Source organism: Streptomyces sp. Q2, from assembly GCF_056820935.1.
In genome coordinates, this window is sequence record NZ_JBXEJE010000021.1 from 1 (window position 1) to 110,912 (window position 110,912).

The window sequence follows — 110,912 nt, forward strand, 5'->3', positions numbered from 1 at the left end:
GAAGTTCACCGCCGACGACAAGGGCACCTACACCCCGCCCGCCGGCACGGTGGTCCAGGACTTCGAGGGCACCGACTTCCGTTCCTGGGCGGCCACCGGCACCGCGTTCGGTCAGGGACCGGCAACCGGTGCGGTGGACTGGCAGGGGACGGTCACCGGCTTCGACGGCAAGGGCCTCGCCAACAGCTTCCACTCGGGTGACGCCACCACCGGCACACTCACCTCCCCCGACTTCACCGTCGACAGCCCCTACCTGAACTTCAAGGTCGGTGGCGGGCGGCATCCGCACGAGTCCGGAACCGTCATGGAACAGGGACCGCCGCCCGCGGGCACGGTCCTCGCCGACTTCGAAGGCGGCAGCTACGGCGACTGGACGACGACCGGAGACGCCTTCGGCACCGCGCCGGCCCCCGGCACCCTCCCCAACCAGGGGCAGGTCTCCGGATTCCTGGGAGACGGGCTGGTCAACACCTTCCTGAACGGCGACTCGACCACCGGCACACTCACATCGCCCGAGTTCACCATCGACAAGAAGCACATCAACTTCCTCATCGGCGGCGGCAACCACCCGGCCGACTCCGACACCCCCACCGCCATCGAGCTCCTCGTGGACGGCCAGGTCGTCCGCAGCGCCACCGGCTCCAACAGCGAGACCCTGGACTGGGCCTCCTTCGACATGCGCCCCTACGCCGGCAAGAAGGCGCAGATCCAGGTCGTCGACATGAACACCGCCGGCTGGGGCCACATCCTGGCCGACCGGTTCACCACGGCTGCCACCCCGGCCAAGTCCGTCGTGCAGCGCGCCGACTGGGCCGACTACGGCAAGGACTACTACGCGGCCGTGTCCTGGGAGAACGCCCCGGGCGGCAAGCGGTACATGATCGGCTGGATGAACAACTGGGACTACGGCGGCGCCGTCCCCACCTCCCCGTGGCGCAGCGCGCAGAGCGTTCCCCGGGAGATGGCCCTGCGCACGATCAACGGCCAGACCCGGCTGACCAGCAAGCCGGTCGGCAGCCTGGAGTCCCTCCGGCAGCACCACCCGGCGACGGCGTCAGACGTCACCGTCAAGAGCACCTCCAAGCCGCTGATCAGCCGCGCGGCCAAGGGCAAGGCACTCGACATCGAGGCGACCTTCTCCCTCAAGGACGCCGAACGCTTCGGCCTCAAGGTGCGCACCGGCGCGGGCGGCGAGGAGACCGTCATCGGCTACGACACCACGACACGGGAGCTGTACGTCGACCGCACCCGCTCCGGCGCCGTGGACTTCAACAGCACCTTCCCCGGCGTCCAGCGAGCCCCGCTGCAGGCCAAAAACGGCAAGGTCAAGCTGCGTATCCTCGTTGACTGGTCGTCCGTCGAGGTCTTCGGCGGCAACGGCGAAGCGGTGATCACCGACCAGATCTTCCCCGACCCCTCCAGCGCCGGCGTCGAGGTCTTCGCCGAAGGCGGCACCGCCACCCTCAACCACATGCAGGCGTGGCAGCTGAGGTCCATCTGGAGGTGACGAGCCGCAGGTCAGCGCGCCAGGCCACCGAGCGCGACTTCCGGCGGGCGGCTCTCAGCCGCTCGGCTCCCGGCGAGGCAGGCGCCAAGGAAGCGGCGTGACAGCTACCTCCATTGGGCGGGGCCCCCTGCCCCACTAGGGCGTGTCCGGCTCTTGCAGCCGGTGGCGGTGGTTCCATCGGTGCTGCCGTAGCCTCCGTGGTCATGTTCAAGTGATGGCATGTGCTGGCGGATGAGGAACGGCAGCAATGGACTTTGGATCCGTTCGTGAGCGTGGGGCCGCTGGCGTTTGGTATGAGGCCCAGTGAGACGTCGGAGGCACTGAGCGGTGTCACAAGGGAAGCTCAGCGACACAGGCTTAGCCGTCGTGCAAACGAGACCGTCGACGTCGTTGAGGAGGGCGAGTACCGGGAGTTCGGTCTGAAGCTCTACTACCGGGAGGAACGGCTGGCCGGCGTTGTGGTCGATGCGCTTGGAGGGCCCCAGGTCTTCGTGGAGGGTGTGGCCTTGGTCGGCCGGGTCCTCTCCGTTCTGGAGCAGTGGATGCTCGACCGTGCCGAAGCCCGCGAGCCCTATCCGGAGCTTTCTTACATGGATGCTGGAGTCCCTGGGTCGGACTCACTGGGTGGCGTTCTGGATGTGCAACGCGCAGGTGATCACCTCCTGACACGGCCGGTGTTCGTCCCCCGTGAGGCCCTGGACGACCTCCCCCACTTCTTGCCCCGGGAAGCCTGGTCGCGTTGCTGAGCACGCCAGCCAGGTCCACGGGGACGACTCCGTGGTCGTTCCCGTGGATGCAGCCGATCAAAGACGATCACCACGGCAACAGCCCTCCTGACAGCGGCGGTCGTACTCACGGGCTGCGGTGGCGGCAAGAAGTCGGACGGCCACAGGAAGCCGACTGGGAAGTCCCCGTCGGCGACAAGGACACATGAGTCGCAGAGCGAGACCCACCAGGTCACCCTGGAGGTCAGCGGCTCCGGCAAGGGCCAGGTGCTGTGGTCGGCCGGCGACAACGGCATGGACCAGGTGGACCTGCCCTGGAAGAAGCAGACGACGGTCACCCTGGAAGGCGCCGAACTGAAGGTCGGCACGCTCCTCTCGGTCGTCCCCCAGGCAGTCCAGGAGGCGGGCGCCCGCTTCGTCTTCCCGGCCTGCACGATCACGGTCGACGGCAAGCAGGTGGCCCACAACGAGAACAAGGAGAACGCGAAGGGCTGCGAGTACGAACTGAAGTCGACGGGCTGACAGCGCACCGCCCCTGTCGAACCGGCGGACAGAGGCGAGTCCCCGCCCTCACCGTCACCCCTTCCTTCTCACCCGGACCAGACAACCCCACCGGCTCAGGGCGCCAACGCCCAGGGAGACGAGAACGGCTCCCAGTCGATGACGTGCGGCAGCCCTGGGGCGAAGGCGAAGAACGCGAGCGAGCCGAGAAGCCCCAGGAGAAACGCGACGATCCCGATCCGCCGTAGCCGTGCGGCGCCTGCCGGAGTGGTGTTCTGCTGTTCCATCATGCGCGGCTCACTTCGTGACGTGGTGGCACTGACTCACGCGCCGCGTCCCGTTCACGTACAGGTGGGCGCATGTCCTGCCCTAACGAGGGAGCGTCTGGGGAGAGTGTTCCGCATCGGATCGATCTTGCACTCACTGTGCGTGCGCCCGCGCGACGTCCGGTAGGTCTTGTTGTTCGTGTCGGCGTACGTGAAGTCGATGCGCCACGCCCAACTCACGTCCGCCCCCATGGCGATGACGCTGATGGCCACGGCGTCCTTGTCCGTGACGACGCTCCTGGCGAGGCTGAACACATCCGACGCGAGCCGTCAGGGTGTCTCCTCTGGCTCCCCGGGCCTGGTGAAGTAGACGCCCAGCACCGTCGGCGACTCGTTCGCCGCCAGCGGGACGATCGAGCTGGCCCTCATGTACACCTGCGTCGCCTTGCCGGTGTCGTTCGTCCACACCGGCTTCGCGACGCCGCCGGCCTTGAGGGTGAGGGCAGTGCCGAGCACGCCGAAGCCCTGGGGGTTCTGGTTCGCGTCGAAGTCGGCGGTGTCGACCGGGCTGCCCTTGTCCAGCTTCACCCACACGGTTTCCTTGTCGGGCACCTTCACCGAGCCGCATTCCTTGGAATCGACGTCGACAGCACACCGGAAGGGAACCGTCGAGGTGGCTCCGGTACGTGTCCGGTACTCGGCCTGGAGAAAGCCCTTCTTCTCGGCGCGGGCTTTTATCTTCACGGTCACGAGGGATGTCGAGGGATTGGTCCAGACTTCCCGCGGCTTGCGCGTCCGGGCATCGACGGCACCGACAGCGGCGAGCTTTTCCCCGCCGGTGGTCCAGACCTCGAAGTCGGCCTTCGTGACCTTCCAGAACGGCAAGACCCTCACCGACAGAACCTCGGCCGGCCCGATCGTGAGGTGCCCACAGTTCACCCACGGCCGGCGCACCTTACCAGGCACGTCGCACTGACCGGTCGTCTTGTCAACGGGTACCGCCGCATCCGCGGGCGCAACGGCGAACGCCGGTACCGACAGGGCCGCCGCCATGGCGACCGAGACTGCTGATCTGCGCATGGCGCACCTCCTCGGCCGGGCGTCCCCAGCGCCGGAATGCGCCAAGAAAAGAGCGGTGCTTTCCCGCCCTCACGGCTATGACATCTTCGGACGACGACCACCGAGACCAGGCCGCCGGAAATGCGCAGCTCAACGACGCCCAGGCTATACAGCACCCACTATTCTCCGCCGCCCGAGGTCCCGCAAGGCCGAACTCCCCCGGGCCCGAACGAGCGGACCCGGAGGAAGGCCGTACCCACGATCACCACGTTCAAAGACCCGTCACCGCTTGCTGCCGTCCACGATGACCGGCGTGCCGCCCGCGTCCGTGCCGCACGGAACCGCGACCCCGGCGCGCATCGTAGCGGCCACGGGTGCCGGCCGTACGCCACCGCTGAACGCCGGCCGTAGCCACAGGCGGATCGAAACCACGGTCACGGTGCCGTGGAACACGTAGGCGCGTTTGTCGTAGCGCGTGGCTACGGCCCGGGAGTTTTTAAGCCGGTTGATCGTGCGCTCAACTTCATTGCGGCGCTTGTACAACTGCTTGTCGAACCCGGTGGGACGGCCGCCGTTGCTGCCACGGCGCCGGCGGTTGGCACGCTGGTCCATAGGTTCAGGGACGGTGTGCTTGATCTGCCGTCTGCGCAGGTAGCGGCGATTTTGGCGAGAGCTGTACGCCTTGTCGCCACCAACATGGGCCGGACGCGTCCGGGGGTGACCGCCACCAGGGCGCTTGACCCGGATGCGTTCCAGGACGGGTATCAACTGGGGACTGTCTCCCCACTGGCCGGGAGTGATCAGGAAGGCCAGCGGTCGACTGTCGCCTTCCCCGGCAAGGTGGATCTTGCAGGTGAGGCCGCCTCGGGAACGGCCAAGTCCTTCGTCGGGCCGGTGCTGGCGAGGAGATGATCGCCTCTTCGGGATTCGTGGCGCTTTGCGCGGCGCCCCTGCCGCGTGTGGGTGGGCTCGGCACGAGGTCGAGTCCACTCTGACCACGCTCCAGTCGATTCGCCCATCGACATCGGCCTCGGCATGGACGGCCTGCAGGATCAGGTCCCCGGTGCCGTCGGCCGACCAGCGGCGGTGGCGCTCATAGACCGTCTTCCAGCATCCGAAGCGCGCTGGAAGATCTCGCCAGGGGACGCCAGTGCGGGCACGGAACAGTATCCCGTTGATTACGTTCCGGTGGTCCGTCCAGCGGCCGCCCCGACGGCCAGCCTTGGGTAAATGAGGGGCAAGTCGCGCCCACTCGTCATTGGTCAGATCGCCCCGCCCCATGCCCAGAACAATGATCCAAGGGTGAGGCAGTCACATGATCCGCCGGACAGGCCCTAGCTAGCAGCTTCGCGATTTTCAAGCGCCGGTCGCGATGGGTGATCAAGTATGCAGAAAGCGACTCTGACCAGTGAGAATGAGGATTATCCAGGCCCTTATTCCCGCGCCTGTCGGAGGCACTTCCCAGGTGAGTATGCGTATCGGGTCGTACTCGCGTGTCCGCGTCGCGGGCGATGGCCGCGGTGTGGTCTCGCAGGCCGGCGGGGTGCTGCCTGACCGGCCAGGCCCGGCGCTCGGAGCCCAAACGTCTGCGGCTACGGCTGTTCTCCGTCGCCGCTCAGCTCGTGACGACCGGCCGACGCCGCACCCTCCGCCTAGGCTTGCCACTGGCCCTGGACCGATGTGATCACCAACGCGTTCGAACGACTGCGACCCCTGCCGAACCTCGGCTGACCAGCGACAACGACCTGTTCCGACGAGCACTCACCACACCCGGAACCGTGGAACCGGCGCCCACCCGACGCGACAGCCCGGTAGCCAATCTGCCCACCCGCAGCAATCTCCGCCCCGAACAAGCTGAAAGGGTCCGCCAGGAAGCTGACGGACCCTCATGCAAGATCGAGGTTAGCGGCCAGCACTGCCGCGAGGCCCTCTTGGAGATCTTTGACGAAATACTCGGGTACCTCCAGCGACGGGAAGTGTCCCCCGATTTCGGGGGACCTCCATCGGACGATTTGCCGGTACCGCTCCTGCGCCCAGGGGCGCGGACACCTCTCGATGTCACGGGGATACATCGTGATTGCTGACGGGACGTCGACCCGAAGTTCGGGGTCCAGTGAGTTGTGGCTTTCGTAGTAGATGCGGGCCGCCGATGCGCCGGTCCGCGTCAGCCAATACAGGATGACGTTGTCAAGAATCCTGTCCCTGGAAATCGTCTCGAACGGGCTGTCTTCGGTGTCTGTCCACTCGGCGAACTTGTCAAGGATCCAGGCAAGAAGCCCGACCGGTGAGTCGACGAGCGAGTAGCCGATGGTCTGCGGTCGGGTCGCCTGCTGCTTCGCGTACGCCGCGCGGTGGCGCCAGAAATCGCGGGTTTCCTCGGTCCATGTGCGCTCGACCGCCGTCAGCCCCTCCGTTGTCAACCCGGGTGGTGCCTCCGCGAACGTTGTGTGGATGCCGAGAACGTGCGCCGGGAACCTGCCGCCGAGAACCGTGGTGATATTTCCTCCCCAGTCGCCGCCTTGGGCTACGAACTTGCCGTAGCCGAGCCTTCCCATCAGTTCCACCCATGCGGCCGCGATCTTTTCGGTTCCCCACCCTGTGGTGACCGGCTTGTCGCTGTAACCAAAGCCCGGTAGCGACGGGACCACGACGTGGAACGCCGGCGCGTCTGCATCTTTCGGATCTGCCAGCTCGTCCACTACATCAATGAACTCGGCAATGCTGCCTGGCCAACCGTGCGTCAGGATCAGAGGAGTGGCATCCGCGCGCGCGGATCGGCGGTGCAGGAAGTGGATTCCCAGATCGTCAATGGTCGTGCGGAACTGGCCGATCCGGTTGAGGCGTGCTTCGAACGACCGCCAGTTGTACCCGGTGTGCCAGTAGTTCACGACATCGACGAGGTCGGCCAGAGGAACGCCCTGGTCCCATCGGTGAGGGTCGGGCGCGGCGCGATAGACCGTCTCAGCCTCCGGCAGTCGCGCGGCGGCCAGTCGCGCGCGCAGATCGTCGAGGTCAGCGCCAGTTGCGTGGGCTTCAAATGCTTGCACGTCGCTGGTTGGACGGGACATGGGACCTCCTGGCCATCGCGGAACCGGCTACGGCCTGTCGCGAACCGGCTTAGACGGTTCTAGCAAGCCTCTCTGCCCGCGCGCAACCTGCTAAGGTGGTTCCATGCGCGCCGAGTTCCCTGACTTTCGCCTCGGCACGGTGCTGGCGACCAGCTTCACCGGGACTCTGTCGGAGCGTCATGGCGACGCCGTGGAGCGCATTCCCACGCCGCGCCGACTTGTCGACTGGCTCGCAGTGAGCGGCCTCGCCGTGGACTCCTGCACCACCGCCCAGCTCGAACTCGCCCGGGAACTGCGGGAGTCGATTCACGCCGCCGCGACAGCGGCCGCGATCCAGGACGCTCTCCCGGTTTCCGCAGTCCAAGTCATCAACGACTGCAGCACCCAGGGTCGGGCCGCCGCAATCCTGACCCCCGAGGGTGAGCGGCGCTGGCGGCTCAGCTCGGCTTCCTGCGTGGAAGACGCCCTCAGCGTGATCGCCGCCGACGCGATCAGCATCATCGCAGGCGAACGAGACGGAAAATTGGCCTTGTGCGCATCGCCAACCTGCCAAGCCGCCTTTTTCGACACCAGCCAAAGTCGCACCCGCAAATGGTGCGACATGAACACCTGCGGGAATCGTCAGAAGAAAGCGCGCTTCCATGCAAAGCAGCGCAAAAGCCACACATCAGCGGGCTGATCGTTACCTCGACACATCCAAGTACGTCCCACGCCTGCGACGCATCTTCGCGTTGGGTGCACCCCGACGGCACCACTGAGAGCCATTCCCTCCGTCCCGGCCTTGTCCGTGGCTCGTCCGTTGACGCCGACGGTGTCGGCCGCGCGCAGGGACTGCGGGTCGACGATCACCGCCGTCGACGCGTGGCGCTGCAGGCGTACACTGCTGACAAATAGCCATTTAATTGTTTAAACTTAACAATTCGGGCAGAAGTGTAGCCAGAACCGTCGGATCCGGCGTCCGATCTGCCCGGGAGGTCTCGCAGCAAGCGACCGCCGGCAGTCCCGGGAGGGTGTGGGCGGATCGCGCAGGCGCCAGGAGGAAGATTTCTCGATGACCCGGCCCGATGACCCGCGCACCGCGGCGGCCCGGGTGTTCGCCGAGGGGGGTGCGTTCGGCGAGCTTCTGGCAGGGATCGACTGGGCGGCGACGCCGCTCGGGCCCCCCATCTCCTGGCCGGGGCCCCTGGTGGACACCCTGCGCCTCATGCTCACCTCCGAGCATGGGATGGCTCTGTACTGGGGAGCTGAATTCGCCACGCTGTACAACCTGGGCTCCACACCCATTGTCGGCGCCAAACACCCCTGGGCGCTCGGAAGGCCCTATAGCGAGGTGTTTCCCGAGGTCTGGGCCCACCCGGTGAGCTCCCACTTCCACTATGTGACCGGCAGCCGCAAGTCCCTGCTGGTCCCGGAGGAACTGCTCATCATGGAGCGCCACGGCTTTTTGGAGCAGTGCTACTTCGACTCCGCCTTCCAGCCCGTGCTGCTGGACGACGGCACCGCCGGCGGCGTGCTGCAGATCCTCACCGAGACCACCGGCCGGGTACTGGGCGAGCGCCGGCTGCGTCTGCTGAGCGAGACCGGCGCGCGCACCGCCGGGCTGACCGCCCCGGGCGAGGTCGCCCGCGTGGTCGCCGAGGTGGCGGGCTCCTATCCGGAGGAGATCCCGTTTTTGGGCGTGTACCTGGCTTCCGAGCCGGGGATGCAGCGGCCGGCGGCCGAGACCGTCTCGCTGAGTGCGGCCGACGGGCCGGAGGTGGCGGCCCGGCTGGCGCAGGTGGTCGCCGACGGGGCCCCGGCCACGCTGCCGGCCGCCGCGTTCACCGGCGGCGGCACGGCCGGGCAGCACGCCGCGGCCTCCCGGCTCCCGGTCGAGCAGGCGCTGGCCCTGCCGCTGCACTGCTCGGGCCAGGTGGAGGGCGTCCTGGTGGTGGGCGTCAACCCCTGCTTCCCCCCGGCCGGGGCCTACCACGACTTCCTGGAGGTGCTCGCCTCCGCCGTGGCCGGAGCGCTGTCGGCGGCGCTCGCGCACGAAGAGCAGCGTCGACGGGCGGAGGCGCTGGCCGAGCTGGACCGGGCAAAGACCGCCTTCTTCGCCAACGTCAGCCACGAGTTCCGCACCCCGCTCACCCTGCTCCTGGGCCCGCTCCAGCAGGCTCTGGCCGACGAGGACCGCCCCGAGCGGCGCGAGCAACTGGAGTTGGCCGAGCGCGGCGCCCTGCGCCTGCTGAAGCAGGTCAACACCCTCCTGGACGTCGCCAGGGCCGAGGCAGGGCAGATGCGCCCGGCCCTTGAGCCGGTCGACCTCCCCGGTGCCACGGCCGAGCTGGCCGGGGTGTTCCGCTCCGCCTTCGAGGCGGCCGACCTGACGCTGGAGGTGGACTGCCCGCCGCTGCCCAAGCCGGTGTCCCTGGACCGGGAGATGTGGGAGAAGATCATCCTCAACCTGCTCAGCAACGCCCTGAAGTTCACCTTCACCGGCGGCGCTCGGGTGCAGATCGCCGCGGCCGGCGACCGGGCCCGGCTGACGGTGACCGACACCGGCACCGGCATCCCCACGGACGAGCTGCCGCGCCTGTTCGAGCGCTTCCACCGGGTCCGCGGCGCCCGCTCCCGCTCCCACGAGGGCACCGGTCTCGGCCTGGTGCTGGTGAAGGACCTGGTGGAAGCGCACGGCGGCACCGTCGGCGTGGACAGCCGGCTCGGCCTGGGCACCACCGTCACCGTGGACCTCCCCTTTGCCGTCGCCCACCGGCCCCGCCCGGCCCCGCCCGCGGCTGTCGCCGGATCCCGCGGGAAAACCCCCAGCAAAGGCGGAGGCCGCGGGCCCGGCCGCGCCGCAGCCTATGTGGACGAGGCGCTGGGCTGGCTGACGGCCGACCCCGTCCCCGTCGCGGCCACCCCCGCGGCACGCACCCCGCCCGCCCCCGCGAACCACGATGCCCCCCACGTCCCCGGCCCGCACGAAACCGACCGCCCCCACCGGGCCCGCCTGCTGGTCGTCGACGACAACGCCGACATGCGCGCCTACCTCACCCAGCTCCTGCAGCCCGACTACGACGTGCTGCTCGCCCCCGACGGCAGGGCCGCCCTGGAGACGGCCCTGACGCAGCCGGTGGAACTGGTGCTCAGCGACGTGATGATGCCCCGCATGGACGGCTTCGAGCTGGTCCGGGCGCTGCGCGCCGACCCGCGCACCGCCCGCCTGCCCATCGTCTTGCTCACCGCCCGCGCCGGCGAGGAGGAATCGGTGCAGGGCCGGCACGCGGGCGCCGACGACTACCTGGCCAAACCCTTCTCCGCGCGCCAGCTGCTGGCGCGCGTCCGCACAGGGTTGGAACTGTCCCGATTGCGCGAACAGGTCCTGACCGAGACCCGCAACCAGCTGGCCGTCCTGGCCTCTCTGGCCGACGCCGGCCTGCGACTGTCCGCCACTCTCGACCCGGACCAGATCCTGCAGATCGCCGACCAGATCCTGCTGCCCGACTTCGCCGACCAGATCTGCATCCACCTCACCGCCGCGCCGCTCGCCCCGGCTCTATCACCCCCGGCACACATCGCAGGCACCCCCCTTCTTGCCCGCGAGGCTCTGGCCAGCGCCGCCATCCACGCGATCAATGGCACCGCCCCGGCCCCAGCCGGCCCGCACCCGGCGCCCGCCGCCGTGCTGGCCCTGCCGTTGCACGCCCACGAGCAGACGCTGGGGGCCCTGGTACTGGTGCGGCACACCGGCGGGTACTCCGCAGTCGAACACAAGTATCTGGAGAACCTCGCCCACCGTCTGTCCCTGGCCTACGACAACGCCACCCGATACCACAACGAGCGCCGCCTCGCCCTGTCCCTGCAGCGCGCCCTGCTCCCCCACCGTCTGCCCCAGGTACCCGGCGTGCGCCTGGCCACCCACTACCGGGCCAGCAACCGCGGCGCCGAAGTCGGCGGCGACTGGTACGACGTGCGCGCCCTGCCCGACGGCGCCGTGGGACTCGCCATCGGCGACGTCATGGGCCACGACGTGGAAGCCGCCATCCTGATGGGCCAGCTCCGCTCCGCCCTGCACAGCCTCGCACTGGAGGGCGCCGGCCCGGCCCAGGTGCTGACCAGGCTGGACGCCTACCTGCAGTCGCTCGCCACCGAACGCTTCGCCACCTGCCTCTACGCGGTCTACGACCCCCACCATCACCGCCTGCGCTACGCCGCCAGCGGGCACCTGCCGCCCCTGCTGATAGGCGCAGAAACTGCCTACCTGGAGCTGCCCCCGGCGCTGCCACTGGGGCTGGGCAGCACCCCAGTCGACCGCGAGGTGGCGTTCCCGCCCGGCACCAGCCTGCTGATGTACACCGACGGTCTGGTGGAGAACCGGGCGCTGTCCCTGGACGACGGCCTGGCGGCCCTGCGCCAGACCTGCGGCGCGCTGCCCGCCGCCGCCCGCCCCGACCCCGAGCAGATCACCGAACGGGCCCTGGAACTGCTGAACACCCCCGACCGGGTCGACGACGACGCCGCCCTGCTCGCAGCCACCGCCCAGCCATCGTGTCGAACCGGCGACCCGCAGACTGACAGAAGTGCCATACAACCGACCGCTGATGGCCTCACGTCAGGGGCGCGGCCAGGCCCGCCAGCCAGGCCGGAAGCTTCCTCGGCTACCGCGTCACCGTCTGCGACGCCCGCCCTGTCTTCGCCACCGCCGCCCGCTTCCCCCACGCCGACGAAGCCGTCGTCGACTGGCCCCACCGCTACCTCGCCGCCACCGAGACCGACGCCCGCACCGCCCTCTGCGTCCTCACCCACGACGCCAAGTTCGACATCCCCCTGCTCGCCCTGGCCCTGAGCCTCCCCGTCGCCTACATCGGCGCGATGGACTCCCGCCGCACCCACGAGGACCGCAACCAACGACTACGCCAGGCCGGCGCCACGACGGCGCAACTCGCCCGCCTCAACTCCCCCATCGGCCTCGACCTCGGCGCCCGCACCCCCGAGGAGACAGCCATATCCATCACCGCGGAGATCATCGCCCACAACCGCCAGGCCACCGGCCTGCCTCTGTCCCACGGCACCGGCCCCCTCCACCGAACTGGATCCGATCCGGTCGTTCCTCAGATCTGATCCGGGGTGGAAACGGGAGGTGGGCCAGCGATGGTGTGCGGCGTCGGTGCGGGATGACCCCACTGATCTCCGCGGCGGACTCCTCCCGCCACGCCAGCGCATTTTGTCCCGGGCAAGGGGCTGCCCAGGGCGGCCGACTCGAACTTGATTGGGCTTAGTTCTGGGCGGTGGGCCGGACGACAATCTCGTTCACGTCGACGTTCGCGGGCTGCTCGATGGCGAACGCGATGGCTTGGGCGATCGCCGCAGGCGGGATCGCGATCCGGTCCCGCATCTCCGCGATTTGCGCCCTGACCTGCGTATTCGTTGACGCATCAGCGAAGTCGGTTCCGACGACGCCGGGCGAGACGGTGGTCACCCGCAGAGAATCACCGGCTTCCTGGCGCAGCCCCTCACAGATGGCACGGACCGCGAACTTCGTGCCGGCGTAGACCGCCATTGTCGGCACGATGCGAAACGCGGCCGTGGAAGCTGTGGTGATGAAGTGACCCGTGCCCTGCGCCCTGAACACCGGCAGCGCGGCACCGATTCCGTGCAACACACCCTTGACGTTGACGTCGACCATCTGGTCCCACTCGTCGACACGCAGATCGTCGAGGGGCGAGATCGTACCGGCCCCGGCGTTGCTGACCAGTACGTCGAGTCGGCCGAATCGCTCGCCGGCCAAGGCGACCAGGGCGTGCAGGTCGTCCCGTCGGGTCACATCCGTGCGGGTCTGCACCGCTGCGCCACCCGACTTCTCGATCCGCGCCACCAGATCCGCGAGGCGCTCTGATCGGCGCGCACCCAGAACGAGCCGCGCGCCTCGCTCGGCAAGCAGCAGCGCGGTCGCCTCGCCAATGCCGCTGCTGGCTCCCGTGATCGCCACGACTTTGCCTTCGATTCCCGACATGGTGTCTTCCTCTTTCCTTTCGCTACGGGTTCCGGGGGATCGCACGGCGCGTCCGCGCGCCAAGGCCCTTGGGCGTCGGGATGACCGTCCACAGGCCGTCAGTGACAAGTACGCCCCCCTCGACTCCAGTCTGTGGGGGCTTTACCCTGGTATCCAGAGCGCGTTTATTCTGGAACCAGGACATCCACCATGCAGAGACGACCGGATCAACGCCGCGAGCTGGGCGCCTTTCTACGCAGCCGCAGAGAGCGGATCACCCCTGACACGGTGGGACTGCCGCACACGGGCCGGCGCCGGACCCCCGGCCTGCGCCGCGAGGAACTCGCCCTCCTCGCCGGGATCAGCTCAACTTGGTACACCTACCTTGAGCAGGGCCGGGACATTCGCGCCTCGGACCAGGTACTCAACGCCCTCGCCTCGGTGCTGCGGCTCGACCGGCACGAGCGCGGTCATCTCTTCCAACTCGCCGGTCACGCGCCCGCGGCCGACGCCGAAGAACCTGAACCACTCGCCGCCCAAGTCGCGGCCGTCCCACTCCTGCTCCAACCGCACCCGGCGTACATCATCGACGGCAACTACGACGTGCTCAGCCTCAACCTGGCCGCCGACGAACTGTTCTTGAACCTCACCGCGGCAGCGGACCGGCCGGCGAACTTCGCCCACTGGGTGTTCCTCGAGCCCGCGGCCCGGGACGTTCTGGTCGACTGGGAGATCGAGGCACGCGGCCTGCTCGCCCGGCTGCGGACGCTGGCCGGACGCCACCCCGGCGACCCCCGATACACCCGGCTGATCGACGAGCTGAACGCCGGCAGCCCGGAAGTGCGGGCCTGGTGGCCGCAGTACGACGTGCAGGCACGGCACGGCGGACGGAAACGGCTACGGCGCCCGGGACGTGGGGCCGTCGACTTCGCCTACACCGCATTCCACCTGGCCGAACAGCCGGAACAGACACTGGTGATCTATTCCGACGACCGGCAGTCGGCCGACTGAGCTCTGCCAACTACCCCATGCGGCATGGCTTCGTGCGCCTCGCCGACGGCCAGCACGCGCCTCAACTCGTCTCGTGGCGCCGGGCGACGGTTCATCGAACCCGGCGGATCTGGTCACTGCTAACACTCCGTTCGGGTCGGAACAGGCCGCCGCCGGGCTCCGGGTACGCCACCGAGCACGGCACCGGACTGGGCACCCGCCGCCGGGGCGTCGAAGCCGCCTTCGCGCTCCTGCACTGGTTCCGCCGCCTGCGCATCCGCTGGGGGATGCGCGCCGACATGGCTTCGAGCTCGGGACGCGCCTTGGGGTGTTTTCGGGTGACCATTCGTTCGGCAGCGTCAAGCGGATGTTCTGGAATGACGGTTACCCGCTCGGTGAGATGCTCGTCGACATGCTCGAACGGAAAACGGCCCGTGCTCCCGGCCGCGTTCGCGGGAAGCACGGGTCGTTAGTAGTTCGTCGCAATCAACCGCTCCGCCCACCACTGACGCCCGCTGCTGCCGCAGCGCTCGCGCACGGGACGGCACAAGGGGTGCCGTGTCGGCGGCACGTCCGCTCTCGCCGACGGCCCGTGGGCTCGACGGCATTCCGCAGACCATGCCGGGGTTCTACGCCGACGTCGTCCGGCTGGGCTGCGATACAGACGGCGACGAGCTGCTGCGGGTCCCTGTGCCGCCAACTGACCTGAGCGTCTGGAGGCGTGTCGCATACTGGCTGGGTGGACAGCACCTCCCTCCGGGACTCCTACGACGCGGTCGCGGACGTGTACGCGCAGGGATTCACTGCGGATTTGGTCTCCAAGCCGTTGGACCGAGCCATGCTGGCGGCATTTGCCGAGCAGGTCCCGAAAGAGCGCCTTGTCGCCGATGTGGGGTGTGGACCCGCCCAGGTGGCGTCTTTCCTGGCCGATGTCGGGGTTCCGGTTCTCGGGTTGGATGTGTCACCGGGCATGGTGGAGGTGGCCCGGGCACGTAGGCCTGGCCTGGATGTGCGGGTCGGATCGATGCTCGACATTCCGTTGGGCGACGGAGAGCTGGCCGGTGTGGTGGCGTTCTACTCGCTGATCCATCTCCAGGCCGAGGAGCGATCGCTGGCCTACAAGGAGTTCGCCCGGGTGCTGCAGCCCGGAGGCCTTCTCCTCGCCGCCTTCCACGCGGGCCACGAGGTTCGGCACCTGGACTCCTGGTTCGACCGTCCAGTCTCGCTCGACTTCTTCGCTCTGCGCCCCGAAGAAGTGGCCACGGGCCTTGCTGTTGCCGGATTTGCCATGGAGGCAACGCTGATGCGAGGGCCGTACCCGGGTGAGGCGGACACAGAGCGCGCCTATCTCCTGGCTCGCAGGGTGGAATGAGCTGGGTAGTGCGGGCTGGCGGCGGCTCATGGTCTGCCCCGAGGGCGTGTCTCCCAGCGGTGAGTGGTCCAGGCTCGGCGTATCAGCCTGCGGACGGTGAGACAGCGTCGTCGAGGTCGAATAAGGCATTCTGCCGGGCATGAGGGCGCTCGCCTTGTCATCGCTGACTCGCCTGGATCGGCGCCTTCCTATCCGTGCGCCGGCCTGAGAGACGGCGTGGCCTACTGCCGTGTCGCATGGGCTGCCGGGGCGCTCGCGACAGCCCTGGCATACCTCCTTCTCGCCCGGTACTGAAGGTCACCGAGCTCCGTCACCTGCACGGGACGCGTCGGGTCCAGACGAGCCGTACGTGATCGTCGACGTCCAGTATTCGTGCCCGACCGTGGCCCGTAACGTGCGTATCTCCTGCAGTCCGCTACAACGCCCTGCCCGAGCCGTTACGTCGTATGGGATGATCGGCCGCATGCTCGAAGCTCCAGCACGGAAGGGCGGCCTCCGCCCCGCCCGATGACGTGGCCGGATGAGGCCGTGGCCGACGGCACCGCCACGACTCCCGCCCACCCTTCCCGTATCGCCCTCTTCGAGGCGGTACGCGCCGACCGCACCGGCCCCGTCGCCACCCGGCTGCTTCGGCTCGCCCACGCCGACACCCCCCTCGTGCGCCGAGAAGCCTTGGGCCTCCTCCACAGCCTGGCCTGCGAACGGCCCTGGCCGGAAGCCGTCAACGCCGCAGTGGCCCGGCTCAGTGACCCCGACGAGGAGGTACGGCGCCGAGCCGCGTGCCTCTTCGGCCACCGCGGGCAGCCCGGCCTGGTTCTCGAGGCCCTCGGTGAACTCGCCGATCCTGTCGTGCGCACCGTCCTGGCCAGGGCGCTTGGCCCGACCGCCGCCCACCTGACGGATGATGACCTCGCGTCGGTCCGCTTCCTCGCCAACCTGGAGACGCTGCGGGCAGCGCCACCCACTCGATGGCGTTCCCTGGACGCCGCACTCCTCGACGACGTCCGGGAGGCCGCGCAACACCTGGAGGACATCGGGCACATCTGGGGCCAGGCCCTGTACGGCCTGATGCGCGAGCACGACACATACGCCCTCGTGGCCCGCCTCCTCGCCGCCCCCGCCACCCGGGACATCGGCGCCGACCTGGCCCGTGAAGCGTGCCACGCCTGGCGGGCGGCCCCGATCCGGCTGCTGCCATTACTCGTCCAACACCGAGGCCACAGGCTCACCCCGGCTCTTGGTGCAGCCCTTACGACAGCCTCGATCTCCGAGGCGGCGATGCGGACGCACGCAGCGCTCCTCGTCCAAGTCCCCTTCCAACCGTCCCCAAGGGACCGCCGGAACCCGTCCACTGCGACGGCGTACGACAGCGCATCCGCCGCCGCGATCCTCGCGGCCAAGCCTGTGGGCATCACCCGCCTCGCTCACGCCTGCGAGATCTTCGAGGCCCTGCTGGACGCCGGCCCGCTGACGTTCCGGCAGGCGGGACAGCTGTACAACCTGACTTTCCGTCGCCCCGGCCGCACACAGGCGGAGTGCGCCCCGCTGTGGCTGCGGCACGCCGGTCCTTCCGCACTGTCCCGGCTGCTCGCCCTCATGACACCGCACCTGGCCGACTACGCGGTGGGTGAGTACTACCTGGCGGGTCTCGCCCGGATGGGCGGCCACGCGCGCCCCGCGCTGCCGGCCGTGACGACACTGATCGACAGACGTACCCGCATCCCCGTCAACGACGCCACCCCCGACGCCGAGATGAGACTGGACGAAAACCTCCTGGCCGCCGCTCTCAGCACGCGCCGCGCGATCCTCGCGGACGCCGTTCCGCAGCATTCGGCCCCGCCGCCTCCCCCATAGCCGCCAACTCACCTCCTTCACCTCCCGCCAGTCACACATGCTGCAGCAGGCGGTGATTTCCAGGGTCTCCTACAGGTCGAAGTCGAGGTGCTCGATGTTCGTGAAGCGCACTTCCCTCAGTTGTCCGGCGCGGTGGTACTCCTTGGCCTCGAAGAGGCGGGCGGCGTAGCGGGGCGGCAGGGCGACGTTCAGGTGCCGGATGCGGGCCGTCACCGTCGACCGATCGGGGCGGTGTCTGTGGTGCTGACCGCCCCATTGCCCGCTGGGCGAAAGCGGCCGCAACGGGGAGGCAGAGGCCCGACCACGCCCGTATGGCACGGATGACCTGCACGGATGCGGCGGCATCGGCGAGGCTCACGCAAGAGATGGTGCAGAAAGTGGTCCGTGTGTCCTCACCTGACCGCGACACAGGTCTGGAGAGGGGTGTGGCGGCCCGCTTGCCGCAACGCGCGGGCGGCCGGCGGGCGTCGCACGCCGGGCGGAGTTCCATCGCGCCGCAAACGGGAGCATGGCCAGGCCGGGTGTTCGTCTTCGTCCCGCTCGAGGTGACGCCGGGCCGCGGTCCTTCGTCGCTGATGTTGTCGAGGCTGCCGGCGACGTTTCCCTCACGTGCTGTACACACGACTGGTTGTCTCGCCGGTCTCTCTGTGGGTACGCGCCCGGTCAGGTCCGGGGCCGATACCTGTGCCGGCAAGGGAACCCCGGCACCTCCAGCAGGAACCGGCCTCGGGCCGCAGCGTTGGGCAGCTTCAATGACGGGCGGTTGCGATCCGGAGACCGGCGGTCCCGCTCGCGCTCGAACCGCTGTGTGCGAGCCCGGACATGATGGGGGGGGCGCACCGATGATCGGTGCGCCCCCGTTTGGATCTGGCGTCCTACCAGCGATACCAGCGGCCTCGCGTTCCGCTCGGTCCGGTGGAGCGGGCGAGGAAGCCGACCAGCCAGATCACCAGGACGATCACGGCAACCCACCACAGTACCTTCAGGGCGAACCCGGCACCGAAGAGGATCAGGGCGAGCAGCAGAACGAGTAGCAGGGGAACCATAGTTATCAACCTCCGTCCCGCCGTGTGCCCCGACCTGGTCTCCACACACGCTGAATCTTTATCTGTTTCTTATCCGCCATTCGGGGCATCGTCGGCATCGTCTTCCCCGCAGAAGGGCCGAGTCGGGACTTCTGCGCCTCACTTCGTCCGGTGATCGGCAAGGTCGACACGAGCGATGGCAGCGCCTGCCTTTTGAAGAGCGGTGGCCGACTCGCACCGTCACTCGCAGAACAGCAGACGTGGGAGGAAGCGCCGTCCGGTCATCTACATGACCCGCGGGCTTGCTCTCGTCAGCGATCTCCGCAGCACGCCGGAGGAAGCTTGGCGGACTTGCTGTGGCCGCCAGAAGACCAACACCAACACCAAGCTGCGAGTCATCACTGACGCGCTGGTCGCCACGCCCCGTGGCGTGAGTCGCCGCGCGAGCACCTGCGACCCGCCGGCCGGGGTCGTGGGCACGCTGCCCGAGAGGTCACGCGTCTGCTGGCATGGCACGGGCTTTGACGGGTAGGCGCCGGATGTTGACGAGGAGGCGGCGGGATGCCTGGGGAGGTCGAACGTCGTCTCCTCGTCTTTGGATGCGGGACCACGACGCAAAGGCGGCTCGGAAGGTGCTAGTGGGGGCGGCGTCCGGTGACGTCCCCGCAGGGGTCGTCGGGCAGGGCGATGCGGGCGGTGATGCGTTTGCCGACCGGCTCCCGCTGGACCTCGAAGCCCTGGACGACGGCCATGACGATCTCCAGACCGTGCTGGCCGACTCTGCCCGCGTCAGCGGCCCGGGCCATGGGCAGGACGGGATCGCTGTCCCACACGATGATCTCCACCAGGTCCCCGGCGATGCTCAGTTCCATCAGCACCGGCCCGGGAGCGTACTTGCGGGCGTTGGTGACCAGCTCGCTGACCACCAGCTGCGTCAGGTCCAACGCGCGGGCCGACACCGGCAGGCCGTGCTCGGCCTGGACGCGGGCGAGGAAGTCCACCGCGCGGTGGCGAGCCTCAGCGATGCAGGATCCGTCGCCGTCAAGGGCGACCGTGTCCTGTATCGGAGGGGCGCCAGGCATCGCGCTGTCCTCACCATCGGGGACTGATTCCGCCGGATCCACCCTTTTCCCCCCGTTCACCCGCCTGCGCCTACCCCGGACTCTGCCTCGCATGCCCGTGAACTCGCTCACGAAGAGGTCCGAACGGGTGTTCACCGCAATATCAGGGCAGACTGTCGGCACTATCGTGTCGGGAACCTGAGTTCCCATCAGTGAGCGCAGCAGAGGAAACGGTGACAGACACCCACGGAGCAGGCCGGACCGGCCAGCTGTCAGTCGGCCACACCACCATCAACAACATCAGGGTGGTCACCGTGCGCGGCGAGATCGACCACACCGTCAAGGACATACTCAGCCAGGCCCTGCTGTCCTTTGACGGCGCGGCGCCGCCGCGGACCGTGGTGGACCTCAGCGGCGTGACCTTCATGGACTCCAGCGGCATCAACGTCATCGTCGCCGCCCACCAGGCCATGAGTGACGCTCAGGGGTGGCTGCGTATGACCGGCCCCCAGGCATCGGTGCTGCGAGTCCTTGAGATCGTCGGCCTGAATGAAGTCATCCCCTGTTACCCCACCGTCGAGCAGGCCTTGACCGCCTGACCCACGCTGATACCCGGGCACGGCGTTCTATCCGGCTTCCCCGTTCAGGGCGTCCTGCCGGCGCGAGCGCCGCCGCACGGCCGCGGCCAGCTCCTGGCCCAACGGCTCCGGCAGCGGCTGCCCCAGCGCCCAGGCGATCACTGTCTCGGCCACCGTGTGCAGCTTGGTGTTGGTGTTCTGGGACACCTCACGCAGTACCTCGAATCCGGCGGCCGGCGCGAGCTGGTGAATCGCGGTGAGAACACCGATGGCCTGGTCCACCGTGGCGTGGGAGCCGATGGCATGCCGCAACTGCGCGTTCTCCTGTTCCAGGCGGGCGTTCGTGGCGTCGTCACGTGTGCCGTCGGGTGAGGACCGCGGCACGCGGGAGGTCGTCATGGTTGGTCTCTCCGGGCAGGGGCAAGGCTTCCCTGTACGCCTGCCCCCTACCGCGACAGCAAGACCCCCTCCCATGCGGAGTGCAGATCACGCGGGATGAGAGGCCCTTCGCCGATCTTGGGACGGCGAAGGGCCCTCAGGGGCTGTTTGCCCAACCCTTGATCTGCCGGGTGGCCCTCGCGTCCGCCCTCACACCTCACGGGCCGGACAGGTGAGGAACGGGCTGCCAAGGCGGGTGCCGCAGCCGACTCGTGTCTTCACCCTCAACGGGCTACGAACGCCACAGCCAGGTGGCCCGTTCATACAACGGCTCGAAGCCGACGCGCACCATGTTGTGCAGTGACGGGTTGTGTTCGCCGGGACCTTTCACGCCGGTCTCGGCGACAAGCCATCGGCAGCCCTCGGCCGTGGCCGCCCGGACGCGAGCGGTGAGCAGCGCCGACTGGGCGCCACGGCCGCGTGCTTCGGGGAGCGTCGCCCCGCCGAACATGTCGGCGCACTCCCCGTTCAGGAAGACGCTGCCGACCGCGACGATCCGCTCACCCGCCCAGACCGCGTACTGCCGCCAGTTCGCATTGCCCACGCATGACGCGGCCATCTCGATGATGTCCGGGGTGGTGAACCCGAAGGTGGTCATCATGACCGTGGCCCACTCCCGGGTCTGGTGGGCTTCGACGACGCCGACGCGCCAACCCGGATCCAGCGGGGTGTGGTCGGCGGTGGTGGGCGGGGTTTCGATGTCGCAGCCCAGCTTGGTGAATCGGCTGCTCTCGGCGAGGCCCAGTTTCGCGGCGGTGCCGGCCCAGTCCGGCGGCAGCAACGGCGGTGCGATCATGAGCGAGCCCTGGGAGACACCCTGCTTCCGATAGAAGTCGCACACCCGGACCAGGTCGTCGACGGTGATCGGACCATCGGCGCCGAACCCGCCCGCCCGGTTGAAGAAGTGGCTCGGATCCTCGCGGATCGCCAATGCCCGCGTCGAGCCGACGTGCAGCGAGCCGAGGCCCAAGGCCTCCCGCACGGACGCCGACGCGCTGGTCGCGAAGTCGGCGCAAGCCATGATCTCGGTCAGCTCGGCAAGGCCGGACGGCACGGTGGTCGTCATGGGTGATTCTCCCGTTCGTGGCGGGTGACGAGAAGGCGGATCCGCACTTCCCTCAGGCGGTGAGGACTTCCAGCGCTGCGGCGTGCACACCCGGCGCGGCAGCGAGGTAACTCTCGCTGGCCAGTTCCCACGGTTTGCCCTCGATGTCGGTCACGACACCTCCGGCCTCCTGGACCAGCAGCACACCTGCCGCGTGGGACCGGACGTTGTCGAACTGCCAGTGCAAGTCCATTCGCCCTGCGGCTACTTGGGCGAGCTGGTGGGTCACCGGTACGGAGATCCGCACATAAAGAGCGGAGTTCGTCATCGCGGCGAAGGCGGCGCCCATCCGCTTCGCGAGCTCGGGGTCGTGACCCGGCTGGGCCTGACCGGTCCCGGTCAGCGCGGCGTCCAACGACGTCTTGACCGAAACCCGCAGCGGTACGCCGTTGAGGAACGCCCCGCCGCCCTCGGTCGCGGTGAACATCTCGTCGAGGACCGGGAAATAGACCACCGCCAGCACCGGGCGGCCGTCACGGACGAGGCTCACGCCGATGTTCCAGTCGGGCATGCCGTGCGCGGCGTTGACGTTGCCACCGACCGGGTCGATGAGCCACCACTCACCCGTGGCCAGCGGTCCCGATCCGTGTTCGTCGTTGAGCCAGCCCGCGCTCGGCAGGGCCTCGGTCAACGCCGGGCGCAACGTGTCGGCAACGGCCGCGTCATTGGCCTGGAGGTGCGCGAGCAGTTCGGGGAGCCCCGGCGGACGGGACTCGGTGGAATAGCGCGTCATCATCCGGGCGCCGGCGTGGCGGACGGCGGCGACGGTGGCGGCAAGCAGTTGCCGGCTCATGGGATGCTCCTCAAGTTGACCGAAGTGGATCTGCGTCTTGTGGGGATTTACTGTCATGCAATTGGACTTGAATCTGCTGACCGTGCTGGACGCCCTGCTCGAGGAGGGCAGCGTGATGGGTGCTGCCGAGCGGCTGCACCTGTCCTCGCCCGCGGTCAGCCGCACCCTGGGCCGGCTGCGCGCCGTCACCGGGGACGACATCCTGGTGCGTACCGGCCACTCGATGGCTCCCACCCCGTACGCGCTGTCGGTGCGCGAGGACGTGCACCGGCTGGTCAGGCAGGCGCACGAGGTGCTCTCGCCGGTCCGTGAGCTGGATCTGGCCGAGCTGGATCGCACCTTCACGATCCGGTGTCACGACGCGGTGGCCGCGTCACTGGTACCGGTACTGGTCGCCAGGATCCAGCAGCGGGCTCGCGGGGTGCAGTTGCGGGTGCTGGCGGAGAGCTTTGTCGACACCGACGACCTGCGCCACGGCCGCGTGGATCTGGAACTCGGCGGCGGCAGGCCGGCTCTGCCCGAGTTCCGGTCCGAGCCGCTGGGCCAGGACCGGCTCGTCGTGGCAATGCGCGCGGACCACCCGTGTGCCGCCGGACTCGACCTGGCCTCCTACGCGGCGCAGCCGCATGTGGTGATCTCCCGGCGTGGCCGCCTCACCGCGCCGATCGACGACGTGCTGGCCGCCGAAGGCCTGCGGCGCCGGGTCATCGCGGCGGTGGCGACGGTGGCCACCGCCCTGCAGATCGCCGCCCGCGGCGACGCGCTGGTCACCTGCACGGCGATCCACGCCCGCCCCCTCATCGAGGCGTTCGGGCTCCTGGCCCGGCCGCTGCCAATCGAGTCCCCGGCGGCGACGATCAACTGCAACTGGCACCAGCGCTACGATTCCGACCCCGCCCACGCCTGGCTCCGCGAGCAGGTCAGGGCGTCGATCGAGGAGATCACCGCCCGCTGACCGCACCCGGTGGCGGCGTTGGCGACCACGCCTACTGGGCCAGTGGCAGGGCCACGGCGCCGGGAAAGCCGGGCGTCTCGGCCTCGTCGAGCATCGCCGCGGCGACGGTTTCCCGGCTGACCTTGGCACTGAGGTCGAAGGGGGGCGCGTCCTCCAGGCCGACCGTGCGTCGGCGGGGGCTTTCCGGCCCGTCGGCGAGCATCCCGGCGTGGAAGACGGTGCCGCCGGCCGCGAGAACGGTGTTGTCGGCTCCGACCTTGTCCGCGAGCCGGTCGCCCAGCACCGCGGCGAGCACGCCCGCGCCCTCCCCCGCCACCTCGGCCGACTTTCCCGTCCCGTAGGCACCGAGCCAGATGACCCGTCGCGGGCCGGCGGCGACGACGGCCCGGGCGCCGGTCAGCAAAATCCCGGCCCGGTCCGTGCCGAGCGCGGAAAGGACCACGCAAGCCCCGTCCACGACGGCGGCGATACCGGCCGTGTCGTTCACGTCGCCCGCCACTTTGCGCAGGTTCGGGGAGTCGGGCAGGGCGATCCGCTCGGGATCACGCGCGATGGCGGTCACGGTGTGACCACGTCGCAGCGCCTGTCGGGTGAGGGCGATGCCGGTCCGGCCGGAGGCCGCGAGGACGGTGAGGTTCATGCCGAGAACGCTAGAGAATCCACCAGTTAACAACAAGTGCAAGTATCTGACTCGATAAGTTACCCAGACGCAATCGCTTTCGCGGAAGGGCGAGCGCGTTCCCCGGGGTGCGCGACGACTGGCAGTCAAGGCGCACGGCTCAAGAACCCCGCGGCGCCGCCGTACCGTTCCGCGGTCGCCGACTCATCCCGCAGGCTCATCTTGCCGGCGGCGCACTTCCCGGTGGTCCGGCTGGCCCCTGGTGCGAGTTCGCCGGAAGCGGCGGCTTCGGCGCTCCGCTGGGCACGAGGGGTCCGGCCTAACGGGCAGGGGATTGGCCCAGGTTACGCAGCGCGCGGCGGACAGGTCCGGGTCCTTACGGTGCGGCAGCGGCTCCTTGGCGGCTATGACGAACTCTGGGGCGTACCGTAACGCCCCACCCGGGATGGACATGCGGGGCTGCCTAGACGGGGTGACCGTCCCGGTGCCGCGGCGCCGCCGTGCCGCTCCCCTCATGAGCGCCGGGCCGGAGCGAGCCCGGCCGACGCCTCCAACAGGTTCCGCATCGCGAGGAGGTCGGGGCCCCACGCGCGATGTGGGTGGTCGTCGCCTATGCCGCGCAGGCCCGGACGAACGCGTCGGCCAGTTCGGCGGGGCGGGTGAAGAGGGCCTCGTGGCTGCCCGGGGTCTCGATGACCAGCGGGTTCTTGAGCCGTGGCAGGAAGCGGTCGGCCCAGGCCCACTCGCCGGGAAGGGCGAGGTCCTCGGTGGCCAGGATGTAGGCGGTGGGGATGTCGAGTGCGGCGAACGCCGCCGTGTCCGGCTTCTCGGTGAAGGTGCCCAGGGGTTGCGGGACGAGCAGGGAGTGGATCAGGCGCTGGGTCTCCTCGCTGGCGTCCTGCATGAACGCCTGCTGGAAGACCTCGAAGGGAAACGTCACGGTGTCGTTGCCGGAGGCGGCCGCCACGGCGTGGAACATCTCGCCGTAGTGCGGCGGGCACGCGTCGATCAGGGACTCGCCGTCGTTCGGGACGAACGCGTTCCAGAAGACCAGGCGCCGTATCCGGGAAGCGAGCTTCGGCGCCGCGCCGGTCAGGACGTAGCCGCCCCAGCTGTGGCCGAGCAGGGTGATGTCGGTCAGCCCGGCGCGTTCGACGTAGTCCACGAGGCTGTTCACGCAGTCGGTGAGGGTCACGCCGCGCGGGTCGTCGTCGGCGCCCAGCCCGGCCAGGGTGGGGGTGTGCACCTGGTGGCCGGCGGCTCTCAGCTCTGTCGCGACCGGGCGCCAGGCCCATCCGCCGTGACAGGCTCCGGTCACCAGGACGAAGGTCTCGCTCATGTCGGTCTCCTTTGATCGAGTGATCGAGTGATCGAGTGATGAAAAGTGGGTTCACAACCAGCGTGGGAGGTCCGGGAGTTCACCCGTGACACGCAGCTCACGCAGCTCTTGGGTGCCGTCTCGGCCGGTGAGCCAGGAGGCGAGGGCGTACGGCGGTCCGGTGACCGTGACACCTGCGGCCGGTGTGCCGAGTACGACGGTGCCGTGGCCCTCCGCCGCCAGCTCGGCGCCGATGCCCGGCTCGACGCGGGCCGACATCCACCCGGCGACATCGCGTACGAGGGCCCAGGCGAAGGCGGGCGGCAACGCGTCCATGCCCACGCCCACGCGCAGGTCGACCAGGTGGATCCACACCTCGCGGGCCCGCAGCCACGGCACCTCCGCCGCGGGGATCTCACGGCCCTGGCCGCTGACGACGGTGGCCGACCAGGCGCCGGCCGAGAGCGCGTCGGCGGCTTTCCGGAAACGCGCGGCGGACTCCCGTACGTCCGACCGCTGTTCGGCGAGGGAGCGTCCCGCGCCCGCCTCGATGTCCGTGGCGCGCTGGTCCGGCGAGGTGTACATGGGGGTCGGGATGCCTGTCCGGGCCCAGGTCAGCAGGTTGACCAGGGCGTCGGCGTTGCGGGCGAGGTGGGTGAGCAGGTGGCCGCGGGTCCAGCCGGGCAGCGCGGAGGGCTCGGTGACCGCGTCGTCCGGCAACGCGTCGACCGCCTGCCGCAGTCGGCGCTGCCCGTCCTCGACCCATCCGAGAACCCGTTCCGGCTTGCTCACGGCTTGTCCTCGACGACCGTGTTCACGCACTCCCCGACGCCCTCGACCACGGTCCGTACCACCTGGCCCGGCTTCAGGAACACCTTCGGGTCGCGGGCCGCGCCGACCCCGCCCGGGGTACCGGTGAGGACGAGGTCGCCCGGCTCCAGCGTCGTGAACGTGCTGAGGTACGCGGTGATGTCCGCCGGGGTGAACAGCAGGTCGGACGTGCGCGAGCGCTGCATGACCTGCCCGTCGACCTCCAGGCGGATCTCCAGGTCGGCCGCGTCGTCGATCTCGTCGCCGGTCACCAGCCAGGGCCCGGCCGGCGTGCTGGCCTCCCACGCCTTGCCCTGCAGCCACTGCGGGGTACGCCACTGCCAGTCCCGCATGGAGATGTCGTTGACGACGGTGTAGCCGGCGATCGCGGCCGCCGCCTCCTCCTTGGTGGCCCGGCGGCGCAGCTGCGATCCGATGACGAAACCGAGTTCGGCTTCCCAGTCCAGTTCGTCCGTCTCGCCCGGGTGGACGATGTCGTCGCGGGCGCCGAGCAGAACGTTGGCGAACTTGCCGAAGAGAGCGGGGTACGACGGCATCTCGCGGCCCATCTCCGCGATGTGGGCGCGGTAGTTGTGGCCCACACAGAAGATCTTGGCGGGGGTCGTGACGACGGGGGCGAAGTCGAGAGCCGTCACGTCGTGCGCCGGCCCTTCGGCGGCACCCGCGTACGTACGCCAGTCGGGGCGGCGCAACAGGGCGGCGACGTCGGGGGTGCCGGTCTCCACGGCTCGGTCGCCGTCGAGGCGGACGGCGACCGTGCCGTCGGCGGTGCGGATGGTGGCGAGCTTCATGCGGAGGTGCTCCCGGTCGTTTCGGTGCGGGCGAGGTTCAGTGCCTCGTAGAGCGGCGCGTCGTTGAAGGTGAACAGGTCGAGCTGGGTGTCGGCGGCGATGGTCAGGGCGCACCAGGAGGGGACCGCGATCAGGTCGCCGTCGGACACCCCGATCTCGCGGTCGTCGAGGGTGACGGTGCCGCTGCCGCGGAAGACCTGCCAGACGGACGAGCCGACGGTGCGGCGGGTGGCGGTGGTGCTGCCCGGGCGCAGGCGGTGCATTTCGGTGCGCAGGCTGGCGAGGGCGTCGCGGCCGGTGGCGGGGTTGGTGAAGCGGATGCCTGCGTGACCGGGCTCGATGACGCCCGGGTGTCCTTCGTCCGCCAGTTCCAGCTGGGCGGTGAGGGCGTCGTCGGTGTCGGCCCAGCGGTAGGCCATGAGCGGGGAGTCGGGGGTGCTGGGCGCTGCGATCGGGCGCAGGCCCGGGTGGCCCCACAGGCGTTCGTTGCGTGAGCGGGAGGGGGTCGAGCGGTCGGAGACGCCGTCCTCGCCGAACTCGAAGAACCCGGCGTCCAGGCGGTGCACGAGCGGGATGTCGAGGCCGTCCAGCCAGACCATCGGCGCGTCGCCGACGTGGTGGTGGCCGTGCCAGTGCATCGACGGGGTGAGGAGCAGGTCGCCGGGGCGCATTTCGACCGCGTCGCCGTTGACGACCGTCCACACGCCCTCGCCCTCCATGATGAACCGGAAGGCGCCCTGTGAGTGCCGGTGCGCGGGGGCGACCTCGCGCGGGCCGAGGTACTGGATCGCCGCCCACAGGTTGGGAGTCGCGTACGGTCGGCCGGGCAGGCCCGGGTTGGCGAGCGCTATCGCGCGGCGCTCACCGCCGCGTCCGACCGGCACGAGGTCTCCGGCCCTGCGGGCGAGCGGGAGGAGCGTGTCCCACTGCCAGACGTGCGGGACGGCCTCGGGCTGCGGGGTGAGCGGCATGAGGTTGCCGATCTCGGTCCACAGGGGGATGAGCCCTGCGGTTGCAAAGCCGTCGTACAGCTTGCGGAGTTCGGGGTCCGTCTCCTCCGGGGCTATGACGGTGTCACTGGTCATCTGGGGTTCCTTCGGCGTCGAGGCGGCGCGCGATGTCGGCGCGCAGGGCCTTCTTGTCGATCTTTCCGACCTTGGTGGCGGCGAGTTCGGGGACCGTCACCAGCCGGTCCGGGAACTTGAAGCGGGCGGTGCCCGCGTTCTCCATGACGTGGTGGATGTCGTCGAGGGCGACCGTGTGTCCCGGTTCCGGAACGACGTAGAGGCAGACGCGCTCGCCCAGTTGTGCGTCGGGCATCGCCACGGCGGCGGCGCGGGCGACGCCGGGGGTCTGGTAGGCGAAGTTCTCGATCTCCTCGGCGGAGATGTTCTCCCCGCCCCGGATGATCATGTCCTTGTCGCGGCCCTCGACGACCAGGTTGCCGTCGGGCAGCAGGCGCACGATGTCGCCGGTGCGGTACCAGCCGTCCTCGGTGAAGGCGCGGGCGTTCTGCTCCTGGGCGCGGTAGTAGCCGCGCGGTGTGTACGGCCCGCGGGTGAGCAGTACCCCCGGGAGTCCGTCGGGGACCGGGTTGCCCAGTTCGTCGACGACGAGGAGCTCGTCGTCCTCGCACATGGGGCGCCCCTGTGTCGTACAGATGATGTCTTCCGGGTCGTCCAGGCGCGTGTAGTTGAGCAGACCTTCGGCCATCCCGAACACCTGCTGGAGGGTGCAGCCGAGTTCAGGGCGGACTCGGCGGGCGACGTGGTCGGCGAGCCTGGAGCCGCCGACCTGGAGGATCCGCAGTGAGCTCAGGTCGGTCCCCGGGTGTTCCCGGTGGTGGTCCAGCCACCGCTGGGCGATGGCCGGGACCAGAGCCGACGCGGTGACGCGCTCGCGCTCGACGATCGGGAACGCCTTCTCCGGGTTGGGGGAACCCAGCACCACCCGGCCGCCGTTCAGCAGCACGCCCAGCAGGCCGGGGCAGGCGAGCGGGAAGTTGTGTCCGAGGGGCAGCGCGGCGAAGTAGACCGTGTCGGCGCCGAATGCGCAGACCTCGGCGCTGCGGCGGGCGTTGTAGAGGTAGTCGTCGTGGGTGCGGGTGATCAGCTTGGGCAGCCCGGTGGTGCCGCCGGAGAGCAGGAAGACGGCGATCGAGCGGCTGTCCGGCCGGTACGCGTCCACGGCGGCCCGGTCCGCCGGTGTGCCGGGAGCGGCGCACAGCTCGCGCAGGTCCACGGCGTCGTCGCCGACCTTGTCGCCGAGTACGAGGACGTGCCGAAGGGTCGGTGAGCCGTCGGCGACCTCGAAGGCCATCGCCTGGTGGTCGTGGTCCTTGAGGACGCCCGGTACCGCGATGGCCACGGCCTCGCTGTGCTCGACCAGGTAGCCGATCTCGTGTCTGCGGTGTCCCGGCAGTGCCATCACCGGAATCACGCCGAGACGCAGACAGGCGTAGGCGAGGATCACGAACTCGGCGGTGTTGGGCAGCTGCACCACGAGCCGGTCGTCCGGGCGGAGCCCGAGCGCGGCCAGCCGCAGTGCCACGGCGTCCGCCCGCTCGGCGAGTTGCCGGTACGTCAGGCGCCGGTCGCCGTCGACGAGCGCGACCGTGTCGGGAGTGGCGTCGGCGACGGCGTGGAGCCGGTCGCCGATGGCGTGGCCCTCCCAGTAGCCCTTGTCGGCGTAGCGCCTGGCGTACTCCGCGGGCCAGGGCACAGCGCCGTTGCTGCTCGGCCTGGGCATGGTCGTTCTCCTTAGCGGTCCTGTGCGGGTGGAGCGGTGGGGACGATCACGGCGTCCAGCGCGAAGAGTCCGTCGGCGGTGAGCCGCAGCGGGTTGATCTCGATCTCGGCGGTGTCGGGGCTCGCGGCGAGGCAGGCGCCGAGTGCCGAGACGACCCGCCCGAACTCGGCGCGGTCCAGCACGGGCCCGCCGCGCCAGCCGTCGAGCAGGGCGCGGGCGGCCAGGTCGTCGGGCATGCCGGCGGCCTCGGCGGCGGAGAGCGGGGCGAGCCGGATCGCCACGTCGGCGAGCGCCTCGGCGGCTGTGCCGCCCAGCCCGGCGAGGACGACGGGCCCGAACACGGGGTCCCGTCGCGCGCCGAGCACGAGGTCGACGCCGGCCGGGGCCATGGCCTCGACCAGGTAGCGGCGGTCGGGGCCGATGGCGTCCAGGGCCGCGTCGAGTTCGTCGGCGGTGCGCACGCCCAGGTGGACTCCGCCGATCTCCGTCTTGTGGAGGATCGCGGCGTCGAGCACCTTGACCGCGACGGGCCCGCCCAGCAGACGCAGGGCGTGGTGGGCATCGGCGCGCGTGTCGCAGGCGAGGCGGTTCGGGGTGCGGATGCCGAGCGAGGCGAGGAACGTCTTGGCGGCGTCCTCGTCCAGCGGACCGGACGGCACGGCGACGGCCGTCTCCTGCCGCGACCCGTCGGGGGACTTGTCGGTGAGCACGGCACGCTGTCGGGCATGCCCCACCGGGGCCGGTACGGCATTCGTGCCGGAAGCCGGTCCGGTCGGTGCCGGGGTCCCCGCCTTGTGCACGGGCAGGCCGCCGTCCAGCGGACTGGACGGCACGCCGACGGCCGTCTCCTGCCGCGACTTATCGGCTGACCCGTCGATGTGCACAGCCCGCTGCCGGGCATGCGTCACCAGGGCCCGTACGGCATTGGCGGCGGATGCGGGTCCGGTCAGCGCCGGGATCCCCGCCTTGTGCAGCCGTGCCCGCTGTTCGGCGACGTCCTCGGGCAGGCCGCCGACGACCACCACGGCCGGGGAGTCCATGCCGAGTCCGGCGTCCTGGGCGGCCGAGGCGAGGTCGACGCTGTCGGGCTCGGTGAGGGCGTAGACGGCGAGCAGGTCCACCGCCGGATCCGTGGCCGTGGTGGCCAGCACGCGCGCGAAGGTCTCGGCGGGCCGGCCCGTGTCGACCGGGTTGCGCTGGTAGGTGAGCGGGGGCAGCAGTTCGCCGAGCGCCTGCTGTGTGCTCTCGGCCAGCTCCGGCATCCGGATGCCGTCGGCGCCAGCCCGGTCCGCGATCAGCAGCCCCGGCCCGGCCTGGGCCGTGACGATGGCGAGCCCGGGGTCCGGGTGGGGAGGCAGTTGGATGCGGGACAGGGCGGTGAGCGCGTCCACCATCTCCCGTTCGTCGTCCACGACCACGGCCCCGGCCTGCCGCAGCGCGGCCCGCGTCGTACGCCAGGAGGTGGCGAGCGCTCCGGTGTGCGACCGGGCGAAGTCACCGACGTCGCTGCGGCCGACGACCAGGGCCACGACCGGCTTGACGAAAGCCGCCAGCCGTACGGCCTCGACCAGTAGTGGCCCGTCCGGCACCGTCTCCAGATGCAGCGCCACGGCCGTCGTACGGCCGTCCCCCGCGAGGTGGGCCAGGACGTCGGCGGCGGTGACGCCGAGGCCCGCCCCGATGCCGACGCCTAGGCTGATGCCGTTGCCGGCGGCGACCAGGTCGAAGCAGAGCGCGTGGTTGACGCCACCGCTGGCCGCGACCACCGCGATGTCCCCGGCGGGGAGCTGTCCCGCCGCGGGCACGAAGCTGGCCGTCAGGCCGAGGTGGGGGGCGAAGAAGCCGGAGGTGTTCGGTCCGAGCAGCCGGATCCCGGTCTCCTGGGCGACGAGGCGCAGGGCGTCGGCGTGTGCCTCGCCCTCCGGGCCCGCCTCACCGAAACCGCCGGCGCAGACCAGCGCGGCACGGCAGCCGGCGGCGGCCGCGTCGGCCAGTGCGTCGGCGCAGCCGGCCGCGGGTACGCACAGGACGGCCAGGTCGAGCCGTCCGGCGGTGTGGGCGGCTGCTTCGGCGACCGAGGCGTACACGCCCTCGGCGGGCTCCGGTCTCCGTGCGTTGACCAGGGCTCGGGCGCCGGGCAAGGGGGCCAGCGAGCGGGCCATGGCGGCGCCCAGCTTTCCGCTCTGCCGGGAGGCGCCGATCACGACCACGCCTTCGGGTGCGAAGAGCGGCGTCAGGTCGGTGTTCATGCCTGCTCCCCCGCCACCAGGTCGGCGCGCCCGGACAGCAGCAACGTTTCAGCGCGGTCGTCGTCCATCGTGTCCTCCACGATCAGTGCGGGGAGGCCGTGCACCAGCCGGGCCTGTTCGGCGAGCAGCGACCGGGTGAACGGGGTTCCCCCGTGTACGGCGACCAGCTCCGGGGGCGTGTCACCACTCAGGGCGTCGGCCAACTCGTCGTAGATCTTCGGCAGTTGAGCCTCACCGTCCGGTGCGGTGAGCCACAGGCATCCCTCGGAGCGCAGTGCCGTGAGCTCCTGTGAGGTCAGCCGCCGTCCGCTGAACTCCCTGAAGGGGGTGTCCAGGGGATCGCGTCCGTCGTGTGCTGTCCGCCAGTCCCGTACGACCTGGTCGACGAACTCGGGGTCGCGGCGCGCGATCCGTTCCTTGCCGATGCTGCGGGACATGAAATGGAAGGCGAACCGCGTCGGTTCGAACGCGTCGTGGTAGCGCCCGAAGTGCTCCCACCAGGACAGGCTCGGCCGGGCGGAGCCCTGGATCTTCTCCACCGAGGGGCGCCGGGCCGTCTCGTACGCCTCCAGGGCGCTCGGCAGGTCGTCGCGGTGGGTGAGGAGGCTGTCGGCGAGGGCGACGGCGTCCTCCAGGGCCATCTTGGTGCCGGAGCCGACGGAGAAGTGCGCGGTGTGCGCGGCGTCGCCGAGCAGGACGACGTTGCCGCTGTGCCAGCGCCGGGTGCGCCGGGTGCGGAAGTTGCCCCAGCGGGAGTTGTTGACGAGCAGTTCGTGTCCGTCGATCTGTTCGGCGAAGAGCTTCTCCAGGTACGCCTTGCTCTTCTCGTCGCTCGGGCCGGGCGGCTGCGCGGTGTCGAACTCGTCGAGGCCCGCCCTGCGCCAGGACTCCTCGTCCGTCTCGACGATGAAGGTGCTCACGCTGTCGCTGATCGGGTAGCCGTGCACGGCGAACGTGCCGTGCGGGCCGTGCTCGTGTACGAAGGTCAGGCCGTCGAAGAGATAGTCCGTGCCGAACCAGATGAACTTCGCGGTCGCGACCTCCACCTCCGGCACCAGCACGTCGGCGAGCCGGTCGCGCAACCGGGAGTTGGCCCCGTCGGCGGCCACGATCAGGTCGTAGTCGGCCAGCTCGGCCGGATCAGCGGGAATCTCGTGGCTGAACCGGAGCTCGACCCCGACCTCCTCGGCCCTTTGGTGCAGCAGCTGGAGCAGGGTCTTGCGGGTGATGGCGGCCATGCCGTTGCCACCGCACCGGATCCGCTGTCCCTTCAGCCGCACCTCGATGTCGTCCCAGTGCCGGCCGTACTCCGCGAGCGCCGTGCGCAGCACGGGGTCGGCCGCGTGGACGGCGGCCAGGGTCGCGTCCGAGAACACCACGCCGAAGCCGAAGGTGTCCTGCGCGCGGTTGCGTTCGAAGACCGTCACCTCGACCGACGGATCGGCCTGCTTGACGAGCGCCGCGAAGAACAGCCCGCCGGGGCCGCCTCCTACGCAAGCGATCCGATTAACCATGGCTCCTGCCTCCACGTCGAGTACGAGCCCAGACTCAGGCCCGGACGCGTCTCGTGTCAATGGATACACGGGCGTGAATAATTTGTTGCGCTTCGTCGAAGCCGCTTCTCCAGCGGGGACGGGCGTTTCCTCGGTGGGGCGACTCGTCCTCACGACGGCCGTCCCTGTGGCATAGTCGGTTTCGTGAAGCCTCGATCGATCGTCTTCGACCTGTTCGGCGACTACGTCCGCTATCGCGGCGGCGCCGCCCGGCTGCGTACCCTCAGCACGCTGATGGGCTGCTTCGGCGTCGGCGAGAGCACCGTGCGGGTGGTCCTCGCGCGGCTGCGCAAGGAGGACTGGTTCGACGTCCGGCGCGAGGGCAGGGAGACGGTCTACACGCTCAACAAGCGCAGTCTCCAGCTCCTCGACGAGGGCCGCTCACGCATCTTCGACCGCGCCCCCTCCGACTGGGACCGGCACTGGCACATGGTCATCTACTCGGTCCCCGAGACCGAGCGCGGTGTACGCGACCGCATCCGCAAGGAGCTGGCCTGGCTGGGCTTCGGCCCCCTGGCCCCGTCCACCTACGTCTCCCCGCACGACCGGCTCCAGCAGGTCCGGGAGAAGTTCGCGGACGAGCCGGCCGTACGCCTGGACACCCTGCGCTGCCAGTCGGGCGGCCTGCCCGTCGACCGCGAGATGGCGGCACGCGGCTGGGACCTCGCCGCCCTCAACGAGGACTACCGGGAACTGCTGCGCACCTACCGCAGCCGGATGCCGTCATACCGGGCCGGGCACCTCAGCCCCCAGGAGGCGATGGTCGAGCGCATGCGGCTGACCTACGACTACCGCAAGTTCCCCTTCCGCGACCCGGACCTGCCGACCGATCTCCTTCCCGCGGGCTGGGTGGGCCACGAGGCGCACCAGATGTTCCTGGAGGCCCACGAGGTCCTCGGCCCCTCCGCCGAGTCCTACTACGACGAGGTGGCCGGCCCGCGTCCTGTCGCGTAGGGCCTGTCCGGCGGGTCAGGCCGGAGGAAAGCAGCGGCGCCTTATCGGCGCACGTGATCGGGGCTGGTGCGCCACCTGCAAGGCGGAGGACGGCGTCGACGCGGTGGGGGTCCCCCCGCGCAAGGTTGTTCGAGCGTGGCGGAGTCGGCAACCGACGACAACGCCGCAGGTGGACGTGGAATGCCCCGCGTCTCCGGCATGATCCGCCGGACTGGCCCCTGGGGCTCTAGGCCAGGTGCCCCAGCTCGTGCGAGGCCGCGGCCACGGTGTCGCGCAGCTCGCGGGTCACCTCGGCGAGGTGGTCCGGTGTGCCCAGGCTCTCGGGCAGGACGACGGAGACAGCGAGCGGCAGCGGGTCGCCTGCCGCGAAGACGGGCGCGGCAACCGAGATGATGCCCGGGATCACGCCGCTGTGCGTCACGACGTGTCCGTCATCGCGAATCTGCGCCCGGGTGGCGGCGAGGCGCTCGCTCGTCCACTCCTCCTCCCTGCCGCGCAGCTCTCCGCCCAGCACCTCGTCCGTGAGGCTCTCGGGCAGGTGGGCCAGGAAGACCTGGCCCACGGAGGATGTGAGCAGGGGAAGCGTGGCGCCGACGCGCACCGTCAGGGGCAGCGGGCGGGTGCCGTACGCCCAGCTCACCACGATGGGGCCACGGTCGCCCCAGACCGCGAGGTTCACGGAGTGGCCCGTGCGGTCGCGGAGCTGTACCGCGTGGCCGCTCACCACCGCCACCTCGTTGGTGCGGCGCAGCGACTCGGCGCCCATACGGCGCATCGCGGCCCCGAAGTCGTACAGGCCCGAGGCGGGATCCTGTGAGGTCAGACCGATGCGGCCGAGGCTGACGAGGTAGCGGTGCACCTTGCTGGGCTGCATACCGCTCGCCTGCGCGATCGCCGACAGGCTCAGCGCGCCGCCGCCGCTCTCCAGCGCCAACAGGACTTTCATCGCCATCTCGACGGACTGGATGCCCTGCCGCTCCCCGTTCTCCCTGGGGTCAGTCGTGGTCACTGCGCAGCCTTCTCCCCTGCCGGTGCAAGAACGCGGTCAGCCTATCGAGGCGGCCGATACAACAGATCTTACATTCACTATTGCGGAACGCGTTACGTTCTGGTGAACTGCGGGAGCGGTGACGGGGTCGCCCTTCCCCGACTGCCCCCGGCACACCGGCGGCCCGTTTCGCAGCCGCCCGGAGCCACTCCCGCTTCGGCGCACACACCCGCGCATCACATCCGCCCCGGCCCCTCACACCGAGCCGGGCGCCGCCGTACCCCGCCTGCATACGGGACCTGGAACGCAGAACGAAGCCCGCGTACGAGATCCCGCGTACGAGATCCCCGAGGAGAACTCCGCAATGAAGCTGATCGGCCTCGAAGAACACTTCGTGACCCCCGACCTGGTGGGCCACGGCACCTCCACCGCCTCCATCGCCCAGCCCCATGCGTGGGCCGAGGCCTCCCGGCGGCTCCTCGACCTCACCGAGGAACGCCTCGACGGCATGGACGCCGCCGGCCTGGACATGCAGGTGCTCTCACTCAACTCCCCCGGCCTCCAGGCGGAGATGGACCCGCAGGCCGCCGTACGCCAGGCGATCACCGTCAACGACTTCCTCACCGGCGTCATCGCCGAGCACCCCGACCGCTTCTCCGGCTTCGCGGCCCTGCCCCTACAGGACCCCGAGGCCGCCGCCGACGAACTGGAACGCGCGGTCACCCAGCTCGGTCTGCGCGGCGCCCTCGTCAACGCGCACACCCACGGCAGGTACCTGGACGACCCCGCCCTGCGCGTCGTCTGGGAGCGCGCCGAGCACCTCGACGTACCGCTCTATCTGCACCCGGCCAACGGCGTCGACACCGCCCACGTGCTCTCCGGCCACCCCGAACTCGTCGGACCGATGTGGAGCTGGGGAATCGACACCGCCACCCACGCCCTGCGCCTCATCTTCGGCGGGGTCTTCGACGACTTCCCGAACGCCAAGCTGCTCCTCGGCCACATGGGAGAAGGGCTGCCGTACGTGATGTGGCGCATGGACTCCCGCTGGGAGTTCCACGCGCACCACGGCATCGAGCTCAAGCGGGGGCGCCCCTCGGAGTACATCCGGCACAACCTCTACATCACCACCAGCGGCGTCTGCTCCCCCGCCCCGCTGCTCACCGCCCTGCTCTCGATGGGCGCCGACCACATACTCTTCGGCACCGACTACCCCTTCGAGGACATCGAGACGGCCACGACGTTCCTGCGGAACGCCCCGATCAGCGACGCCGACCGGCTCAAGATCGGCCACCAGAACGCCGAGAAGCTCCTCGGCCTCACCACCACGCCCGCGCTCGCGGGTGTCTGAGCGGAGGGGAACGCACGTGTACGACGTCGCCGTCATCGGGTACGGGCCCGTCGGCATGGCCACCGCGGCGCTGCTCGGTCAGGCAGGCCACGACGTGGTCGTGCTGGAGCGCTACCCGACCCTCTACAACCTTCCGCGCGCCGCCATCTTCGACGACGAGACGATGCGGACCTTCGACCGCCTCGGCATCTCCCGCGATCTGCTGCCCACCCTGCACGTCCAGCGGAACTACGAGTGGCGCAACGGCGCGGGCGAGCTCCTCATCGAGCACGACTTCGCCGCCGTCGGCGGCCAGGGCTGGGCGGAGTGGTACATGATGTACCAGCCCTACCTGGAGGACACCCTCGACAGCCTGGTCCGCGGCCTCGAGAACGTCGAGATCCGCATGGACTCCCGAGTCGACGGCCTGCGAAACACGCACCACGGCGTGGACATCCAGGTCGAGGGAAGCGACACGGCCGTCTCGGCCCGGTACGTCGTCGCCTGCGACGGCGGCAACAGCTTCACCCGCACCTGGCTCGGCACCGGGCAGGACGACTACGGGTTCTCCGAGCCGTGGATGGTCTGCGACTTCCGCCTGACCGGCCCCACGGACATTCCCAAGGCCCGTCAGGTATGCGACCCGAAGCAGCCGGTGTCGATCATCTCCCTGGGCCCCCGGCACCACCGGTTCAGCTTCATGCTCGACTCGGCGGACTCCTTCCCCGTCGAGCGGGAGCCCGACCGGGTGTGGACACGGGTCGCCGACCACGTCGGCCGCTCGCAGGCCGAACTCGTCCGCGTCGCCACGTACACGTTCCGCTCGCTCGTCGCGGAGCGCTGGCGCAGCGGCCGGGTCCTGCTCGCCGGGGACGCGGCCCATCAGATGCCGCCGTTCCTCGGACAGGGCATGTGCTCGGGCATCCGCGACGCCCAGAACATCGCCTTCAAGCTCGACGCCGTACTACGCGGCGCCGACGACGCACTCCTGGACACCTACCAGAGCGAACGCGAGCCGCATGTGCGGGCCATCATCGCCAAGGGCATCGAGCTGGGCCGGGTTCAGACCATGCGCGATCCGGTGGCCGCCGCCGAGCGGGACGCCCGCCTGATCGCACTGCGCGAGGCCGACGGGCGCCCCGAGAAGATGCGCTTCCCGGGCCTCGGCCCCGGCCTGCGCGACGAGTCCCCGCAAGCCGGGCACCTGATGCCGCAGGGCCGGGTGGAGTCGCACGGCGCCGAAGGGCTCTTCGACGAGGTCGTCGGACGCGGATTCGTGCTCCTCGTGGACGGCCGGGCCGGTACCTCGCTGGACGCCACGACCACGGAAGCGGCCGCCCGTCTCGGCGTGGCCGTCCACCACGTCACCGACCGCCGCCTCACCACGGAGGGGATCACCGACGTCGGCGGCGTCTACGGACGCTGGTTCGACGAGACCGGCCGCGCAGCCGTGCTGTGGCGGCCCGACTTCTACATCCTCGGCACCGCGGGCGTCATCTCGGACGTCCCGGCACTTGTGACCACACTCGCCTCTGCAGTCGAGCCGGCACAGGCTCCTGCCACAGCTGGAGAAGGGATCCGGCCATGACGACACAGTCCGCCGTCCGTCCGCAGGTCCGCGGAGTGTCCGCGAGCACGTTCATGCTGATCGCCGCCTGGGTGGTGGCGTCCCTGGAGGGCTACGACCTCGCCGTGTACGGCGTCAGCGTCCCCGCGATCCTCGGCGACCCCTCGCTCGGCATCGACAAGGCCGAGGCCGGCACCATCGGCTCCCTCGTCGGCATCGGGATGCTGGTCGGCGCCGCCCTGGCCGGAGCCCTGCTCCACCGCACCGGCCCCCGCCGGCTCCTGCTCGTCGGCACCACCGTGTTCTCGCTCGGCATGGCGGTCTGCACGTTCGCCGGTGGCGTCCCGTCCTTCGGGGCCGGACGCCTGATCGTCGGCCTCGGCCTCGGCGTCGTACTGCCGACGATCAACGCCTACGTCGCCGACCTCAGCGAGCCGGGCCGCCGCAGCCGCAACGTGGCCCTGATCATGAGCGGCTACGCGGCCGGCGCCCTGCTCTCCCCGCTGCTCGGCACCGCCCTGCTCCCCGACGTGTCGTACCGCTGGCTGTACGTGATCGGCGTGCTCCCCGTGTTCCTGGCCATACCGCTCGTGCTCCGGCTCCCGGAGAGCCCGTTCCACCTCAACCGCACGGGCCGCACCACCGAGGCGAGAGCGGTGGAGGAGCAGCACGGCCTCGCCCCGGCGGACGCCGCGCCGACCTCGGACCCGGGCCGCATGCTCGGCCTCGGATCGCTGCTCACGGGCGGCCTCGCGGTCTCGACCCTGCTCTTCTGGGCCATGTCCTTCTGCGGACTCCTGCTCGTCTTCGGCATCAGCACCTGGCTGCCCAGCATCATGCAGGCCGCCGGCTTCTCCCTCGGCTCGGCACTGCTGCAGACGGCGGCGATGTGGCTGGGCGTCGGTGTCGGTGCCATCGTCGGCGGCCGGGTCGCCGACGCGCTCGGCGCCAAGCGTGTGGTGGTCGTCGCGTTCCTGATCGGCACGGTGAGCCTGATCGCGATGAGCACCCGCCCGCCGACGCCCGTCATGTTCGTGCTCATGTTCATCAGCGGGTTCGGGTTCATCGGTTCGCAGATCCTCGGCAACGCGTTCATCGTGACCAGGTACCCGGACGCCGTGCGCGGCAACGGCCTCGCCTGGGCCCTGTCCATCGGCCGCTTCGGCGCGATCGCCGGCCCGTCCCTGGGCGCGTTCGTCCTCACCTCGGGCGCCGACGTCAAGTGGGCCTTCTACGCCTTCGCCGTCCCCGCGCTCGTCGGGGCGTTCGCGGCGGGTGCCGTGCCCCGGGCGCGAGAGGTCAAGGCATGACCCTCACCGCTTCGCCGGTCGTCTACGAGTCCTGGGGCCAGCGGGTCGTCTTCGGCTCGGGCACGGTACGCGAGGACGTGGCGGCCGCGGTCGCGGGGCTCGGCGCCAGCCGGGTCCTGGTGATCGCGGCCGACGGGGAGCGGGCCCTGGCCGAGGACATCTGCAAGGACATCCCGGTCGCCGCGGTCTTCGGCGGCGTCCGGCCGCACGTGCCGGCCGAGGTGGCGCGGGCCGTGCGGGCCGCGGCCCACGAGCACGCGGCCGACCTGCTGCTGAGCGTCGGCGGAGGGTCGACGACGGGCACCGCCAAGGCGGCGGCGCTCACCACCGGGCTGCCGATCCTCGCCGTCCCCACGACATACGCCGGCTCCGAGGCCACCCCCGTCTGGGGCCTCACCGAGGACGGCCACAAGCGCACCGGCGTCGACCCGAAGGTGCTGCCCCGGGTCGTCGTGTACGACGCCACACTCATGTTGTCGCTGCCGCCGAGGCTGTCGGTGACGTCCGGCCTCAACGCCCTCGCCCACTGCGTCGACGCGTGGTGGGCGCCCCGGCACAATCCGATCAGCTCCGCGCTGGCCGTCGAGGGCGTCCGCTCGCTGGCATCCGCACTGCCGCGCATCGTCGCCGACGGCCAGGACGTCGCGGCCCGCCGCGAGATCCTCTTCGGCACCTATCTCGGCGCGGTCGCTTTCGCGGGAGCCGGTTCCGGGCTTCACCACAAGGTGTGTCACGTCCTCGGCGGCGCGTATGACCTCGAACACGCCGCCCTCCACTCGGTGATGCTGCCGCATGCCGTCGGCCTCAACCTCCCCGCGGCACCCCAAGCTGCCCGCTACCTCGCAGCGGCGCTCGACGAACGCACCGACCCCTTCGGCGCGTTGCTCGCCCTCTACGCACAGCTCGACCCCCCGTCCTCGCTGCGCGAGCTGGGACTCGCCGAGGAGGAACTCGAACGGGCCGCCGACCTGGTCATGGCCCAAGTGCCGGACTCCAACCCGCGCCGGGTCACCCGCGACGAGACGCGCGAGCTGCTGGACCGCGCGTATCGGGGCGACATCCCGGTGCAGGTGCCGGTCACCTCCCTCAGTACGAAAGAGCAAGGCTGATGACCGAGACACCCGAGATACCTGAAATACCTCATGCGACTGAACAAGAACTCACCGACCAGGTCGTCGCGAGCTTCGACACCGCGAAGGACGAACGGTTCCGCGAGGTCATGCAGGCGCTCGTGCGGCACGCCCACGCGTTCGTGCGCGAGACCCGGCTCACCGAAGCCGAATGGGGTGCGGCGATCGAGTTCCTGACCGCGTCCGGTCACATCACGACCGACACCCGCCAGGAGTTCGTCCTCCTGTCCGATGTCCTCGGCATCTCCATGCTCACCGTCGCGGTGAACGAACCGGGCCTCGGCGAATCCACGGAGTCCACGGTCCTCGGCCCCTTCTTCGTCCAGGACTCCCCCGAGATCGAACTCGGCGGCGACATCGCGGGCGGCGCGAAGGGTGAGCCGTCGTGGGTCGACGGCACGGTCACGGACACGGACGGCAAACCGGTTCCCGGGGCCCGCATCGAGGTGTGGGAGGCCGACGACGAAGGCATGTACGACGTCCAGTACGACAACGGTGCCCTTGCCGGACGTGCGCACCTGTTCGCCGACTCCGAGGGCGGCTACCGGTTCTGGGCGCTCACGCCCACGCCGTACCCGATCCCCGACGACGGCCCCGTCGGCCTGCTCCTCCAGCACGCCGGCCGCTCACCGATGCGGGCCTCGCACCTCCACTTCAAGGTGACGGCACCCGGCTTCCACCCGCTCATCACGCACATCTTCGTCGCGGGCGATCCCGGTCTGGACAGCGACTCGGTGTTCGGCGTGAAGGAGTCCCTCATCCGCCCCTTCGACCGCCACTTGGCGGGAACGCCGACTCCGGACAGCCGCCGGTGGGAAGGGTCGTGGACGTCGGCAAGCTTCGACATCGTCCTCAGAAGGAAGTAGGGCCTGTCAGAGACCCAGGGACAGCCCCAAACCAAAGATCAATGTGCCATCGTCCGCGACTGTAGATAGGCCTTCAGGAAGTCCGACGGCGTCCGCTCAGCAGCACGGTCGCCGGGCGGGCGGTCGCCCTCCCAGACCGCCGGACACCGAGTGTCGTATCTCCGCATGCCGATGCACATGGCGAAACAGTGCCACACGGCCCTGGCAGTGCCGCTCAGCACAAGTTCGTGAAGGAGGGACCAGACCGAGAGCGAATACCTTCGGTGCCTCAGAGTCAGCGGAAGGAAAACCCACCGGCGGCCTCGTCAGGTGTGACGCCCTCTCGGCGTCCGGGGACGTCGTGGACGGCTACCGCGCCTTCCGAGCGCAGTTGGCCGGTGCCGGCATCCCGGCTCATGGCCGCGGCGTAGGCGCGGACATCCGCGGCAGTGACATCCGGGCGTCCCCGCTCGCCGTGCTGTTGCAGGAGGCCGGTGATGTCGGGGGCGAATCTCAGCATGGTCACCGGGGCGTCGAAGCGCCTGGCGAGGGTGAGGAGTCGTGCGCGTGCCTGCGGGGTGACATTCGTCGATTCGGCGACCGCGGTTCGTCCGGCAGCGAGCCTGGCGACAATCCTGCGGTCGCGTTCCTCGAAGACACGTGCGTCCACCACGTCGGAGTCCGCTTCGGCGGGCGGGACACCGAAAAGCTCCGCGCGGATCTCGTCGCTCGACACCACGGCCTCGGCATCGATCTGCCCCCACTTGATCAGTGCCCGAACGAAGCTGGTCTTGCCCGAGGCCGGTGGCCCGACAAGGATGACCAGTCCCACCGACACCCGGATCAACCGGTCGCCGTCAGGCGCGGGAACATCGCTCACCATGCGGGACCGGCCGAGACAGAAGCCACATGGGCCGTCGAGGGCCTGTTCGGGTAGGTCGAAGGGAAGTCCGGCGGCCAGGATGTTGTCCTCGTGCCTGCCACTCCCGGCGAGTAGAACGCGAAGCACCATGTGTCCAGAACGCCCGTGAAGCACAGACGACACAGCCTCACCGGTTGCTCCTCGTCCCGCAACTCGCCCGCCCCATCGGCACATTGGGAACGCAAGCGTACTTGGACGCCGGTGAGCCGGCGCCAGCGCTCCTCGGCATGGACAACCACACGTCGGCGCAGGTGGTGCTGCATGGACTCGGGCGGGTTCTTCGGCACGGGCCCATCCTGAAGGGTCAGGCCCGGGTAAGCCATGATCAGGCGTCGGCCGTCCGGCGCCTATGGGAAGAGCAGCCGTCGGAGTCGGGTGCGAGTGCTGTGTCAAAGCGCTGCCGCCCGAATCGCACGAAGGCCAACCATGCGGCCCGAGTGGCCGACTTGGTCGTCGTCGATGGCCTGGCCGCCAGCTCGCCACGCAGGAAGGCGAGGGCTTCCTCCAGCCGTGGCCTGTTGGGCACGCCAGCTCTCCTCGCTTCGTGAATCAGCACCTTAACGTCGTGGGGCCGGATCCAGCCCTGGCCTTCGAGGCATCCGCCTGCCGTCCCGCAGCGCTCGGTCACAACCGAGAACGCGCTTGTCGTGCTCATCAGCATCACCATCGGCTACGTCCTCTACCGCCGCAGCAGCACTGCTCACGCGGGGGCGGGCACCAAGGGTGACTTGGCCATGGCTCTTGGCGCAACGGCCACGTGTGTGATTGTGCTGGCCTTCCTCTTCGGGATGGGAGACGGGGCATCTACCCACTCTCCGCGCCTAGATCCATCCGTCCTGCCAGCGATTTCTCCCTCTGCCGCGCCGTGAAGGGCGTTGCGGACTGCCATCGTTCAGCCGCGAGCAGCAGCCGTCAGCGGCTGAAGCCCGCATCACGAAGGCCCGACGACGTCCAGCCATGAGAACTGTGCAACTCGTCAGGATGGAGCGTGCCATGCGTGGGCAGTCTCAAGAAATCGTTACTGAGTGGGCGAACTACCCCCATGTTCCAGCGCCGATACCGGTGACGATCTCAATCCATTCGCTGCACTCGCTTCCGAAAGGGTGGGCGTCGCGCAGACTGATGTCGTTCTTGAGTCCGTCCACCGTTCCCTCCAGGTCTTCGAGGAAGTTGTCATCGTCCTCGTAGTTCTCGGGCAGGCCTCCGACGATCTTGGTCAGCTCGGTGATCGTGTACAGCAGCGACGAGAGGTCCGCGTGCAGCGGAATAGGACGCATGATGTCCTCGGCCAGCTGGTGCACTTCTCCGGTCCGGGTGTCGATCACGACGACGCTGATCTCGAAGTTGCCTAGGAAGACCCAGTTGGCGGCTGAGGGAGGCAAGTGCCATGTGGCTGCCAGCTCTCCAAGGAGGACCTGCCTGAAGCCGGCGTCTACTTCGTCAAGGTTCGGGAAGGAGATGAACTCGTTCTCCGGAAGCCCGATGCCCGCAAGGAGTGCAAGGGCTTCGCCGGTGAATCCGGCAGCCTGGGCTGCTGGAAATGGGACCTGCCGAACGTGCTCGGCGCCGAAGGTCTGAGCAAGGTCGTCGTGAGACAGTTCGAAGATCATCTGTTCCTGCCGTGTTTCTTTCACCCTGGTACGGCGTGAGCGAGGTGCGCGTCGCATACCAGCTCTTCAGGCCTTCACGGTAGTCAATGCCTCTTGGTCGACGCGTCTGCGGTCCTTGTAGCCAGATTCACCGAGCTGCTGCTTGACTGGTCGTAGCTTGTGAGCGGGTGATGGGGCATATCGTCCCGAAGTACTCGGCTGTCCATTGGTCGCACTACAACGGCTGCTTCCGGCAGGGCTTGCGTTCGGCGTACAGAGTTGGAGCCCGTCCTGCTGCCCGGCTTTGAGCAGTGGGTACCCGACGGAGCGATTTCGTCCTCAAGTATCAGATAGCGAGTAACCGCTTTAGCCGCGGACAAGTGTTGGTGACGCCTTAGTTGGAGGTCCGAGTGTCGTCGATGGACCGGTTGCGGAATGTGCTAGGGGCGCCCTCAGGAGGGGGAGGAGGGAGCTTTGAGGCCGTAGAGCACGCTCTTGGGGTCGAGCTACCGAAAGAGGCGAAGGAGTTTTGTTCACTTTATGGGGATCGGTTGATCTCTGGGTTTATTGCGGTCTACGGTCCCAGGTTCATGCTTGATAAGGGGATCTGGATGAGCGATTTCGTTCGAGACGGTCACTCCACCATCCCCAACGCTGTCCTGCCTGATGCTGGAGGCATGCTCCATTGGGGACATTCCATCGAGGGCGACAGTTTCTTCCTCGTAGACCGCGAGGACGGGAGGTGGACAGTTTCCGCGTTCCGCAGGAACTGGCATGACTGGTACGAGTCCGATGAAACCCTGACTGACTGGCTGGCGGGCGTCTTCACCGGGCGTCACGCTACAGACTGGATGCCGGAATGGCCGGACACTCACTGGTTTGAATAGGTGTCCCGCCGCGGCCGCCGGTGCGGCTGACAACCGGCCACTCTGGCAGGTCAGGCAACACACGCCTCACCTCCACACCACGGGACCAGATCGGTTATGAGGCGCGGCGGAAGACGGTTGGCCGGGCCGATGACGCCGGATCCGAGTGTGCGCGAGCCCCATCCGGACACCTATTGCGCCTCAAGGCCCGTGCGAGACGAGCCCCCGGCGGCCCGTCGACGGCCTGGCCACGCTCCTGGCTCGTCGGCCGCTGCTCGGGACGCGAGTCCTCAGACGCACCGGGCAGGCAGTAAAAGGCGCGTAAAGGCTGCCGGAACTCGGCAATGACCGCCGTGGTTGCTGCGTGAGACCCTCTCCGTGGCGTGGGGCGAACGACGGCGGGGAGGTGAAGTTCCGTGACTGTGTTTCTGGGTCTCGGCATCGCAGGTCTCGTCCTGCTGGTGCTCGCGCTCGTCTTCGACGGTGTCCTTGAAGGGCTCTTCGGCGGTGTCGGTGCACTTGAGGGGCTGTTCGACGGGCTGCTGTCGCTTCCGGTGATCGCCGGGTTCGTCTCGATGCTCGGCTTCAGTGGGGCGATCGTGCTGGGCACGACGGGTCTTGGGGCCGGCGGCGCGGTCGTGGTGGGGGCGGGCGCGGGAGTGGGGGCGGGCTGGCTGACCTGGCGTCTCAGCCGGGCTCTGATGCGGGACGAGCCCTGCACAAGCCCGCGCGGTACGGACCTGGTGGGCACTTCCGGCTCCGTGGTCACGCCGATCCCGGCCGACGGCTACGGCGAGGTGCTGGTGTACCTGGCGGGCCAGCCGGTGAAGTACGCGGCGAAAAGCGCCGGCCCCGTCGAGCGCGGTACCGAGGTGTGGGTCGAACAAGCTCTGTCGGCCACCTCCCTGGCGGTACGCCCGGTCGACCGCTGAGTCTTCGTCCGTTGGTCGTTGTTGTTGTTGTTTCGTTCCGCCCCGCACACGGGGGGCTGGGTTTCAAAGAGGGGCGTTGTCATGAGTCCTGTCCTCGTCGCGGTCGTGGGAGTCGTCGTACTCCTGGTCCTGCTGGCTCTGGTCGTGGTCACCCGATACAAGGTGGCCGGTCCCAGTGAGGCGTTCATCGTCACCGGGCGGCGCGGCAAGAAGGCCACCGATCCGGAGACCGGCCGGATCTTCACCGACAACAGCGGGCAGAAGGTCGTAGTCGGCGGCGGCGTGTTCGTCGTGCCGTTCGTACAGCAGAAGTTCACCCTCGACCTCTCCTCACGGCACATCCCTGTCGCGGTGCGCGGTGCGGTCACCCTGCGCGGGGTCAAGGCACACCTGGAAGGCGTCGCCATCGTCAAGGTCGGTGGCAGCGAGGACTCCATCCGCGCCGCGGCCCAGCGGTTCTTGATGCAGCAGGACGGCATCGTCGGCTTCACCCAGGAAGTGCTCTCCGGCGCGCTGCGCGCCATCGTCGGCCGGATGTCGGTGGAGGACATCATCCGCGACCGGGCGGCGTTCGCAGGTCAGGTGGCCGAGGAGGCGGAGGCCAGCCTGTCCGGGCAGGGCCTGGTCCTGGACGCCTTCCAGATCCAGGACATCAGCACCGAGGGCTCCTACCTGGAGGACCTCGGCCGCCCGGAGGCCGCCCGAGCCAAGCAGGAGGCCGACATCGCCGAGGCCGTCGCCCGGCGAGCCGCCGAGCAGGCCCGGCTGAAGGCCGAGGAGGAGATCGCGATCGCGCAGCGGACCTTCGCCCTCAAGCAGGCCGAGATCAAGGCCGAGACGGACGAGGCCGCCGCCCGGGCCGCTGCCGCCGGGCCGCTGGCCGAGGCCGCCCGCCGCCAGGAGGTCCTCGCCGAGCAGGAGAAGGTCGCCGAACGGCAGGCCGCACTGACCGACCGCGAACTGGACACCAAGGTCCGCAAGCCCGCCGACGCCGCCCGCTACCAGGCCGAGCAGGAAGCCGAGGCCCGCCGCATCGCCCTGGTCAAGCAGGCCGAAGCCGACGCCCAGCGCTCCCGGCTGACCGGTGAGGGCGAGAAGGCTCACCGTGCGGCACTCGCCGACGCCGTCCGTATCGAGGGCGAGGCCGAGGCCGCCGCGATCGGCGCGAAGGGTGCCGCCGAGGCCGAGGCCATGCAGAAGAAGGCGGATGCGTTCGCCCAGTACGGCGACGCGGCCGTGCTGCAGATGCTCGTCGAGGTCCTGCCCCAGGTCGTCGCCAAGGCGTCCGAGCCGCTCAGCGCCATCGACAAGATGACGGTCATCTCCACCGACGGCGCCTCCCAGCTCTCCCGGACGGTCGCCGACAACGTCGCCCAGGGGATGGAACTTCTCAGCTCCACCACCGGAGTCGACCTCGCCGAACTGCTGAAGGGCATGACCCAAAGGGCCGGCGGGACGCAGGCCGCGACCACGGCGCCCGCCGAGGCCAACGGAAAGATCCAGGTCACCGGCTGACGTCGGCGCCCAACGGCGCACCGCGCCCGGACGGTCCTCGCAACCGCCCGGGCGCACACTGGCCAACGGCGCCCGGCGCCATTCGGGGCCGGCACAGGCCCGGGTCTCCCTCCGGATGCCGATCGCCACACGGGCGAGGAGAACTGCCATGGCGCGCAAGCGAGTTCGGGCGGCGATCGGGGATGCCCGGATAACCTGTCAGGTCTGCCGCGGTGATCTGTTCCGGGAGCGGGACGTGATGCTCAACAGCGTCGGCCTGGAGTTCTTCAAACTGGCGTGGGCGGACGAGACAGCCAGGGGTCTCATCTGCCGGCACTGCGGGTGCGTGCACCTCTTCGTGAACAAGAACATCAAGCTCTACCGCGCCAACAACTAACTCCCGGCGATTTCAGCTTGGTTCGGCGAACCCTCCACATGGCTCTCACCGGTGACCAGGACGCGTCACTCACGAGCTCCGGATGAACATCAGCCGACATCCCCGCCGCCCGACTGGAGCACATGGCCGCGCCACATGTGTTCCGCGCCGATGTCCTGGCCGCACTCCGACGACGTACGACCCTGGGCTACAGGAAGGCTTCCAGTGAAAGAGAAGCCCGCCGTGCGCGCTCGTGACCTGGGGGTCGAACACGAAACGGTTGGGCACACGCTCTCCGCACCGCTGCGGGCGGCGGTGCGGAGAGCGGTGTCGGGAGCCGCTACTCAATCGCCCATATCTGGTAGATCGGCGGGAACGTGAACAGCAGGCCGGCGGTGACCAGTGCCGCCGTGGCAATCACCGTCGTACGCAGGCGCACCGTGCGGCGGCGCAGTGCCACGTGAAGGACGAGCCAGCTGAGGAGATAGGCCGCGGTCGCGAGCGTGGTCTTTCCGGCGAGCGGCCCGACGCCTTCGTGCAGGGTGAACCACTCCTTGACGGCCAGGTTGGCGTCCGAGGCCACCACGGCGGCGCCCAGCACGGTGCTGGCGACACCGCAGGCAAGGAGCGCCGCCGCTACGGAACCGGGGACAGCACCGTCAGCGTCGGACGCGGGTTGCTGTGCCTCCTCGGCCGGCTGGGCGGCAAGGGTTGCTTCGTTCTCCAGAGTTGACATGGCGATGCCTTTCGGTGGCTCAGTGGCCGAGGAACTGGTTGGGAGCGACGGCGTTGATGATGGAGCCGAGTCCCGCGGCTACAACGGAGATCAGGAACGCGAGCGTGAACAGCACGGTCGTGACCCGCCGCACCCGCTTGTCCTTCTCCAGGAGGTCACGGTGCCGGATGGCCAGGTAGGCGACGGCGGTGGCGATGAACGGCACGATCCAGCCTGCGTGTTCCTTCCATTCCATGCCGAAGTGGTGCCAGATCTCGGTTGCGGGATCGGCCACCAGCGACGCCTTGGGGTAGTCGACGAGATCTGCTCCCGGCTCCGGCTTGGCCCGGTAGCCGGGGTAGACCAGCCAGGTGCCGCTGATGACCGTCGCCCAGGCCACGACCGCGAGACCGGCCGTGCTCCAGGTGCGTACCGTCCGCTGCAGAGGGGTCGGCGACGTCCGCAGAAGGGTAGCCATGCCTCCCGCGTAGGCGTGGAGGAACAGCACGCCGAGTGTGAGGTGCAGCATGAAGAAGAATTGACCTGAGGTCAACACAGCAGGGTTTCCTCCGGTGATGGGCGCTGTACGGCGCGGGGAAGGGCAGGGCGGAGCACGCTCCGTGGCCCCGGGGAGGGACGTGGCGTGGGGGGTGAGCTTCGCCGCGAGAGATCGCGTTCGGAACCGGGGTCGGGAAGTCGGGCCGCGGTTTGGCGGTGGACTCGGCTCGGGCTGTCGGGCGGCTCGGGTGGCGGGCGTCACCGCGGGAGTTGACCGGAGACCAGGTAGACCAGCCGCACCACGGCCTGGAGCACCGTCGAGTCCGGCTGGAAGTTAACAGTCCCGTTCAGCAGGGTGGCGTAGCAGGAGTCGGGCGGATCGTGGCCCTGACGCCTCGGTACCCGGGCCCGGGCCCGACAGGAAGCGCGCCTCTTGCAGATCGTGAATGCCGTACGCCAGCACGCCCGCGGCGACGACCACCAGCAGACCGCCACGGTGTGTGAGGAACTTCGCGAGGCCGATCCGCAGCGGGCCGCATCAGAGCAGCCAGCCGAGCAGCGCCGCGGTCAGCAGACCGGGCGTCACCCCGGTGAGCGGCCGCACCGCCTCGTCGTCCATGGCCTACACGGCGCCTTGACGCCGGGCCCGATGTTCTCGCGCTCGGTCACGATCCTGCCGTCGGGGAAGGGGGAAGGGGGAGGCAGACCTTGGAGCCGTTGTCCCCGACGGCGAGCTGGACATGACCGGCCGGGAACCCCTTCTTCGACACCTCGCACGCGGTCTCCGAGGCGGTCACCACGATGGCGTCGGACCTTGGCGCGGCCGCCGCTCTTACAGCCCAGGCCATCGGCAAGGGCCGCCGGGGCAGCCAGGACCGCGGTGGGAGGGACGGCTCGCATGGTGACTCCAAGCTGCAGGGAACACGAGAGAAGGTAAGGCACACCTAAATAAGCCTTGGATAAGTTAGCTGAGGATTGGCTGAAAAGCTACGAGTTCCCTGTGTCTCAATTTCGACGTACTGGCAGGTAGGTGAATCAGCCTGCGGTGTCGAGACCGACGGCCCGTGCCTGCCGGAAGGTCCCCGATCGGTGTTCGACGAGCTGTTCATCGGTCAGACCACGTGAGCGACCCTCGGCCGGCTCCACCAGCGCCTCCCCCGCAGAGGTGGCGCCGGTCCCGTCGCCGAGCAGGGCGCCCGCGAGGGATTCCTGGGCCTGCCGGGAGGACAGCACTTGCCGGCTCCAGGCGACGGCGTCAAACCTCGAAGCGCAGTTGAGCCCTCTCTCAGCGTTCGGCGACGCTCTCCTCATGCGGCAGGCCGATGCCGTTGTCGAACAAGTGCAGGGCACCGGCCCAACGGTCAGGCGCGACTCCGTCCTGCGCTTGGCGGTCGTTGAAGTTGCCGAAGCTGTCGAAGTTGCCGGTCATTCAGTCCGAACTCCCTGCCGACTCCTGCGTGAGGCCAGGGCCGCGGGCGGACAGCAGCCAGTCAGGGGTGGGGGCGTCGGGCACATCGGCCGGTCGGCCGACGGCGAACTCCTTGCGCAGCACCGGGACCACGTCCGCACCGAGCATGTCGATCTGCTCCAACCCCGCCACCCGCGGAAACGCCTTGGCCCCCATCATCCTCGCGCTGCTCTCCGCGGCGACCGCCGTCACACTCGGACTGGCCATCTGAGCCTGCCCTCCTGGGCACCGTCCCCGACCGCCCCTGCCACGGCCGCAGACCGCGTCCCGGTCACAACGGCTCCTTGTCCAGCCATTCGACCACCCGCTCGGAGATCCGGGCCGGCGTCGCAGCTCCGCATGGTGACTTGGTCGAGGAACCGCGCACGTACCGCCACGACATGGAGCGGAGCGGCCGCTTCGCTCGCCTCTCGACCCGCTGCGATGACCCGAACGCCTCGGTCGGATGGATCAGCACCTGGAAGTCAGCGGTGGACGACTTCGAACCGACTGCGACGATCTACCGCCCTGGGAGCGACCTCAGCCCCGGAAGCGCGGCGCGACCTGTCCTGCCCTGACGGTTCCGTGCCGCGCTTCCGGCCCTGGGCAGATCCGCGCTTCAGGGGGCCGAGGTCTGAGTGCCCCTTGTGCGGTAGGTCCTACACGCTGAGGAAGCCGTGCAGGTGGGCATTGAACTTGACCGGGTTCCTGAACGCCAGCAAGTGGTCGTTCTGTTCTTCCCGGTGTAGAGGAACAGCCGGCAGTCGTCGATGGCCGAGGCGATTCACCGCTCGCCGTCGACGAAGTCACTGTGCTCACCGACGAAGACCGCGGCCGGACATCGACACTCGATGAGGGTCACCTCGCCACGCGCTTCGACGTAGGCGAAGGCCGGCGCCTCGTCGGCGATGCACAGGTTGCGCGGGGGTCGCGCCGCAGGTTGCGGGCCTTGGCCGTCACACTTCCCATGGTGAACGGGACGCCTCGCCGTCGAAGACGTACCAGACGGGGGTGATGTTGGGCGTGCCTCCTGCCCCGACGATGGCGAACCGTCGGGTGGGCGCCCCGAGGGTGACAAAGGCGTGCCATTCATCGGTCGACATGCTGTGCATGGGGCGTCCTTGTCCGTGGCCGGTCGGTCGGTCGGCTGTTGGTCATCCGGGACGGCGGTTGCGCGGAATCGTCTCCAGGACGAGGTGGTAGGAGTGGTCGACGAGTTCGGCGACCAGGTCCGCCGTAACGCCCCGGCCGGCTCCTACGGAGATCCAGTGCCGCTTGTCGAGATAGCGACCGGGAGTGAGCGACGGGTACTGGTCTTGCAGCAGCCGCCCGTACTCCGGTTCCGCCTTGAGGGTGACGATGAGTTCGTCCGGGTCGTCGGTGAGGATCAGGAAGACCTTGCCCGCCACCTTGTAGACGTCCAACTGCTCGGTGAACGGGCGCCCGTGGCTGACTCCCGGGAGCGCGAGTGCGGTGTGGCGCGCGGTGTCCTGGAGCTTCGTGCCGCTGAAGGACATGCCGGAGGTCAGCCGCGGAGGCCGTAGGTGTGCGGGTCGACGGGCTGCTGGGACTTGGCGAGCCCGCTCACGACAAGCCGATAGGAGTCGGTCACGAGCTCCTTCACCAGCGTCTCGTCGATCGTGTTCCCGCCCTCCAGCGTGATCCAGTGCTTCTTGTTCATGTGGTAGCCAGGGGTGATCTCCGCGTGCTCGCGACGCAGGGAGGCCGCCTCGTCCGGCGCCGATTTGAGAATCACCATGGGCTCACCGGTCACCTGAGTCATGAGCATGAAGACCTTGCCGCGCACCTTGTACACCTCCCACTCGGGCCCGAAGGGGTGCTCCAGTCCGGCCCCGGGCAGTTCCTCGGCCCATTCAGCCGCGGTCTTCTGCAGCGTCTCTCCGTCCATCGTCATCATCTCCTCCATCGATCCGAACGCCCCGACCGGCGGTACGGGGCACCATGTGCCGTTTCCGACGTGATCATTACGAACAGCGGTGCCGGCAACACGATCGTGGCGGCGAGCACGCACACGCGCGGGCCGCACCACCATCCTTTCCCTGCCGCCGACCATGCGGCCGGTAAACTGCGGACACATGATGGTCGACAGGCGACACCCGCAGGGACGGGAGCAGGGTTCCGCCGCCCTCTTCGTCTCGCGGCCCGACTCCGCCGCAGGCGCAGAGCCCGAGTCCCAGTCCGCGTGCGTCCCGTTGTACGGCTTCCAGCCCCCGGTCGGTACGCCGTACGGTCTGGAAGTGACCACCGTCGAGGACTTCCATACCGACCACGACGACTGGCCGTGGAATCCGCCTCGTCCGGGCCGTGCCACCTTCCACTACCTGATCCTCGTCACGGAGGGTCAACTGCAGCACGATGTCGATCACGTCACACGCACCGTCGCTCCCGGCCAGTGGCTGTGGGTGCGCCCCGGGCACGTGCAGTGCTGGCACGACCCCGGCACCGCCCGTGGCCCCTTCATCCTGTTCGAACCCGAGGCGCTCCGGCCCGACATCGCCCGTCAGCTGGCTCCCGTCACCTCGCACGACGCCCCCGCCGTACTGACCCCGCATCCCGACGACGCCCCCTGGCTGGAGCAGACCGCTTTCCAACTCCTGGACGAGCACCGTGCGTTGGGGCGTCGTCCGCTCACAGCGCATCACGCCCTGCGGTGCAGCCTCCTCGAAGCCCTGCTGCTCCGCCTCGCCCACTCACCGGACGTCACACCAACTCCGGTCGCCGCCACAGCCACTCCCCCGGGCGGCACCTCAAAACGACGGCCGCCCTACGAACGATTCCTGGACGCCCTGGAGCTGCACTTCCGCGAACTGCACCACGTCGACGACTACGCCCGGCTGCTCGGCTGTTCCGTACGCACCCTCAGCCGCGCCGCCCGGGCCGCCGTCGGCACCGGAGCACGGCAGGCCATCGACCAGCGCCGCCTGCTCGAAGCACGCCGCCTCCTCGGCCACGCCCAGTGGACCGCCCGCGCGGTCGCCGACCACCTCGGCTTCACCGACACGGCCAACTTCGGCCGCTTCTTCCGGCACCACACGGGCCTCACACCCGCCGCCTACGCGGCTCGTCAGGCCACCCCGGATCCCTGAGACTCTCCCGCCTGTGGACACGGTGGACATCCCAAAACACTGAGTTGTCCTCTCCCTCGTCTCTCCGTCTGCGGGTCGACGACGTAGATACCGGTTGAGGTCCTGGGCTGTTTCGAGCGAGTCACCCCGCAGGATGGATGGCCCTACCGCCGCGCCCGTCGCTGAACGGTCCGGACAGCACGAGGTGCCGTGGTCCACCAACTCGCTGTAGGGCCTCACTCACCTCGGGGCGCGGTAGGCCTGCGAGAAGTTCGAGCGTCACGACAAACGGCTTCGTCGGCAGCTGACCAAGACCGTGGCCGAAGGGGGTGCGCCGGTGGATGTCATCTCTTACATCGCCGTCGGACTGGCCGTGGCCGCCGGCCACACCTCCCGGGTGACCGGCCGCACGATGATGGCGACGGCGCGGGCCGTTGGGGAGTGCGCGGTGCGGGCGGGCCCGGACGGAGCGATCTCGCTGCCGCTACCACTGGTGGGCACGCGGGACGCGGCCCGCGAGATCCGCACCGGCCGCGACCAAGGCTGCGGTGGAGGGCGACGTCGCACCCACGGCCACCGGAGGCCGAGCTGCGTGCCGCGGTCTCGGCGACGCAGTGGACGCCTCGGTACGCCTGACCACGGAGACGTCATGGCCGAGGGGTTGACCTCGCGCAAATGGGTGACCCGTCAACTCATCTACACTCGCTGACATGGATGAAGAGGTGCGGTGGTTGACGCCGGAGGAGCAGCACGCCTGGCGGGGGTTTGTCCGGTTGCATGAGCGGCTGGGGGGCCGTCTGGCACGCATGTTGCAGAGTGAGTCCAAGCTCTCGGCCGCGGATTTCGGCGTGCTGGTCAATCTGACGGACGTGCCGGACGGCCGGCAGCGTTACCAGGACCTGGGCCGGGCGCTCGAGTGGGAGAAGAGTCGCATGTCCCACCACATCGCGCGGATGGCCGGTCGGGGGCTGGTGATCCGCGAGGAGTGCCCCGAGGACGCGCGGGGAGCCTTCGTGGTGATCACGGACGCCGGGCGGGCGGCGATCGAGGCGGCGGCTCCGCTGCATGTGGAGGCGGTGCGGGAGCTGTTCCTGGACCATGTCACCCCAGCGGAACTGCGGACGCTGGCCGACATCTCCGAGCGAGTGGTGGCAAAGCTGGACGAGGACCCCGCCTGAGCGGCCGATCGCACTGCTACCTGCCGGCAAAGGCGTCGTGAGACTGCCCTGGGCCGCGAAGCCATGGGCAGCCGCCACGGTCGTCGGACGGCTCCTGGCCCCTCGTCCTGCCCCGACAGCGCCCGCCATCCCGCACCCAGGCGGCGGACGGCGGAGTTCCGATACGCATGGCGGCTCCGGTTCCCTCGTGCGGTACCTCCGTCACGTTGTACCGCGGCCCGTGTGAGGCGGTCCTCGATCCGGCCCAGGACCTTGAGAGCCTCGGCCTGTTCCATGAAGGTCGGGTCGTTGACGGCGGTGGCCTCCCGTTCGAGCCACGCGCGCTCCACCTCTTGCCGCAGGGCGTTGCTGGCGAATGACCTACAATTAAACATCCAGGGAAGATAATTCTTCGGAAGATGAGTGATGGCTGACGCTGACCTGAAGCTGCTCTACCGGGAGCTGGTCTCGCTGGAGATCGAGCTGTGGAACGGCATCGAAGGTCGGATGCGGGCCGCGTATGACCTACCGCTGACCTCGTTCGAAGTACTGCACCTGCTGCTGCAGCGGCCCGGGCGGCGGATCCAGGACATCGCGGAGGAGTTCTCGATCACGGTGGGCGGCACGAGCAAGGTCGTCGACCGTCTGGAGGCGGCGGGCCTGTGTGAGCGGCGGGCCAATCCGAACGACCGCCGTTCCTCGATCGTCGAGCTGACGACCAAGGGGCGGAAGCTCGTGGACGGGGCGCTGAAGGTCTTCGAGGACGAACTGGAACTGCGGATCGGGGCGGTCATTCCTGGGAAGTCCGTGCGCGAGTTGACGGAGGTCCTCAGCACACTGCGGACGGCCGGACGCGCCCTGGATGCGGAGCGGAAGGCCGCAGGACAAACACCAGTGCCGGGTATGCGGGCGCCGAAGCAGCCGGGCCGGTCGGCACCGTGAGCTGTCACGCCTCAGAAAGCCCCTTGTGCTGATGAGGCCGAGGCCGGGCGCCGGCCCCATCAGCGCACGGGTCAGTCGGCGATGCCGTCGAACGCGATGACCTTGTCGATGCGGCCGCGGACAAGAAGGTTGCCGGGGCCGCCATTGCGTGCGCCGTACTCCTCGGCGCGGTCGTCACCCATGTAGCGGGCGCCGAGGAGACCACCCCGGCGCAGCATGTCGTCGGGGTCCTCGGAGATCTCGGCTCGTCCTTGGAGCAGGACGAATGCGTACGGTGGCCGGTCCTCGTCGACGCAGAGGACGAACCGCCCGTCGCGGGCGAGGTTGCGGCCCTTGACGCCGTTCTTCTCGGTGGTGAGCACGATGTCGTCGCCGTCGAGGAGGAACCAGACCGGTGTGACATGGGGGCTGCCGTCGGCGCGGACGGTGGACAGCTTGCCGGTGCGCGTGCCGTGCGTCACAAACGCCCGCCACTGCTGCTCGGTCATCTTCCGCATGTGGGTGCCTTTCGCATTCGTGCGGATCGGCTCGTGGGTGTCCGAGGCCGAATCTGCCTCGGACACCCGGAGGTTCAGCCCCAGAAGGCGTCTTCAGCGGCCGGGTCGCCGGAGAAGAGCCACATCTCGGTGATCTTGCCGTTCTCGATGCGCAGCAGGTCGACGCCGTCCATGCTCATCGAGGCGTCGTCGTGGCGGCCGTTGAAGTGGATGGTGGCGGCGACCAGGTCGCCGTTGGCCATGAGGGTGTGGATCGTGTCGATGGCGAAGGTGCCCCGGCTGGTTTCCATCATGCTGCCGAGCATCTGGAAGACGGCGCCCTGGCCCTTGTGCTCGCCGGAGAACTGGTTGGCGCCGGGCTGGTGCCAGACGATCGCCTCGTCGAGGAGTTCGCCGAGGGCGGCCATGTCTCCCGTCTGTACGGCCTGGAAGTAGGTGCGGGCGATATCGATGTTCGTGCGGGTCATGGTGCTTGCTCCACGGGTTGTTTGTGCGCGGTGGTGGCTATCGGGCGAAGTCGAGGCGTTCGGCCAGGCCGGCGTCGGTGGACGCGGCCTCGATCTCGTGGCGGCCTTCCTTGCAGGGGGCCCAGCTGTCGAAGTGGGCGGGGACGACCCGGCGGGCGCCGAGCAGCTTCGGACCTCGGCACCCTGAGCGCCGTCGAGGGTGAGCAGGGCGCCATCGAAGGCGAAGGCCATCCGGGCACCGCCGAGGAAGGGGATCGCGGTGTCCACCGGGGCGAACTTCTCGGTGATCTCCTCGATGCGCTCCAGGGCGGCGTTGTCGCCACTGACATAGACGGAGGGCAGGTCGTCGGAGGTGAGCACGAGGCCGACGAGGTCGCCGGTGACCGGTTCACAGCCGGCAGGGCTGTGCCGGGCGGGCAGGCCGGTGACGGTGGCGGTGCCGCCGTCGGGCCGCTTGAGCTTCCGGTCACGGAGCGGGTACGGAGAACACGCCGAAGTGGCTTCCTGCCGTGTCCTGCAGCCGGGCGAAGGTGAAGCCCGCGGAGTCGGAGGAAGGCTCCATGAGCACCTTGGCGCCCAGTTCTCCGGCGCGCTCGACGGTCGCGGCGACGTCCTGGACGAGGACGTAGAAGATCGCGTAGTTGGCGAACTGGCCCTCCGACTCCCACACGCCGCCCGTCGGCTGCTGGGCGCCCGGCGTCATCACCGAGTGGTAGGTGACGCCCGGGGTGTTGGTGTTGAGGACGTACCTCCAGTCGAAGAGCTCGCCGTAGAACTCCTTGACCTTCTCCGGCTGCTCGGTGCCGAACTCGAACCAGGCGACCGAGTGCAGGGCGGGAACGGTCATGACACTCACTCCTTACAGCCCCATACGGGATGAAGATCACCCTCTGGGACGGGTTGCATCCGGACGGCTGCTTTCAGGCGGGACGGATCCAGGCCGACCTGCTGGGGCAAGCGGCCAGGCGCCCTGGATCAGCTGCGGTCCAGCAAACCATTTAGATTCCATGGAATCAACTTCCAGGGATTATTGTTCTGCGTGATGCAGGTCTGCCCGACGACCAGAGTCACCTGGCCCGCGGACAGCAGGAGGGCCCTGCCGCCCTGGTGGCAGCGGCCGACAGCCGAGAGGAACCCGTCATGGAACCCGTCGAGATCGAGGCGAAGACCCTGATCCAGAGGTCGAGCACCCCGTCGAACGACTACGTCATCAACCCCTACACCGGCTGCGTGTTCGGCTGTGCGTACTGCTTCGCGTCCTTCGCGGGACGGCAGTTCGGCCGGTCGGCCAAGGAGTGGGGCGACTACCTGTACGTGAAGAAGAACGCCGTCGACCTGGCCCGCAAGGAGCTGGCCAAGATGCCCGAGCACAAGCGCCGCGGCACGATGCTGCTCAGCTCAGTCACCGACCCCTACCAGGGCCACGAGACGAAGTACCGGCTCACCCGCGGCATCCTGCGCGAGCTGAAGACGGTCGAGTACCCGGGCCTGGTCCGCATCCTGACCAAGTCGCCGGTCGTCACCCGCGACATCGACCTGCTCACCAGCCTGCCCCGGGCCGAGGTCGGCATGACCGTAACCACTGCGGACGACAAGGTCGGCCGCTGGCTGGAGGTACGCGCCCCGCTCGCCACCCGCCGCCTGCGCACCCTCGCGGAACTCCGCGAAGCCGGCATCCCCACCTTCGCCTTCGTCGGCCCGCTCCTGCCCCACTTCGCGACCCAGCCCGAACTCCTCGACCACCTCTTCGGGCAGCTCGTCGAAGCCGGCGTCACCGAGGTGTTCATGGAACACATCAATCTCAAGCGGTACATCCGCGAGCGCATGGACCAGGTCCTTGCCGACGAACCCGACGAGGTGCGCGAGGCGTACGTACAGGCCCGCACCACGGAACACCGCGAACGGCTCGACGCGATCGTGGCGGACCTCCTCGCCAAGCATGGGATGCGGCTGCGCTTCGACGAGGTCGTCCACCACGACGACAACGACGCCTTGCGGCAGAGGCTGGCGGGCTCCGCGTGAGCGCATCGGCGTCCGAGCGGGAAGGTCAGGCGATGGCGTCGGGCAGTCCACACGATGCACCCCGTCCGAGCCGCATGCCGCCCCAGCTTGCCCGGCTTCTGCTGCTCGGGCTGCGCCGAAGGCTCCGGGTCGTCCCAGGGCAGCTGGGCCTTCGGCACCCACCGTGCCGCTGACTTCGCAGACCTGGCCGTCAGACGCCGACGGCGCCAGGTACCAGCAGTCGCAAGGCGAAGGCGATCTGGCATGAGTGCTCGTCAGGGCGGTTGCACGCGACGTGCCAACTTCCGGCCCCATGCTTGGCCGGGAGCCTCGATGCAACGGTGGGTCAGCACGCACAACGGCAGCAGCAGAGCGAAGAATGCCGCTTCGAGTACGAGTTGGTCCTGCCGCCACCGGCCGATCGTGTGGTCGATCACCGCCAGCGGCACCGGATGCACCAGGTAGACCGAGTAGCTGACAGTGCCCAGTCCGATCAGCGGGCGCGGTATCTGCCGACGGCGTGACGCCAGTCCGGTGCCGAAGGTGACCACGGCCAGCAAGAACGCCACGATCCATCCGCGTCGGGTGAAGTGGGAGCCGTCGCCGTACCGGTACGCACTGCCCACGGCGCAGGCCACCAGGACGACACCCGTGAGGGCAGCGCACCGCCAGGTGCTCTGCCCGTGCTCGGCACGGTAGGCGGCCGTGCCGAGAAACATCACGGCGAGGATCACCAAGCCCTCCCACAGGGGGACCGTGCCGTTGAGCAAAACCAGGACGAGGGCCAGCACCCCGCCCAGCATGCCCCCCAACACGCGAAGCACAGCTGACCTGGCACTCGCACGGCAGAGGGCGGCCACCATGGCGACCGAGGTGAACACGACGAGCGGGCCGGTGCCGACCATGTCCGAGAGGGCGGAAACCGGCAGCCCGATCCCTGCCGTCACGCTCGCGGCGGCGAGCACGGCCAGAGTGACGGCGACCGTCGCCGACCGCTGGTGAAGGCGGACGGTGAAGAGCGCGACGACCAGCAGATAGAAGGCCATCTCGTACGAGAGTGTCCACAGGATGAGCAGGAGATTGGGTGTCCCCAGCAGCTCTTGGAGCATGGTGACGTGCGCGACAGCCACCGTGGCCGCGCTGTGACCCCTCACATCGCGAATGTCTGCGACGCCCCCCATATGAAGGGCAAGGACCACGGTCACGATGGCCGCCCACAACGGGTACACACGGAAGATCCGTCCGATCCAGAATGTCCGGACGCAGCCCCGGCGCTCCAGCGAAGCGGGAATGATGTAGCCGCTCACCAGGAAGAACACCATGATGCCGTACCGGCTCGTGCTGAATTCCGGCATCAGCTCCCGTCGGAACTCCGCCATGAAGGTGTACGACGAGTGGTCGAACACCACGACGAGTGCCGCGATGCCACGCAGCGCGTCCAGCCAGCCCAACCGCGACAGACCGGTCGGCACGGTGGAAGCGGGTAGTCGTGGTGTCACGGCGGTGACTTTCTGGTGAGGGGGATGGAGGGGCGTTCTGTGGCTTCGACGGGTCCGGTGCTGAGGCGCTCGTTGCGCTGATTCCGAGACCGCGGGTCGGTGTGGTCAGAACGGGGCGCAGGTGGTCGCGAAGTCCTTGACCCGGCCGTCGAAGATGCGGCCGCAGGGTGGCGAGGCGGGTTCAGGACATGGCTGATGAAACCGTCTACGCCGCGATCCCCTAGAGGTGCCAGTGTTTACACCCAGGCCAAGTGAGGGCGATGGGCGGCGAGTTGACCGTTCCCCTTCCATCGCCCGTGCTGCGAAGTGCCCCTACCGTCGACTAGTTGCGCGGCAAGGCAACTTTCAGCGGAACGCAGGGCTCGGCCTCGCTCTTGGTCCGGTACAACTCGACCGCGCGGGGTCGGGAGTCGCCCTTGGTGTTCTCGAAGGCCAGCACGTTGCCCCGGCGGAGGGTCATGTCCCAGCTGGCCTTGATGGGGATGAGAGGTACAGGGTTGCCCTGCCGGTCAACCGCCACGAGCGGAGTGACCTTGCTGCGCTCGCAGACGTAGCCGGGAGCGAGCACGTCAATGGTCACCTCGATGCCCCACGGGCGCACCTTCCCCGCGAGTTCTCGCTGGGCCTCGACCCCGATGGTCTGGTCCTTGACGGTGAGCGTGACGCTGCCGTCGCCATGGCGTTCCACGGCGTACGCCCTCGAGTCGGCCGACGGCCCGGGCACGGCCCCGGCGGCCAGCCAGGCCATTGCGCAGACCGCCGCAACGACCGCGATCCGGCGCACGGTCAACAGACTGCGCACGGAAGTCTTCGCCTTGGCCTGGCCCGTTCCGACCTCAGCCGGCTCGGTGCCGCATCCTCCGGCCTCGCGCAGCTCGATCTCCTTCTTCAACTCGTCCAGGAGGCGGTCCTCGAACGTTGTCCCCGTGTTCATGCCTCTCCCCCAATGACGTACGACAGCGACGCGTCCGGCATCTCCGCTCCCGTGGAACTTGCCTGCGCGGTCGCGGGATCCGCCTCCGCGGCCTGACAGTCCGTCTCCGCCCGCAGGGCCTTGCGCGCCCGGTGCAGTCGGACGCGGGCCGTGACCTGGCGGATGCCCAGCGCGGCAGCCGCCTCCGTGACCGTGAGCTGATCGACCGCGATCAGTTCCATGACGGCCCGCTCCCCCTCGGGAAGCCTCGCCAGCGCTGCCAGGACGCGCCGCCCCGGGCTCTCCGCGTCGAGCTTGTCCTCGATGCGGACGATGTCGTCGGTCTCCAGCAAGCGCCGCCCGGCGAAGCGCAGATCGCGTTCGGCCTCCCGGGCGACCCGGCGGCGCTCCGACGACACCACGTTGCGCGCGATGCCATACAGCCAGGCCGTCTCACTGCCGAGGCGCGGCCGGTAGGAGTGGGCCGAGTCGAGGACGGCGATGAAGATCTCGGCCGTCAGGTCGGCCGCGGTGTGCGGGTCGTCGACGCGCCGGGCCACGAAACGCATCACCGCGTCCACGTGGCGCCGATAGAACTCCTCGAAGAGCTGCGGGTCACGTACCGCCGCGGCGGGCCCACCCCGTAACCGTTCCGCGCCATCCACAGGGTCTCCTTCTCGTCGGAGGCTTCCCGGCCTCCTCTTTGTCGAGGTCCACCGGAGTTCTCAAAGGCACTTCACCTGTTCTTGGAGGGAGGCGCGAAAAGCGTTACAGAGCGAACGCGAGACCACCGGCGTACGTTCTGCCTGCGGCCAAGAGGTCGATCGGTTCCTCAGGAGGTACGGGGGCCGAGGTGGAGGCACTCACCACCGACGCGAGGAGCCGGATTCGAGCTGCGAGCTGCGAGGCCACGATGCCGCACCGCACTGACAGATCATGGACGCATGCCTTGGACAGATCGCGAGTCGACGCGGACCCGGCTGCCGGCCGGAACTCCATGGCGCGCCAGCGCCTGCGGGCGGTCTGGTGTCGTCCTTCCCCAACGACCTGACGCTTCGTCGCCGCCTGGCCGAGATGTACCGGCTGTACGGCGAGTCGCGGAGACAGGTCGCTGGATGTATGTCGAAGAGGACTTCCGCTGCGCCGTCCTGCGCCGGAAGGCTCCGGGTCATCCCACGACAGCCGGGCCTTCGGCACCCACCGTGCCGCTGTCTTCGGAGACCTGGTCGTCAGCGGTCGACGGAGCCAGGTATCAGCGATCGCAATGCGAAGGCGATCTGACATGGGTCCTCGTCAGGACCAACAGCCGCGCGAGCGAGGCATTCATGCAGGGCCTGATCGAAGGTTCTGCGCTTCGAAGTGCGGGTATGGCACGCTCGCACACCTCAGGGCATGACGGATGACGGCGACGGGATCGCCGAGGTGGTAGACCTTCTCGGACGGTTCGATGCCGTCGAGGAACTCCTGGTAACGCGGGGCGTAGGACAAGTGGGCGAGCGGTTCCGCGATGGCCGGCGCACGTCGTGGCCGGCAGCCGGGAAGGTGCCTTCCCCAGGCATGTGCGCAGCACGTCTGGCGGGTGCACCTCGCGTACTTCACCTGGACCGAGGCGGACCTCGTGGCCGGGCCAAATCGGCGGACAGGGACGCTCCTTGGGGTTGCGGAGGCGGACCAGCCGATGACGCGGCGGGAGAACGGGCGCGAGCGCCCGCCCCCCGGTGGTGCCGGAGGGACGGGCGCTCGCGTAGTGGGATGGGCTTACTGGCTTACTGGAGTTTCATGCCCTCGGGGGAGGTGAGGCCCTTGTCGGGGTGGGCGCGGAATGTCGCCGTCCCCGTGGTGGGTGGGCAGGACGTGCCGTTGGGGTGCTGCTCCGTCAGCATGGCCCGGGTGCTGTCCTCGACGACCGTGTCACCGCTCTTGGCGGAGGTCACGGTGAACCGTAGCGGCACAGTGGACGCACCGACGTCGTCAGGGAGTTGGACCGACAGTGAGGCGAACGGGTCGTCGGGGCTGCCCGATGTCCGCTCCTCGCAGGTGTCGTCCACGCACAACCGGATCTTTGCCTCGTCCCGGCCGCCGAAGTCGGCGGGCTGCCATGCGACGGCGACCTGCGAGTCCGCGTCGACTCCGGTGCACGGCGTGTCGTGGCCGAGGAGTGAGCATCCGGTCAGGGAATAGCGCCAGCAGCGGTGTGAGAAGGGCGCGGCGCATGTCAGTACCTCGCTACCGTGCCGGGGAAGGCGCTGTTGGCCAACCCGTCGCCGTGAACATCGGGATGAAGTCGTCGTAGGCGAAGTTCTCGCCGTACTTCTCGCGGTGGTACCCGTAGACGGCGTTCTGAGGATCCTGCATGTGGTTCCAGTACCACTCGGCGTACTGCTTCCCGACCGGCGACCAGGCCGGCACCGAGTAGACACCCCAGTGGATGAAGATGCCGAACTTGGCGCCCTGGAACCAGTACGGCGCCTGGTGGCCGGAGAGAGAAGTCGCAGTGGGCTGGTAGTCGGCGACGCCGAGGGTCAACCGGCTTGTCTGCGCGGCGGCTTGGGTTCCGCGTCCGGTGACCGTCACCGAGCCGTCGCGGACCGTGCCAGAAGCGACGCCCGCACGGTTGCGGATGCCCACGCGGACGCGGGCCTGCTCACCGGGGTCCAGGCGGCGGACACGGGCGGCCTCGACGGTGCGGGCTCCCGGAACCTCGACGCCTACCGACACGCCGTCCGCGGCCAGGACGGAGACCGTCCCCGCGTTGACGACGGTGGCTTCGACGCTCTGGGCGCCGGACGACTCCAGCAGCGAGTTCGTGGACCGGGCCGCGCGCAGGGCCAACGCGGCCCTGCGCGGCAGGTTGCAGGGACAGCGCGAACACGTGCAGCGACGCCTTGTTCGCCTGCGCCGGGTTGGGTCACCGGGAGCGTGATCGCTACGGCGTCGCGCTGTGGGTCGAGCCACAACTCGGATGTGCCGATTCCCAAACGGTGTTCGTCCTTGGTGCCGTCCGGTGCGTAGCGGTACGGCGCCGACAGAGATCCACCCGTGGCGTACCAGTCGGATCCGCCGAGGGTGGCGGTCGTGGTCGAGCCGTCCGCCTAGTGGACCGTGACTTTGCCGGAGGCGTTGCCGTAGCTGCCCGCGGCGAGGAAGAGGGCCGAGAGGTAACAGCCTTTGGGCAGTTCTACGCGCTGGCCGAGTGCGACGACGTTGTTCTTCGCGCCTGCGTCCGAGGCCGGGAAGACAAAGGGCGTGCCGTCGACTTCGACACGGCCCGCGGGAAGTTCCTCGCCCGGGAACGTGTAGCCCGAGCCGTCGAAGTCACCGCCCCGTGCGGAGGCGGTGTCGACGCCGTCGTTGCCATAGAGGGAGTCGAGCCGGTTCCACGGCCAGCCGGACAGGTCCGCCTCGGCAAGGAGGCCGACGAGCAGATCGATGGTGTCGGGAGAGCGTCCGTCGACGGGCGCTCGGGCGTCCTCAGTTGAGGGGCCCGACTCTTCCCACAGACGCGCGGTCCTGCCCGTGTTCCCATCCGCATCACGGGCACACGTGCACAGGGCTGACCGTGAGGCCCTGCGGCCCGCGGGCCGCTGTCCGGTGCGGAAAGCTCCCGAAGGAATCCGGGCCTGCGCGATCAGGGCCGATCGCTGATGGCTCGGTGGGCCGCGATGTACAGGGTGTGGGACAGGTCGATCAGCTCTTCGACGGTGGCGTTCTGGTGGCCGAGGGTCCAGTCCACGAGGAGTTCGTTGACCCCGCCGACCAGGCTCATCGCGGTCATGGTGAGCCGGCTGGAGGAGGCTTCCGGGCCAGGGAGCGGTCCGACGACGGCGGCGACCATCGCGGCGAATTCGTGCAGGACCTCACGGCGGCGCACTTCGAGGCGGGGGCTGGCGCCCACGACCTCGATGAGCACCAGGCGGGCCTTGCGGGCGTCGCTGGTGAGTGTGCGAATGAAGACCTCGAGGCCGGCGCGCAGCTGGGCGTCGACATCGGGTGCGGCAGCGGCTGCGGCCTGCGCGGTTTCGGCTGTGATCGTAGCGATCAGCTCGTTGTAGACGCCGGCGAGAAGGTCTTCGCGGTCGCGGAACGACTCGTAGAAGTAGCGCTCGGTCAGTCCGGCATGCGCGCACACCTGCTTGACGGAGACCGAGGCGTAGCCGGCCGTGCCGAACAGGTCGAGGCCCGCCTGGATGAGGCGGGTGCGGCGCTCCTGCTGTCGTTGCGCCGCGTCACGTCCGCCGTAGCGTCGCCCGGCGGTCTGTGTGCCGGTCATTTCTCCCCTTCGCAGAGGTGTTGACACCGGTGTGCTCTGAACTGACACTCTAGCTTGTCAGTTCATCTGACATGGCATCGTGTCAGAAGCGCGTGGGGGCCGCTCGCCGCGCGGCGTTCCGCTCATGCTCAGGGCAAGGAAGGGGCTCGACCGTGGCAGCACCGCCCAGGTACCCGTACAGGTTCAGCCGAAGAGACCGCGACAGGCTCCCCCGCACACAGCCGCTGACCGGCCGAGTGATCGCGGTCACCGGGGCGGGCCGCGGAATCGGGCGGGCCGTCGCGGCCCGGCTCGCCGCGGCCGGAGCCGCCGTGGCGATCGGCGATCTCGACGCGGAGCTTGCGATGGAGACGGCTGGTGCCATCGGGGCGCGTCCCGGTGGCCGGATGCTCGGGCTGTCTCTCGACGTCACCGACACACGTTCCTTCGAGGACTTCCTGCGCACCGTCGAGACCCGGCTGGGGCCGATCGACGTACTGATCAACAACGCCGGAATCATGTGGGTGGGCCCCTTCGAGGAGGAACCGGAGGAAGCCGCCCTGCGCCAGTTCGACGTCAACGTGCACGGCGTACTGCGTGGGATGAAACTCGTGATCCCCAGGATGCGGAAACGCGGTCGCGGCCATGTGGTGAACATCGCCTCCGCCGCCAGCAAGGTCGCCCCGTCCGGCGAGGCGACCTACGCGGCGACGAAGCACGCCGTCCACGGCTACAGCACAGCCGTCCGCGCCGAACTGCGCGGCACCGGCGTGCACGTGTCCTTGGTGATGCCCGGCGTCGTGGACACCGACCTGGCCGTGGGCACCACGACCGGCCCCACCCGGCGCCTGACGACGAATCAGGTGGCCGACGCGGTGCTCGACGTCGTACTGCGCCCGCGGTTCGAGGTCTTCATTCCACGCCAGATAGCCGCCCTGACCCGACTGGCCGCGCTGCTGCCAGGCCGTGCCCGCGACGCCCTGCACCACCTCCTTGTCCCCGACCAGCTCGCCGCCCTGTCCGACCGGTCGGTCCGCGCGGCCTACGAGCAGCGCACCCGGACCGCCCGCCATCCCGAAGGATGAGCCCGTGACCACCACGCCCCAGCCGGCGCCCAACGCGAAGAAGACCCAGGACGCCACAGCTTTGCGTCCCATCCCCGAATTCGACGGTGTCCACGACGTATGGCCCCGCGGTGACCGACTGAGCGCCGTGCGCCGTGCCGCGGCCACCTACCGTGAGCGGTTCGTCCAACAGGGCCGCATCCACGCCGTCCGCAGTTTCGACATCGCCGCCGCCCCGTACCCGACCCGGTTCGGCTTCCACGGCGCCGCGCTCGCCGTCAATCCGTTCGTGAGCATCGTCAACCGGATGCTCGTCGTGCAGTTCGACGGCTTCGACGGTGAGCCGAAAACACTGGTGTGGGAGCCGACCGTCGCCGCCGGAACGGCTCAAGCACCGTTCTACGCCCAGCTCAAGCGGCTGGCGGGAGATTTTCTCACCGAGCACGTCTTCGCCCGTTACTACCACGATCCGAACACCGTCCTGCCCTCCTGCGGTCTGCGTCCCGAGGACGTGGACTTCGTCAGCTTCGACCATCTGCACGTCCAGGACGTGCGCATGATCATGGGAAGTACCAGCACGATTCCCGGCGAACGGGCGCCCCGCGAAGCGCTGTTCCCGCGCGCCCGGCTGTTGGTGCACCGCAGGGAGCTGGGCACCTTCGCATCGACGCATCCGATGCAGTGGGCCTGGTACGTCGACGGAGGCATGGACGGAGTACCGGACGAGCGCATCACGGCCTTCGACGGCGATGTCGAACTCGGTGTCGGCGTCAGCCTGTTGTGGACCCCTGGCCATACGGACGGCAACCACTCCCTGGTGCTGAACACCCCCGACGGGGTGTGGGTCTCCTCCGAGAACGGCATCTCGGCCGACAACTGGCAGCCCGAGCTCTCCCGCATCCCCGGTGTGCGCCGCCACGCCGCGTTCTACGGCCATGAGGTGGTGCCCAACGCCAACACCCTGGAGGACTCCCTCGACCAGTACGACTCCATGGTCAAGGAGAAGACCCTCGCCGACCCCAGCCGACGTGATCCGCGCTGGCTGCAGATCCTGCCCTCCTCGGAGCTGGCCCCCTTCAAGCGGCAGTGGCCGGTGCTGCCCAGCTTCGTCCACGGCGGTCTGAACTACGGCGAACTGACCCCTGCCGGTGGTCGCCGATGACCGCCCCGGCCGCCCGCCGGATCGCCGCTGACGGCGTGGAGTTGGCCGCCTATCAATGGGGAGCTTCCACGGAGCCTCCGGTGGTGCTGGTCCACGGCTATCCGGACACCAGCGCCGTGTGGCGCCCCGTCGCCGAGCGCCTGGCCGACCGCTTCCGCGTCACCGCCTTCGACGTGCGCGGAGCCGGTGCCTCCCACCGGCCCAGGGGTCTGCGCGCCTACCGGATGTCCCGTCTGGAAGCCGACCTGGCGGCGGTCCTCGACGCCGTGAGCCCCGACCGTCCGGTGCACCTGGTCGGACACGACTGGGGATCGATCCACTCCTGGGAGTCGGTCACCGGCACCCGCCTGGCCGGGCGGATCGCCTCGTTCACCTCCATCTCCGGACCCTGCCTGGACCACGTCGGCCACCTGATCCGGGCCCGCCTCCGGCCGCGGCATCCGGATCTGCCGAAGATGCTGCGGCAGGCCGCACGGTCCTGGTACATCGCCTACTTCCATTTCCCGCTCCTGCCCACCCTGACCTGGAGAGCACTGGGACACCGCTGGCGCGCCTTCCTCACCGGCTCCCAAGGCATGCCCGGGCACACCCCCTACCCCGCGCCGACACTGGCCCGCGACGCCGTGTCCGGCACCGCGCTGTACCGCGCCAACATGCTCCCCCGCCTGCTGCGTCCCCGGGACCGGCCAACCACCGTCCCTGTTCAACTCATCATCCCCACCCGCGACTTCTGCGTCACCCCGGTGCTGTCGTACGGAGTGGAGCACTGGACGCGCCGGATACAACGGCGCCCGATCGACGCCGGGCACTGGGTACAGCTCAGCCACCCCGAGGAGGTCGCGTCCCGGATCGCGGAATTCGCCGACCGCGTCGAAGACGGCTCCCGCCGCGATCCGGACCACACCGCGCACCCGATCTGACAGACCAGCAGTACTGGACGACGACTGCCTGACCGCCCTTCCGCACACACCGATCGCTGACGGAGGAGGAACCTGTCATGTTCCGAGCCGCACATGCCCACCTACACCGTCCGTCCGAGCCCATCGACCACCACGACCTGGTGCTGCAACCCCGGGACGTCACCTTCGACTGGGGCACCACCCCGCTGCACTGGCTGCCGGGTGAGCCCTTCGCGACCCACACCTTCGATGTGCTCCACCTCATGCTCCCCGAACTCGAACGCTGGTTCGTGCGCACCTTCGAGCAGGCACTGCCACTGATCACCGATGACCGGCTGCGCGAGGACGTACGCGGCTTCATCGGCCAGGAAGCGATGCACGCCGAGGCGCACCAGGAGGTCCTGGAGCACCTGCTCGCCAAGGGACTGGACCCTGCTCCGTACACCCTGCAGTCCGAATGGATCTTCCGAAGGGTGCTCGGAGACCGGCCGCATCTGACGCCGGCCGCCGCACACGCGCACCTCCTCCAACGGCTCGCCCTCATAGCGGCCTTCGAGCACTTCACCGCGTACATGGGTCACTGGATTCTCAGCAACGGGCACCTGGACCGGGCCGACGCCGACCCCGCGATGCTCGACCTGTTCCGCTGGCACGGCGCGGAGGAGGTCGAACACCGTTCGGTCGCGTTCGACCTGCTGGTGCACCTCGATCCGCGGTACCGGCGCCGAGTGGCCGGCATGCTCGTCACCGCTCCGGTACTGACCCGGCTGTGGATCCGCGGAGTCCGCTTCCTGATGAGCGCCGACCCCGAACTCGACGATCGGGTCAAGGTCCGCTTCCGCGACTACCTGGCAGCGGCCCGCAAGGACCTGCTGCCCCGGCCGGGCTCCTTCGCCCGCTCGGTGCTGCGCTACTTCCGCCCCGGCTACCACCCGACCCAGGAGGGCTCGACTCAGCAGGCGGTCGCCTACCTGGCGGCGTCCCCCGCTGCCCGAGCGGCTGCCCGATGACCCGGCGACCAGTGAGGCATCCCATGGACATCAGCACACCCGTCACTCGGCCGCCGGACCTGTACGGCAGGCCGCGCAGCGACTCCTTCATGCAGAAACTGTCGGCTTTCAGCGACAACGCGGTCACACGCCTCGCGCGACGCAGCACTCCTCCCAGGCGCCCGCCGGCCACCGGGATGCCCGTGATCCGGGAACTGGTGGTCGCCACCAAGCAGCAGGAGGCCGAGGATGTCGTCTCCCTGCGGCTGGCCGCACCCGACGGGTCGATACTCCCGCGCTGGCAGCCCGGCGCCCACATCGAACTGCACCTGCCCTCCGGCCGCAAGCGGCAGTACTCCCTGTGCGGCGACCCTGCCGACCGGTACCGGTACCGCATCGCGGTGCGCCGCATCGCCAACGGCGGGGGCGGTTCGGCCGAGGTGCACGACGCCCTCGGAGAGGGTATGCGGGTCGCCGTCACCAGGCCCCGGAACGCCTTCCCCTTCGCCGCCGAAGCGTCCATCCTGCTCATCGCGGGCGGCATCGGAATCACCCCGATCCTGCCGATGGCTCGGGAAGCCGCCCGACGCGGGCTGGACTGGAGGCTCGTGCACACCGGCCGCAGCCGCGGCTCGATGCCCTTCGCGGCAGAGCTGGCCGAACTCGCGGCCGCAGCCCCTGGCCGGGTCTCCATCCGCCCTGACGACGAGTCCGGCGTGCCCGAAGCAGCCGAGCTGTTGAGCTTGAGCCCGGCGGCGGGTGCGGTGTACTGCTGCGGGCCCGCGCCCATGATCGACGGCGTTCGGCGCGCGTTCGGTGGTAGCCGCGCGTCAGCCCTGCACTTCGAGCGTTTCGCCCCGGCCCCGATCACGGACGGCCGTCCCTTCGAACTTCAGCTGGGCGACACCGGACGGGTTCTGCCGGTGCCGTACGACCGCTCCGCCCTGGATGTTCTCCACGAGGCCCTGCCGGACCTGCCGTTCTCCTGCCGCCAGGGGTTTTGCGGCACCTGCCGGGTACGGGTGGCCCATGGCCATGTCGATCATCGTGATCACCGGCTCACCGCCACCGAACGTGCGGCCGGCGCCATGCTGCCCTGCGTGTCGCGTGCACCGGAAGGAGAGCGGTTGGTGCTGGAGGTGTGAGCGAGGAGCGTTCATAGAGCGCGGCCGTCGCCGCGCGGAACCTCCTCCCAGTTGAACCGGTGTACCAACCGCTCATACTGAGCGTCCCGTTCACCGCCCCACAACCTGACATCAGCAAGGCCCTCACCCGTTGCGGTACTGCGCTCAGCCCCCACCCACACACCAACAACTTCTAGGGCGTGTATCGGAAGTGGATCAAGTCGTAGTGGCGAGTTCGACGAGGAGCTGGGCGGTGCCAGCAGGATCGATGATCTGATGGAGGTGTGCGCCGGGCAGGTGTGCCACGGCCCAGCTGCGTTGGCGCGCCTCGGCGGCAAGGTCGTCATACGGAGGACCGAACAGCACGTAGGAGCAGGGATGGTCGTCCCAGCCGTCGGGGACCGGGATGTGCTGCTCGTAGTAGGACAGCGGCAGGGTGGGCTGCTCCTCAACGACTGTCTGCCGCACCAGCGGATCGGAGAACATGGGTGCGACGTCTGCCTCGTCCCACCAGTCGGTCCAGCGCGGCAGCCTGCCGTTCAAAGCCATGGGGCGTAGGAACCCGAGCAGTTCGGGTGTGGCGACGGGGGTCGCTCCGGTCCGGGCCGGTAGCGCGGCATCGACGAAGATCGAGCTGGCCACCGGATGGTCGAGGCCCGAGCGGATCGTCGGGAGAAACAAGCCTGCGTTGCTGTGTGCCACCAATGTGACGGGGCTTCCGGCCGGGACCTGCCGCAGATCGTCGCGGACGGCGCCGACGATGTGGGGCCAGAAGGGCGGAGCACCTGCGCCTATGTGCAGCAGGGACGGCACCCGCACCTGGTATCCCGCCGCCGTCAAGTGTTCGGCCACAGGGTGCCAGGTCGAGGGGCCTACGGACGGACTGTGCACGAGAACGAAGATCGGCTGCATGTGACGATCCTGTCGCCCATGCTTTCGGAGGCGCGACAGTCTTGGCTGACAGCAGAACGCTTCGCGTCGACGTAGCACACGCGCCTCCACAACACGGGCGTTCACAGCCATTCGTTGATTGCGGCGATGAGGACAGTGGCTTCGTAGCGGACGGCAAGTTTGTCGTATCGCGTGGCCACGGCCCGGTGCCTCTTGAGGCGATTGATGCCGCACTCGACCGCGTGCCGAGCCTTGTAGTCCTGTGGGTCGAACTTCGGCGGCCTGCCGCCGCGCGAGCCGCGTTTCTCGCGGTTGCGGGCCTGGTCGGCCTTGTCCGGGATGGTGCAGTGGATCCCGCGGGTAAGCGCGGTTCTTGCGGGAGGCGTATGCCCTATCGGCACGTACGCGATCGGGTCGGGTGCGCGGCCTGCCCGGCCCAAGACGCGGGACACGGACCTTGTTCAGGACCGGCTCGAACTGCGGGGAATCGCCCCGCTGCCCGGCCGTGATCACGATGGACATGGGCTTCTGGCCCTGTTCGACGGCCAGGTGCAACTTGGTGGTCAGACCGCCACGCGAGCGCCCGAGCCCGTGGTCGTCCGGCTCGACGCAGACGCCGCCGGGCGGCTCCTTCTGCAGCTCCCCTTTTTCCTCGCCCCGGCGGCGTGCTGGTGGGCCCGGCACACCGTGGAGTCGACGTTGATGTCCCAGGTGATCAGCTTTCTCGCGTCAGCCCGGGCCTGGAGTTCGGTGAAAATCCGATGCCAGGTGCCGTCCCGCTGCCAGCGGCGGAACAGGTCGTACGCTCGGCCCCACGGCCCGTACTCGGCGGGCAGGTCCCGCCACGGGATCCCGGTGCGGACCCGGAACCGTATGCCGTTGATCAGCTGCCGCCGGGCCCACGTCGGCAGTCGTCCGGGCTTCTTGCCCTTCGGCAATAGCGGCTCCAGCACCGCCCATTGCGCGTCTGTCAGATCTCCACGTGCCACGAACCAAGATCATCTCACGCTCAAGATCCACTTTCGATACACGCCCTAGATGATCAATTCCCAGGAATGTGAGCGACGAGTCGACGGCTACGATCAGGCGTGGGATGTGGGAGCTCCGGGGAGGTGGCCTGTGGGGGGCATGGCGGGTTTTGGACGTCGGGGGATGCTCGCCCTCGGCGCGGTGACGGTGTTTACGGCGTGTACGCCGACTGCGAGAAGCACAGACGACGCCAAGGTCCGGACCGATCTGGAGCCTCTGGAACGTCGGTTCACTGCGCTCGGCCCGCTGTCCGGCGCGCACTGGCTCGGCACCGCACTGGGCACCGATTCGAGGGGGTCCGTTCCGGGCCCCACCGATGTTCGTATGGTGGGAACTGCCCAGTTGAGAGCAGGTGCCGTCGCCGCCATCACGACGGCACCGCGGCGGAGCTTTCAGCCCGAGAAACCAGTCCAACCCCCAAAGGAACTCGCCGAGTTCGTACCCAAGGGGGCAAAGTGGGTTCGGAGCGATTCCTTCGACCGTGACATGACGGGTGGGACATACTCCGGCGCGTTCTATCTCGATTCAGGCACGGACACGGTCTACTTCGACACGATCAATCCAAGCCTTTCCACCAGCTCCGGACCGTGATCGACGAGGATCTTCCATTCCGATCTTCCACTCCGCATGCCCTGTCCCCGGCGAGGACAGGGCATGCGGAGTGGCTCAGCGGCTCCGCCGTTACCGGGCGCTCGTCGTGTTGATGTCGACGATGTGGTCATACCGCTCCACCAGCACGAAAAGCTTGGTCTTCTGCGTCGTCTCCCCGCTGCCAAAGGTCAGGTTGACCACGACTTCATGGCCGTTACCCACGGTGCCGTTGTCGGTCACCGTCCACCGCGCCGGGACGTTCTGGGCACGCAGGACGCCGTCGACCCCGTTCGTGTTCTCCCAGGCCGCCAACCGCTTGGCGAAGTCGGGCGTCAGGTAGTGCTTGCGGAGCGCCGTGGCCAGTGTGACGTCCGGGTCCGTGTAGTCGCCCTTCGCGTCCACGTACGCGCCGTAGAAGTCGGCGACCCGGGTCACCACGTGGCCGGACGTGCCGCTGACCGACTGCGGGGCGGCGGTGGACGCCTTTGCGGGGGCGTGGACGGACGCCTGTGCCGACACCTGCGTCGACACACCGAGTCCGACAGCCAGGAGGAGACCGGCGGCGACAGCCGCGCGGCGGCCCGGACGACGGTGTGCGGAGGAGTTCCTGTTCATGTGTGTCTTCCTTTTCTGATCCGTAATTGTGGTTGTGGTTGGTCTCGGCCGGTTCCGGCTTTCGTGCCAGCAGCGCCTGTCGACTTCTCGCCACCTCGTCCGCGCCCGATTCAAGGACGGGCGGCCTGATCGTCCGATCGGACAGGAGGCGGACCGGGTCTTCGTCCCGGTGCCGTCACATGACGGCGGGCGCCGCGGGGTGCCGAGGGCCTCTGGCTAGGAAAGGTGGGGCATCCACGGCACCAGTTGCCGTCGAATCTGCACGGTGGAACCGGCCCGTGCTGAACGCTGCCGAGGGGCCGGTCACGGACATGGCTGCGACAGCCACGCTCATGCCCGCCAGGCCTCCCGCCTTTCGGATGACGGACTTCATCGAACCTCCAAGAATTGGAATTGAGTAGATCGCCTGACACGGGAGCTGCAGATCGTGATGGGTTGCGGATGCCGCCGGTCAGCAAGGCGAGGCCGGTCCTGTGACGAGCACGGCAACCGGCATCCTGAGCGTGTGTGACGACGTATCAAACGCGGTTGCCATGGGAGCAACCGTCAGTGGATGCGTGTCGGACGTCGCCCAACGCCGGTTGGCTCCTGCAGCCGTGGTCGGTGCGACACCAAGAGCATCGGCGGTGACCGGAGTCCAGCACAACGACCGCCGCCCCTTTGGCAACGGTGGAACCATTCCAGCCCATCTGACGTGCAGGAACATGAGTACCTGGAATACGGGATCGCAGGCGGACGACGGAGGAACGGTGCGATGCGTGACGAGGTAGAGGAGTTCGCGGCGCTGCTGCTCCGGCTGAAGGACCGCACGGACCGGAGCTACGGCTCCCTGGCCCGCCGCCTCCACATGAACACCTCCACGCTGTACCGGTACTGCGCGGGCGAGGCGGTGCCGCAGGACTTCGCGCCCGTTGAGCGGCTCGCGGCCTTCTGTGAGGCGACACCACAGGAACGGCTCGAACTGCACCGACTGTGGTTGTCGGCGGTGGCGGCTCGACAGCCTGTGCGCACGGCCGATTCGCCGGAGGCGGCGGTTCCGGCGCCGGACACGGACGCGAACGAGGACGCGGACGGGGTGCTCATCGAGGAAGACTGCTCCGCGGAGCAGCCCGGGAACGATCCCGACCCGGGCGAGCCTGCTCCCTCCCCCGCTCCCCGCCCCTGGTACCGCCGCCGACGGGTCATGGCATCCGCCATCGCCTGTGCGCTGCTCGCCACACTGGGCAGCACGGCCGCCCTGTCGGACGACCACACCTCAGAGGCGGACACCTCTCGCTACGCGGGTCCGCGGAACACCCCCGCCGCGTCCACCACCGGAAGCGGTCCCACCTCGGCTAAGCAGCCGAGCACCGGCCTGCCCCTCACCTGGAGCACAGACTCCCTGGTCTGGGACAAGGGCTGCGACCACGACTACGTCATCGACAAGCCGCCCGCACAGGTGCCTCCGCCGCCGGTGGAGCAGGACGCCAGGGCGTGGGCGGCGACGCAGGACGCGTTGCACGGGCGGCAGACGAGGGTGCAGATCTCGGTACAGGGTCGGTCGTCCACGGCCGTGGTCTTGGAGGCGCTCCGCGTCCGCGTCGTCAGCCGCGGCAACCCGGCCGCCGGGAGCGCGTACGCCATGGACCAGGGCTGCGGCGGCGACATCACGCCCCGCCGCTTCACCGTGAACCTCGACGTCGACCGACCCATCGCCCGCCCGAAGGACGGCGCCGACAGCGGACACACCATCCCGGCGGTGCACTTCCCCTACCGCGTCTCCGCCGAGGACCCGGAGGTGTTGCTGGTCGCCGCGACGACACAGACCTACGACGCTCGCTGGTACCTCGAACTCGACTGGTCCTCCCAGGGCCGCACCGGCACGATCCGCATCGACGACCACGGCCGCCCGTTCCACACCACCAGCATCAAGGGAATGCCGCGCTACTGGTACGGCACGAACGACGCAGGCGGGCGTGCCTGGGTCCCGTACGACAGCTAAGCCTCTCCAAGCCCCACCTCCTGGCAGACCGACACCGCCCACTGCCGGTCCGGTTACGCCGCCCGATACGACCCGTACCTGCCGACCTTCTGGCCGGCGCGGGTGCCCAACCACGTCCTCACGGAAGCGGACTACAGGATTGCCGTCGACACCACGCGCACCCTTGAGGAGCGCCGGACCGCCTTCGAGAACCAGGCCGTGTGGGACAGGTGGCTGCCCGCCACGAGCCCCGCCGCCCAGATGAACGCCATGGTCGAAGACTTCGGCAAGCTCGGCCTCGTCGAACGACGCGAGGGGGCGACCGACGACCCCGCACTCCCCCGCACCATGCTGGTGGAGTCCGAAGTGAGCTTCGCCCCCGAGCACACCCCCTCCGACCAGCGCAACCTGGTGTGCCTGCATGTACCGGAGGCAGCCGACCCCGCCCACCGGGACGAAGCGGTGGACGCCGCTCTGCGCGCCGTCGACCGGCCCAGCGAGGAGGTTATGACGGGCTACTTCGAGAAGATCGTCCGCTACCCGGACCGGCGATGAACAACCGCACCTCCCCCGCGACGGGCGCGGGCGCTTCGAAGTGGTCGTGGCCGGCGGCGGCCCCGCAGGCGCCGTGGCGGCCCTGGTCCTGGCCCAGGCCGGCCGCCGCGTCCTCCTCGTCGACGACGACCGCGTCGGCCCGCCCGGGCCCACCGCAGCGCTCACCGCACGGCTCACCATCGGGGAGACGCTGCCGCCCGCAGCCCGGCCGCTCCTGCACGACCTGGGCCTGTGGCGGCACATCATGGCTGACCGGCACCTGCGGTCCACGGAGTCCTCGCCGCCTGGGGGTCGCCGGAGCTCTACGACCGCAGCGACGTCCTCGACCCGAACGGCCACGGCCGGCACCTCGACCGGAGCCGCTTCGACGCTTCGCTGCGCGCTGCCGCCGTGGCCGCGGGCGCCGGGCTCCGCCGGGCCACCGTCGTACGCCACCTCGCCCGGGGCGCAGACCAGCGGATCCTGCTGCGCCGAGAGGGTGTCGTCGAGGAACTGCTCTGCGACTGGGTCGTCGACGCGACCGGTCGCCGCTGCGTCATCGGCCGCCGCCGGGCCGTCCGGCACCGCCAGGACCGGCTCGTCGCCGCGTACACTTTCTTCGAGCAACGCATGCCCCACGACCGGAACTTGGACGTAGACCTGCGCACGCTCGTCGAGGCAGCGCCCGACGGCTGGTGGTACACCGTCAAGGTCCCCGCCGGGCGGATCGTGGCGCATCTGACCGACACCGACCTCGCCGATCCCGCGCTGAGCACGCCCGCCGGATTCCTTGCCCACGCCGCACGCGGCCCGCACCTGCGCACCCGGCTGGAGGGTTACGCCCCGCCCTCAACAGCACCGCGCTGGACCGCCGCGCACGGCCTGCGCCTCTCGCCGCCCGCAGGGCGGGATGGCTCACCACCGGGGACGCCGCCCTCGCCTTCGACCCGCTCTCCTCCCAGGGCATCCTCACCGCCCTGCACACCGGGGCCCTCGCCGCCCGCACCGTCGATCTGTGCCTGCGCGGCACCGTCACCGACGCCCTCGCGCAGTACACCGCGTTCCTCGACGACATCGCCGACGCCTACGGCGGTCACCACACCCACTGCTACAGCCGGGAACAACGCTGGCCGGCGCGCCCTTTCTGGAAGCGCCGCATCGACTCCCCCATGCCTCCTGGGCAACGCCCTGCATGAAACTCACGGACGGCTGGCCGCGACTTGTCCGGACGATCACGAGCGGAACCAGACGAGTACCGGCGAGAAGACGAAGACTGTCAGCGGCTTGATCCGGCGGATCGACATCGCCCAAGGCTGTCCGGCAACGACCCGTCGATCCTCCAGTCGGACAACCGACGGCCGACGTGCAGGTGAGATGCATGCCGATGCCCACGGCGGCGAGGTGCGCGCCGGGCGGGACCAGCTGCTCGGACCAGGTCGAACAGCCTCTCATCCTCGTCCAGTTGCAGGTAGGGCCAGGGCGACCGCTTCGAGAACGGGGACGGACGCCTGCATGCGCCGTTGACGAAGGACCCCGCCGCGACGCCCCGCAACAGCACGACGCTGGGCAGCCCGCGTGCCGCCCGGTACGGGCCGCGCGACAGCAGCCCGAGTACGGCCGACTTGTCAGCCCCGTGGGACGGCAAAAGGCAAAGGCAAGGAGAGCTCTCTCCTTGCCACTCTCAACGTATAGCGCGCTGGGGGGCTTGCCGCAAGACCCCGGTCAGAGCGCAGAATCGTCGCCCGATGCCACAACGTGCAGAAATGGGGCCATGGGGTGCGTGTGTTGTTGTCGACGTATGGGGGATGCGGTGACGTCGAGCCAACGGTGGGACCAGCAGCCCAGTTGCGGTGCGTGCCGCCCGACCGGACGGAGCGGTCGGCCGACTCGTCAGAGGGAAGGCGGCCAGGGATGAGGACGTCCTCGACGAGAGGTTCGGCAGAGTCGGAGGCGCCGGTGATTCGATCGGCCCCCGCAGTGCAACGGAGCGCGGCTGCCGCGGAGGTGTCGCAGTGATCGAGCAGTACGTGTTGGGTCTTCAAGAGGTTGACGGGACTCAGGTCGCGGTCGTCGGCGGCAAGGGCGCGCATCTGGGTGGGCTGTCGCGGATCGAAGGCATCCGCGTGCCGGGGGGCTTTTGCGTGACGACGGAGGCCTTCCGGCGGATCATGGCGGACGCGCCGTCGATCGACGATCGGCTCGATCAGTTGTCGCGCTTGAACCCGGACGACCGGGAGGCGATCTGCACGCTCAGCGCGCAGATCCGCCGGACCATCGAAGGGATTGCCATCCCGGGCGATCTCGCGGCGGCGATCACCCGCGCGCTCGCCCAGCTCGGCGAGCAAGCCGCCTACGCCGTCCGGTCCAGCGCGACGGCAGAGGACCTGCCGACGGCCTCCTTCGCCGGCCAGCAGGACACGTATCTGAACGTCGTGGGGCCGACGGCGATCCTCCAGCACGTCAGCCGGTGCTGGGCCTCGCTGTTCACCGAGCGGGCCGTGACCTACCGTCAGCGGAACGGCATCGACCACCGTACGGTCCACATGGCCGTGGTGGTGCAGCAGATGGTCTTCCCGGATGCGTCCGGCATCCTGTTCACGGCCGACCCCGTCACGGGCAACCGGAAGGTCGCCACCGTGGACGCCGGCTTCGGCCTCGGCGAGGCCCTGGTCTCCGGCCTGGTGAACCCGGACATCTTCAAGGTGCGCGACGGCGAAGTCGCCGCCAGGACGATCGCCGCCAAACAGCGTGCCGTTCACGCCCTGCCGTCCGGCGGTACGCAGGAAGTGGCGATCGACGCGCAGCGGCAGGAGCAGCCGGCGCTGACGGATGCGCAGGTCGTGCGGCTCGTGCAGCTCGGGCGGCGGATCGAAGCGCACTTCGGCCGCCCGCAGGACATCGAATGGTGCCTGGTCGATGATGGCTTCCAGATCGTTCAGAGCCGACCGATCACGACGCTGTTCCCCATCCCCGAGGCCGGCGACCAGGAGAACCACGTCTATGTCTCCGTCGGTCATGGGCAGATGATGACCGACCCCATGAAGCCCTTGGGGTTGTCCATGTGGCGGCTGACGGCCATGGTGGCGATGCACGAGGCCGGCGGGAGGCTGTTCGTCGACGTCACCCGGCGCCTGGCCTCGCCCGCGAGCCGAGCCGCCCTCCTGGACGTCATGGGGAGAAGCGATCCGCTGGTCAAGGACGCTCTGGAGACGGTCCTCGACCGCGACGATTTCGTCCCGTCGCTCCCGGACACGGGTCCCGGCGGGCCGCCGGCCGGCAGTGCGTCCACGCCCATCGAGACCGATCCGGCCATCATCACCGAGCTGATCGAGCGCAGCCAGGCATCCATCGCCGCCCTGGAACGCGACATCCGGACGAAGGCCGGACCGGCGCTGTTCGACTTCCTGCTGGAAACCTTCAAGGAGCACAAGCGAGTCCTCGGTGATCCGCTGAACCTTCAGGCGATCATGGCGGGCATGAATGCCACGTGGTGGCTCAACGACAAACTGCAGGAGTGGCTGGGCGAGAAGAACGCGGCTGACACGCTCACACTGTCCGCCCCCGACAACATCACGTCGGAGATGGGACTGGCCCTGCTCGACGTCGCGGACGTGATCCGCCCGCATCCGGAGGTCGTGGCGTTCCTCGAAGGTATCGAGGACGTCGAGGACAAGGGCTTCCTGGACGAGCTGGCGAAGTTCCCGGGCGGGACCGAAGCACGCGATGCCATCGAGGCCTACCTCGACCGGTACGGCATGCGCTGCGTCGGCGAGATCGACATCACGAAGCCACGTTGGCGCGAGCGCCCCGCCACGCTCGTGCCCGTGATCCTCGACAACGTCAGGAACTTCGAGCCGGGCGCGGCCGAGCAGCGCTTCGAGCAAGGGAGGCAGAGGGCGCAGAAGAAGGAACAGGACGTGCTGTCACGCTTGCGGGCCCTGCCGGACGGGGACCAGAAAGCCGACGAGACCAAGCGGATGATCGACCAGGTCAGAGCCTTCATCGGGTACCGGGAGTACCCGAAGTACGGCATCGTCAGCCGGTACTTCGTCTACAAGCAGGCCCTGCTGAAGGAGGCCGAACGCCTTGTGCAGGCCGGCGTGCTGCCTGAGGAGGAGGACATCTTCTACCTCACGTTCCAGGAACTCCACGACGTCGTGCGCTCGAACCAGGTGGACGGGCAGCTCATCCAGCAGCGCAAGGACGCGTTCCGGTCGTACCACGCGCTCACTCCGCCCCGGGTGCTCACATCCGATGGAGAGGCCGTCACCGGGGCGTACCGGCGCGACGACGTGCCGGCCGGCGCCCTGATCGGCGTCGCAGTCTCCGCCGGGATCATCGAGGGAAGGGCCCGCGTCATCCTCGACATGGCGGAGGCCGATCTCGAAGCGGGCGACATCCTGGTCACGCCCTTCACGGACCCCAGCTGGTCGCCGCTGTTCGTCGGAATCGCGGGCCTGGTGACGGAGGTGGGCGGCCTGATGACCCATGGCGCAGTGATCGCCCGGGAGTACGGCTTGCCGACCGTCGTGGGCGTGGAGCAGGCCACCCGGCTGATCCGGGACGGGCAGCGGATCCGCGTGCACGGAACCGACGGGTACGTCGAGATCCTGCCTTGACCGCCCACACCGAGAAGCCCCGCCCGTAGCTTCCCACTGAACAACGCCAAGGGCGCTCCCCGAGCACGCCCGACCGCTCCGCCCTCCGACGAGGGTGGTCGCGGTCTTCGACGTGGTCGTCGGGGCCGACGGGGAACTTCACCGCGCGGGCGAGAACGCCTTCACTCGTACTCCGGTGTCGCAGATACGTACCGCCTGCTTCTTCCCGCTGGTGTTGGTGAAGGCAGGTGTGAGGGGGCGGGGCTCGCCGGGAGGGACGATGTCGAGTCCGGTGATCGGGTCGCATTCGTCGAGGCTGGTGAAGGTGAGCGAGGCGGAAGCGGAGTCCCCGGGAGCGAGCGTGAGTTTCGCGGCGTCGGTGGCTGATCCGTCCCAGTCCACCGGCAGTTCGGTCCGGCCGCCCTTGCTGGTGAAGAGGAGGGAGGGGAAGCCGCGTACCGTGCAGGAGCCTGCCCCCTTGTTGGTGATCACGACCGAGGCCCGGCCCTGACCGGTGCTGCGTGCCACGGCCTTCAGGTTCTTCGTACGGCAGTGGTCTGCGGCGGGGCTGGGCAGGGCGTCGGCTCCGAGGAGCACCCCGGGTGAGGAGGACGCGCTGCCATTGTCACTGCCGCCGTCGCTGCCGCCACCGCTCGTGGTTCCGCTTCCGTCGGCGCTCAGTGACCCGCCGGTCTGCGAACCGCCGGCCGGCGACCCTCCCCCGTCCGCCGCGCTCGACGAGCCCGAAACCGAAGCGGAACCGGAATCGGAACGAGAGGCGTTACCAGTACCGGTTCCCGAATCGTCCGTGGCACCGGACGACGAGCACCCAGCCGTGCCGATGGCGAGGAGGACAAACAGGACCGTGCTGCCTGCGGACTTCAGTGGTCGGCGCATGTCTCCTGCCGGTTGTTCGAACGAATTGACAGACCTGGGTCCCACAAGTGTGAGGGTATTGCATAGAATCCACGCTGATCACGTTCACCGGCGCTGCGCAAGGGCACCGCCTTTGGGGGAAGGCACGGCTGTGCAGCCGAGCGACAACAGCATGGATCCGGGAGCTATACGCCGTAGGCGCTTCCTGGGCGCGGGAGCGGTCACGCTGGGAGCCGCGAGCGCGGGTACCGCAGGTCAACTCCTGTCGGGCAGTGCCTCGGCCTCGGTGGGCGGGACCACCGCCACGGCCGGTGCCGGTACGTCGGTCAGCGGCACCGTGTTCAAGCTGGGCGTCGCCTCCGGCGACCCGCTGCCCACCGCGATCGTGCTGTGGACCAGGGTGCTGCCCGCGAATCCGGGCAGCTCCGGCATCCTGCCCCCCACCGTCGCGGTGACCTGGGAGCTCGCCTCGGACAGCGGTTTCACCAAGATCGTCAAGAGCGGTACGGCGACGGCGAGCAGCAGCCTCGGTTACAGCGTCCACGTGGACGTCACGGGCCTGACCCCGGCCACCGACTACTGGTACCGGTTCAAGGCGCTGAGCCGCACCTCCCGCACCGGCCGCACCCGCACGGCCCCCGCCGCCGGAAGCACCCCCGAGAAGCTGCGGATCGCTCTCGCCTCCTGCCAGAACTGGGCGCACGGCTACTTCACCGCCTACCAGGACATGCGCGACCAGAAGCCGGACCTCGTGCTGTTCGTCGGCGACTACATCTACGAGAGCCCCGCCTACTCCTACCGCGTACGCCGCCACGAGGGCACGGGCTCGCCCGTCACGCTCACCGAGTACCGCGCCCGGCACGAGCAGTACAACACCGACCCGGACCTGCAGGCGATGCGCGCCGCCGCCCCCTTCGTCGTCGTCTTCGACGACCACGAGGTGGAGCAGGACTGGGCCGGTGACGTGGCGAACGACCCGGTGGCCTGGCCCACCGAGAAGTTCCTGGCCCGCCGGGCGGCCGCCTTCCAGGCCTTCTACGAGCACATGCCGATCCGTGCCGCGCAGAAGCCCAGCGGCCCCGACGTCCTGATGTACCGCAAGCTGGACTTCGGCACCCTCGCCCGGCTGCACGTCCTGGACACCCGGCAGTACCGCGACGATCAGGCGACCACCGCCGACGGGGCCACCGAGACCGGCCGCGTCATCATGGGCGACACCCAGCGGAACTGGCTGGTGAACAGCGCGCGCAACTCCGGCCGGCAGTGGAACCTGGTCGCCTCCCAGGTGATGATGGCCGAGACCGACTTCCTCGCCGGCGTCGGCAAGGAGTGGGCGTACGACGCCTGGGACGGCTACCAGAAGGAACGAGCCTCGCTGCTCGCGGAGTTCCAGGACGTCCGTAACCCCGTGGTGCTCTCCGGCGACCGGCACCGCACCATCGTCAGCGACCTCAAACTGGACTTCGACGACGTGAACTCGCCCGTGGTCGGAGCGGAGTTCGTCGGGACGTCGATCTCCAGTGCCGGAGACGAGGACCTGGTGGCCTTCGCCGCCGAATGGGCGCCCAAGCTGGCGGACAACCCGCACTGGAAGATGATCGACGCCCGGCGCGGCTACCTCCTCCTCGACATCACCGCGGACCGCATCGAGGCACAACTGAGGACGATCTCCACCGTGTCGACGAGGAACGGGACGACCACCCAGGCCGCGACCTTCAGGGTGGAGGACGGTGTGCCGGGCGTGTACCAGGTCGGCGTCCAGCCCGCGTCGTCGTCCTCGTCCTCGTCCTCGGCGAGCACGAGCGCGCAGGAGTCCGCGACACCGACGGACACGGCCACCCAGACCGGCACGGCCGAGACGACGGCCTCAGTCGATCAGACGGGTTCGGCCGCGTCGGGAGGGCCGTCGGGCCCAGCGACCGAGTCCGCGGGCAGCATCCCCGCCACGTCCTCGGCGACCCCCTCCGCCACGCCCTCCACCACCCCCTGACCCTCCGGGAGAGAACGTGTTCACCACTCGACCCCGGCTGCGCGACGGGGGTCACAGACACCGGCGCCCCCTCGCCATGAAGGCATCCGTGCTGGCCGGCACGGCGGCGGTGCTCGCGGCAGGCGTCTTCGCGGTGCTGCCCGGCGACGCGGACGCGATCGCCCCGGCGCGCGGCGACTTCGACGGCGACGGCACGTCCGACCTGGTCTACCGCAACGTCGCGGGCCAGCTGTACATCAACACCGGCCCGGCCGAGACCATGGTCGTCGACGCGGACGTCGCGAAGGTGAAGGACGTCCTCACCCCGGGCGACCTCGACGGCGACGGCGTCCAAGACGTGCTGACCCTCAGCTCGAGCGGCGCGCTGTCCTTCCATCCCGGCATCTACGCACGCGTCCCCGGCGGCCTGGGTTCACGCCGTACGGTCGCGACCGGCTGGCAGGGGTACAACAAGATCGCCGCCCCGGGCGACATGAACGCCGACGGCAAGGCCGACCTTTTGGCCCGCACCACCACGGGCACCCTCTACTACTACCCGGGCAAGGGCACCGGCGACTTCGGCAGCCGCGTCAAGATCGGCACCGGCTGGCAGCAGTACGACGAACTGATCGGCGCCGGCGACCTGAACGGCGACGGCGTCGGCGACCTCCTGGCCCGCACCCCGGCCGGTGCCCTCTACCGCTACCTGGGCAAGAAGGGCGGAACCTTCAGCGCCAAGGTCAAGGACTCGAAGACCGAGTGGGGGTCATACAACCAGATCATCGGCGGCGGTGACTGGGACGGCAACGGCAAGACCGACCTGCTGGCCAGGGACTTCTCCGGCAACCTGTGGCTCTACGCGGGCAACGGCAACGGCACCTTCGGCACCCGTTCCGCCCGCAGCAAGGGCTGGGGCAAGGCCACGCAGTTCGCGGGAGCCGGCAACAACCCGCACTTCGGCAAGTTCGGGATCATGGGCCGTACGTCGGCCGGAAACGTCTACAGCTACGAGGTCACCGGCACCGGCACGCTGACCGGCAAGCTCCTGGTCGGCGGGGCGTGGCCGTCCTCCAGCACCCGCCTCGCGTACGCCTCCGCGCTCCGCGAGAACGGGCTCGCCGACCTGGTCGTCCAGTCGGTCAGCAGCGGGAAGCTGACCAACCCGGCGTTCTACGCCCTCGCGGACCCCCTGCTGGCCGCCGGCTCCACCTCGTACAGACGCATCGTCGGCCCCGGTGACCTGACCGGCGACGGCAAGGGCGACCTCCTCGCCGTGACCAGCACCGGCACGCTCTACCTCTACGCGGGCAACGCATCCGGCATGTCCGTCGCCGGCGCCGTCAAGCTCGGCACCGGCTGGCAGCAGTACAACGCCCTTGTCGGCGCTGGTGACTTCACGGGCGACGGCCGCCCCGACCTCCTGGCCCGGGACACCTCCGGCGCCCTGTGGCGCTATGCGGGCACCGGCTCGGCTTCCGCCCCCTTCTCGGCCCGTGTGAAGATCGGCACGGGCTGGCAGCAGTACAGCAAACTCTTCTCGCCAGGCGACGCCAACGGCGACGGCAAGGCCGACCTCATGGCCACGAACTCCTCCGGCGCCCTGTACTTCTACGCGGCCACCGGCACCGGCACCTTCAAACCCCGCGTCGCGAAAGCCACCAGCGGATGGACGGGCTGGGCAGACCTGCTGTGAGCACGACTGTCGGCCGACGCGAAGGCGGCCGGCGCCTTGTGCGGGTGAGTCAAGCGGCACTCACCCCAGTTGTCGGGTGAGCTTCCGCTCGCCGTGGGACTGGCGCACCAGTGCGTGAGCAGCTGTCGACTCAGTGGACGACGAGTCCGCCTGCCCTCGCGACGAGGGCGTGCACCAACGCTTCGGAGACCTCAGGACGCACGACGGACAGGACGAAGGCACCGGCCGCCGACGTCAGGCCGACTGGCTCCAGACATGCGCGCCCCTGCCGGGGATGGCGTCACGGCCCGGTGCGTCGGCCAATGATCCCGTGGTTTGCTCAAGCCGAGCACGGTTGCCCGTTTCCTTCCGGATTGGAGCACTGATGCCGGTCACCCCTCTCATCGCCGGCGCCGTTGTTGTCCACGACGGCTGCGTCCTCCTGATCCGCCGTACCGCCCCGGCCGGCTCGCTGCTGTGGACCTTCCCGTCAGGCAAGGTCGAGCCGGGCGAGACAGCCGGCGAGGCAGCGGCCCGCGAAGCCCTGGAAGAGACGGGCACAACCGTGGCGCCGCTGGTGGTGTTGGGTGAGCGCGTCCATCCGGCGACAGGCTGGCCGGTGGTCTACGTCGCGTGCCGGCTACTGGGAGGCACGGCGTATGTGGCGAGTCCTCGAGAGATTGCCGAGGTGGCGTGGGTGGGCCGCGGGGAGGTCCCGGCGTTGATCCCGGGCGGGATGTATCCGCCGGTGCAGGCTTATCTGGGCGGGATGTTGCTTGGCCAGTGCTGTGATCGCGTAGGTTCGCCGGGTTGGTGGTCGTGGCGGTTGGATGTGCCGTGACGTCCGTTCCGACGGCTGGAGGCGTGCTGGCTGAGCCTGCCTGTGTGTGCGGACTGAACGACCAGCCAGGAGGGGCAGAACCTGCGGCAGATCGTGCGCCGGGGCAGCACGAGTTCGGTCCATACCGGCGGGCGATGATGCTGCTGGCCTCGGTGGGCGGAATCCGTGCGCCGGCGATCGCGCAGTCGGTCCAGGCCGATGGGGACACCGTCCGGGACGTCATGGCCGCCCGCCGGCTTCGACAAGACGATCTACAAGCGCAGGAACGAAGTTGAGCGAACGATCAACGCGCTGAAGAGCTCCCGGGCCGTGGCCACGAGATCCGACAAGCGCGCCTACGTCTTCCACGGCACCGTCACCGTGGCTTCGATCCGCCTTCGGCTCAAGCCGTGATCACTTGGCCATGACAAGATCTGGGCGTGACGACGTTGTTCCTGACGGTCGGTCTGCCGGGGGCCGGAAAGACCACGAGAGCGCGGCAGCTGGCCAAGGAGCACCGCGCGCTGCGGCTGACGCCGGATGAGTGGATGATCCCGCTGTTCGGCGATCCGCAGCCGGAAGGGAAGCGCGATGTGCTGGAAGGACGGCTGCTCTGGCTGGGTCTGGAGGCGCTGAAGCTGGGAACGAACGTGGTCCTGGATTTCGGATGCTGGTCTCGTGACGAGAGGTCCGCGATCCGCTGGTTGGTGATGTCTGTGGGCGCGTCCTGTCACCTTGTGTACGTGCCGGTGGACCATGAGACCCAACGTGCTCGGATCGCCCATCGCCAGTCGACCACCCCTGATCAGACCTTCGCGATGAGCGAGACGGACCTCGCGCACTGGAGGACGCTGTTCGAGGAGCCCGACGCCACGGAACTCGATGGACGTGAGGTTGGAGGTCCGCCTCCTGGGTGGTCAGGGTGGCTGGAGTGGGCCGCCGATCGGTGGCCATCGCTCGCGTGACTGTCCGGCCAACCTTGGTGCGGCCCAGTGACGCAGCCGTGCCAGGAGCGCCGGGCCCGGAAAGATCCGCCGGACAGGTCCTGGCGACAGCCGTCTCCCATGGCCCACGCGTTGGTGTTCTCCGCGAGGAGGACGCTCGCGGACATGGCGCGCCCTCACGCGGCGGAGCGGGAGTGCACGCTGACGGCATAGCCGCAGCCTTCGTAGTAGGGATCGCCGCTCCAGGTGGCGTACCGCTGCCGCAGGGTCAGTCCCGCCTGGGTGCACCAGTGGTCGAACTCCGTGAGAGTCACCGTCGGTTCCGGCAGCGGCAGGTGTGCCGCGTCCAGGCCCATGCCCGTGACCAGCAGTCCGGCCGGGCGCAGTACGGCGGCCAGCTGCCGGACGACGGCTGATTCGGTGCCGGGGGCCAGCAGGGGGATGACGTTCCCTGCGGCGAGCGCCAGGTCGAAGCCCGGTGTGAGGCCGAGGGCATCCAGACGGGCCAGGTCGCCGAGAAGCCACTCCTGCGTGGGGGCGTCGCGGCGGGCGACGGAGAGCATCGAAGGGTCGACGTCCACGCCGGTGCAGTAGTGGCCCAGCTCGGCGAGCCGGATCGCGATCCGACCGGTGCCGCAGCCGGCGTCGAGTATCCGGGCGGCGGGCTTCAGCAGCGCGGCGCAGAAGGTGGCCTCGCCGTGGATGTCGTGGCCCGATGCGGCGAGCCGCGCGAAACGCCGGGAGTACTCCTCTCCAGCATGTCCGCCTGTCAGTTCCGCCCAACGGTCACGTTGCCCGGTCATGTTCCGCGTGCCTTCCGGTCAGCCTCGTAGGTGTAGACCTCGCGGCCTGCTACGAAGGTACACAGAACGAGGCTCGAACCGCAGTCCGACCTCGCGCTACCTCAGCACCCGTACCTGCCCCCGCCTCCTGCGGTCGTCGTGTACCGGTCGGGTGCAGCGGACGAACTCGGCATCACGCCGCTGCCGCCGGACCGGCCGGGATCGAGACTCGCATCAGCGCCCTGCACGCCACCGCCAGAGACCTGGCACCGGTGAGCTCCGGCGAGACGTTCCTGTCCTCGCAGCGCCGCTGACCGGCCCGCTCCAGAACGGCCCCCGCCCCCTATGGCGCCCCGTCCTGGCCCCGGAACGGAGAGTCGGCTGGAGCAGTCAGTCGTGGACCTTCCGCACGCAACCGAACGTGCGTGACACCGCGCGACTCAGACGTGTGCGTCCGGAGCCGGTCCGCTGGTCCCCCTGACCACCAGTTTCGGGTCCAGCACGGCCTCCCTCGGTTCCAGGCTCGCGTCTTCCAGCCGCTCCACGGCGAAGCGCACGGCGTGCTCCGCCATGAGGACCGCGTCCTGGCGCACCGTGGTCAGGCCGATCGGCATCAGGTGGGACAGATGACTGTCGTCGTAACCGATGACCGACATGTCGCGGGGGACGTCGACCCCCGCCCGCGTCAGCGACATCAACAGCCCCCAGGCGCACCGGTCGTTGCCCGCGAGGACCGCGGTCGGCAGGGGCCGGCCCCGGTCCCGCTCGTCCAGAAGCGACTTCCCCGTCTCGATGCCCGACTGCTCGGTGTGGTCACCGGGAATGACCCGCGCCTCGGACTCCAGTCCGTGGCGGCGCATCGCGGCCCGGTAGGCACGCCGCCGCTCGGCCGACCCGGGGCCGCGGCCGCCATCGATGTGGACGATCCGACGGTGCCCCAGCTCGACCAGGTGATCCATGGCCTGTCGCACCCCTTTGCCCTCGGCCGAGTGCACGAAGTCGACGTGGGCGTGGGGCACTCGGCGACTGACCGACACAGTGACTGTGCGACGCCCGAGCTCGTCGAGGTAGGCAGCCTCCGCGTCGGGCCCGAGGAGGATGACCGCCTCACAACGGTGACCGAGAAGCGCCTCGATCGCCTTGGCCTCCGCCCGGCTGTGCGTGGCCGCGGAGAGCAGGACGTCGTAGCCGAGCCGTTCGGCCTCGGGGTACATGCCGGCGATGAGGTCCGAGTGGAAGGTCTGGTGCACGGTGAACATCACGCCGAGCGTGCGGCTGCGGCCCCGGGCAAGCAGGCGGGCGGCGTTGTCGGGGTGGTAGCCGATCTCGTCGGCGACGCGCAGGACGCGTTCGCGGGTCTCCTGGCTGGCCCCTGGCTGGCCGCGGAAAATGATCGATACGAGTGCCCTGGACACGCCTGCTTTCGCGGCGACGTCCGCCATCGTGGGCCGCTGCTTGGCCGACGCATCCACTTGTGAACCTCATCCTTCGACGCGCCCCACCTTACGGCTGACCGCGAAATCCCCCGGCAACAAGCTATTGACATGACATTTGGACAGGGCTCATCGTACTTGCCTAGAGCGCGCTAGTAGAGCGCGCCAGAGGGAAACATCCACAGAAGTGTCAGAAGTGCCCGCTGCCTCCGGAGCGAAGGGAACCAGCGTGATGCCGTTCGACGTAGTCGCCATGGGCCACGTGGGAGTGGATGTGTATCCGCTCCATACGGGCGTGGGGCCGGCGGAGGTCACCTCGTTCGGCACGTACCTGGGCGGCCGTCCGACGAACGTGGCCGTCAACGCCGCCCGCTGCGGGCGTTCCCCGGCCCTGATCGCCAAGACGGGCCGGGACCCGTTCGACGGCCGTGGGCTGAAGGTCGACGGTCACGAGGAGGGCTTCTTCACCAGGCCCTCCCTCCTCACCACGTCACGGCCGAGATGGACACCCACGAGGAGGAGCTGGGTCGTCACCACACGCTGGCCCCGGCCCACCCAGCAGGACGCCGCCGGGTCCAACCTCTCCATCTCCAGCTGAAGTCCCGCCTCTCCCCGCAAAGGACACACCATGGCAACGGCGCCATCCTCCCTTCGCACCACGGCGGGCAACCTGTGCCTGGGCTCCGCCCCCGACTCCTGGGGCGTGTGGTTCCCCGAAGACGAGCACCAGGTGCCGTACACCCGCTTCCTCGACGAGCTGGCCCAGGCCGGCTACCAGTGGCTCGAACTCGGGCCCTACGGCTACCTCCCCACGGATCCGCAGCGGCTGAAGGACGAGCTGGACGCCCGTGGTCTGCAGGTCTCCGGCGGCACCGCGTTCGGCGCGCTGCACCGGCCCGAGGCCTGGGACGCGACGCTCGCCCACGTCCGTCAGGTCGCCGCACTGACCGCCGCCGGCGGCGCCCACCACCTGGTCCTCATCCCGCCGATGTACCGGGACGAGAAGACCGGGGCGTTCACCGAGCCGCCCGAGCTGACCGCCGGCCAATGGGCAGGCTTCGGCCACAACGCCGACCGGCTCGGCAAGCTGCTCCTGGACGAGTACGACGTACGCCTGGTCGTCCACCCGCACGCCGACAGCCACATCCAGACACAGCCGGAAATCGAGCGGCTGCTCAACGAGTCCGACTCCCGCTACACCAACCTCTGCCTGGACACCGGGCACGTGGCGTACGGCGGCGGCGACAACGTCGACCTGATCCGACGCTTCGGCGAGCGCGTCGGCTACGTCCACATCAAGCAGATGGACCCCGCGATCCTGGCCCAGGTCGCCGCCGAAGACCTCTCCTTCGGCGAGGCGGTCAAACGAGGGGTGTGCGTCTCGCCTCCCGCCGGCGTGCCGAACCCGGCCGAAGTCGTCGCCGAACTCGCCGAACTCGACGCCGAGTTGTTCGTGATCGTCGAGCAGGACCTGTACCCCTGCGTGCCCGAGGTGCCACTGCCCATCGCGGTCAGCACCCGTGAGCACCTGGCCGGCTGCGGGCTGGCGGGTACCCGGCGCCCAGCTCTCGACCAGTAGGAGGCGCCCATGGACGTCAGGGAAGACACCGCCGCACAGGCACAACCGGGAAGGGACGACTCGCCGCCGGCCGTCTCCCGTCGGCTGCGGCTCATCACCGTCATCGCCACCTTCGGCGGACTCCTCTTCGGTTACGACACCGGCGTCATCAACGGCGCCCTGCCCTACATGACCGACGACCTGGGCCTGACCCCGTTCACCGAGGGCATGGTCACCAGCTCGCTGCTGCTCGGCGCCGCGCTCGGCGCGGTCACCGGCGGCCGGATGTCGGACGCGCGCGGACGCCGCCGTACGATCCTGATCCTCGCCGTGGTGTTCTTCGTCGGGGCACTGGGCTGCACGCTCGCGCCGAACACGGCGGTCATGGTCGTGGCCCGGTTCGTGCTCGGCCTCGCGGTCGGCGGCGCCTCGGTGACCGTGCCCGTCTACCTGGCGGAGGTCTCGCCCGCCGAGCGGCGCGGCGCGCTGGTCACCCGGAACGAACTCATGATCGTCAGCGGCCAGTTGCTCGCCTTCACCTCCAACGCGATCATCGCCCGGGTGGGCGGCGAGTCAGGCGGCGTGTGGCGCTGGATGCTCGTCCTCGCCACTGTCCCGGCCGTGGTGCTGTGGTTCGGCATGCTGGTGATGCCGGAGAGCCCGCGGTGGCTGGCCTCGCAGACCCGCTTCGGCGAGGCCCTGGAAGTCCTCAAGCAGGTGCGGTCCCGGCCGCGGGCCGAGGCCGAACTCGCCGGGGTGTCCGCGCTCGCCGTCAAGGAGGAGCGGGAGAATCTCGGCGGCTGGCAGGACATGAGGGCCACCCCGTGGGTGCGCAGGCTGATGTTCGTCGGCTTCGGCATCGCGATCGTGCAGCAGATCACCGGCGTCAACACGATCATGTACTACGGCACCCAGATCCTCACCGATGCCGGTTTCACCTCCGACAGCGCCCTGACCGCGAACATCGCCAACGGCGTGATCTCGGTACTGGCGACCTTCGTCGGCATCTGGCTGCTGGGGCGGGTCAACCGCCGTCCGATGCTGATGACCGGTCAGATCGGCACGACGACCGCCCTCTTGCTGATCGGCGTCTTCTCCCTGGTGCTCCCCTCCGGCGACGGCCGCGCCTACGCCGTGCTCGCCATGACCGTCACCTTCCTCGCCTTCCAACAGGGCGCGATCTCGCCGGTGACCTGGTTGATGCTCTCGGAGATCTTCCCGATGCGGATGCGCGGCTTCGGCATGGGCGTCGCAGCGGTGGTGCTGTGGCTGACCAACTTCGCGATCGGACTGGTCTTCCCGTCCCTGGTCGACGGCATCGGGATCTCCCACACCTTCTTCCTCTTCGTGGTGGCGGGTGGGCTCGCCCTCACCTTCGTCAAGCGCTACGTCCCCGAAACCAGGGGCCGCACCCTCGAAACCCTTGAAGCCGAACTCCGTACGCGCTTCTCCTGACCCCCCTGTCCCCGGGCCGGCAGCGGCCCGGGGACCGCAGAAAGGAACCACCACCCATGACTGTGCGCGTAGGCGTCATCGGCGCCGGCTGGATCGGCAAGGAACACATCCGGCGCCTCACCGACACCGTCACCGGCGCCCGCGTCACCGCGGTCACCGACATCGACGCCGCCCGCGCCGAGGAGGCAGCGGCGCCGGTCGGCGCCCGAGTGCTGCCCGACGGCGCGGCCCTGATCGCGGCGGACGACGTCGACGCCGTCCTCGTGACGTCCTGGGGCCCGACCCACGCCGAGCACGTGCTGAACGCGATAGCCGCCGGGAAACCGGTGTTCTGCGAGAAGCCGCTGGCCACCACCGCCGAGGACTGCCTGAGGATCATCGAGGCCGAGACGGCTCACGGCCGCCGCCTGGTCCAGGTCGGCTTCATGCGCCGCTACGACGCCGGATACCGGCAGATGAAGCAGGTCATCGACGGTGGCCGCATCGGCGAGCCGCTGATCGTGCACTGCGCCCACCGCAACCCGACCGTCCCGGAGTCCTACACCTCCGCGATGGCCGCCCTGGACACAGCCGTGCATGAGGTGGACGTGCTGCGCTGGCTGCTCGACGACGAGATCGTCTCCACGCAGGTGATCACTCCACGCTCCACGAGCAAGCGGTTCACCCATCTCCAGGACCCGCAGATCATGCTCTTCGAGACCGCCAAGGGGGTCCGCATCGACCTGGAGGTCTTCGTCAACTGCCAGTACGGCTACGACATCCGGTGCGAGGCGGTCGGTGAGGAAGGGCTGGTCCGGCTGCCGGACCCGGCCGCGGTCGGCCTGCGCAGCGCGGGACAGCACAGCACGGAAGTGCCCACGGACTGGGTGGGACGCTTCGCGGACGCCTTCGACACCGAGTTCCGCGAGTGGATCGCCGGCCTCGCCACCGGCCACGAGCCCACCGGTCCCTCCGCCTGGGACGGCTACGCCGCCACCGTCATCACCGGCGCGACCGTCGAAGCCCTGCGATCGGGCCACGTCGTTGCCACCGACCTCAAGCCCCGCCCCACGCTCTACGGAGGTACCGCATGAAGATCGCCCTCGACCCGTACATGTTCCGCGCCCTGCCCCTCGACGACATGGTGCGCACAGTCGCCGAACTCGGATACGAGTACATCGAGTTGTCGCCGCGCGAGGACTTCATGCCGTTCTTCCTGCACCCCCGGGCTGATGACGAACGGATCGCGCGACTGAAGGACTCCCTACGGACCCATGGCGTCAGACTCTCCTCGGTCCTGCCCCTCTACAAGTGGTCCTCCCCCGACGAGAGCGAACGGCAAGCCGCCGTCCGCTATTGGAAGCGGATGATCCAGATCGCCGCCGAGCTCGAATGCCCCCTGATGAACTCGGAGTTCAACGGCCGCCCCGAGCACGCCGCAGCGAGCGAGGCCGCCTTCTGGCACTCGCTGGAGGAACTGCTGCCGGTCTTCGAACGCGAGGGCATCGCCCTCAATCTGGAAGCCCATCCCGACGACTTCTGCGAGGAGAACACCCCCGCGGTCGACCTCGTCCGCGCGATCAACAAGCCGTGGGTGAACTACCTCTACTGCGCCCCGCACAGCTTCCACCTCTCGGGCACCTCGCAAGTCGGCGCGGACATCGCGGCGATGATGCGCTACGCCGGCGACAAGCTCCAGCACGTCCACATCGCCGACTCCTTCAACCACAAGGGCTCCTCAGGCCTGCGCTACATCCTCAACCCACCCGGGACGGCCGCCCGTATCCACCAGCACCTCGACATCGGCCAGGGCGAGGTCGACTGGGACGTCTTCTTCGGCACCCTGCGCGAGCTGGACTTCGACGGCGTGGCCACCGCGTGCGTCTTCGCCTGGGAGGAACGGGCCCGCGAGTCCTCTGCGTTCATGCTCGACCGCATCACCAAGGAACTGGCCCTCTGAGCGAGACCCGCATGTCTCCAGGTCCGCGATCAGCACGCCGCAAGCTCCGTCAAGGACGGCGGTGAGGGCGAGCCGGAAGCATCGCAGACGTCCACCCGACCGGGCTGCGACCGGGCTGCGACAGGGCTGCGACAGGGCTGCGACACGTCGCCTGTACGGCTGCAGGCAACAACCTGCGAACTATGTCGATACGTCCTGACAAGGATATTGACAGCACCGATGAGCCGATCCATAGTACGAGCCACTAGAGCGCGCTAATAAAGCGCTCTAGTGATGTACCGGGTGGTCCCTCCCGAGATCGCCGAGGACCGCATTCGCCACCAGACAGGGTGCGCACGTTTCCACTGCTGACGGCCTCACAGGCCCAAGTTCACGCCCTCAAGGTCACGAATACGGACCCACCAGCTCAAGGTCCGACGCTGGACCTCCGCGCCGCCGGCCCGCGTCCGCCATCCACCCGGCCGCAGCGACCGGCCCATCCGCAACCCGAGCCGTTTCACACCAGCCAGCACAAACCATCCTGACCAGCACAGTGAGGTGCGAGGGACATGCACAGACACCACCGAGCCGCCAGCCTGGCCGCCACCGTTCTCACCGGCGCACTGCTCGCCACCGGATGCTCCAGCAGCTCCGGCGGCAAGAAGTCCGAGGAAGGCGCAGCCGCCGCCTCCGCGGGCAAGGCCACCACTCCGCGCATGACCGTGGCCGTGATCACCCACGCCGCCCCGGGAGACACCTTCTGGGACCTCATCCGCAAGGGGGCCCAGGCCGCCGCCGCCAAGGACAACATCAAGCTCGTCTACTCCAGCGACCCCAGCGCCGGAAACCAGGCCAACCTCGTGCAGAACGCGATCGACCAGAAGGTCGACGGCATCGCGCTCACCGCCGCCAAGCCCGATGCCATGAAGGACGTGGTCGCCAAGGCCAGAGCGGCCGGCATCCCGGTCGTCGGCTTCAACTCCGGGGTGGACGACTGGAAAAGGCTCGGCATGCTCGAGTACTTCGGCCAGGACGAGAACATCGCGGGCCAGGCCTTCGGCGAACGCCTCAACGAGCTCGGAGCCAAGCACGCCCTCTGCGTCATCCAGGAGCAGGGGCAGGTCGCCCTGGAGGCTCGCTGCGCCGGCCTGAAGAAGGGCTTCAGCGGCAAGACGGACATCCTCTACGTCAACGGCACCGACATGCCGTCCGTGAAGTCGACGATCACCGCCAAGCTCAAGCAGGACTCCTCCATCGACCAGGTGGTCACGCTCGGCGCCCCGATCGCGCTCACCGCCGTGCAGTCACTGTCCGACGCCGGCACCAAGGCCAAGATCGCGACCTTCGACCTGAACAAGCAGCTGGTCAAGGCTGTCCAGGACGGCACGATCGAGTTCGCCGTCGACCAGCAGCCGTATCTCCAGGGCTATCTCGCCGTCGACTCTCTGTGGCTCTACAAGAGCAACGGCAACGTCAGCGGCGGCGGCACCGCGCCCGTCCTCACCGGCCCGGCCTTCATCACCAAGGACAACGCCGACAGCGTCGCCGAGTTCGCCGCAAAGGGCACCCGGTGATGAGCGTGACCCCGCACGCCGAGCCGGCGGTGACCACACCGCCGGCCTCCGGCCGCAAGCAGACCGAAGGCCGGAGCGCTGAACGGCCCCTGACACGGCGGCTGTGGGTCCGTCCCGTGCGCGCCGTACGTCGACGAGGCGGCGAGCAGGGTGCGGCAGCCGAGGCCACGTTCACGGACCCATACCGGGCCACGTCCACGTCAGTAAGGACACCGGCTAGGAGCGGCTAGGAGAGCGTGATGCCGAGTCGCTCCGCCAGTTCTTGGGCGCTGACACCGTACGTCTCCCGGATCCGAACCCCGTCGGGACCGACGTCGAAGACGCCGCAGTCGGTGTAGACGCGGCTGACGCAGCCGACGCCGGTGAGCGGGTAGGTGCACTGCGGCACCAGCTTCGGCTCACCGGAGCGAGTGAAGAGCGTCATCATCACGTAGACGTCCTTGGCGCCGATCGCGAGGTCCATGGCCCCTCCGACGGCGGGGATGTCGTCGGGCCTGCCGGTGGTCCAGTTGGCGAGATCGCCGTTGAAGGCGACCTGGTATGCCCCGAGGACGCAGACATCGAGGTGCCCGCCGCGCATCATGGCGAAGGAGTCGGCGTGGTGGAAGTACGCCGCGCCCGGCAGCTCGGTCACCGGGACCTTGCCGGCGTTGGTCAGGTCGGGGTCGACCGCGTCGCCCTCGGCCTTCGGACCCATGTTGAGCATGCCGTTCTCGGTGTGCAGTACGACCCCGGAGTCGGCCGGCAGATGGTCGGCGATCTTGGTCGGCTGCCCGATACCGAGGTTGACGAAGGCGCCGGCCGGAATGTCGCGTGCGATGACGGCGGCCAGTTCGTCCATCGAGAGCCGGTGTTCTGCGCTCATCGGCGCCCCGGCGTACGCCTGGCCGCTCGACGTGGTGGTTGGCGTGGTGGTCATCGGGCCCCCTGCACGGTGTAGTGGCGGGCCTCAACCTGGACGACCCGGTCGACGTAGATGGACGGGGTGACGACGGCCTCGGGGTCGAGCGTTCCCGGCTCGACGACCTGGTTGACCTGAACGATGGTCGTCGTCGCGGCCGTGGCCATGACCGGTCCGAAGTTGCGGGCGGTCTTGCGATACACGAGGTTGCCCATCGTGTCCGCGACGTGCGCGCCGATCAGTGCGTAGTCGCCCTTGATGGGGTATTCCAGCAGGTACTTCCGGCCGTCGATCTCGCGTTCCTCCTTGCCCTCGGCCAGGGGCGTGCCGACCGCGGTCGGGCAGTAGAACGCACCGATGCCGGCACCGGCCGCGCGCATCCGCTCGGCGAGGTTGCCCTGCGGCACCACCTCCAGCTCGATCTTCCCCTCCCGGTAGAGGCCGTCGAAGACCCAGGAGTCGGCCTGGCGCGGAAAGGAGCACAGCACCTTGCGCACCCGGCCGGCGGCCAGCAGCGCGGCCAGCCCGACGTCGCCGTTGCCGGCGTTGTTGGACACGATCGTGAGGTCCTTCGCGCCCTGCCGGATGAGCGCGTCGATCAGATCGAACGGCATGCCGGCCAGGCCGAAGCCGCCGACGAGGATGGTGGAGCCGTCCTCGATACCGGCGACCGCCGCGTCCGCGCTCTCGACGATCTCCGCCCGGCTCACTGGGCCGTCTCCGTGACATCGCAGTTCTCGAGCACCACGGCCAGCCCCTGACCGACCCCGATGCAGATCGCGGCGACGCCGTAGCGCTGCCTCGTCTCGCGCAGCACCTTGGCCAGCGTGGCGAGGACGCGGCCGCCCGAGGCGCCCAGCGGGTGCCCGATCGCGATGGCGCCGCCCTTCTGGTTGACGATGGCGGGGTCGATTTTCCACGCGTCGAGGCAGGCCAGCGACTGCACGGCGAAGGCCTCGTTGAGCTCGACCGCGCCCACCTGGTCCCAGCCGATGCCGGCCCGCGCCAGCGCGCGGTTGGCGGCCTCGACGGGGGCGTAGCCGAAGGCCTGCGGCTCCAGCGCCATCACACCGCGTCCGGCGATACGGGCGATCGGGTCGGCCCCGATCGCGGCCGCGGCCTTCTCGCTGCCCAGCAGCACTGCGGAGGCACCGTCGTTGAGCGGGCTGGCGTTGCCCGCGGTGATGGTGCCGCCCTGGTCCGCCGTACGGAACACCGGCTTGAGCCCGGCCAGGACCTGCGGCGTGGATCCGGCTCGGATGCCCTCGTCGCGGGCCAGACCGACGCCTTCGACCGGCACCACCAGGTCGTCGTAGAACCCCGACTCCCATGCCTGGTGGGCGAGTTGGTGGGAGCGGGCGGCGAACTCGTCCTGCCGTTCGCGGGAGATCCCGAAGCGCTCCTGGAGCTGCTCGTTGGCCTCGCCGAGGCTGACGGTCCACTCCTTCGGCATCCGCGGGTTGACCAGCCGCCAGCCGAGCGTGGTCGAGACCGCGGTGACATCGCCGGCCGGGAACGGCTTCGCCGACTTGGGCAGCACCCACGGCGCACGTGTCATCGACTCCACGCCGCCGGTCAGCACCACCTCGGCGTCGCCGGACTCGATCGTGCGACTGGCCGTCATCGCCGCGTCGAGGCTCGAACCGCACAGCCGGTTGACCGTGGTGCCGGGCACGCTCACCGGAAGCCCGGCGAGCAGCGCCGCCATGCGGCCGACGTTGCGGTTCTCCTCACCGGCGCCGTTGGCGTTGCCCCACACCACGTCGCCGATCGCGGCAGGGTCGAGGCCCGGCACCCGGCCGAGCGTCGAGGTGATCGCGGCGGCGGCGAGGTCGTCGGGGCGGACCCCGGCCAGCGCGCCGTTGAAGCGGCCGAACGGCGTCCGCGTCGCGGCGTAGATGTAAGCACTCATGGCAGCGACGTTAATCCCGGGCCACGATATTCTGAAGTACGCATATCCGAGCCAATTGATACGGACGACATATGGATCTGCGCCACCTGCGCTACTTCGTGGCGGTGGCCGAGGAGCGCCACTTCGGTCGCGCCGCCGAGCGGCTCCACATGGCCCAGCCACCGCTCTCCACACAGATCCGCCAGCTGGAGGCCGAGCTCGGCGTCGAACTGCTCCACCGCACCACACGCCGCGTCGACCTCACCGAGGCCGGCCGGGCCTACCTCGAGCGGGCGCGGGCGATCCTCGCCGGCGTCGACGAGGCGGCCCACCACGCACGGCTCGTGGCCGCCGGCACGGTGGGCCACCTGGCGATCGGGTGCGTGGGCTCGGCGACGTACAGCCTCCTGCCCGCACTGTCGCGGCGGCTCACGGACGAGCTTCCCGGCGTCGACTTCTCCTTCCGTGGGGAGATGCTCGCGCCCGACCAGGTCGAGGCGCTGCGCACCGGTGCGATCGACGTCGCTCTGCTGCGCCCTCCGGCGGCCGACCTCTCCCTCACCGTGCACACCCTGCGCCGGGACCGGCTCGTCGTCGCCGTACCGGAGGATCACCCCCTCGCCCGCCGGAAACGGCTGCGCGTCGCAGATCTCGCCGGTGCCGACCTGATCGTGCACTCCGCCGACCGCCGGTCGGTGATGTACGACGTCGTGCTGGGCCTGCTGCGCGACGCGGGCGTCGAGCCGCACATCCGCCACGAGGTCGGCGAGACCTCGACGCTCGTCACGCTCGTGGCCGGCGGCCTCGGCGTCGCCGTCGTGCCGGAACCCGTGACCGCGTTGGCGCTCGACGGCGTCGCCTATCGACCGCTGACCGGGGCCGACGCACGCGTGGAGCTGGCCGTGGCCCACCGCGCGGACCGCTCCGAGCCGCATCTGGCGCGCACCGTGGGGATCATCCAGGCGATGTTCTGAGACGTCACCGACGGCGGACAAGGCCCCCGGTCGGCACGACAACCCTTCCGGGCGACGTCGGGTGGCTCAGAGGTCCGGTGGCTGTTGGCCTGCGGAGCTGCGGCGCTACTCCATGCCGGCCGCTGCGGATCCCTCGGACGTCCGGAAGGTGCCGCCGACTTCACCGTGGCGTTCCGTACCCGTGGATTCCCGGGACGGTGAGCACTCCGCCTGTCTGTCCGGCCTGGTCGATGTCGGCGTCGTTCAGGCTGAGTTGAAGCTTGAGGCCGAGTTTGCCGACCGTGTCGTAGAGCCATTCCGGCACGGTGTCGGGGGTGAGGTGCAGGCGGAGGACGGGCGGTGTGGGAATGCCTTCGACGCCGGAGAGGGTGCCCGTCAGGCTTTCGACGTACATGGTGATGCCGTCGCCTCGCAGCGTGGAGGTCGAGCCGGGCGCTCCGTCGATGTGCTGGATCTGCGGGCCGACGGGTACTGCCATCTTCAGGTCGCGGATGGTGACGGTCGCTGCGGAGAATTTGAGCACTCGTTTGGGTCCGGCGGCCGTGTCCACGGTCACCACACCGCCGAAGACGAGGTCGTGCAGGGCGAGGCGGCTCCCCTTCATCGTCCAGGGCACGGCGGCGAAACGACCGGCTCTCGTGTCCTCGGGAGCCTTGAGATCACTGATGTCGCAGGTGCGGGCGGTTTCCTCATGGGTCTCCGGTCGGGGCGACGGCCCGGCAGTCCGGCGGCTCGGCGCGGGTGATGCGTGGGGCGAGGGCGGCCGTGGTTCGGACGGTGCTGTGGCCGGTGCCGTCGAAGAGGCCGGACTCGGTGAGGAACTCGGGTCAGGCGCCGGACTGTGCCGCTCGGTGTCGTCACCGAAGAGGGGACCAAGGAGGTCCGCGAGGCCAGTGGTGGCCGAACTCGCGCTCGGTGAGGCGGTCGGGAGCGGGGTGGCGGTCGGAGCCCGCCCGGGCCCCGTCTCGTCATCGGCCAGGTGCTCCGACGGTTTGACGGACGCGTGGCTCGCGGGGCCGCTGGACGCGCTGGGAGCAGCGGCCGGAGGGGGGCTTGCGGGTGTCGCCGCGGCAGGGGCTGTCGTGCCGTCGGGACGGGCGCAGTCGACGCCGCTGGTTCCCGTTGCGCCCGGCCCCTGTTGGGGAACGGAGTGAGCGGCGGTGGCACTTGTGTCGGCGGCGGGCGGACGTTGGCTTCCCAGGACGAGGGCGGTCGGAAGCGCGGTCAGTACGAGCGCCTTCCCGAGCGGCAGGCGCAGGCGCGTCAGCGCGGACGTGCGGGAAATGGCGTGCCGGCCTCGCGGCGGCCCGGCGAAGCGGGGTTGTGCGGCCTCACCGCGAGTGCCGGGTGACGGGTCATGCATGTGCCGGACCTCCTTCGGGATCGACGGCGCCTGACGACTCCTGCACGCCGTCGGATACGTCCGCCGGGTGCCCGTCCGCCGGACCCCACGCCAGGGCCAGGAGCCCGCCCGTGGCCGCGAACAGCGTGCCGACGAGGAACCCGCCGAAGTTGGAGATGGGAAGCGACAGCACACCGAGGAAGACGGCGACGCAGCCGGCGAAGAACCGGATGACCGGCTGGAACCAGAGAAGTCCGCCGAGAACGATCAGCGTCAGGCCGATGACCAGGGATCCCGCTCCCGCGGTGGTGGACATCGCCACGGACAGGGCGCCCAGGGAGAGGTGGAAGTACGGGAAGTAGATGATGGGCGCGGCGGCAAGGAGTACCAGCAGGCCCGCCCAGAAGGGGCGGGTGCGCCGCCAGGCCCGAAAGTCCCGGCGGGTGCGCGCGAAGCGGCTGTCACTGTGGGGGTGCGCGAGTGCGCTGGCACTCGTCATGTGGCAGCTCCCAAGTCGTGAGCGAGTCATGGTGTCAGTGAGGGGGTGGGGACGCCGACGCCCCGGACCGTCGCCGTATCGCTGTCACGCGCCGGAGACGACGGGGCCGGCCGAGGTCAGAAGCAGTCGTGGCGGCCGGCCTCGATGTTCATGTGCAGGCCCGCCAGTTCGAACGTTCCCGCGGTCGTGGCCCAGACCTTCTGGTGGGCATCGATGATCTCGACCGAGTCCGCCTGCTGGGCATAGCCGTTGGGATCGACGTGGTCCTTCGGATTGACCTGACCCTTGGTCAGGGATCCGGTGGCGATACCGATGTCGACGTTCTTAAAGGTGCCGCTCTTCGCCTGGAGGTCGGTCATGTCGATGTACAGGTCCTTGGCCTTGACCGGCGTACCCGATCCACCGGCCTCGAGCGTCATCGTGTACGTCCCGAGGACGGGAATGTCCACCGGGACGGACTGGCACATGTCGATGATCTTCGCGTTCTTGATGGACGAGACGGAGACGGGCACGTGCTTGCCGTTCTTGGCGACGTCCACCGTGGCGTAGTTGGCGAATCCGGTGCCGCTGAGGGAGCCGGCCGAGACCTTGAAGTCGGAACCGGAGATGCTGAACGAAGCGGCCAGCGCGCCCTGGGCCATGGATACGGCGACGGCGGCCGTGGCAGCCACTGTCGGCACCGCACCGACGGCGAAGCGCTTCCAGTGGGTCTTGCCGATTCGCTGGGACATGGTGTGGTTCTCCGTTGTCGAGGCGTACGGGACGACCGGACCGGAACCTTCTGGCCCGGGCCGGGGCGAGGGAAGAACTACGGCCGGGTGTGCGGCCGCGGCGATGCAGGCGGCTTCCGCAGAGCATGTTGTCCACGCACACGGGAGAAGCGGGCACACCGGATAGGCACTCGATAGTGTTACTACCGAGTACCTGATAGTGGCACTATCGAGATCACGGGGCAACCCCCGGTAACGCGATACTGGTGGGACAGTTGAGCGTGAGGGAGCGCATGAGGATTTCAGAGCTCAGCCGACGGTCCGGCGTACCGGTGGCGACCATCAAGTACTACCGACGGGAAGGGCTGCTCCCCGAGGGCCGCGCACTGAACCCGACCACGGTCGAATACGACGAGGAGCACATCCAGCGGCTCCGCCTGATCCGTTCACTCATCCAGCTCGGCGGGCTCTCCGTCGCCCGCACCCGTGAAGTGCTCGAAGCTGTCGACCGCCCACTGGACGCGTTCGAGACCCTGGGCGTCGTCCACCACGCACTGCCCGTCCCCTCCGCGAGCACGGCCGATACGAACGAGAAGAACGGCGTGGACGACGAGGACGGCCCCGGACTGCAGAGCACCACCGACGAGCCGGTGCCGGGCGGAGCCACCGCGAGGGTCGAGACTCTCATCGAGAACATGGGCTGGCAGATCTCCGACGCGTCACCTCACCGCCCCGCCCTCGCCGAAAGTCTCGCAGCGCTGAGCCGCCTCGGCGCCGACTACACAGCCGACGACCTCATCCCCTACGCACAACTCGCCACATCCACCGCGGACCTGGACTTCGCGCAGTTCGACGGGATCGAGGACCGCATCGCCCTCGCCGAGCGAGCGGTGGTCCTCACCGTGCTGTTCGAGCCGGTCGTCAGGCTGCTGCGGCGACTGGCCCAGGAGGACGCGAACCACCGTCGCCATCGTCGCCGTGCGTGCGGCCGAGGGTGAGCATCCTGCGGAGTGCTGCGCTGTCCCGGGGGACACTCCCCCGACCGGCCTCCCACAGAAATTCGGGTCGGCCGGCCAGCAGGACCGTCGCGGCAATCGCGGTTAGAAACCGGGTGAACCCTCGGCGGGGTGATCAACCGGCGGGCGGCGGGACACGGCGGGCAGCGCACGTACCCCGGTCACGCCGGGAAGACGCAACAGGGGCCGAAGCGCCTCGCGGAAAAGGCACTTCGGCCCTCTTCGCCGGGTTCAGACCCCGACGGGAACCGGCCTGCGGTCAAAAGCCGTCGCGGGCCGAACGTGGATCGGCACCGTCCTATTGACTGAACCAACTCGACCGTCTCGCAGGTCAGTTGTAGTTCCTGCCGACTCCCTGTCCTGGATTCGGAGGGAACCGTTCCGGCGAGGTGCGGCATCTGGCCCGGCGTGAGTCTCGCGATGTTGTTCTTCGGACTGGTCTTTTTGGGTGGGTGGGCGGCGGCCATCGCCGCGATGGTGTATGCCCTCACTACGCTGGTGCGCATCTGGTCGCAGGACTGGGTGCGACTCCAGGGACACCCGGCGGTACGACTGCTGGTGCCGACGCCCGCCTTCCTGCGCCTCGACGTAGCACTCGCCGTGGTCGCCGTCCTGGCCGACCTGTGGCTGGTATCGGCAGCCATCGTGTTCGGGTCGGACGGCATCTTCACCGAGGACTGGATGGGCTACCCCGGCATGATGAATCCCACCGGGCAGAACTACCAGACCGGCGTGGTGAGCGCACTGCGCACGACAGCATGGTGGACCTTCGGCATCGCTGTTCTGTCCCGGTGCTGGACCACGGCCGGCGTGCAGGTGTGCGTCCTGCCGTTGGCCGCATGGTGGATCGGATCGTTCGACACCTCCTACACCTGACGCGTGGCGGCCGGAGAGAGTCCCGGCTCCACATCCCCGAGCCCAGTGCAGCGCAGCGCACCTGGCCCTGGCCCTGACCCTGGCCCTGGCCAGATATCACGTCGGCGTGAGGTGAAACCGTACTCACTGGTCAAAGCAACCGCCGGGGACCACCCGGAGACGGAGCCGCTGGAGGGCCGCCGTGCGCTCGTCGGGCGCCGTGCGTACCTGGTCCAGCTGGGCCGTCAGCCGGCCCTCTGCAAGGATGGCGGTATGGATGTGCGCCACAGGAATCGCGTGACGGTGACCGGGCGGGCCGGCGGGCCGGTGGTGATGCTGGCACACGGGTTTGGATGCGACCAGAACATGTGGCGCCTGGTGGTGCCGGCGCTGGAGCGCGACTTCACGGTCGTTCTCTTCGATCACGTCGGAGCCGGACGCTCCGATCTGTCGGCGTGGAGCCAGGAGCGGTATTCGACGCTCGATGGATACGTCGACGATGTGCTGGAGCTGTGCCGCGAGCTGGCGCTCGGCGCGGTGACGTTCGTGGGGCATTCGGTGAGCGCGATGATGGGGGTGGTGGCCGCCGCGCGGGAGCCCGAGGCGTTCGCCGGGCTGGTCCTTCTCGCTCCCTCTCCGTGTTTCGTAGACGACCCTGAGACCGGTTACCGGGGCGGGTTCAGCGTCGGGGACATCGGGGAGTTGCTGGAGTCGCTGGATGCGAACTATCTGGGATGGTCGGGTGCGATGGCACCGATGATCATGGGTAACCCGGAGCGGCCGGAGCTGGGCGAGGAGCTGACCGACAGCTTCTGCCGTACCGATCCGGACATCGCGCGGGTCTTCGCCCGGGTGACCTTCCTGTCCGACAACCGCGCCGACCTCGCTCACGTGGGGGTGCCTACGCTGGTGGCCCAGTGCTCCCGTGACGCGATCGCCCCGCCAGAAGTAGGCGCGTTCGTCCACGCGCAGATCGCGGGAAGCCAGCTGGTCACGCTGAACGCCACCGGGCACTGCCCCCAGCTCGCCGCTCCCGAGGAGACCGCCGCCGCCATCGCCGCGTTCGCGGGAGCCCTCAAGTGATGTGCGAGACGAACGATGAAGGGGGCGGACCGCAGGGAGACGGGCGGCCAGCCGACGAGCAGGCGCAGTTCTCCGCTCTGCTGGAGGACAGTGCCGAGGATCTGTACGAGCACGCGCCCTGCGGCTACCTGTCCACGCAACTGGACGGCCGAATCGCGAGGGTCAACGCCACCCTGCTGGACTGGCTCGGCTATCAGCGCGACGACCTGGTCGGCCGCAAGCACTTCTCCGACCTGCTCACCGTCGGCGGCCGGCTCTACCACGAGACCCACTTCGCCCCCCTGCTGCGGATGCAGGGCGAGATCAGCGGCATCGCCCTGGAACTGACGGCCGCCGACGGCTCCCGCCTGCCGGTCCTGGTCAGCTCCACGGTGAAAGCGGGCAGCGACGGACAGCCACTGCTGATCCGCACCACCATCTTCGACGCTCGCGATCGCCGTGCCTACGAAACCGAGCTGCTGCGGGCCCGCCAGGAAGCCGATCAGGAACGCGACCGCCTCCGGACTTTGGTCACCACCCTCCAGAAGACGCTGCTGCCACCCGCACTGGTGAACGTGCCGGGCCTGGACGTCTCCGCGCACTACCACCTCGCCTCACTCGACGAGGTGGGCGGTGACTTCTACGACCTCTTCCCCTTGGCCGCCGGCACCTGGGGATTCTTCCTCGGCGACGTGTGCGGCAAGGGTGCCGCCGCGGCGGCCGTCACCTCACTGGCCCGCTACACCCTGCGTGCCGCCGCTGTCTACGACCCTGATCCAGTTGCCGTGCTCGGCAACCTCAACACGGTCCTCAACCACGAGTACAACGGTACCGACCCTCGCTTCTGCACCGTCGTATTCGGCCTGCTCACCCCCGAGCCCGACCGCGGCGGCTTCCACGTCACCCTGTCCAGCGGCGGTCACCCACCCGCCCTGCTGATGCGCGCCGACGGCACCGCCGACTTCCTCGACACTCCCGGCGGACAGCTCATCGGTGTCCTGCCCGACGCCCACATCGCCACCACCGCCCTCCACCTCTCCCCCGGCGACACCCTGCTCCTGCACACCGACGGCCTCACCGAAGCCCGCACGAACGCCACCGCCGACGGCGGAGAACGCTACGGCGACGACGCCCTCCTCGGCTTCGGCCGCGCACTCGCCCCCACCACCGCCTCGGACACCATCAGCGCGGTCCGCGACCTGCTCGACACCTTCGGCACCGGTCTGGACGACGACACCGCCGTCCTCGCCATCCACGTTCCCCGACCCATCCGTGAAGAGCAGCAGTGACCAGGCAACTGACCCTCCACACCCGCTCCACACCCGCCGGAGCGGTCATCGAACTGGCTGGGAATCTGGACCACCACACCGTGCCCGACGTCCACGCCGCACTGTCCGGCCTCGACCTGGGCGAAGGTCAGCACCTCATCCTCGACCTCGGCGGCCTCACCTTCTGCGACTCCAGCGGCATCACGGTACTGATCGCGGCCCGCAACCATGCGCTGGCCGCGAACGCGACCATCACCCTGGTCGCGGTCCCCGACCGCGTCAGCCGGACCTTCCGCCTCGTCGGCCTGGACCAGTTCTTCCCCACGCACCTCACCGCTCAAGACGCCGAAGCCGTCTTGCGCCCCACGACCGACTGAGCCGGGGAGGCAGCCCGGTAGCGGCACCGGCCGTCGAAGCCCTGCGGCACTGCCCGACAATCCACTTCGTGCGGTCGCGTACACAGGGTGACTGTCGATCTTCGCCTCATGGTGGTTTCAGTGGTCGCAGGCGGTCAGTGCGCCCATGACTGGCTGGCCGCGAACGAACCTGGCTCCCTTCATCAGATCCCCCTGGAATCGATCACTAGGCTGGCGCGGTGACTGATGAGCAGGAGCATTTGCAGCCGTCGGGAGTGTGGGCCACGGCGGTGGGGGTGGCCAGGGTGCGGGCGCTGGAGACCGAGCGGGAGAACGCGCTGTTCCGCGACCCACTGGCACAGGCCTTCGCCACCGCCGGCGGCCTGTGGCCCTCCTCGCCGCCACTGTCCGATGACAAGGCCGCGCAACGCCGCCGGCTGGCCGTATCGTTCTCCATCGTCATCAGGACGAAGTTCCTCGACGACCTGTTGCAGCAGGCCGCCGCGTCCGGGGTCCGGCAGGTCGTGCTGCTCGGCGCCGGCATGGACAGCCGGGCCTTCCGGATGGACTGGCCCGAGGGCACCCGGCTGTTCGAGGTCGACACCGCCGCGCCACTGGGCTTCAAGGCTTCGGTGCTGCGCCAGGAGCGAGCCGTCGCACGCTGCGAGCGGATCACCGTCGCGGTGGATCTGCGTGAGGACTGGCCGGGCGCGCTGGCCGCGGCAGGGCACGACCCGACGGTGCCGACCGTGTGGATCGCCGAAGGACTACTGATCTATCTGCCCGACGACGCGGTGGAGCTGCTGCTGGCCCGGATCAGCACACAGTCGGCGGCAGGCAGTCGGATGGGGCTGACGTTGGGCTCGCGCGGCGTGATCGAGCGCTTCGGTGCGGACGCCGTGCCGGAATCGGCGGCGTCCATGTGGGTCTCGGAGATGCCCGACGACCCGGTGGGCTGGCTGGCCGGGCACGGCTGGGAGGCCGAGAGCCACACCCTGCGCGAGCGCGCTGCCACCTACGGCCGCCCCATCAGCACCCCGCCGCAGCGCGAGGAGCGGCCCGGCGGACTGATCTCGGCGGTCCGCCGGTAGAGCGCCTCCCGGTTCACTGGATGATCGATTCCCTCGACCCCCGCCCGCCCACCGTCAGCCCGGGCCGTTACGCGCTGGATCCTCGCCCACCCCGGCGCCTACCCGAAGGCGACCGACTCCAGCTCAAAGCCGTCCGGCCCAATTGCCCCGACACCACTGCGACGTGGACCTAGTGGACCTATTCGGCGGGTCCTGCGGGTTCGGCGGGTTCGGCGATCAGCGCCGTACCGATCCTGCGGAAGCCGAGTCGGGAATAGACCCGCGCGACATCGTCGTCACCTGCCGACAGGAAGACGGTTTCCGCGCCACGCGATCGGGCGTCGGCCACCAGCGCCGCGGTGACCGCGAGTGCGAGACCGCGACGGCGGGCTGCGGGAAGCGTCCCAACGCCGACGATCTCGCTGACTCCTGCGAGCGGTTGGTGCTGACCCGCCGACAGTGCCGACCCATGCTCGACTGCTGCGGCGACCGCCGTCAGACCCGCCCGGATACGCACCATCATGCGGTCCACCGATCCGTCGGCGACGCGGGCACCGGCTGCTTCCGCCAGTTGCGGTGTCCCCGCGAGGCCGACGCGGGTTCCAGGCTCGGCGAAGGCGAGGTGAGGCACGGCCAGGGCGCTGGGCAGTGTCGGATCGTCCGCGTCGACGATCCGCACCGATATGTTGCCGGGCAAGCTTTCCAAGGGCGCTGCGGGAGTACCGGCGTCGAGCACCATCAGCGGATGTTCGTGGACCACGAGTCCGGACTCCTCGACTGCTGCCCGCAGCTCGGGCGTGGTCTCGGCGACCCATTCGAAACTCTCCGGGATCCCGAGCTCCCGCTGGCGGGCACGGACCTTCCGCACGCTGGTGGCCTCCAGCGGTCCGGACCACACTCGCGCGGGACGTGCATAGAACGGCCAGCCCTGGCCCTCCCGCACGAACAAGGTGAGCGGCCCGTGGTCCTCGACGCGGGCGCCGTGGCGCGGGACCGCGTCGTAGTACTCCTCAAGCCGGTCCAGCAATGCCCGCTCAGGATGATCGTCACAATCGGCAGAAGTCACGCCGGGCATCCAACCAACAGGCCACCGGCGACGCCACTTCATTTCGACACGTCCGCAGGCGATGCTCGGCCGGAAGTCGCCGCCGAGATCGTTGCGGACAGCATCCTGAGCGGCGGCTCAGGCGCTGGCTCCCGTCGCACCAGGGGACCTCGTATTTTACCGAACGTTCGGTAAACTTTGAGAATGGGACGGACAGCGAGTGTCGACGATGAACTGATCCACGCCCGGCTCGCCGAGGTCTTCCGGGCCAGCGGGTACGCCGGAGCGTCGCTCTCCGAATTGTCGCGGGCGGTAGGGCTGCAACGCGCGAGCCTCTACCACCGCTTCCCGGAGGGCAAGCCCGCCATGGCGGCCGCCGTGCTCACGAGCGTGGAGACCCGGTTCGGCGAAATCCTCGAGCCGCTCGTTTCGGAGCCGGATGCCGCCGAAGGCGTCGCCGAGATGGCACGGCGGATGGCGGTCTTCTACAGGGACGGCCGCATGGCCTGCGTCCTCGACACGATGACACTGACCGGGGCGCCGCAGGACATCAGGGCCCACGCCACCCGGCTCGCCCAAGCATGGCTCCAGGCCATGGCCGACGCCGCCGCCAGGGCCGGCGCGGGCGAACAGGACGCGCAGAGTCGGGCCCGTGCCGCACTCATCCGTATCGAGGGCGCCCTGGTGGTAGCCCGCGTCCTGGACGACCCTTCCGTTTTCGAACAGGTCCTCGGCGAGCTGCCCGACCTGCTTACCCGCTGATCAAGGAGGCACCTCATGGCAACGTCCGTAGATCATCCCGGTGAGCAGGCAGTCCAGCGGAAGGCTCACGAGGGCGGCCCCGGATGGGGATCTCCGATGTTCGGCCCGGAGATCCCGCACGGGTTCCACCCCTTCATCCGCGCCCAGCAGATGCTGATCATCGGAGCCGCTGACGACGCCGGCGCCGTCTGGTCGACGATCGTGACGGGTTCTCCCGGCTTCGCCCAGCCGGCGGACGACCGGACCCTGGTCATCGACGGGCTGCCCGCACCCGGCGATCCGCTCCGCCATGCCTACGACGAGGAACGCGCCATCGGCGTGCTCGCCCTGCATCCGCAGACCCAGCGCCGTATCCGGGTGAACGGCGTGGCCAGACGTGACGGCGACGGCCTGCGGGTGCGCACCGAGCAAGTGCTCGGCAACTGCCCGAAGTACTTGCAGAGTCGCGTCATCACCGGGTCGGCCGATGCCGCGCCGGCCGGGAAGGCGCGCACCGGCAAGGAGCTCACCGACGACCAGCGACGCTGGATCGAGCAGGCCGACACCTTCTTCATCGCCAGCCACGCCCCCGAGCACGGCGCCGACTCGTCACACCGCGGCGGCATGCCGGGTTTCGTCACCGTCGCGGGGCCCCGCACACTGCGCTGGCCCGACTACACCGGCAACCAGTTCTACATGACGCTGGGCAACCTGCACCTCGACCCCGCGTGCGGTCTGCTGTTTCTCGACTGGAAGCGCGGCCACACTCTTCAACTCACCGGCACGGGCCGGATCGACTGGGACCCCCGCAGCGCCGCGGCGCACCCCGGGGCCCTACGCGTCGTGGAGTTCGCCGTCGACACCGTGGTCGAGATCGACAACGCCAGCCCGCTGCGATGGGAACTCCAGAACTGCTCCCGGTTCAACCCGCCCGTCGCGTGACCGGCCGGACCGGGGGGCGCCCCCGCGGTACGCGCCGATCGTCCCGGCCGTCGCGAAGGGGGCCGCCGTCGCCTGAGAGGTCGAACTGCCCGGCATACGCCTGACGTTGGGGCTCTCCTGAACTGCTTCGCATGGCTTCTCCGGCGAGGGCGGAGCGCTGCACGACCTCACCACCGGGCGCTGGGCACCGGCACTGCGGTGGGCTGACGCGGCCAGGCAACTACAAGGCAGCAACGAGCGCACAACGGTTGAGGGCCACGCCCGAAAAGCGGCGCCATTCTCCCCTACCATCCCCGAGACAGGGGCACCATGAGCGCCCCGGGCAGGGGGACTTATGCGGTCGACCACTTCACGGCAGGTCGGTCGGCGCTTCCGCGGTGCCGTCGCGTTCGGCGTGGCCCTGGCCTCAACCTCAGGGTGCACGGTTCCCGTCGATGCCGTCGCCGGCATCTCTGTGACCGCCGACGGCCATCTGCTCGGCGTCATGATGGTCTGCGGACATCACATCGATGGCGCGACCCTCTACGTGGACAGCGCGGACGCCAACAAGACGGTGACGGTCGGTTCATGGACCGCCGACCGCTCCCTCACGGCCGGTCTTGCCACCTGGACCCTCGATTCTCCTGCCG

The 110,912-nt window shown here is 69.3% G+C and carries 103 protein-coding genes and 12 pseudogenes (1 of these 115 running past the window's edge); 60 read left to right on the plus strand and 55 right to left on the minus strand.

The annotated features are described in order from the left end of the window. From ACWBNA_RS23630 to ACWBNA_RS23640, 3 genes are all read left to right on the plus strand, one after another. Nucleotides 1-1,507, plus strand: a 1,507-nt coding sequence (locus tag ACWBNA_RS23630) for a glycoside hydrolase family 32 protein (RefSeq protein ID WP_482706495.1), incomplete at its 5' end; no start/stop codon positions are given. Nucleotides 1,508-1,773: 266 nt separating this feature from the next. Further along, nucleotides 1,774-2,253, plus strand: a complete 480-nt coding sequence (locus ACWBNA_RS23635) for a hypothetical protein (RefSeq protein WP_482706496.1) — start codon at nucleotides 1,774-1,776, stop codon at nucleotides 2,251-2,253. A gap of 246 nt (nucleotides 2,254-2,499) precedes the next feature. Continuing rightward, nucleotides 2,500-2,754, plus strand: coding sequence for a hypothetical protein (locus ACWBNA_RS23640; RefSeq protein WP_482706497.1), 255 nt, complete (start codon nucleotides 2,500-2,502; stop codon nucleotides 2,752-2,754). A 95-nt stretch (nucleotides 2,755-2,849) separates the two neighbouring features. On the opposite strand, the gene ACWBNA_RS23645 is transcribed toward ACWBNA_RS23640, so the two are convergent. The 3 genes and pseudogenes from ACWBNA_RS23645 to ACWBNA_RS23655 all read right to left on the minus strand — a co-directional run. After that, nucleotides 2,850-3,023, minus strand: coding sequence for a hypothetical protein (locus ACWBNA_RS23645; protein ID WP_482706498.1), 174 nt, complete (start codon nucleotides 3,021-3,023; stop codon nucleotides 2,850-2,852). Nucleotides 3,024-3,329: 306 nt separating this feature from the next. Next, nucleotides 3,330-4,052, minus strand: coding sequence for a hypothetical protein (locus ACWBNA_RS23650; protein ID WP_482706499.1), 723 nt, complete (start codon nucleotides 4,050-4,052; stop codon nucleotides 3,330-3,332). 411 nt (nucleotides 4,053-4,463) lie between these two features. Further along, nucleotides 4,464-5,339 (minus strand): annotated as a pseudogene (locus ACWBNA_RS23655) (IS5 family transposase); the annotation flags it as partial. Nucleotides 5,340-5,608: 269 nt separating this feature from the next. Between ACWBNA_RS23655 and ACWBNA_RS23660 the strand changes: the two are divergent. Beyond that, a pseudogene (locus ACWBNA_RS23660) lies at nucleotides 5,609-5,789 on the plus strand (transposase); the annotation flags it as partial. A gap of 155 nt (nucleotides 5,790-5,944) precedes the next feature. On the opposite strand, the gene ACWBNA_RS23665 reads toward ACWBNA_RS23660, so the two are convergent. Continuing rightward, on the minus strand, nucleotides 5,945-7,126 hold the full coding sequence (locus ACWBNA_RS23665) for an epoxide hydrolase family protein (protein ID WP_482706501.1): 1,182 nt from the start codon (nucleotides 7,124-7,126) through the stop codon (nucleotides 5,945-5,947). Nucleotides 7,127-7,229: 103 nt separating this feature from the next. Between ACWBNA_RS23665 and ACWBNA_RS23670 the strand changes: the two genes are divergently transcribed. The 3 genes and pseudogenes from ACWBNA_RS23670 to ACWBNA_RS23680 form a co-directional block, all read left to right on the plus strand. Then, complete coding sequence (locus ACWBNA_RS23670; RefSeq protein WP_482706502.1) at nucleotides 7,230-7,805, plus strand: CGNR zinc finger domain-containing protein; 576 nt, start codon at nucleotides 7,230-7,232, stop codon at nucleotides 7,803-7,805. Between the two features lie 1,023 nt (nucleotides 7,806-8,828). After that, nucleotides 8,829-11,633: pseudogene (locus ACWBNA_RS23675) on the plus strand (SpoIIE family protein phosphatase); the annotation flags it as partial. Between the two features lie 98 nt (nucleotides 11,634-11,731). After that, a pseudogene (locus ACWBNA_RS23680) lies at nucleotides 11,732-12,229 on the plus strand (XdhC family protein); the annotation flags it as partial. Between the two features lie 154 nt (nucleotides 12,230-12,383). Here ACWBNA_RS23680 and ACWBNA_RS23685 read toward each other — a convergent pair. Beyond that, nucleotides 12,384-13,121: an SDR family oxidoreductase gene (locus tag ACWBNA_RS23685; RefSeq protein WP_482706503.1), complete on the minus strand. Its 738-nt coding sequence runs from the start codon at nucleotides 13,119-13,121 to the stop codon at nucleotides 12,384-12,386. Between the two features lie 189 nt (nucleotides 13,122-13,310). On the opposite strand from ACWBNA_RS23685, the gene ACWBNA_RS23690 reads away from it, so the two are divergent. Continuing rightward, the gene (locus ACWBNA_RS23690; RefSeq protein ID WP_482706504.1) at nucleotides 13,311-14,111 is read left to right on the plus strand and encodes a helix-turn-helix transcriptional regulator; all 801 of its coding nucleotides are present in this window, start codon (nucleotides 13,311-13,313) and stop codon (nucleotides 14,109-14,111) included. A 718-nt stretch (nucleotides 14,112-14,829) separates the two neighbouring features. Then, complete coding sequence (locus ACWBNA_RS23695) at nucleotides 14,830-15,462, plus strand: class I SAM-dependent methyltransferase (protein WP_482706505.1); 633 nt, start codon at nucleotides 14,830-14,832, stop codon at nucleotides 15,460-15,462. 26 nt (nucleotides 15,463-15,488) lie between these two features. Here ACWBNA_RS23695 and ACWBNA_RS23700 read toward each other — a convergent pair. Beyond that, nucleotides 15,489-15,679, minus strand: a pseudogene (locus ACWBNA_RS23700) (IS5/IS1182 family transposase); the annotation flags it as partial. A gap of 290 nt (nucleotides 15,680-15,969) precedes the next feature. Here ACWBNA_RS23700 and ACWBNA_RS23705 point away from each other — a divergent pair. After that, a complete protein-coding gene (locus ACWBNA_RS23705; RefSeq protein ID WP_482706506.1) occupies nucleotides 15,970-17,316 on the plus strand; it encodes a HEAT repeat domain-containing protein in 1,347 nt (448 codons plus the stop codon). A 69-nt stretch (nucleotides 17,317-17,385) separates the two neighbouring features. On the opposite strand, the pseudogene ACWBNA_RS23710 reads toward ACWBNA_RS23705, so the two are convergent. From ACWBNA_RS23710 to ACWBNA_RS23720, 3 genes and pseudogenes are all read right to left on the minus strand, one after another. Further along, nucleotides 17,386-17,544: pseudogene (locus ACWBNA_RS23710) on the minus strand (telomere-protecting terminal protein Tpg); the annotation flags it as partial. Between the two features lie 647 nt (nucleotides 17,545-18,191). Beyond that, complete coding sequence (locus tag ACWBNA_RS23715; protein ID WP_482706508.1) at nucleotides 18,192-18,362, minus strand: hydrophobic protein; 171 nt, start codon at nucleotides 18,360-18,362, stop codon at nucleotides 18,192-18,194. 614 nt (nucleotides 18,363-18,976) lie between these two features. Further along, the gene (locus ACWBNA_RS23720; protein ID WP_482706509.1) at nucleotides 18,977-19,423 is read right to left on the minus strand and encodes an ATP-binding protein; all 447 of its coding nucleotides are present in this window, start codon (nucleotides 19,421-19,423) and stop codon (nucleotides 18,977-18,979) included. Nucleotides 19,424-19,614: 191 nt separating this feature from the next. Between ACWBNA_RS23720 and ACWBNA_RS23725 the strand changes: the two genes are divergently transcribed. Next, nucleotides 19,615-20,001: an STAS domain-containing protein gene (locus ACWBNA_RS23725; RefSeq protein WP_482706510.1), complete on the plus strand. Its 387-nt coding sequence runs from the start codon at nucleotides 19,615-19,617 to the stop codon at nucleotides 19,999-20,001. A 27-nt stretch (nucleotides 20,002-20,028) separates the two neighbouring features. Here ACWBNA_RS23725 and ACWBNA_RS23730 read toward each other — a convergent pair whose 3' ends face one another. From ACWBNA_RS23730 to ACWBNA_RS23740, 3 genes are all read right to left on the minus strand, one after another. Further along, nucleotides 20,029-20,379 carry an ANTAR domain-containing protein gene (locus ACWBNA_RS23730; protein ID WP_482706511.1) on the minus strand — a complete coding sequence of 117 codons (351 nt, stop codon included), beginning with the start codon at nucleotides 20,377-20,379 and terminating at the stop codon, nucleotides 20,029-20,031. A gap of 271 nt (nucleotides 20,380-20,650) precedes the next feature. Continuing rightward, nucleotides 20,651-21,484 (minus strand): GNAT family N-acetyltransferase, encoded by an 834-nt coding sequence (locus ACWBNA_RS23735; protein ID WP_482706512.1) that lies wholly within the window; start codon nucleotides 21,482-21,484, stop codon nucleotides 20,651-20,653. 52 nt (nucleotides 21,485-21,536) lie between these two features. Beyond that, nucleotides 21,537-22,316, minus strand: a complete 780-nt coding sequence (locus ACWBNA_RS23740; protein WP_482706513.1) for an inositol monophosphatase family protein — start codon at nucleotides 22,314-22,316, stop codon at nucleotides 21,537-21,539. Between the two features lie 55 nt (nucleotides 22,317-22,371). Between ACWBNA_RS23740 and ACWBNA_RS23745 the strand changes: the two genes are divergently transcribed. Then, complete coding sequence (locus ACWBNA_RS23745) at nucleotides 22,372-23,271, plus strand: LysR family transcriptional regulator (protein ID WP_482706514.1); 900 nt, start codon at nucleotides 22,372-22,374, stop codon at nucleotides 23,269-23,271. Between the two features lie 31 nt (nucleotides 23,272-23,302). Here the strand turns inward: ACWBNA_RS23745 and ACWBNA_RS23750 are convergent, their stop codons facing one another. The 8 genes from ACWBNA_RS23750 to ACWBNA_RS23785 form a co-directional block, all read right to left on the minus strand. Next, nucleotides 23,303-23,911, minus strand: coding sequence for an NAD(P)-dependent oxidoreductase (locus ACWBNA_RS23750; RefSeq protein ID WP_482706515.1), 609 nt, complete (start codon nucleotides 23,909-23,911; stop codon nucleotides 23,303-23,305). A 589-nt stretch (nucleotides 23,912-24,500) separates the two neighbouring features. Next, complete coding sequence (locus ACWBNA_RS23755; protein WP_482706516.1) at nucleotides 24,501-25,229, minus strand: alpha/beta fold hydrolase; 729 nt, start codon at nucleotides 25,227-25,229, stop codon at nucleotides 24,501-24,503. Nucleotides 25,230-25,280: 51 nt separating this feature from the next. Continuing rightward, complete coding sequence (locus tag ACWBNA_RS23760; protein WP_482706517.1) at nucleotides 25,281-26,000, minus strand: maleylpyruvate isomerase family mycothiol-dependent enzyme; 720 nt, start codon at nucleotides 25,998-26,000, stop codon at nucleotides 25,281-25,283. After that, on the minus strand, nucleotides 25,997-26,830 hold the full coding sequence (locus tag ACWBNA_RS23765) for a fumarylacetoacetate hydrolase family protein (protein WP_482706519.1): 834 nt from the start codon (nucleotides 26,828-26,830) through the stop codon (nucleotides 25,997-25,999). The genes ACWBNA_RS23760 and ACWBNA_RS23765 overlap by 4 nt, the downstream gene beginning before the upstream one ends. After that, nucleotides 26,827-27,915, minus strand: coding sequence for a cupin domain-containing protein (locus ACWBNA_RS23770; protein WP_482706520.1), 1,089 nt, complete (start codon nucleotides 27,913-27,915; stop codon nucleotides 26,827-26,829). The genes ACWBNA_RS23765 and ACWBNA_RS23770 overlap by 4 nt, the downstream gene beginning before the upstream one ends. Beyond that, nucleotides 27,905-29,578: a (2,3-dihydroxybenzoyl)adenylate synthase gene (locus ACWBNA_RS23775; protein WP_482706521.1), complete on the minus strand. Its 1,674-nt coding sequence runs from the start codon at nucleotides 29,576-29,578 to the stop codon at nucleotides 27,905-27,907. The genes ACWBNA_RS23770 and ACWBNA_RS23775 overlap by 11 nt, the downstream gene beginning before the upstream one ends. Before the next feature lie 11 nt (nucleotides 29,579-29,589). Further along, entirely contained in the window at nucleotides 29,590-31,827 is a 2,238-nt protein-coding gene (locus ACWBNA_RS23780) for an acetate--CoA ligase family protein (protein ID WP_482706522.1), read from the minus strand. Then, the gene (locus ACWBNA_RS23785) at nucleotides 31,824-33,341 is read right to left on the minus strand and encodes an FAD-dependent monooxygenase (RefSeq protein WP_482706524.1); all 1,518 of its coding nucleotides are present in this window, start codon (nucleotides 33,339-33,341) and stop codon (nucleotides 31,824-31,826) included. The genes ACWBNA_RS23780 and ACWBNA_RS23785 overlap by 4 nt, the downstream gene beginning before the upstream one ends. A 183-nt stretch (nucleotides 33,342-33,524) precedes the next feature. Between ACWBNA_RS23785 and ACWBNA_RS23790 the strand changes: the two genes are divergently transcribed. Beyond that, complete coding sequence (locus tag ACWBNA_RS23790) at nucleotides 33,525-34,334, plus strand: PaaX family transcriptional regulator (protein ID WP_482706525.1); 810 nt, start codon at nucleotides 33,525-33,527, stop codon at nucleotides 34,332-34,334. A gap of 226 nt (nucleotides 34,335-34,560) precedes the next feature. Here the strand turns inward: ACWBNA_RS23790 and ACWBNA_RS23795 are convergent, their stop codons facing one another. Further along, nucleotides 34,561-35,343, minus strand: coding sequence for an IclR family transcriptional regulator (locus tag ACWBNA_RS23795; protein WP_482706526.1), 783 nt, complete (start codon nucleotides 35,341-35,343; stop codon nucleotides 34,561-34,563). A gap of 343 nt (nucleotides 35,344-35,686) precedes the next feature. Here ACWBNA_RS23795 and ACWBNA_RS23800 point away from each other — a divergent pair, with 343 nt between their 5' ends. From ACWBNA_RS23800 to ACWBNA_RS23820, 5 genes are read left to right on the plus strand one after another with little or no spacing between them, the layout of a single operon-like run. Further along, nucleotides 35,687-36,673: an amidohydrolase family protein gene (locus tag ACWBNA_RS23800; RefSeq protein ID WP_482706527.1), complete on the plus strand. Its 987-nt coding sequence runs from the start codon at nucleotides 35,687-35,689 to the stop codon at nucleotides 36,671-36,673. A 16-nt stretch (nucleotides 36,674-36,689) separates the two neighbouring features. Then, complete coding sequence (locus ACWBNA_RS23805; RefSeq protein WP_482706528.1) at nucleotides 36,690-38,240, plus strand: bifunctional 3-(3-hydroxy-phenyl)propionate/3-hydroxycinnamic acid hydroxylase; 1,551 nt, start codon at nucleotides 36,690-36,692, stop codon at nucleotides 38,238-38,240. Then, on the plus strand, nucleotides 38,237-39,529 hold the full coding sequence (locus ACWBNA_RS23810) for an MFS transporter (RefSeq protein ID WP_482706529.1): 1,293 nt from the start codon (nucleotides 38,237-38,239) through the stop codon (nucleotides 39,527-39,529). The genes ACWBNA_RS23805 and ACWBNA_RS23810 overlap by 4 nt, the downstream gene beginning before the upstream one ends. After that, nucleotides 39,526-40,638 (plus strand): maleylacetate reductase, encoded by a 1,113-nt coding sequence (locus tag ACWBNA_RS23815; protein WP_482706530.1) that lies wholly within the window; start codon nucleotides 39,526-39,528, stop codon nucleotides 40,636-40,638. Before ACWBNA_RS23810 ends, ACWBNA_RS23815 begins: the two co-directional genes overlap by 4 nt. Beyond that, on the plus strand, nucleotides 40,638-41,525 hold the full coding sequence (locus ACWBNA_RS23820) for a dioxygenase family protein (protein WP_482706531.1): 888 nt from the start codon (nucleotides 40,638-40,640) through the stop codon (nucleotides 41,523-41,525). The genes ACWBNA_RS23815 and ACWBNA_RS23820 overlap by 1 nt, the downstream gene beginning before the upstream one ends. Nucleotides 41,526-41,799: 274 nt before the next feature. Here ACWBNA_RS23820 and ACWBNA_RS23825 read toward each other — a convergent pair whose 3' ends face one another. The 3 genes from ACWBNA_RS23825 to ACWBNA_RS23835 all read right to left on the minus strand — a co-directional run bounded on the left by ACWBNA_RS23825 (nucleotide 41,800) and on the right by ACWBNA_RS23835 (nucleotide 44,036). After that, nucleotides 41,800-42,516: an AAA family ATPase gene (locus ACWBNA_RS23825; RefSeq protein WP_482706532.1), complete on the minus strand. Its 717-nt coding sequence runs from the start codon at nucleotides 42,514-42,516 to the stop codon at nucleotides 41,800-41,802. Between the two features lie 235 nt (nucleotides 42,517-42,751). Continuing rightward, nucleotides 42,752-43,093, minus strand: coding sequence for a hypothetical protein (locus ACWBNA_RS23830; RefSeq protein WP_482706533.1), 342 nt, complete (start codon nucleotides 43,091-43,093; stop codon nucleotides 42,752-42,754). Between the two features lie 367 nt (nucleotides 43,094-43,460). Continuing rightward, nucleotides 43,461-44,036 (minus strand): SUKH-4 family immunity protein, encoded by a 576-nt coding sequence (locus ACWBNA_RS23835; RefSeq protein WP_482706534.1) that lies wholly within the window; start codon nucleotides 44,034-44,036, stop codon nucleotides 43,461-43,463. A gap of 590 nt (nucleotides 44,037-44,626) precedes the next feature. On the opposite strand from ACWBNA_RS23835, the gene ACWBNA_RS23840 reads away from it, so the two are divergent. The 4 genes from ACWBNA_RS23840 to ACWBNA_RS23855 all read left to right on the plus strand — a co-directional run bounded on the left by ACWBNA_RS23840 (nucleotide 44,627) and on the right by ACWBNA_RS23855 (nucleotide 47,704). Continuing rightward, on the plus strand, nucleotides 44,627-44,902 hold the full coding sequence (locus ACWBNA_RS23840) for a hypothetical protein (RefSeq protein ID WP_482706535.1): 276 nt from the start codon (nucleotides 44,627-44,629) through the stop codon (nucleotides 44,900-44,902). Nucleotides 44,903-45,297: 395 nt separating this feature from the next. Continuing rightward, on the plus strand, nucleotides 45,298-45,813 hold the full coding sequence (locus tag ACWBNA_RS23845; RefSeq protein WP_482706536.1) for a hypothetical protein: 516 nt from the start codon (nucleotides 45,298-45,300) through the stop codon (nucleotides 45,811-45,813). Between the two features lie 81 nt (nucleotides 45,814-45,894). Beyond that, entirely contained in the window at nucleotides 45,895-47,328 is a 1,434-nt protein-coding gene (locus ACWBNA_RS23850; protein WP_482706537.1) for a flotillin family protein, read from the plus strand. Nucleotides 47,329-47,476: 148 nt separating this feature from the next. Beyond that, nucleotides 47,477-47,704, plus strand: a complete 228-nt coding sequence (locus ACWBNA_RS23855; protein WP_482706538.1) for a hypothetical protein — start codon at nucleotides 47,477-47,479, stop codon at nucleotides 47,702-47,704. 319 nt (nucleotides 47,705-48,023) lie between these two features. Here ACWBNA_RS23855 and ACWBNA_RS23860 read toward each other — a convergent pair whose 3' ends face one another. The 8 genes and pseudogenes from ACWBNA_RS23860 to ACWBNA_RS23895 all read right to left on the minus strand — a co-directional run bounded on the left by ACWBNA_RS23860 (nucleotide 48,024) and on the right by ACWBNA_RS23895 (nucleotide 52,252). Next, nucleotides 48,024-48,419, minus strand: coding sequence for a hypothetical protein (locus ACWBNA_RS23860; RefSeq protein ID WP_482706539.1), 396 nt, complete (start codon nucleotides 48,417-48,419; stop codon nucleotides 48,024-48,026). A gap of 19 nt (nucleotides 48,420-48,438) precedes the next feature. Continuing rightward, nucleotides 48,439-48,951: a hypothetical protein gene (locus ACWBNA_RS23865; RefSeq protein WP_482706540.1), complete on the minus strand. Its 513-nt coding sequence runs from the start codon at nucleotides 48,949-48,951 to the stop codon at nucleotides 48,439-48,441. Nucleotides 48,952-49,931: 980 nt separating this feature from the next. Next, nucleotides 49,932-50,129 (minus strand): hypothetical protein, encoded by a 198-nt coding sequence (locus ACWBNA_RS23870; RefSeq protein WP_482706541.1) that lies wholly within the window; start codon nucleotides 50,127-50,129, stop codon nucleotides 49,932-49,934. A 52-nt stretch (nucleotides 50,130-50,181) separates the two neighbouring features. After that, the gene (locus tag ACWBNA_RS23875; protein ID WP_482706542.1) at nucleotides 50,182-50,325 is read right to left on the minus strand and encodes a hypothetical protein; all 144 of its coding nucleotides are present in this window, start codon (nucleotides 50,323-50,325) and stop codon (nucleotides 50,182-50,184) included. Further along, nucleotides 50,326-50,487, minus strand: a pseudogene (locus tag ACWBNA_RS23880) (5,10-methylene tetrahydromethanopterin reductase); the annotation flags it as partial. A gap of 812 nt (nucleotides 50,488-51,299) precedes the next feature. Next, nucleotides 51,300-51,455: a hypothetical protein gene (locus ACWBNA_RS23885; protein WP_482706543.1), complete on the minus strand. Its 156-nt coding sequence runs from the start codon at nucleotides 51,453-51,455 to the stop codon at nucleotides 51,300-51,302. 42 nt (nucleotides 51,456-51,497) lie between these two features. Then, a complete protein-coding gene (locus ACWBNA_RS23890; RefSeq protein WP_482706544.1) occupies nucleotides 51,498-51,860 on the minus strand; it encodes an MmcQ/YjbR family DNA-binding protein in 363 nt (120 codons plus the stop codon). A gap of 8 nt (nucleotides 51,861-51,868) precedes the next feature. After that, nucleotides 51,869-52,252, minus strand: coding sequence for an MmcQ/YjbR family DNA-binding protein (locus ACWBNA_RS23895; RefSeq protein ID WP_482706545.1), 384 nt, complete (start codon nucleotides 52,250-52,252; stop codon nucleotides 51,869-51,871). 187 nt (nucleotides 52,253-52,439) lie between these two features. On the opposite strand from ACWBNA_RS23895, the gene ACWBNA_RS23900 reads away from it, so the two are divergent. The 3 genes from ACWBNA_RS23900 (at nucleotide 52,440) to ACWBNA_RS23910 (ending at nucleotide 55,528) form a co-directional block, all read left to right on the plus strand. Further along, complete coding sequence (locus ACWBNA_RS23900; RefSeq protein WP_482706546.1) at nucleotides 52,440-53,450, plus strand: helix-turn-helix domain-containing protein; 1,011 nt, start codon at nucleotides 52,440-52,442, stop codon at nucleotides 53,448-53,450. Nucleotides 53,451-54,139: 689 nt separating this feature from the next. Continuing rightward, nucleotides 54,140-54,607 carry a MarR family winged helix-turn-helix transcriptional regulator gene (locus tag ACWBNA_RS23905; protein ID WP_482706547.1) on the plus strand — a complete coding sequence of 156 codons (468 nt, stop codon included), beginning with the start codon at nucleotides 54,140-54,142 and terminating at the stop codon, nucleotides 54,605-54,607. Nucleotides 54,608-55,012: 405 nt separating this feature from the next. Then, nucleotides 55,013-55,528 carry a MarR family winged helix-turn-helix transcriptional regulator gene (locus ACWBNA_RS23910; RefSeq protein ID WP_482706548.1) on the plus strand — a complete coding sequence of 172 codons (516 nt, stop codon included), beginning with the start codon at nucleotides 55,013-55,015 and terminating at the stop codon, nucleotides 55,526-55,528. 71 nt (nucleotides 55,529-55,599) lie between these two features. Here the strand turns inward: ACWBNA_RS23910 and ACWBNA_RS23915 are convergent, their stop codons facing one another. The 3 genes from ACWBNA_RS23915 to ACWBNA_RS23925 form a co-directional block, all read right to left on the minus strand. Continuing rightward, nucleotides 55,600-56,025: a PPOX class F420-dependent oxidoreductase gene (locus tag ACWBNA_RS23915; protein WP_482706549.1), complete on the minus strand. Its 426-nt coding sequence runs from the start codon at nucleotides 56,023-56,025 to the stop codon at nucleotides 55,600-55,602. A 74-nt stretch (nucleotides 56,026-56,099) separates the two neighbouring features. After that, on the minus strand, nucleotides 56,100-56,492 hold the full coding sequence (locus tag ACWBNA_RS23920; protein ID WP_482706656.1) for a nuclear transport factor 2 family protein: 393 nt from the start codon (nucleotides 56,490-56,492) through the stop codon (nucleotides 56,100-56,102). Between the two features lie 466 nt (nucleotides 56,493-56,958). Next, nucleotides 56,959-57,339 (minus strand): VOC family protein, encoded by a 381-nt coding sequence (locus ACWBNA_RS23925; RefSeq protein WP_482706550.1) that lies wholly within the window; start codon nucleotides 57,337-57,339, stop codon nucleotides 56,959-56,961. 293 nt (nucleotides 57,340-57,632) lie between these two features. Here ACWBNA_RS23925 and ACWBNA_RS23930 point away from each other — a divergent pair, with 293 nt between their 5' ends. After that, the gene (locus ACWBNA_RS23930) at nucleotides 57,633-58,514 is read left to right on the plus strand and encodes an SPL family radical SAM protein (RefSeq protein ID WP_482706551.1); all 882 of its coding nucleotides are present in this window, start codon (nucleotides 57,633-57,635) and stop codon (nucleotides 58,512-58,514) included. Nucleotides 58,515-58,768: 254 nt separating this feature from the next. On the opposite strand, the gene ACWBNA_RS23935 is transcribed toward ACWBNA_RS23930, so the two are convergent. The 3 genes from ACWBNA_RS23935 to ACWBNA_RS23945 all read right to left on the minus strand — a co-directional run bounded on the left by ACWBNA_RS23935 (nucleotide 58,769) and on the right by ACWBNA_RS23945 (nucleotide 61,570). Beyond that, nucleotides 58,769-59,944: an acyltransferase family protein gene (locus ACWBNA_RS23935; protein WP_482706657.1), complete on the minus strand. Its 1,176-nt coding sequence runs from the start codon at nucleotides 59,942-59,944 to the stop codon at nucleotides 58,769-58,771. A gap of 370 nt (nucleotides 59,945-60,314) precedes the next feature. Beyond that, nucleotides 60,315-60,926, minus strand: a complete 612-nt coding sequence (locus tag ACWBNA_RS23940) for a hypothetical protein (protein WP_482706552.1) — start codon at nucleotides 60,924-60,926, stop codon at nucleotides 60,315-60,317. Beyond that, nucleotides 60,923-61,570, minus strand: a complete 648-nt coding sequence (locus ACWBNA_RS23945; RefSeq protein WP_482706553.1) for an RNA polymerase sigma factor — start codon at nucleotides 61,568-61,570, stop codon at nucleotides 60,923-60,925. Before ACWBNA_RS23945 ends, ACWBNA_RS23940 begins: the two co-directional genes overlap by 4 nt. 248 nt (nucleotides 61,571-61,818) lie before the next feature. On the opposite strand from ACWBNA_RS23945, the pseudogene ACWBNA_RS23950 reads away from it, so the two are divergent. Further along, a pseudogene (locus tag ACWBNA_RS23950) lies at nucleotides 61,819-62,038 on the plus strand (DUF6584 family protein); the annotation flags it as partial. Between the two features lie 633 nt (nucleotides 62,039-62,671). Here ACWBNA_RS23950 and ACWBNA_RS23955 read toward each other — a convergent pair. Next, entirely contained in the window at nucleotides 62,672-62,953 is a 282-nt protein-coding gene (locus tag ACWBNA_RS23955; protein ID WP_482706554.1) for a hypothetical protein, read from the minus strand. A gap of 178 nt (nucleotides 62,954-63,131) precedes the next feature. Next, on the minus strand, nucleotides 63,132-63,737 hold the full coding sequence (locus ACWBNA_RS23960) for an alpha-L-fucosidase (RefSeq protein WP_482706556.1): 606 nt from the start codon (nucleotides 63,735-63,737) through the stop codon (nucleotides 63,132-63,134). A gap of 263 nt (nucleotides 63,738-64,000) precedes the next feature. Here ACWBNA_RS23960 and ACWBNA_RS23965 point away from each other — a divergent pair, with 263 nt between their 5' ends. Further along, nucleotides 64,001-64,384: a hypothetical protein gene (locus ACWBNA_RS23965; RefSeq protein WP_482706557.1), complete on the plus strand. Its 384-nt coding sequence runs from the start codon at nucleotides 64,001-64,003 to the stop codon at nucleotides 64,382-64,384. A gap of 149 nt (nucleotides 64,385-64,533) precedes the next feature. On the opposite strand, the gene ACWBNA_RS23970 is transcribed toward ACWBNA_RS23965, so the two are convergent. Continuing rightward, nucleotides 64,534-65,175 carry a TetR/AcrR family transcriptional regulator gene (locus tag ACWBNA_RS23970; protein WP_482706558.1) on the minus strand — a complete coding sequence of 214 codons (642 nt, stop codon included), beginning with the start codon at nucleotides 65,173-65,175 and terminating at the stop codon, nucleotides 64,534-64,536. 152 nt (nucleotides 65,176-65,327) lie between these two features. On the opposite strand from ACWBNA_RS23970, the gene ACWBNA_RS23975 reads away from it, so the two are divergent. The 5 genes from ACWBNA_RS23975 (at nucleotide 65,328) to ACWBNA_RS23995 (ending at nucleotide 70,413) form a co-directional block, all read left to right on the plus strand. Further along, nucleotides 65,328-66,239, plus strand: coding sequence for an SDR family oxidoreductase (locus ACWBNA_RS23975; RefSeq protein ID WP_482706559.1), 912 nt, complete (start codon nucleotides 65,328-65,330; stop codon nucleotides 66,237-66,239). Nucleotides 66,240-66,243: 4 nt separating this feature from the next. Next, entirely contained in the window at nucleotides 66,244-67,380 is a 1,137-nt protein-coding gene (locus ACWBNA_RS23980) for an MBL fold metallo-hydrolase (RefSeq protein WP_482706560.1), read from the plus strand. Then, nucleotides 67,377-68,300: an alpha/beta fold hydrolase gene (locus tag ACWBNA_RS23985; RefSeq protein ID WP_482706561.1), complete on the plus strand. Its 924-nt coding sequence runs from the start codon at nucleotides 67,377-67,379 to the stop codon at nucleotides 68,298-68,300. The genes ACWBNA_RS23980 and ACWBNA_RS23985 overlap by 4 nt, the downstream gene beginning before the upstream one ends. Before the next feature lie 77 nt (nucleotides 68,301-68,377). Further along, nucleotides 68,378-69,289 (plus strand): metal-dependent hydrolase, encoded by a 912-nt coding sequence (locus ACWBNA_RS23990; protein WP_482706562.1) that lies wholly within the window; start codon nucleotides 68,378-68,380, stop codon nucleotides 69,287-69,289. Nucleotides 69,290-69,312: 23 nt separating this feature from the next. Beyond that, a complete protein-coding gene (locus ACWBNA_RS23995) occupies nucleotides 69,313-70,413 on the plus strand; it encodes a PDR/VanB family oxidoreductase (RefSeq protein ID WP_482706563.1) in 1,101 nt (366 codons plus the stop codon). A gap of 195 nt (nucleotides 70,414-70,608) precedes the next feature. On the opposite strand, the gene ACWBNA_RS24000 is transcribed toward ACWBNA_RS23995, so the two are convergent. Both ACWBNA_RS24000 and ACWBNA_RS24005 read right to left on the minus strand, forming a co-directional pair. Next, nucleotides 70,609-71,304 carry an alpha/beta fold hydrolase gene (locus tag ACWBNA_RS24000; RefSeq protein ID WP_482706564.1) on the minus strand — a complete coding sequence of 232 codons (696 nt, stop codon included), beginning with the start codon at nucleotides 71,302-71,304 and terminating at the stop codon, nucleotides 70,609-70,611. A 101-nt stretch (nucleotides 71,305-71,405) separates the two neighbouring features. Beyond that, nucleotides 71,406-72,272: pseudogene (locus ACWBNA_RS24005) on the minus strand (IS5 family transposase). A 49-nt stretch (nucleotides 72,273-72,321) separates the two neighbouring features. Between ACWBNA_RS24005 and ACWBNA_RS24010 the strand changes: the two are divergent. Next, nucleotides 72,322-72,903, plus strand: a complete 582-nt coding sequence (locus ACWBNA_RS24010) for a hypothetical protein (RefSeq protein ID WP_482706565.1) — start codon at nucleotides 72,322-72,324, stop codon at nucleotides 72,901-72,903. Nucleotides 72,904-72,993: 90 nt separating this feature from the next. Here ACWBNA_RS24010 and ACWBNA_RS24015 read toward each other — a convergent pair whose 3' ends face one another. Further along, nucleotides 72,994-73,518, minus strand: coding sequence for a hypothetical protein (locus ACWBNA_RS24015; protein ID WP_482706566.1), 525 nt, complete (start codon nucleotides 73,516-73,518; stop codon nucleotides 72,994-72,996). 754 nt (nucleotides 73,519-74,272) lie between these two features. Between ACWBNA_RS24015 and ACWBNA_RS24020 the strand changes: the two genes are divergently transcribed. The 3 genes from ACWBNA_RS24020 to ACWBNA_RS24030 all read left to right on the plus strand — a co-directional run bounded on the left by ACWBNA_RS24020 (nucleotide 74,273) and on the right by ACWBNA_RS24030 (nucleotide 76,670). Continuing rightward, nucleotides 74,273-75,499 carry a helix-turn-helix domain-containing protein gene (locus tag ACWBNA_RS24020; protein ID WP_482706567.1) on the plus strand — a complete coding sequence of 409 codons (1,227 nt, stop codon included), beginning with the start codon at nucleotides 74,273-74,275 and terminating at the stop codon, nucleotides 75,497-75,499. Nucleotides 75,500-75,601: 102 nt separating this feature from the next. Then, nucleotides 75,602-76,033, plus strand: a complete 432-nt coding sequence (locus ACWBNA_RS24025; RefSeq protein ID WP_482706568.1) for a hypothetical protein — start codon at nucleotides 75,602-75,604, stop codon at nucleotides 76,031-76,033. 73 nt (nucleotides 76,034-76,106) lie between these two features. After that, nucleotides 76,107-76,670 carry a hypothetical protein gene (locus ACWBNA_RS24030; RefSeq protein WP_482706658.1) on the plus strand — a complete coding sequence of 188 codons (564 nt, stop codon included), beginning with the start codon at nucleotides 76,107-76,109 and terminating at the stop codon, nucleotides 76,668-76,670. Nucleotides 76,671-76,848: 178 nt separating this feature from the next. On the opposite strand, the gene ACWBNA_RS24035 is transcribed toward ACWBNA_RS24030, so the two are convergent. Continuing rightward, nucleotides 76,849-77,109, minus strand: coding sequence for a hypothetical protein (locus ACWBNA_RS24035; protein WP_482706569.1), 261 nt, complete (start codon nucleotides 77,107-77,109; stop codon nucleotides 76,849-76,851). Nucleotides 77,110-78,024: 915 nt separating this feature from the next. Here ACWBNA_RS24035 and rph point away from each other — a divergent pair. Then, a complete protein-coding gene (gene rph, locus ACWBNA_RS24040; protein WP_482706570.1) occupies nucleotides 78,025-80,631 on the plus strand; it encodes a rifamycin-inactivating phosphotransferase in 2,607 nt (868 codons plus the stop codon). A 138-nt stretch (nucleotides 80,632-80,769) separates the two neighbouring features. On the opposite strand, the gene ACWBNA_RS24045 is transcribed toward rph, so the two are convergent. After that, the gene (locus ACWBNA_RS24045; RefSeq protein WP_482706571.1) at nucleotides 80,770-81,507 is read right to left on the minus strand and encodes a DUF4232 domain-containing protein; all 738 of its coding nucleotides are present in this window, start codon (nucleotides 81,505-81,507) and stop codon (nucleotides 80,770-80,772) included. Between the two features lie 151 nt (nucleotides 81,508-81,658). On the opposite strand from ACWBNA_RS24045, the gene ACWBNA_RS24050 reads away from it, so the two are divergent. The 6 genes and pseudogenes from ACWBNA_RS24050 (at nucleotide 81,659) to ACWBNA_RS24075 (ending at nucleotide 86,912) form a co-directional block, all read left to right on the plus strand. Next, nucleotides 81,659-83,476 (plus strand): alkaline phosphatase D family protein, encoded by a 1,818-nt coding sequence (locus ACWBNA_RS24050; RefSeq protein ID WP_482706572.1) that lies wholly within the window; start codon nucleotides 81,659-81,661, stop codon nucleotides 83,474-83,476. Nucleotides 83,477-83,492: 16 nt separating this feature from the next. Further along, nucleotides 83,493-85,148, plus strand: a complete 1,656-nt coding sequence (locus tag ACWBNA_RS24055; RefSeq protein WP_482706573.1) for an FG-GAP repeat domain-containing protein — start codon at nucleotides 83,493-83,495, stop codon at nucleotides 85,146-85,148. A gap of 364 nt (nucleotides 85,149-85,512) precedes the next feature. Next, a complete protein-coding gene (locus tag ACWBNA_RS24060) occupies nucleotides 85,513-85,968 on the plus strand; it encodes an NUDIX domain-containing protein (RefSeq protein WP_482706574.1) in 456 nt (151 codons plus the stop codon). Nucleotides 85,969-86,049: 81 nt separating this feature from the next. After that, nucleotides 86,050-86,192, plus strand: a pseudogene (locus ACWBNA_RS24065) (IS630 family transposase); the annotation flags it as partial. A gap of 4 nt (nucleotides 86,193-86,196) precedes the next feature. Continuing rightward, nucleotides 86,197-86,361 (plus strand): annotated as a pseudogene (locus ACWBNA_RS24070) (IS5/IS1182 family transposase); the annotation flags it as partial. 26 nt (nucleotides 86,362-86,387) lie between these two features. Continuing rightward, nucleotides 86,388-86,912 carry a P-loop nucleotide/nucleoside kinase family protein gene (locus ACWBNA_RS24075; RefSeq protein WP_482706575.1) on the plus strand — a complete coding sequence of 175 codons (525 nt, stop codon included), beginning with the start codon at nucleotides 86,388-86,390 and terminating at the stop codon, nucleotides 86,910-86,912. Between the two features lie 155 nt (nucleotides 86,913-87,067). Here the strand turns inward: ACWBNA_RS24075 and ACWBNA_RS24080 are convergent, their stop codons facing one another. Both ACWBNA_RS24080 and ACWBNA_RS24085 read right to left on the minus strand, forming a co-directional pair. Next, nucleotides 87,068-87,694 (minus strand): class I SAM-dependent methyltransferase, encoded by a 627-nt coding sequence (locus ACWBNA_RS24080; RefSeq protein ID WP_482706576.1) that lies wholly within the window; start codon nucleotides 87,692-87,694, stop codon nucleotides 87,068-87,070. A gap of 419 nt (nucleotides 87,695-88,113) precedes the next feature. Next, on the minus strand, nucleotides 88,114-89,115 hold the full coding sequence (locus ACWBNA_RS24085) for a LacI family DNA-binding transcriptional regulator (protein ID WP_482706659.1): 1,002 nt from the start codon (nucleotides 89,113-89,115) through the stop codon (nucleotides 88,114-88,116). Nucleotides 89,116-89,338: 223 nt separating this feature from the next. Here ACWBNA_RS24085 and ACWBNA_RS24090 point away from each other — a divergent pair. The 6 genes and pseudogenes from ACWBNA_RS24090 to ACWBNA_RS24115 all read left to right on the plus strand — a co-directional run. After that, nucleotides 89,339-89,527, plus strand: a pseudogene (locus ACWBNA_RS24090) (PfkB family carbohydrate kinase); the annotation flags it as partial. A gap of 207 nt (nucleotides 89,528-89,734) precedes the next feature. Continuing rightward, entirely contained in the window at nucleotides 89,735-90,685 is a 951-nt protein-coding gene (locus ACWBNA_RS24095) for a TIM barrel protein (RefSeq protein WP_482706577.1), read from the plus strand. Nucleotides 90,686-90,694: 9 nt separating this feature from the next. Beyond that, nucleotides 90,695-92,119: a sugar porter family MFS transporter gene (locus ACWBNA_RS24100; protein ID WP_482706578.1), complete on the plus strand. Its 1,425-nt coding sequence runs from the start codon at nucleotides 90,695-90,697 to the stop codon at nucleotides 92,117-92,119. A 56-nt stretch (nucleotides 92,120-92,175) separates the two neighbouring features. After that, nucleotides 92,176-93,192 carry a Gfo/Idh/MocA family protein gene (locus tag ACWBNA_RS24105; protein WP_482706579.1) on the plus strand — a complete coding sequence of 339 codons (1,017 nt, stop codon included), beginning with the start codon at nucleotides 92,176-92,178 and terminating at the stop codon, nucleotides 93,190-93,192. Next, nucleotides 93,189-94,058 (plus strand): sugar phosphate isomerase/epimerase family protein, encoded by an 870-nt coding sequence (locus ACWBNA_RS24110; RefSeq protein WP_482706580.1) that lies wholly within the window; start codon nucleotides 93,189-93,191, stop codon nucleotides 94,056-94,058. The genes ACWBNA_RS24105 and ACWBNA_RS24110 overlap by 4 nt, the downstream gene beginning before the upstream one ends. Before the next feature lie 548 nt (nucleotides 94,059-94,606). Next, the gene (locus tag ACWBNA_RS24115; RefSeq protein WP_482706581.1) at nucleotides 94,607-95,611 is read left to right on the plus strand and encodes a sugar ABC transporter substrate-binding protein; all 1,005 of its coding nucleotides are present in this window, start codon (nucleotides 94,607-94,609) and stop codon (nucleotides 95,609-95,611) included. Between the two features lie 226 nt (nucleotides 95,612-95,837). Here ACWBNA_RS24115 and ACWBNA_RS24120 read toward each other — a convergent pair whose 3' ends face one another. The 3 genes from ACWBNA_RS24120 to ACWBNA_RS24130 are packed head-to-tail and all read right to left on the minus strand — an operon-like array spanning nucleotide 95,838 to nucleotide 98,424. After that, nucleotides 95,838-96,530 (minus strand): 3-oxoacid CoA-transferase subunit B, encoded by a 693-nt coding sequence (locus ACWBNA_RS24120; RefSeq protein WP_482706582.1) that lies wholly within the window; start codon nucleotides 96,528-96,530, stop codon nucleotides 95,838-95,840. Then, complete coding sequence (locus tag ACWBNA_RS24125) at nucleotides 96,527-97,222, minus strand: 3-oxoacid CoA-transferase subunit A (protein ID WP_482706583.1); 696 nt, start codon at nucleotides 97,220-97,222, stop codon at nucleotides 96,527-96,529. The genes ACWBNA_RS24120 and ACWBNA_RS24125 overlap by 4 nt, the downstream gene beginning before the upstream one ends. Continuing rightward, entirely contained in the window at nucleotides 97,219-98,424 is a 1,206-nt protein-coding gene (locus ACWBNA_RS24130; protein ID WP_482706584.1) for a thiolase family protein, read from the minus strand. Before ACWBNA_RS24130 ends, ACWBNA_RS24125 begins: the two co-directional genes overlap by 4 nt. Nucleotides 98,425-98,495: 71 nt before the next feature. Between ACWBNA_RS24130 and ACWBNA_RS24135 the strand changes: the two genes are divergently transcribed. Beyond that, nucleotides 98,496-99,377 carry a LysR substrate-binding domain-containing protein gene (locus ACWBNA_RS24135; protein WP_482706585.1) on the plus strand — a complete coding sequence of 294 codons (882 nt, stop codon included), beginning with the start codon at nucleotides 98,496-98,498 and terminating at the stop codon, nucleotides 99,375-99,377. 160 nt (nucleotides 99,378-99,537) lie between these two features. Here ACWBNA_RS24135 and ACWBNA_RS24140 read toward each other — a convergent pair whose 3' ends face one another. The 3 genes from ACWBNA_RS24140 to ACWBNA_RS24150 all read right to left on the minus strand — a co-directional run bounded on the left by ACWBNA_RS24140 (nucleotide 99,538) and on the right by ACWBNA_RS24150 (nucleotide 101,949). Further along, nucleotides 99,538-99,993, minus strand: coding sequence for a hypothetical protein (locus ACWBNA_RS24140; protein WP_482706586.1), 456 nt, complete (start codon nucleotides 99,991-99,993; stop codon nucleotides 99,538-99,540). Nucleotides 99,994-100,732: 739 nt separating this feature from the next. Beyond that, nucleotides 100,733-101,218, minus strand: a complete 486-nt coding sequence (locus ACWBNA_RS24145) for a DUF6114 domain-containing protein (protein WP_482706587.1) — start codon at nucleotides 101,216-101,218, stop codon at nucleotides 100,733-100,735. Between the two features lie 116 nt (nucleotides 101,219-101,334). Beyond that, a complete protein-coding gene (locus ACWBNA_RS24150; RefSeq protein WP_482706588.1) occupies nucleotides 101,335-101,949 on the minus strand; it encodes a DUF6230 family protein in 615 nt (204 codons plus the stop codon). A gap of 272 nt (nucleotides 101,950-102,221) precedes the next feature. On the opposite strand from ACWBNA_RS24150, the gene ACWBNA_RS24155 reads away from it, so the two are divergent. From ACWBNA_RS24155 to ACWBNA_RS24180, 6 genes are all read left to right on the plus strand, one after another. Continuing rightward, nucleotides 102,222-102,926, plus strand: coding sequence for a MerR family transcriptional regulator (locus ACWBNA_RS24155; RefSeq protein WP_482706589.1), 705 nt, complete (start codon nucleotides 102,222-102,224; stop codon nucleotides 102,924-102,926). Between the two features lie 426 nt (nucleotides 102,927-103,352). Then, the gene (locus ACWBNA_RS24160) at nucleotides 103,353-103,820 is read left to right on the plus strand and encodes a hypothetical protein (protein ID WP_482706590.1); all 468 of its coding nucleotides are present in this window, start codon (nucleotides 103,353-103,355) and stop codon (nucleotides 103,818-103,820) included. A gap of 252 nt (nucleotides 103,821-104,072) precedes the next feature. Then, complete coding sequence (locus ACWBNA_RS24165; RefSeq protein WP_482706591.1) at nucleotides 104,073-104,882, plus strand: alpha/beta fold hydrolase; 810 nt, start codon at nucleotides 104,073-104,075, stop codon at nucleotides 104,880-104,882. Next, nucleotides 104,882-106,150, plus strand: a complete 1,269-nt coding sequence (locus tag ACWBNA_RS24170; protein WP_482706592.1) for a PP2C family protein-serine/threonine phosphatase — start codon at nucleotides 104,882-104,884, stop codon at nucleotides 106,148-106,150. Before ACWBNA_RS24165 ends, ACWBNA_RS24170 begins: the two co-directional genes overlap by 1 nt. Next, nucleotides 106,147-106,506 (plus strand): STAS domain-containing protein, encoded by a 360-nt coding sequence (locus ACWBNA_RS24175; protein ID WP_482706593.1) that lies wholly within the window; start codon nucleotides 106,147-106,149, stop codon nucleotides 106,504-106,506. Before ACWBNA_RS24170 ends, ACWBNA_RS24175 begins: the two co-directional genes overlap by 4 nt. A 254-nt stretch (nucleotides 106,507-106,760) precedes the next feature. Next, a complete protein-coding gene (locus tag ACWBNA_RS24180; RefSeq protein ID WP_482706660.1) occupies nucleotides 106,761-107,576 on the plus strand; it encodes a class I SAM-dependent methyltransferase in 816 nt (271 codons plus the stop codon). A gap of 178 nt (nucleotides 107,577-107,754) precedes the next feature. Here ACWBNA_RS24180 and ACWBNA_RS24185 read toward each other — a convergent pair whose 3' ends face one another. Beyond that, entirely contained in the window at nucleotides 107,755-108,630 is an 876-nt protein-coding gene (locus ACWBNA_RS24185; protein WP_482706594.1) for a GNAT family N-acetyltransferase, read from the minus strand. 174 nt (nucleotides 108,631-108,804) lie between these two features. Between ACWBNA_RS24185 and ACWBNA_RS24190 the strand changes: the two genes are divergently transcribed. From ACWBNA_RS24190 to ACWBNA_RS24200, 3 genes are all read left to right on the plus strand, one after another. After that, nucleotides 108,805-109,362 (plus strand): TetR/AcrR family transcriptional regulator, encoded by a 558-nt coding sequence (locus ACWBNA_RS24190; protein ID WP_482706595.1) that lies wholly within the window; start codon nucleotides 108,805-108,807, stop codon nucleotides 109,360-109,362. 15 nt (nucleotides 109,363-109,377) lie between these two features. Next, on the plus strand, nucleotides 109,378-110,283 hold the full coding sequence (locus ACWBNA_RS24195; protein ID WP_482706596.1) for a pyridoxamine 5'-phosphate oxidase family protein: 906 nt from the start codon (nucleotides 109,378-109,380) through the stop codon (nucleotides 110,281-110,283). Between the two features lie 334 nt (nucleotides 110,284-110,617). Further along, a protein-coding gene (locus ACWBNA_RS24200; RefSeq protein ID WP_482706597.1) for a hypothetical protein crosses the window boundary here: on the plus strand, nucleotides 110,618-110,912 show its 5' portion. It continues 236 nt past the right edge of the window; the window shows 295 of its 531 coding nt (coding positions 1-295); it begins with the start codon at nucleotides 110,618-110,620; the stop codon falls past the right edge of the window.

Excerpts from the sequence above, each read along its gene's own strand:
- ACWBNA_RS23645 (WP_482706498.1), bottom strand. The coding sequence starts at position 3,023 with ATGATGGAACAGCAGAACACCACTCCGGCAGGCGCCGCACGGCTACGG.
- ACWBNA_RS23650 (WP_482706499.1), bottom strand. The coding sequence starts at position 4,052 with ATGGCGGCGGCCCTGTCGGTACCGGCGTTCGCCGTTGCGCCCGCGGAT.
- ACWBNA_RS23665 (WP_482706501.1), bottom strand. The coding sequence starts at position 7,126 with ATGTCCCGTCCAACCAGCGACGTGCAAGCATTTGAAGCCCACGCAACT.
- ACWBNA_RS23670 (WP_482706502.1), top strand. The coding sequence starts at position 7,230 with ATGCGCGCCGAGTTCCCTGACTTTCGCCTCGGCACGGTGCTGGCGACC.
- ACWBNA_RS23685 (WP_482706503.1), bottom strand. The coding sequence starts at position 13,121 with ATGTCGGGAATCGAAGGCAAAGTCGTGGCGATCACGGGAGCCAGCAGC.
- ACWBNA_RS23690 (WP_482706504.1), top strand. The coding sequence starts at position 13,311 with ATGCAGAGACGACCGGATCAACGCCGCGAGCTGGGCGCCTTTCTACGC.
- ACWBNA_RS23705 (WP_482706506.1), top strand. The coding sequence starts at position 15,970 with ATGACGTGGCCGGATGAGGCCGTGGCCGACGGCACCGCCACGACTCCC.
- ACWBNA_RS23715 (WP_482706508.1), bottom strand. The coding sequence starts at position 18,362 with ATGGTTCCCCTGCTACTCGTTCTGCTGCTCGCCCTGATCCTCTTCGGT.
- ACWBNA_RS23720 (WP_482706509.1), bottom strand. The coding sequence starts at position 19,423 with ATGCCTGGCGCCCCTCCGATACAGGACACGGTCGCCCTTGACGGCGAC.
- ACWBNA_RS23730 (WP_482706511.1), bottom strand. The coding sequence starts at position 20,379 with ATGACGACCTCCCGCGTGCCGCGGTCCTCACCCGACGGCACACGTGAC.
- ACWBNA_RS23735 (WP_482706512.1), bottom strand. The coding sequence starts at position 21,484 with ATGACGACCACCGTGCCGTCCGGCCTTGCCGAGCTGACCGAGATCATG.
- ACWBNA_RS23740 (WP_482706513.1), bottom strand. The coding sequence starts at position 22,316 with ATGAGCCGGCAACTGCTTGCCGCCACCGTCGCCGCCGTCCGCCACGCC.
- ACWBNA_RS23745 (WP_482706514.1), top strand. The coding sequence starts at position 22,372 with ATGCAATTGGACTTGAATCTGCTGACCGTGCTGGACGCCCTGCTCGAG.
- ACWBNA_RS23750 (WP_482706515.1), bottom strand. The coding sequence starts at position 23,911 with ATGAACCTCACCGTCCTCGCGGCCTCCGGCCGGACCGGCATCGCCCTC.
- ACWBNA_RS23755 (WP_482706516.1), bottom strand. The coding sequence starts at position 25,229 with ATGAGCGAGACCTTCGTCCTGGTGACCGGAGCCTGTCACGGCGGATGG.
- ACWBNA_RS23765 (WP_482706519.1), bottom strand. The coding sequence starts at position 26,830 with ATGAAGCTCGCCACCATCCGCACCGCCGACGGCACGGTCGCCGTCCGC.
- ACWBNA_RS23770 (WP_482706520.1), bottom strand. The coding sequence starts at position 27,915 with ATGACCAGTGACACCGTCATAGCCCCGGAGGAGACGGACCCCGAACTC.
- ACWBNA_RS23775 (WP_482706521.1), bottom strand. The coding sequence starts at position 29,578 with ATGCCCAGGCCGAGCAGCAACGGCGCTGTGCCCTGGCCCGCGGAGTAC.
- ACWBNA_RS23780 (WP_482706522.1), bottom strand. The coding sequence starts at position 31,827 with ATGAACACCGACCTGACGCCGCTCTTCGCACCCGAAGGCGTGGTCGTG.
- ACWBNA_RS23785 (WP_482706524.1), bottom strand. The coding sequence starts at position 33,341 with ATGGTTAATCGGATCGCTTGCGTAGGAGGCGGCCCCGGCGGGCTGTTC.
- ACWBNA_RS23800 (WP_482706527.1), top strand. The coding sequence starts at position 35,687 with ATGAAGCTGATCGGCCTCGAAGAACACTTCGTGACCCCCGACCTGGTG.
- ACWBNA_RS23810 (WP_482706529.1), top strand. The coding sequence starts at position 38,237 with ATGACGACACAGTCCGCCGTCCGTCCGCAGGTCCGCGGAGTGTCCGCG.
- ACWBNA_RS23815 (WP_482706530.1), top strand. The coding sequence starts at position 39,526 with ATGACCCTCACCGCTTCGCCGGTCGTCTACGAGTCCTGGGGCCAGCGG.
- ACWBNA_RS23820 (WP_482706531.1), top strand. The coding sequence starts at position 40,638 with ATGACCGAGACACCCGAGATACCTGAAATACCTCATGCGACTGAACAA.
- ACWBNA_RS23825 (WP_482706532.1), bottom strand. The coding sequence starts at position 42,516 with ATGGTGCTTCGCGTTCTACTCGCCGGGAGTGGCAGGCACGAGGACAAC.
- ACWBNA_RS23830 (WP_482706533.1), bottom strand. The coding sequence starts at position 43,093 with ATGGTGATGCTGATGAGCACGACAAGCGCGTTCTCGGTTGTGACCGAG.
- ACWBNA_RS23835 (WP_482706534.1), bottom strand. The coding sequence starts at position 44,036 with ATGATCTTCGAACTGTCTCACGACGACCTTGCTCAGACCTTCGGCGCC.
- ACWBNA_RS23840 (WP_482706535.1), top strand. The coding sequence starts at position 44,627 with ATGAGCGATTTCGTTCGAGACGGTCACTCCACCATCCCCAACGCTGTC.
- ACWBNA_RS23850 (WP_482706537.1), top strand. The coding sequence starts at position 45,895 with ATGAGTCCTGTCCTCGTCGCGGTCGTGGGAGTCGTCGTACTCCTGGTC.
- ACWBNA_RS23855 (WP_482706538.1), top strand. The coding sequence starts at position 47,477 with ATGGCGCGCAAGCGAGTTCGGGCGGCGATCGGGGATGCCCGGATAACC.
- ACWBNA_RS23860 (WP_482706539.1), bottom strand. The coding sequence starts at position 48,419 with ATGTCAACTCTGGAGAACGAAGCAACCCTTGCCGCCCAGCCGGCCGAG.
- ACWBNA_RS23875 (WP_482706542.1), bottom strand. The coding sequence starts at position 50,325 with ATGACCGGCAACTTCGACAGCTTCGGCAACTTCAACGACCGCCAAGCG.
- ACWBNA_RS23885 (WP_482706543.1), bottom strand. The coding sequence starts at position 51,455 with ATGCACAGCATGTCGACCGATGAATGGCACGCCTTTGTCACCCTCGGG.
- ACWBNA_RS23890 (WP_482706544.1), bottom strand. The coding sequence starts at position 51,860 with ATGTCCTTCAGCGGCACGAAGCTCCAGGACACCGCGCGCCACACCGCA.
- ACWBNA_RS23895 (WP_482706545.1), bottom strand. The coding sequence starts at position 52,252 with ATGGACGGAGAGACGCTGCAGAAGACCGCGGCTGAATGGGCCGAGGAA.
- ACWBNA_RS23900 (WP_482706546.1), top strand. The coding sequence starts at position 52,440 with ATGATGGTCGACAGGCGACACCCGCAGGGACGGGAGCAGGGTTCCGCC.
- ACWBNA_RS23905 (WP_482706547.1), top strand. The coding sequence starts at position 54,140 with ATGGATGAAGAGGTGCGGTGGTTGACGCCGGAGGAGCAGCACGCCTGG.
- ACWBNA_RS23910 (WP_482706548.1), top strand. The coding sequence starts at position 55,013 with ATGGCTGACGCTGACCTGAAGCTGCTCTACCGGGAGCTGGTCTCGCTG.
- ACWBNA_RS23915 (WP_482706549.1), bottom strand. The coding sequence starts at position 56,025 with ATGCGGAAGATGACCGAGCAGCAGTGGCGGGCGTTTGTGACGCACGGC.
- ACWBNA_RS23920 (WP_482706656.1), bottom strand. The coding sequence starts at position 56,492 with ATGACCCGCACGAACATCGATATCGCCCGCACCTACTTCCAGGCCGTA.
- ACWBNA_RS23925 (WP_482706550.1), bottom strand. The coding sequence starts at position 57,339 with ATGACCGTTCCCGCCCTGCACTCGGTCGCCTGGTTCGAGTTCGGCACC.
- ACWBNA_RS23930 (WP_482706551.1), top strand. The coding sequence starts at position 57,633 with ATGGAACCCGTCGAGATCGAGGCGAAGACCCTGATCCAGAGGTCGAGC.
- ACWBNA_RS23940 (WP_482706552.1), bottom strand. The coding sequence starts at position 60,926 with ATGAACACGGGGACAACGTTCGAGGACCGCCTCCTGGACGAGTTGAAG.
- ACWBNA_RS23970 (WP_482706558.1), bottom strand. The coding sequence starts at position 65,175 with ATGACCGGCACACAGACCGCCGGGCGACGCTACGGCGGACGTGACGCG.
- ACWBNA_RS23985 (WP_482706561.1), top strand. The coding sequence starts at position 67,377 with ATGACCGCCCCGGCCGCCCGCCGGATCGCCGCTGACGGCGTGGAGTTG.
- ACWBNA_RS23990 (WP_482706562.1), top strand. The coding sequence starts at position 68,378 with ATGTTCCGAGCCGCACATGCCCACCTACACCGTCCGTCCGAGCCCATC.
- ACWBNA_RS23995 (WP_482706563.1), top strand. The coding sequence starts at position 69,313 with ATGGACATCAGCACACCCGTCACTCGGCCGCCGGACCTGTACGGCAGG.
- ACWBNA_RS24000 (WP_482706564.1), bottom strand. The coding sequence starts at position 71,304 with ATGCAGCCGATCTTCGTTCTCGTGCACAGTCCGTCCGTAGGCCCCTCG.
- ACWBNA_RS24010 (WP_482706565.1), top strand. The coding sequence starts at position 72,322 with ATGATCAATTCCCAGGAATGTGAGCGACGAGTCGACGGCTACGATCAG.
- ACWBNA_RS24015 (WP_482706566.1), bottom strand. The coding sequence starts at position 73,518 with ATGAACAGGAACTCCTCCGCACACCGTCGTCCGGGCCGCCGCGCGGCT.
- ACWBNA_RS24020 (WP_482706567.1), top strand. The coding sequence starts at position 74,273 with ATGCGTGACGAGGTAGAGGAGTTCGCGGCGCTGCTGCTCCGGCTGAAG.
- ACWBNA_RS24045 (WP_482706571.1), bottom strand. The coding sequence starts at position 81,507 with ATGCGCCGACCACTGAAGTCCGCAGGCAGCACGGTCCTGTTTGTCCTC.
- ACWBNA_RS24050 (WP_482706572.1), top strand. The coding sequence starts at position 81,659 with ATGGATCCGGGAGCTATACGCCGTAGGCGCTTCCTGGGCGCGGGAGCG.
- ACWBNA_RS24060 (WP_482706574.1), top strand. The coding sequence starts at position 85,513 with ATGCCGGTCACCCCTCTCATCGCCGGCGCCGTTGTTGTCCACGACGGC.
- ACWBNA_RS24080 (WP_482706576.1), bottom strand. The coding sequence starts at position 87,694 with ATGACCGGGCAACGTGACCGTTGGGCGGAACTGACAGGCGGACATGCT.
- ACWBNA_RS24085 (WP_482706659.1), bottom strand. The coding sequence starts at position 89,115 with ATGGCGGACGTCGCCGCGAAAGCAGGCGTGTCCAGGGCACTCGTATCG.
- ACWBNA_RS24095 (WP_482706577.1), top strand. The coding sequence starts at position 89,735 with ATGGCAACGGCGCCATCCTCCCTTCGCACCACGGCGGGCAACCTGTGC.
- ACWBNA_RS24100 (WP_482706578.1), top strand. The coding sequence starts at position 90,695 with ATGGACGTCAGGGAAGACACCGCCGCACAGGCACAACCGGGAAGGGAC.
- ACWBNA_RS24105 (WP_482706579.1), top strand. The coding sequence starts at position 92,176 with ATGACTGTGCGCGTAGGCGTCATCGGCGCCGGCTGGATCGGCAAGGAA.
- ACWBNA_RS24110 (WP_482706580.1), top strand. The coding sequence starts at position 93,189 with ATGAAGATCGCCCTCGACCCGTACATGTTCCGCGCCCTGCCCCTCGAC.
- ACWBNA_RS24115 (WP_482706581.1), top strand. The coding sequence starts at position 94,607 with ATGCACAGACACCACCGAGCCGCCAGCCTGGCCGCCACCGTTCTCACC.
- ACWBNA_RS24120 (WP_482706582.1), bottom strand. The coding sequence starts at position 96,530 with ATGACCACCACGCCAACCACCACGTCGAGCGGCCAGGCGTACGCCGGG.
- ACWBNA_RS24130 (WP_482706584.1), bottom strand. The coding sequence starts at position 98,424 with ATGAGTGCTTACATCTACGCCGCGACGCGGACGCCGTTCGGCCGCTTC.
- ACWBNA_RS24135 (WP_482706585.1), top strand. The coding sequence starts at position 98,496 with ATGGATCTGCGCCACCTGCGCTACTTCGTGGCGGTGGCCGAGGAGCGC.
- ACWBNA_RS24145 (WP_482706587.1), bottom strand. The coding sequence starts at position 101,218 with ATGACGAGTGCCAGCGCACTCGCGCACCCCCACAGTGACAGCCGCTTC.
- ACWBNA_RS24150 (WP_482706588.1), bottom strand. The coding sequence starts at position 101,949 with ATGTCCCAGCGAATCGGCAAGACCCACTGGAAGCGCTTCGCCGTCGGT.
- ACWBNA_RS24155 (WP_482706589.1), top strand. The coding sequence starts at position 102,222 with ATGAGGATTTCAGAGCTCAGCCGACGGTCCGGCGTACCGGTGGCGACC.
- ACWBNA_RS24165 (WP_482706591.1), top strand. The coding sequence starts at position 104,073 with ATGGATGTGCGCCACAGGAATCGCGTGACGGTGACCGGGCGGGCCGGC.
- ACWBNA_RS24170 (WP_482706592.1), top strand. The coding sequence starts at position 104,882 with ATGTGCGAGACGAACGATGAAGGGGGCGGACCGCAGGGAGACGGGCGG.
- ACWBNA_RS24185 (WP_482706594.1), bottom strand. The coding sequence starts at position 108,630 with ATGCCCGGCGTGACTTCTGCCGATTGTGACGATCATCCTGAGCGGGCA.
- ACWBNA_RS24190 (WP_482706595.1), top strand. The coding sequence starts at position 108,805 with ATGGGACGGACAGCGAGTGTCGACGATGAACTGATCCACGCCCGGCTC.
- ACWBNA_RS24195 (WP_482706596.1), top strand. The coding sequence starts at position 109,378 with ATGGCAACGTCCGTAGATCATCCCGGTGAGCAGGCAGTCCAGCGGAAG.